Annotated in this window: 89 protein-coding genes, 2 tRNA genes and 1 pseudogene (2 of these 92 running past the window's edge); 46 read left to right on the top strand and 46 right to left on the bottom strand. The window is 54.3% G+C overall.

Going from position 1 to position 115,343, the window contains the following annotated elements:
- Positions 1 to 2,033: the 3' portion of a phosphoribosylformylglycinamidine synthase subunit PurL gene (purL, locus tag L1047_RS01005; RefSeq protein ID WP_235276756.1), read on the top strand. 337 nt of this gene lie to the left of the window's left edge; 2,033 of the gene's 2,370 nt are visible here — the last part of the coding sequence; its start codon lies off the left edge, out of view; it ends in the stop codon at positions 2,031 to 2,033.
- Positions 2,034 to 2,105: 72 nt separating this feature from the next.
- On the opposite strand, the gene L1047_RS01000 is transcribed toward purL, so the two are convergent.
- From L1047_RS01000 to L1047_RS00990, 3 genes are all read right to left on the bottom strand, one after another.
- A tRNA-Gly gene (locus tag L1047_RS01000) sits at positions 2,106 to 2,177 on the bottom strand.
- A 141-nt stretch (positions 2,178 to 2,318) separates the two neighbouring features.
- Positions 2,319 to 3,308, bottom strand: coding sequence for a tRNA lysidine(34) synthetase TilS (gene tilS / locus L1047_RS00995; protein ID WP_235276754.1), 990 nt, complete (start codon positions 3,306 to 3,308; stop codon positions 2,319 to 2,321).
- Between the two features lie 37 nt (positions 3,309 to 3,345).
- Positions 3,346 to 4,683 (bottom strand): HrcA family transcriptional regulator, encoded by a 1,338-nt coding sequence (locus tag L1047_RS00990; RefSeq protein WP_235276753.1) that lies wholly within the window; start codon positions 4,681 to 4,683, stop codon positions 3,346 to 3,348.
- A gap of 317 nt (positions 4,684 to 5,000) precedes the next feature.
- Here L1047_RS00990 and L1047_RS00985 point away from each other — a divergent pair, with 317 nt between their 5' ends.
- The 3 genes from L1047_RS00985 (at position 5,001) to L1047_RS00975 (ending at position 6,218) form a co-directional block, all read left to right on the top strand.
- The gene (locus L1047_RS00985) at positions 5,001 to 5,303 is read left to right on the top strand and encodes an urease subunit gamma (protein WP_235276751.1); all 303 of its coding nucleotides are present in this window, start codon (positions 5,001 to 5,003) and stop codon (positions 5,301 to 5,303) included.
- A gap of 86 nt (positions 5,304 to 5,389) precedes the next feature.
- Positions 5,390 to 5,803: an urease subunit beta gene (locus tag L1047_RS00980; RefSeq protein ID WP_235276748.1), complete on the top strand. Its 414-nt coding sequence runs from the start codon at positions 5,390 to 5,392 to the stop codon at positions 5,801 to 5,803.
- Positions 5,804 to 5,942: 139 nt separating this feature from the next.
- Positions 5,943 to 6,218 carry a hypothetical protein gene (locus tag L1047_RS00975; protein WP_235276746.1) on the top strand — a complete coding sequence of 92 codons (276 nt, stop codon included), beginning with the start codon at positions 5,943 to 5,945 and terminating at the stop codon, positions 6,216 to 6,218.
- 764 nt (positions 6,219 to 6,982) lie between these two features.
- On the opposite strand, the gene L1047_RS00970 is transcribed toward L1047_RS00975, so the two are convergent.
- Positions 6,983 to 8,167: an NAD(P)/FAD-dependent oxidoreductase gene (locus tag L1047_RS00970; protein ID WP_235276744.1), complete on the bottom strand. Its 1,185-nt coding sequence runs from the start codon at positions 8,165 to 8,167 to the stop codon at positions 6,983 to 6,985.
- Positions 8,168 to 8,305: 138 nt separating this feature from the next.
- Here L1047_RS00970 and L1047_RS00965 point away from each other — a divergent pair, with 138 nt between their 5' ends.
- On the top strand, positions 8,306 to 9,178 hold the full coding sequence (locus tag L1047_RS00965; RefSeq protein WP_235276742.1) for a mechanosensitive ion channel family protein: 873 nt from the start codon (positions 8,306 to 8,308) through the stop codon (positions 9,176 to 9,178).
- Between the two features lie 27 nt (positions 9,179 to 9,205).
- On the opposite strand, the gene rodA is transcribed toward L1047_RS00965, so the two are convergent.
- The gene (rodA, locus tag L1047_RS00960; RefSeq protein ID WP_235276741.1) at positions 9,206 to 10,531 is read right to left on the bottom strand and encodes a rod shape-determining protein RodA; all 1,326 of its coding nucleotides are present in this window, start codon (positions 10,529 to 10,531) and stop codon (positions 9,206 to 9,208) included.
- 146 nt (positions 10,532 to 10,677) lie between these two features.
- Entirely contained in the window at positions 10,678 to 15,546 is a 4,869-nt protein-coding gene (locus L1047_RS00955; RefSeq protein ID WP_235276739.1) for a TM2 domain-containing protein, read from the bottom strand.
- Positions 15,547 to 15,952: 406 nt separating this feature from the next.
- Here L1047_RS00955 and L1047_RS00950 point away from each other — a divergent pair, with 406 nt between their 5' ends.
- Positions 15,953 to 16,408, top strand: a complete 456-nt coding sequence (locus L1047_RS00950; protein ID WP_235276738.1) for a hypothetical protein — start codon at positions 15,953 to 15,955, stop codon at positions 16,406 to 16,408.
- Between the two features lie 13 nt (positions 16,409 to 16,421).
- On the opposite strand, the gene treZ is transcribed toward L1047_RS00950, so the two are convergent.
- Entirely contained in the window at positions 16,422 to 18,311 is a 1,890-nt protein-coding gene (treZ, locus tag L1047_RS00945) for a malto-oligosyltrehalose trehalohydrolase (RefSeq protein WP_235276737.1), read from the bottom strand.
- Positions 18,312 to 18,458: 147 nt separating this feature from the next.
- Between treZ and L1047_RS00940 the strand changes: the two genes are divergently transcribed.
- Both L1047_RS00940 and L1047_RS00935 read left to right on the top strand, forming a co-directional pair.
- Positions 18,459 to 20,522 (top strand): prolyl oligopeptidase family serine peptidase, encoded by a 2,064-nt coding sequence (locus L1047_RS00940; RefSeq protein WP_235276736.1) that lies wholly within the window; start codon positions 18,459 to 18,461, stop codon positions 20,520 to 20,522.
- 56 nt (positions 20,523 to 20,578) lie between these two features.
- On the top strand, positions 20,579 to 22,576 hold the full coding sequence (locus tag L1047_RS00935) for a YegS/Rv2252/BmrU family lipid kinase (RefSeq protein WP_235276735.1): 1,998 nt from the start codon (positions 20,579 to 20,581) through the stop codon (positions 22,574 to 22,576).
- 14 nt (positions 22,577 to 22,590) lie between these two features.
- Here L1047_RS00935 and L1047_RS00930 read toward each other — a convergent pair whose 3' ends face one another.
- From L1047_RS00930 to L1047_RS00900, 7 genes are all read right to left on the bottom strand, one after another.
- Positions 22,591 to 24,213 (bottom strand): peptide chain release factor 3, encoded by a 1,623-nt coding sequence (locus L1047_RS00930; RefSeq protein ID WP_235276734.1) that lies wholly within the window; start codon positions 24,211 to 24,213, stop codon positions 22,591 to 22,593.
- Positions 24,214 to 24,412: 199 nt separating this feature from the next.
- Positions 24,413 to 25,273, bottom strand: coding sequence for a hypothetical protein (locus L1047_RS00925; protein WP_235276733.1), 861 nt, complete (start codon positions 25,271 to 25,273; stop codon positions 24,413 to 24,415).
- A gap of 1 nt (position 25,274) precedes the next feature.
- Positions 25,275 to 26,075 carry a ParA family protein gene (locus L1047_RS00920; RefSeq protein ID WP_235276732.1) on the bottom strand — a complete coding sequence of 267 codons (801 nt, stop codon included), beginning with the start codon at positions 26,073 to 26,075 and terminating at the stop codon, positions 25,275 to 25,277.
- Between the two features lie 326 nt (positions 26,076 to 26,401).
- Positions 26,402 to 27,586 (bottom strand): pyridoxal phosphate-dependent aminotransferase, encoded by a 1,185-nt coding sequence (locus L1047_RS00915; protein ID WP_235276730.1) that lies wholly within the window; start codon positions 27,584 to 27,586, stop codon positions 26,402 to 26,404.
- Positions 27,587 to 27,631: 45 nt separating this feature from the next.
- A complete protein-coding gene (locus tag L1047_RS00910) occupies positions 27,632 to 28,192 on the bottom strand; it encodes a hypothetical protein (protein ID WP_235276728.1) in 561 nt (186 codons plus the stop codon).
- 182 nt (positions 28,193 to 28,374) lie between these two features.
- Positions 28,375 to 29,058: a DUF2232 domain-containing protein gene (locus L1047_RS00905; RefSeq protein WP_235276726.1), complete on the bottom strand. Its 684-nt coding sequence runs from the start codon at positions 29,056 to 29,058 to the stop codon at positions 28,375 to 28,377.
- A 27-nt stretch (positions 29,059 to 29,085) separates the two neighbouring features.
- On the bottom strand, positions 29,086 to 30,135 hold the full coding sequence (locus L1047_RS00900; RefSeq protein WP_235276724.1) for an LLM class flavin-dependent oxidoreductase: 1,050 nt from the start codon (positions 30,133 to 30,135) through the stop codon (positions 29,086 to 29,088).
- A 232-nt stretch (positions 30,136 to 30,367) separates the two neighbouring features.
- Between L1047_RS00900 and L1047_RS00895 the strand changes: the two genes are divergently transcribed.
- From L1047_RS00895 to L1047_RS00880, 4 genes are all read left to right on the top strand, one after another.
- Positions 30,368 to 31,789: a carotenoid oxygenase family protein gene (locus L1047_RS00895; protein ID WP_235276722.1), complete on the top strand. Its 1,422-nt coding sequence runs from the start codon at positions 30,368 to 30,370 to the stop codon at positions 31,787 to 31,789.
- 124 nt (positions 31,790 to 31,913) lie between these two features.
- Positions 31,914 to 32,930: an ArsJ-associated glyceraldehyde-3-phosphate dehydrogenase gene (locus L1047_RS00890; RefSeq protein WP_235276720.1), complete on the top strand. Its 1,017-nt coding sequence runs from the start codon at positions 31,914 to 31,916 to the stop codon at positions 32,928 to 32,930.
- Positions 32,931 to 33,353: 423 nt separating this feature from the next.
- Positions 33,354 to 34,640 carry an organoarsenical effux MFS transporter ArsJ gene (gene arsJ, locus L1047_RS00885; RefSeq protein WP_235276718.1) on the top strand — a complete coding sequence of 429 codons (1,287 nt, stop codon included), beginning with the start codon at positions 33,354 to 33,356 and terminating at the stop codon, positions 34,638 to 34,640.
- Between the two features lie 76 nt (positions 34,641 to 34,716).
- A complete protein-coding gene (locus L1047_RS00880; RefSeq protein ID WP_235276716.1) occupies positions 34,717 to 36,348 on the top strand; it encodes an alpha-D-glucose phosphate-specific phosphoglucomutase in 1,632 nt (543 codons plus the stop codon).
- Positions 36,349 to 36,409: 61 nt separating this feature from the next.
- On the opposite strand, the gene L1047_RS00875 is transcribed toward L1047_RS00880, so the two are convergent.
- Positions 36,410 to 37,321: a hypothetical protein gene (locus L1047_RS00875; RefSeq protein ID WP_235276715.1), complete on the bottom strand. Its 912-nt coding sequence runs from the start codon at positions 37,319 to 37,321 to the stop codon at positions 36,410 to 36,412.
- 343 nt (positions 37,322 to 37,664) lie between these two features.
- Here L1047_RS00875 and L1047_RS00870 point away from each other — a divergent pair, with 343 nt between their 5' ends.
- On the top strand, positions 37,665 to 38,222 hold the full coding sequence (locus L1047_RS00870) for a hypothetical protein (RefSeq protein WP_235276714.1): 558 nt from the start codon (positions 37,665 to 37,667) through the stop codon (positions 38,220 to 38,222).
- A gap of 142 nt (positions 38,223 to 38,364) precedes the next feature.
- Here the strand turns inward: L1047_RS00870 and L1047_RS00865 are convergent, their stop codons facing one another.
- Positions 38,365 to 39,264, bottom strand: a complete 900-nt coding sequence (locus tag L1047_RS00865; protein ID WP_235276713.1) for a hypothetical protein — start codon at positions 39,262 to 39,264, stop codon at positions 38,365 to 38,367.
- Between the two features lie 223 nt (positions 39,265 to 39,487).
- Here L1047_RS00865 and L1047_RS00860 point away from each other — a divergent pair, with 223 nt between their 5' ends.
- The 3 genes from L1047_RS00860 to tpiA all read left to right on the top strand — a co-directional run bounded on the left by L1047_RS00860 (position 39,488) and on the right by tpiA (position 41,897).
- Complete coding sequence (locus L1047_RS00860) at positions 39,488 to 40,192, top strand: HEAT repeat domain-containing protein (protein WP_235276712.1); 705 nt, start codon at positions 39,488 to 39,490, stop codon at positions 40,190 to 40,192.
- Between the two features lie 84 nt (positions 40,193 to 40,276).
- Positions 40,277 to 40,972, top strand: a complete 696-nt coding sequence (locus L1047_RS00855; RefSeq protein ID WP_235276711.1) for a hypothetical protein — start codon at positions 40,277 to 40,279, stop codon at positions 40,970 to 40,972.
- Between the two features lie 160 nt (positions 40,973 to 41,132).
- Positions 41,133 to 41,897: a triose-phosphate isomerase gene (tpiA, locus tag L1047_RS00850; RefSeq protein ID WP_235276710.1), complete on the top strand. Its 765-nt coding sequence runs from the start codon at positions 41,133 to 41,135 to the stop codon at positions 41,895 to 41,897.
- An 80-nt stretch (positions 41,898 to 41,977) separates the two neighbouring features.
- Here the strand turns inward: tpiA and L1047_RS00845 are convergent.
- From L1047_RS00845 to L1047_RS00820, 6 genes and pseudogenes are all read right to left on the bottom strand, one after another.
- Positions 41,978 to 43,091, bottom strand: a pseudogene (locus L1047_RS00845) (S-(hydroxymethyl)glutathione dehydrogenase/class III alcohol dehydrogenase).
- Positions 43,092 to 43,146: 55 nt separating this feature from the next.
- A complete protein-coding gene (locus tag L1047_RS00840) occupies positions 43,147 to 44,331 on the bottom strand; it encodes a nucleotidyltransferase domain-containing protein (protein ID WP_235276709.1) in 1,185 nt (394 codons plus the stop codon).
- Positions 44,332 to 44,342: 11 nt separating this feature from the next.
- Positions 44,343 to 46,133 carry an ABC transporter ATP-binding protein gene (locus L1047_RS00835; protein ID WP_235276708.1) on the bottom strand — a complete coding sequence of 597 codons (1,791 nt, stop codon included), beginning with the start codon at positions 46,131 to 46,133 and terminating at the stop codon, positions 44,343 to 44,345.
- Positions 46,134 to 46,170: 37 nt separating this feature from the next.
- Positions 46,171 to 47,148, bottom strand: coding sequence for a hypothetical protein (locus L1047_RS00830; protein WP_235276707.1), 978 nt, complete (start codon positions 47,146 to 47,148; stop codon positions 46,171 to 46,173).
- 581 nt (positions 47,149 to 47,729) lie between these two features.
- Positions 47,730 to 49,748 (bottom strand): lasso peptide isopeptide bond-forming cyclase, encoded by a 2,019-nt coding sequence (locus L1047_RS00825; RefSeq protein WP_235276706.1) that lies wholly within the window; start codon positions 49,746 to 49,748, stop codon positions 47,730 to 47,732.
- A complete protein-coding gene (locus L1047_RS00820) occupies positions 49,745 to 50,239 on the bottom strand; it encodes a lasso peptide biosynthesis B2 protein (RefSeq protein WP_235276705.1) in 495 nt (164 codons plus the stop codon). The genes L1047_RS00825 and L1047_RS00820 overlap by 4 nt, the downstream gene beginning before the upstream one ends.
- Positions 50,240 to 50,856: 617 nt before the next feature.
- On the opposite strand from L1047_RS00820, the gene L1047_RS00815 reads away from it, so the two are divergent.
- Positions 50,857 to 52,878: an EAL domain-containing protein gene (locus L1047_RS00815; protein WP_328286017.1), complete on the top strand. Its 2,022-nt coding sequence runs from the start codon at positions 50,857 to 50,859 to the stop codon at positions 52,876 to 52,878.
- A 486-nt stretch (positions 52,879 to 53,364) separates the two neighbouring features.
- On the opposite strand, the gene L1047_RS00810 is transcribed toward L1047_RS00815, so the two are convergent.
- From L1047_RS00810 to L1047_RS00795, 4 genes are all read right to left on the bottom strand, one after another.
- The gene (locus L1047_RS00810; RefSeq protein ID WP_235276702.1) at positions 53,365 to 53,556 is read right to left on the bottom strand and encodes a hypothetical protein; all 192 of its coding nucleotides are present in this window, start codon (positions 53,554 to 53,556) and stop codon (positions 53,365 to 53,367) included.
- Between the two features lie 385 nt (positions 53,557 to 53,941).
- Positions 53,942 to 55,492 (bottom strand): cobyric acid synthase, encoded by a 1,551-nt coding sequence (locus L1047_RS00805; RefSeq protein ID WP_235276701.1) that lies wholly within the window; start codon positions 55,490 to 55,492, stop codon positions 53,942 to 53,944.
- Positions 55,493 to 56,722 carry an AI-2E family transporter gene (locus tag L1047_RS00800; protein WP_328286016.1) on the bottom strand — a complete coding sequence of 410 codons (1,230 nt, stop codon included), beginning with the start codon at positions 56,720 to 56,722 and terminating at the stop codon, positions 55,493 to 55,495.
- A gap of 231 nt (positions 56,723 to 56,953) precedes the next feature.
- Positions 56,954 to 58,084 (bottom strand): hypothetical protein, encoded by a 1,131-nt coding sequence (locus L1047_RS00795; protein ID WP_235276700.1) that lies wholly within the window; start codon positions 58,082 to 58,084, stop codon positions 56,954 to 56,956.
- A gap of 300 nt (positions 58,085 to 58,384) precedes the next feature.
- Between L1047_RS00795 and L1047_RS00790 the strand changes: the two genes are divergently transcribed.
- The 5 genes from L1047_RS00790 to L1047_RS00770 all read left to right on the top strand — a co-directional run bounded on the left by L1047_RS00790 (position 58,385) and on the right by L1047_RS00770 (position 65,579).
- On the top strand, positions 58,385 to 60,508 hold the full coding sequence (locus tag L1047_RS00790) for a lytic transglycosylase domain-containing protein (protein ID WP_235276699.1): 2,124 nt from the start codon (positions 58,385 to 58,387) through the stop codon (positions 60,506 to 60,508).
- A 169-nt stretch (positions 60,509 to 60,677) separates the two neighbouring features.
- Complete coding sequence (gene sixA / locus L1047_RS00785) at positions 60,678 to 61,247, top strand: phosphohistidine phosphatase SixA (RefSeq protein WP_235276698.1); 570 nt, start codon at positions 60,678 to 60,680, stop codon at positions 61,245 to 61,247.
- Between the two features lie 158 nt (positions 61,248 to 61,405).
- Entirely contained in the window at positions 61,406 to 61,615 is a 210-nt protein-coding gene (locus L1047_RS00780) for a hypothetical protein (RefSeq protein ID WP_235276697.1), read from the top strand.
- Positions 61,616 to 61,854: 239 nt separating this feature from the next.
- Complete coding sequence (locus tag L1047_RS00775; protein WP_235276696.1) at positions 61,855 to 64,380, top strand: U32 family peptidase; 2,526 nt, start codon at positions 61,855 to 61,857, stop codon at positions 64,378 to 64,380.
- A 296-nt stretch (positions 64,381 to 64,676) separates the two neighbouring features.
- Positions 64,677 to 65,579, top strand: a complete 903-nt coding sequence (locus tag L1047_RS00770) for an alpha/beta hydrolase (RefSeq protein ID WP_235276694.1) — start codon at positions 64,677 to 64,679, stop codon at positions 65,577 to 65,579.
- Positions 65,580 to 65,603: 24 nt separating this feature from the next.
- Here L1047_RS00770 and menB read toward each other — a convergent pair whose 3' ends face one another.
- Both menB and cobA read right to left on the bottom strand, forming a co-directional pair.
- Positions 65,604 to 66,428 (bottom strand): 1,4-dihydroxy-2-naphthoyl-CoA synthase, encoded by an 825-nt coding sequence (menB, locus tag L1047_RS00765; protein ID WP_235276692.1) that lies wholly within the window; start codon positions 66,426 to 66,428, stop codon positions 65,604 to 65,606.
- 27 nt (positions 66,429 to 66,455) lie between these two features.
- Entirely contained in the window at positions 66,456 to 67,991 is a 1,536-nt protein-coding gene (gene cobA, locus L1047_RS00760; protein ID WP_235276690.1) for a uroporphyrinogen-III C-methyltransferase, read from the bottom strand.
- A gap of 120 nt (positions 67,992 to 68,111) precedes the next feature.
- Here cobA and L1047_RS00755 point away from each other — a divergent pair, with 120 nt between their 5' ends.
- On the top strand, positions 68,112 to 69,131 hold the full coding sequence (locus L1047_RS00755) for an ABC transporter substrate-binding protein (protein WP_235276688.1): 1,020 nt from the start codon (positions 68,112 to 68,114) through the stop codon (positions 69,129 to 69,131).
- Between the two features lie 181 nt (positions 69,132 to 69,312).
- Here L1047_RS00755 and L1047_RS00750 read toward each other — a convergent pair.
- Positions 69,313 to 69,385 (bottom strand) — tRNA-Ile (locus tag L1047_RS00750).
- 135 nt (positions 69,386 to 69,520) lie between these two features.
- On the opposite strand from L1047_RS00750, the gene L1047_RS16620 reads away from it, so the two are divergent.
- The 6 genes from L1047_RS16620 (at position 69,521) to L1047_RS00720 (ending at position 73,284) form a co-directional block, all read left to right on the top strand.
- Positions 69,521 to 70,024 carry a TMEM165/GDT1 family protein gene (locus tag L1047_RS16620; RefSeq protein ID WP_328286015.1) on the top strand — a complete coding sequence of 168 codons (504 nt, stop codon included), beginning with the start codon at positions 69,521 to 69,523 and terminating at the stop codon, positions 70,022 to 70,024.
- 56 nt (positions 70,025 to 70,080) lie between these two features.
- Entirely contained in the window at positions 70,081 to 70,413 is a 333-nt protein-coding gene (locus L1047_RS00740) for a TMEM165/GDT1 family protein (protein WP_235276686.1), read from the top strand.
- A gap of 116 nt (positions 70,414 to 70,529) precedes the next feature.
- Positions 70,530 to 70,676 (top strand): hypothetical protein, encoded by a 147-nt coding sequence (locus L1047_RS00735; RefSeq protein ID WP_235276684.1) that lies wholly within the window; start codon positions 70,530 to 70,532, stop codon positions 70,674 to 70,676.
- Positions 70,677 to 70,762: 86 nt separating this feature from the next.
- Positions 70,763 to 71,521 carry a UMP kinase gene (pyrH, locus tag L1047_RS00730; protein ID WP_235276683.1) on the top strand — a complete coding sequence of 253 codons (759 nt, stop codon included), beginning with the start codon at positions 70,763 to 70,765 and terminating at the stop codon, positions 71,519 to 71,521.
- A 114-nt stretch (positions 71,522 to 71,635) separates the two neighbouring features.
- Positions 71,636 to 72,784, top strand: a complete 1,149-nt coding sequence (gene mltG, locus L1047_RS00725; protein ID WP_235276682.1) for an endolytic transglycosylase MltG — start codon at positions 71,636 to 71,638, stop codon at positions 72,782 to 72,784.
- Positions 72,785 to 72,795: 11 nt separating this feature from the next.
- Positions 72,796 to 73,284 (top strand): YqeG family HAD IIIA-type phosphatase, encoded by a 489-nt coding sequence (locus tag L1047_RS00720; protein WP_235276681.1) that lies wholly within the window; start codon positions 72,796 to 72,798, stop codon positions 73,282 to 73,284.
- A 177-nt stretch (positions 73,285 to 73,461) separates the two neighbouring features.
- Here L1047_RS00720 and glgB read toward each other — a convergent pair whose 3' ends face one another.
- Positions 73,462 to 75,753 carry a 1,4-alpha-glucan branching protein GlgB gene (glgB, locus tag L1047_RS00715; RefSeq protein WP_235276680.1) on the bottom strand — a complete coding sequence of 764 codons (2,292 nt, stop codon included), beginning with the start codon at positions 75,751 to 75,753 and terminating at the stop codon, positions 73,462 to 73,464.
- A gap of 61 nt (positions 75,754 to 75,814) precedes the next feature.
- Complete coding sequence (locus L1047_RS00710) at positions 75,815 to 77,275, bottom strand: dihydrolipoyl dehydrogenase family protein (RefSeq protein WP_235276679.1); 1,461 nt, start codon at positions 77,273 to 77,275, stop codon at positions 75,815 to 75,817.
- A gap of 222 nt (positions 77,276 to 77,497) precedes the next feature.
- Between L1047_RS00710 and tatA the strand changes: the two genes are divergently transcribed.
- Positions 77,498 to 77,743 (top strand): twin-arginine translocase TatA/TatE family subunit, encoded by a 246-nt coding sequence (tatA, locus tag L1047_RS00705; protein ID WP_328286014.1) that lies wholly within the window; start codon positions 77,498 to 77,500, stop codon positions 77,741 to 77,743.
- Positions 77,744 to 77,887: 144 nt separating this feature from the next.
- Complete coding sequence (locus tag L1047_RS00700; protein ID WP_235276677.1) at positions 77,888 to 78,739, top strand: anti-sigma factor domain-containing protein; 852 nt, start codon at positions 77,888 to 77,890, stop codon at positions 78,737 to 78,739.
- Between the two features lie 34 nt (positions 78,740 to 78,773).
- On the opposite strand, the gene L1047_RS00695 is transcribed toward L1047_RS00700, so the two are convergent.
- Positions 78,774 to 79,244, bottom strand: a complete 471-nt coding sequence (locus tag L1047_RS00695) for a helix-turn-helix domain-containing protein (RefSeq protein ID WP_235276675.1) — start codon at positions 79,242 to 79,244, stop codon at positions 78,774 to 78,776.
- Positions 79,245 to 79,703: 459 nt separating this feature from the next.
- On the opposite strand from L1047_RS00695, the gene L1047_RS00690 reads away from it, so the two are divergent.
- The 7 genes from L1047_RS00690 to L1047_RS00660 all read left to right on the top strand — a co-directional run bounded on the left by L1047_RS00690 (position 79,704) and on the right by L1047_RS00660 (position 89,759).
- Positions 79,704 to 80,603 (top strand): bestrophin family protein, encoded by a 900-nt coding sequence (locus L1047_RS00690; RefSeq protein ID WP_235276674.1) that lies wholly within the window; start codon positions 79,704 to 79,706, stop codon positions 80,601 to 80,603.
- Positions 80,604 to 80,771: 168 nt separating this feature from the next.
- Positions 80,772 to 82,046 (top strand): metallophosphoesterase family protein, encoded by a 1,275-nt coding sequence (locus L1047_RS00685; RefSeq protein ID WP_235276673.1) that lies wholly within the window; start codon positions 80,772 to 80,774, stop codon positions 82,044 to 82,046.
- A 1-nt stretch (position 82,047) separates the two neighbouring features.
- A complete protein-coding gene (locus L1047_RS00680) occupies positions 82,048 to 85,644 on the top strand; it encodes an AAA family ATPase (protein WP_235276672.1) in 3,597 nt (1,198 codons plus the stop codon).
- The gene (locus L1047_RS00675; RefSeq protein ID WP_235276671.1) at positions 85,634 to 86,827 is read left to right on the top strand and encodes a DNA double-strand break repair nuclease NurA; all 1,194 of its coding nucleotides are present in this window, start codon (positions 85,634 to 85,636) and stop codon (positions 86,825 to 86,827) included. Before L1047_RS00680 ends, L1047_RS00675 begins: the two co-directional genes overlap by 11 nt.
- Positions 86,824 to 87,417, top strand: a complete 594-nt coding sequence (locus L1047_RS00670; protein WP_235276669.1) for a hypothetical protein — start codon at positions 86,824 to 86,826, stop codon at positions 87,415 to 87,417. The genes L1047_RS00675 and L1047_RS00670 overlap by 4 nt, the downstream gene beginning before the upstream one ends.
- Entirely contained in the window at positions 87,417 to 89,141 is a 1,725-nt protein-coding gene (locus tag L1047_RS00665; RefSeq protein WP_235276667.1) for an ATP-binding protein, read from the top strand. The genes L1047_RS00670 and L1047_RS00665 overlap by 1 nt, the downstream gene beginning before the upstream one ends.
- 33 nt (positions 89,142 to 89,174) lie before the next feature.
- The gene (locus tag L1047_RS00660; RefSeq protein ID WP_235276665.1) at positions 89,175 to 89,759 is read left to right on the top strand and encodes a hypothetical protein; all 585 of its coding nucleotides are present in this window, start codon (positions 89,175 to 89,177) and stop codon (positions 89,757 to 89,759) included.
- Positions 89,760 to 89,808: 49 nt separating this feature from the next.
- On the opposite strand, the gene L1047_RS00655 is transcribed toward L1047_RS00660, so the two are convergent.
- On the bottom strand, positions 89,809 to 90,771 hold the full coding sequence (locus L1047_RS00655; RefSeq protein WP_235276663.1) for a hypothetical protein: 963 nt from the start codon (positions 90,769 to 90,771) through the stop codon (positions 89,809 to 89,811).
- Between the two features lie 290 nt (positions 90,772 to 91,061).
- Entirely contained in the window at positions 91,062 to 92,180 is a 1,119-nt protein-coding gene (locus tag L1047_RS00650) for a radical SAM/SPASM domain-containing protein (RefSeq protein ID WP_235276661.1), read from the bottom strand.
- A gap of 133 nt (positions 92,181 to 92,313) precedes the next feature.
- Between L1047_RS00650 and L1047_RS00645 the strand changes: the two genes are divergently transcribed.
- Positions 92,314 to 94,146 carry a glycoside hydrolase family 15 protein gene (locus L1047_RS00645; RefSeq protein WP_235276659.1) on the top strand — a complete coding sequence of 611 codons (1,833 nt, stop codon included), beginning with the start codon at positions 92,314 to 92,316 and terminating at the stop codon, positions 94,144 to 94,146.
- 55 nt (positions 94,147 to 94,201) lie between these two features.
- Positions 94,202 to 95,125, top strand: a complete 924-nt coding sequence (locus L1047_RS00640; RefSeq protein WP_235276658.1) for a tetratricopeptide repeat protein — start codon at positions 94,202 to 94,204, stop codon at positions 95,123 to 95,125.
- Between the two features lie 29 nt (positions 95,126 to 95,154).
- Here the strand turns inward: L1047_RS00640 and dxs are convergent, their stop codons facing one another.
- The gene (gene dxs, locus L1047_RS00635) at positions 95,155 to 97,098 is read right to left on the bottom strand and encodes a 1-deoxy-D-xylulose-5-phosphate synthase (protein WP_235276657.1); all 1,944 of its coding nucleotides are present in this window, start codon (positions 97,096 to 97,098) and stop codon (positions 95,155 to 95,157) included.
- Between the two features lie 258 nt (positions 97,099 to 97,356).
- Here dxs and cysK point away from each other — a divergent pair, with 258 nt between their 5' ends.
- Positions 97,357 to 98,331 (top strand): cysteine synthase A, encoded by a 975-nt coding sequence (gene cysK / locus L1047_RS00630; protein WP_235276656.1) that lies wholly within the window; start codon positions 97,357 to 97,359, stop codon positions 98,329 to 98,331.
- A 4-nt stretch (positions 98,332 to 98,335) separates the two neighbouring features.
- On the opposite strand, the gene ileS is transcribed toward cysK, so the two are convergent.
- The 7 genes from ileS to L1047_RS00600 form a co-directional block, all read right to left on the bottom strand.
- Positions 98,336 to 101,092, bottom strand: a complete 2,757-nt coding sequence (ileS, locus tag L1047_RS00625) for an isoleucine--tRNA ligase (protein WP_235278820.1) — start codon at positions 101,090 to 101,092, stop codon at positions 98,336 to 98,338.
- A 500-nt stretch (positions 101,093 to 101,592) separates the two neighbouring features.
- Positions 101,593 to 102,804 carry an MFS transporter gene (locus tag L1047_RS00620; protein WP_235276655.1) on the bottom strand — a complete coding sequence of 404 codons (1,212 nt, stop codon included), beginning with the start codon at positions 102,802 to 102,804 and terminating at the stop codon, positions 101,593 to 101,595.
- A gap of 52 nt (positions 102,805 to 102,856) precedes the next feature.
- A complete protein-coding gene (locus tag L1047_RS16475) occupies positions 102,857 to 103,237 on the bottom strand; it encodes a dienelactone hydrolase family protein (protein ID WP_328286013.1) in 381 nt (126 codons plus the stop codon).
- Positions 103,158 to 103,535, bottom strand: coding sequence for a dienelactone hydrolase family protein (locus L1047_RS16470; protein ID WP_268836065.1), 378 nt, complete (start codon positions 103,533 to 103,535; stop codon positions 103,158 to 103,160). The genes L1047_RS16475 and L1047_RS16470 overlap by 80 nt, the downstream gene beginning before the upstream one ends.
- Before the next feature lie 124 nt (positions 103,536 to 103,659).
- Complete coding sequence (locus L1047_RS00610; RefSeq protein ID WP_235276654.1) at positions 103,660 to 104,235, bottom strand: ureidoglycolate lyase; 576 nt, start codon at positions 104,233 to 104,235, stop codon at positions 103,660 to 103,662.
- A gap of 103 nt (positions 104,236 to 104,338) precedes the next feature.
- Complete coding sequence (gene wecB / locus L1047_RS00605) at positions 104,339 to 105,451, bottom strand: non-hydrolyzing UDP-N-acetylglucosamine 2-epimerase (protein ID WP_235276652.1); 1,113 nt, start codon at positions 105,449 to 105,451, stop codon at positions 104,339 to 104,341.
- 179 nt (positions 105,452 to 105,630) lie between these two features.
- Positions 105,631 to 107,364 (bottom strand): GAF domain-containing sensor histidine kinase, encoded by a 1,734-nt coding sequence (locus L1047_RS00600; protein ID WP_235276651.1) that lies wholly within the window; start codon positions 107,362 to 107,364, stop codon positions 105,631 to 105,633.
- A 442-nt stretch (positions 107,365 to 107,806) separates the two neighbouring features.
- On the opposite strand from L1047_RS00600, the gene L1047_RS00595 reads away from it, so the two are divergent.
- On the top strand, positions 107,807 to 108,601 hold the full coding sequence (locus L1047_RS00595) for a DUF4344 domain-containing metallopeptidase (protein ID WP_235276650.1): 795 nt from the start codon (positions 107,807 to 107,809) through the stop codon (positions 108,599 to 108,601).
- A gap of 106 nt (positions 108,602 to 108,707) precedes the next feature.
- Here the strand turns inward: L1047_RS00595 and L1047_RS00590 are convergent, their stop codons facing one another.
- Both L1047_RS00590 and L1047_RS00585 read right to left on the bottom strand, forming a co-directional pair.
- Entirely contained in the window at positions 108,708 to 108,902 is a 195-nt protein-coding gene (locus L1047_RS00590; RefSeq protein WP_235276649.1) for a hypothetical protein, read from the bottom strand.
- A 105-nt stretch (positions 108,903 to 109,007) separates the two neighbouring features.
- Entirely contained in the window at positions 109,008 to 109,637 is a 630-nt protein-coding gene (locus L1047_RS00585) for a hypothetical protein (RefSeq protein WP_235276648.1), read from the bottom strand.
- Between the two features lie 336 nt (positions 109,638 to 109,973).
- Between L1047_RS00585 and L1047_RS00580 the strand changes: the two genes are divergently transcribed.
- Complete coding sequence (locus tag L1047_RS00580) at positions 109,974 to 110,153, top strand: hypothetical protein (RefSeq protein ID WP_235276647.1); 180 nt, start codon at positions 109,974 to 109,976, stop codon at positions 110,151 to 110,153.
- A gap of 160 nt (positions 110,154 to 110,313) precedes the next feature.
- Here L1047_RS00580 and L1047_RS00575 read toward each other — a convergent pair whose 3' ends face one another.
- A complete protein-coding gene (locus tag L1047_RS00575) occupies positions 110,314 to 111,900 on the bottom strand; it encodes an NAD(P)H-quinone oxidoreductase subunit 4 (protein ID WP_235276646.1) in 1,587 nt (528 codons plus the stop codon).
- Positions 111,901 to 112,201: 301 nt separating this feature from the next.
- Here L1047_RS00575 and L1047_RS00570 point away from each other — a divergent pair, with 301 nt between their 5' ends.
- Positions 112,202 to 112,657 (top strand): hypothetical protein, encoded by a 456-nt coding sequence (locus tag L1047_RS00570; protein ID WP_235276644.1) that lies wholly within the window; start codon positions 112,202 to 112,204, stop codon positions 112,655 to 112,657.
- Here L1047_RS00570 and L1047_RS00565 read toward each other — a convergent pair.
- Positions 112,654 to 113,838, bottom strand: a complete 1,185-nt coding sequence (locus L1047_RS00565) for an aspartate aminotransferase family protein (protein WP_328286052.1) — start codon at positions 113,836 to 113,838, stop codon at positions 112,654 to 112,656. The genes L1047_RS00570 and L1047_RS00565 overlap by 4 nt on opposite strands.
- Before the next feature lie 184 nt (positions 113,839 to 114,022).
- On the opposite strand from L1047_RS00565, the gene cysC reads away from it, so the two are divergent.
- Positions 114,023 to 114,550, top strand: coding sequence for an adenylyl-sulfate kinase (gene cysC / locus L1047_RS00560; RefSeq protein ID WP_235276640.1), 528 nt, complete (start codon positions 114,023 to 114,025; stop codon positions 114,548 to 114,550).
- A gap of 270 nt (positions 114,551 to 114,820) precedes the next feature.
- Positions 114,821 to 115,343, top strand: partial view of an anion transporter gene (locus L1047_RS00555; RefSeq protein WP_235276638.1) — the 5' portion only. Its footprint extends 689 nt past the window's final position; the window shows 523 of its 1,212 coding nt (coding positions 1-523); it begins with the start codon at positions 114,821 to 114,823; its stop codon lies beyond the right edge, outside the window.

Here is a 115,343-nt window from a genome sequence, read left to right as displayed (position 1 = left end):
TTTTCACGATGGGGGCTAGACCCATTGCCCTGCTCAATTCGCTGCGCTTTGGGCCCCTTTTTGAAGCGAGCAACCGGCGGCTGTTGGCGGGGGTGGTGGAGGGCATCGCCCATTATGGCAATTGCTCCGGGGTACCGACGGTGGGGGGGGAGCTGGCGGTGGATCCCTGCTATTCTGGCAATCCCCTGGTGAATGTGATGGCCTTGGGGCTACTGGAAACTGCCGAGGTGGTGAAGTCTGGGGCCAAAGGGATCGGCAATCCGGTTTTGTACGTGGGATCCACCACCGGGCGGGATGGGATCCGTGGGGCCAGCTTTGCCAGTGCCGAGCTGAGCGAACAATCGCAACAGGATCGGCCTGCAGTGCAGGTGGGGGATCCCTTTCTAGGTAAATGCCTGATCGAGGCCTGTTTGGAAGCCTTTCAAACCGGGGCGGTGGTGGCGGCCCAGGATATGGGGGCGGCGGGCATCACTTGTTCTACTTCCGAAATGGCGGCCAAAGGAGGGGTTGGCATCCGCTTCAATTTAGATCGCGTGCCGGTACGAGAAAGCGGTATGCAGGCCTGGGAGTACTTGCTCTCGGAGTCCCAGGAGCGCATGTTGTTGGTGGCCCAGAAAGGTCGGGAACAGGAGCTGATCGAGATCTTTCATCGCTGGGGCCTGCAAGCCACCGTAGCCGGAGAAGTGGTGGCGGAGCCGGTCGTTGAGATTTGGCATCAGGGATCCCGGGTGGTGAACCTGCCAGCCCGCTCTTTGGCAGAGGATACCCCCCTTTACCCGCGCCCGATTCTGTCTGAACCCCCAGACTACGTGCAAGCGGCTTGGCAATGGGATCCCCACACTCTTCCAAAATGTGATCATCGAGGGATCCTTCTAGGTGCCGAACGGCTGAGCTGGGAGCAGGTGCTCCTCAACCTCTTGGCCAGCCCCAACATCGCCAGCAAAGCCTGGGTGTACCACCAATACGATCACCAGGTGCAGAACAACACCCGCCTCTGGCCGGGGCAGGGGGATGCCGCCGTGATTCGCATTCGCCCGCAAGGATTTGGCCCAGGAGAGGTGCCCCCGCTCAAACCGTCCCCCAAAGGAGTGGCCGCTACTGTCGATGGCAACGGTCGCTGGGTGTACCTGGATCCCTACGAAGGGGCCAAAGCCGCCGTGGCTGAAGCCGCCCGCAACCTCTCCTGTGTAGGGGCGGAGCCTTTGGCCATTACCGATAACCTCAACTTTGGCAACCCAGAAAACCCGACCGTGTATTGGCAACTGGCGCTGGCCTGTCGGGGCATTGGCGCAGCGTGTCGAGCCTTGGGTACGCCGGTGACGGGGGGGAATGTATCGCTGTACAACGAGACTCTGACTAGCAAAAGATCCCAGGCCATTTACCCTACACCGGTCATTGGCATGGTTGGCTTGGTTATGGATCTCAAGCGCACCTGTGGGCAAGGCTGGCAGCACACAGGGGATCCAATTTATCTGCTGGGATCCACCGCCCAAACCACCTTAGGAGGGAGCGAATACCTAGCAACCCTCCATGAAAAAGTAACGGGCCGCCCTGCCCCGGTCGATCTGGAGCTGGAAAAGCAAGTGCAAGCGGCCTGTCGATTCGGTATTCGGCAAGGCTGGGTTCGGTCGGCTCACGATTGCAGCGATGGCGGACTGGGGGTGGCCCTGGCAGAGGCTTGTCTGAGCGGCGGGCAGGGAGCAACGATCCGGATCCCCAGTACCCAATCCCACCGCTGGGATCAAGTGCTGTTTGGGGAGGGATCCAGCCGCATTCTGGTCTCGGTGGATCCCGCCCATCAGCCAGCCTGGGAGGACTATCTGGGATCCCAGCTACCCGGCAATTGGCAGCACTTGGGGCAGGTAGGTACCGCAGCGGATCCCTTGTCTCTGAGCACGGATGAGGGGGATCCCGTGTTGATCTTGTCTTTGCGGGAGATGGAATCGGTGTTCCAAGAACCATTTCCCACTCCCGTGGGCACTCACCTCGGAATGATGCCCAGAATAAAAGGGCCGGGACAAACAGACCCCTAGACCCGTCACAGAGAGGATTTGAGAGAGAGAGGATCTCAGCTTGAAAATCTGAGGAAAGGGAGGGAGCCAGGAAGCGGATGACGCGATTCGAACGCGCGACCGTCTCGTTGGCAACGAGAAGCTCTACCACTGAGCTACATCCGCACTAGGTAGTTAAAGCTAGCAGTTCCTCAAGAGGCTTGTCAAGAGCGGGTCAAAGGGGAACAGAACACCAGAACCCATGTATGTACGCGGATATATACGCGAACCACTCCCAGATTGGGAGTGGTGAACCTTGGCCTAACCTTAGCTGGGATCCCTCCAAATCAAATGTTCTCCTTGTACCTCCATCCAACCGCCACCAGGGTAATCGGGAGTCCGGCTGCCACGGCCTGTGTGCAACAAGCGGATCCCGGCTTCCACCTGTGCAAAGCTTGGGTGATGAGGCAGTACCCTCTCTAGAAACTGGAATAGCATTTGCCGCTGAATGGCTAAAGGAGCTTTTCGCAAGGGATCCCGCAACAGCCTTGGCGGATCCGGCCGGTATACCACGAGCCAAAGTTGGGCGGTTTGGGCCAACACCAGCTCATGTTCAGCCTCCAGCAAAGAGGCCACACGGTTCAAAGCCGATTCCAATTGAGGGTTGAGATGCTCCCGCAAATAGGGGATCACTTCCAGGCGCAACCGATTCCGGGCATGGGCTAAGTCCAGATTGCTGCGATCTGGCCAGACGGGTAAGGAATAGACTTGGCAAAATTGCTCTGTTTCGTGACGGGAAACATCCAATAAAGGCCGTACCAAAAGCGGAGAATCGAGATCCCTACCCTCCAAAGAACGTTGCCAATCCAGGCTGGTTAACCCAGATACTCCTGTGCCCCGCAGTAAATTAAACAAAAAGGTTTCCGCTCGGTCGCTGGCGGTGTGCCCAGTCACCACAGCAGAACAATCCCAAGCCTTGGCCCATTTGGACAGTTGTTGGTAGCGCCAAGCCCTAGCCCCAGCCTCATCCCAGCGGATGGGATCAGCGGTTTCCACAGCGTGGGGTAGGCCCTGCTGCTGCAGCCATTTCTGCAAAAATTGAGCACAATCGGTTTCATCTTCTGACCAGCGGTGATCACAGTGGAGGACAAACAGTTTCCAGTCCCAGCGAGGTTGCAAATCCTGGAGAATCTTGAGCAGACAAAAGGAATCTTGGCCACCAGAAAGCCCCACCAGCAGCCGCTGACCAGGGTGGAAAAGTTGTTTCTGTCGGATGGTGTGCTGTACTCGCAGGTGCAGAGGAGAGAGCCTGGCCACAGTTACACCGGATCCCCTTCAAGCGCGACGAGGTTCCTCAGGCAAGGGCGCGAGTGAGATGAGAGGCTACCGTCTGCACTGCCGCAATACTGCGTTCGTAGGCCATCCGGGTTGGCCCCAACAGGGTGACAGTACCAAGGGGAGAAGATCGACGGTGATAGGTAGAGGCGATGACTGTGCAGTGGTGCAGGGATTCCAGAGGATTTTCACTGCCAATATAAATGATCACAGGGATCCTGGGGTGGTGGGGATCCTGTTCCCCATTTCCCTCCTCCTCATCGGTGGAACCGGCCTTTGCTTTGGGGGATGAGGACTGTCTTGTCTTAGAGGATTGGAGGCCTGTCATGTCCATGGGCCGGAGGCCTGTCATGTCCATGGGCCGGAGGCCTGTCATGTCCATGGGCCGGAGGCCTGTCATGTCCATGGGCCGGAGGCCTGTCATGTCCATGGGCCGGAGGCCTGTCATGTCCATGGGCCGGAGGCCTGTCATGTCCATGGGCCGGAGGCCTATCATGCCTTGCAGCTGCTGGGATCCCTCCTCGATCAACTGCACCACCGCCTGCACTTGCTGGGCCTGGGAAAACTCCGGTTGCCGCATCAGCTCCGTCATCCCGGCACTAAACACCTGCCCAAGGGGGGGCTGTAGATAGCGTTGCACCACAGAGCGCAGCAGTTGTTGTAGCCAATGGCCATAGGTACGGAATTCTTCGTCTAGCTTCAGCCAGCTCAAGTCCTGCAATTCTGCAAAGGTTTTGCCCCGCAGCTTTAGGGTGAGAAAGTTGCTGAGCAACTGGAGTTCGTCTTCTAGACGGTCACTGGGCCATTCCGGAGGACTGACCATGGCCGAGTAGGTTTGGTAAGAGTCAGTCACCACCAGTACCATCACCCGCCCCGGTGAGACCGCCACCAACTGCACATGATGAATGGCAACCACTGGCCCCTGTGGAGGAGTAATCAGAGCAATGCAGCCACTCAAGTGGGCCAAGAGCTGAGCCACCCGCTGCAGCAGGCTATCCAGGTCATCTCCCAATTGCCGATTCAGATGATCCATCAACAGTTGCAGGGCTGGATGGGGTGCGGGCTGGGGTGCATCGTGAGGGATCCCAGTGCTCTGGGAGGGAAGCGTGGCTAGCAGATCGTTAACATAAACCCGATAGCCAAAGTCAGAGGGGATCCGCCCTGCGGAAGTATGGGGCTGAAACAGTAACCCCACCTGTTCGAGGGTGGCCAGGTCGTTGCGAATGGTGGCTGTGCTCACCCCCAGATCATAAGATTGGGCCAAGGTTTTGGATCCTACAGGCTCAGCCGTGGCAACGTAACTGCGCACCGTTGCCCACAAGATCTTTCGCTGTCGGGGAGTCAGTTTCAGTCTCATGGCTGCTCAAAAAGCAAAGTCAACACATCACCAAGGGGAACCGCCGAATCGCTCTACGATAAATCAACTTGGGGCTTGATTACGAATCCATATCAACCTTTACGTCTATTTTTACTCTTTCACGATGAGTTGCGCCTGAGAAGGACAGAAGGAAGGGTCGGTCATTCATTGAACTCTGCTGTTAAGTCTTATGTAGCCTACCTGAGCTTGAGAGTTCCCTGAGCAGTAGGGCTTGGCACACCTTTTGGGCCGGGAGGTGGTAAAAGTAAGTCAGCTCTCACGTCCGCTGTGTTGTTGGATCCCATTAGGTAGGCCCTATGCACTTATCGCCCCAGGAGAAAGACAAGCTGCTGGTTTACTTGGCTGCTCAATTGGCTCAGGATCGCCGGCAGCGGGGCCTCAAGCTCAATTACCCGGAGGCAGTGGCTTTTTTGAGTGCGGCGGTGCTGGAGGGAGCCCGAGAGGGCAAGACAGTGGCACAACTGATGAGTGAAGGTCTGACCTGGTTGAGCCGGGAGGATGTGATGGCCGGGATCCCAGAGATGATCCCTGAGATCCAGGTGGAGGCAACCTTCCCCGATGGCACCAAGTTGGTAACCCTGCACCACCCGATTCGCTAAGTCGGTTGGGATCCCTGAGTTCGGACCTTGACAACTAAGACTTGACGACCAAGACTGGATTCCTAAAACTATGGGAGACTGCCCTCATGGCCGCTGCTCGCAAATCGAAAATTAAGCCTAGCGCCGAGGCTGAAGCCAGGTTGATCCCGGGGGAGCTTTTGTTAGCGGAAGAACCTATCCAAGCCAATGTTGGGCGGGCTATCATCACTCTGCAGGTGACCAACCAAGGGGATCGCCCCATCCAAGTGGGATCCCATTTTCATTTTTTCGAGGTGAACCGGGCTTTGGTGTTTGATCGGGCTGCCAGTTTTGGTATGCGTTTGAATATCCCTTCAGGTAATGCGGTGCGCTTCGAGCCGGGCCAAACCCATCAGGTGAGCTTGGTGGCGCTGGGGGGCAAGGGATTGGTGCACGGATTCAACAATCTGACAGAGGGCAGCGTGCGCTCAGGCACCCAAAAACGGCTTGCATTGGCGCGCTTGCAGGAGTGGATGGGCTAAAGGGTCAAGCGATGGAGGGGTAACGCCCCCTCAACTATGCAGGTTTGAGCATCTGAACCGAGGCTCAGTCACATCCTATTCACAGTCCGAATCCGTAACAGTAGTGCTATCCCTTCTTCTTCCTCTAGGAGTCAGCACAATGTCGGAGCGCGAAACGGTCTTGTGGATGTGGGTGCAAGGCTTAGGGTTAAACTTATCCGGGCTGGCCCTGTTGGCGGCAGTAGGTACCATTTTGGGGCCAGTGGGCTGGACGGGAACGGGGGTAGCTGTCATGTTGAAGCTGATCGGGGATGGACAACTGGTACGAGGGTACTGGCTCTGGCAAAGTCAACAGCGACAACTGGGATCCCAATCAGAGCAGGCGCCGAGCAATGTAATGTCTCAAGAAGGCTCGCGCTATACCGTTTGCGGTTAGCCCTGAACACTACTCATCAGGTTTCGGGTGAGCTTGGTTTCTGATGTACTCCTTAAGTCATTTTCACCCGACAGCTCACACTGAGTAGCCAAACAAAGACGCAAGAACACCTCTCAAGGTATCCATAAGCTATCCATAAGCACTGAGTTGATGACTTTCCTGCGATATTTGGTTGCAAAAACGTAATGCAACCGAATAGAGAAAACACTGTGAGAGCCTTTTCTAGGCCGCACTTCACCTACCCCCACCTGATATGCTGGTTGCATAGTCACACAACGCACTACGTTCTGTTCATACCCAACTGTTGAGCAAGAGAACATCTTGCATCAATGGCGGTGGCTGCACTGCATGTTGTACAACTCAGCCGTTGCAGATCAGAAGTCTAGTTATCAAAAGCTGGTTAGGTCTGTCGGTTACTTTGACCAGCAAAACCGATTACCAGAGTTTAAGGTGTTGGGTTCTTACGCTTTACAAGCAACGTTAAAGCGAGTTGATTTTTTGTTTCAGCGCTTCTTAAAGGGGTTAGGTGGCTATCCCAAGTTCAAAGCATCCCGTCGTTATTCGGGGTGGACATATTCCTATCGTTCAGGCTGGAAAGCCCACACAACTGGCAGGCATGGTGCGTGGGCTCTCACCAACTTAGGGAATATCACTACACGAGGGGAAGCGCGGAAGAACGCACCATTACCCTGCGGATCCCTCAAGCAACTTGGCTCGTTGAAGCGTCAGAAACTGTCTGCTCTAAAGCAGACAGTAGTTCATTATCAGTTCAAAATGTCGGCAAACCGGCCCGGAGACAACCCAGGAATCCATTCATCCTCTTGTCCGTAGGCCTGCTGGGCGAAACGGCGGGCCAAAACGGGCACCACAGCCAGGGGGTTACTGAAACCGGAGAACAGTTGCAACCCTTCTAACCCCGGCAGGGATCCCACCAAAGGCTGTTGATCGCCACTGAAGGCCACCAAGCAGTGGTACCACTGGCCGGGGAGGTGGGCCAATTTGGGCAGGTAGCGACCGGCTTGTTCGCGGATTTGCGCTTCGCTGGCTGCACTATCTACTACCGCATTGGGATCCGTCAAAACACGGCTGATCTGGCCCATGCGAAGGCTGCCATCGACAAATTGCAGTACCCCCGCATCCAAAATGGGTGGGCAGGGTTCCTGTCCCGGCTCATCCCAGAGAGGATCCTGCTCGGGTCGGGTGGAGGCCTGCTCCAGTTCAAAGCGCTGCACAGGTGTGCTCATGACCAGGGCATTTAACTTCAAATGGGAGGGTTCCAACTCCACCGACTCAGCATGGGTGAAATAAATGGGCACGCGGATCCCAGCTTGGCGCAACAAAGCCCTTGTCCAGCCCCCAGCACACACCACCACCTGAGCCGCCCCGTGCCAGACCTCTCCGATCTCGACCCCGACAATGCAATCCCCCTGCCTGCGCAAGCCTGTCACTGTTCCCGTTAAAAGGGATCCCCCCAAGCGTTGAAAAGCCTTTTGAAAAGCCAGTGCTGTCAGGAAGGGGTTGATATGGCCGTGGCTCACCCAGAGGACTCGCTCCAGAGCTGCCGGATCCAGCAGCGGTTCCAGCTCACAGGCGGCCTCTACGGAAATGGGGCGGGGCGGGATCCGGCACTGAGCCATATCTGCTTCCACCGCATCAGCATCGTAGCCGGGGGCAATCGGCATGAGCAGATCCAGCTCCCGAAATTGGATATCGGCCTGTAATTCTCCAGATAAAGTGCGGTAGCGTTGGATCCCTTCTTCCCCGAGAGCTTTGAGCAGCGGCGTTTTGCCCGCCCAATGGGCCAAGCCCCCGTAGCTGTAGCGGGTCGCCCCGTTCAATACCCCCTCTTTTTCCACCAGCAGCACGGATCCCCCTTGGTGAGCTAGTTCATAGCTCAGGGCTGCCCCTGTGATCCCACCCCCGATGACAATCCAGTCGTAGTTCGCCATAGCCTTACTTTTTGCTTGAGCGCCACTTATTGTTGCCTTAAAAAGGGTGAGTTTGGGGTATCGGGCATGGCGAAAACGGATCCGGAGTAAGCCTCCTGATCGATACTAGTCGAGGGAGCCGATTGAGAGGGCTGAATTATGAGTGAATTGCTGCAAACCATCAACCGTAGCCTACTGGAGCTGGTGGGCCGAGGCATTGAGCTATTGCCGGGCTTTTTGATCGCTGCTGCCATTCTCTGGGCTACCCGCTACGGCATTCAAGGGATCCGCCGCCTGGTCAGTTCTGCTGCTGCTCGATGGATCCCCAGTCGTTCTCTGCAGTCGCTCCTGGTACAAACCAGCCAGGTGGGGGCTTGGGCGGTGGGGATCCTGGCCGCCAGCGTCATCGCTTTCCCGGATCTGCGCCTAGGAGATTTGATCGGGCTGCTGGGTTTGGGGTCGGTGGCAATCGGTTTTGCCTTTCAAGATATTTTCAAGAACTTCTTGGCAGGCGTATTGCTATTGCTGAACGAGCCTTTTCAGTTGAACGATCAAGTCATCGTCGGCGACTTTGAAGGCACTGTGGAAGAGATCAACATTCGCTCCACCCAGATTCGTACCTACCAAGGGGAGCGGGTGGTGATCCCCAATGCCATGGTGTTCACCAGCCCGATTACGGTTCTGACGGATCGCCCCTACCGCCGCACCGACTTGGAAATTGGCCTTGACTACAACACGCCCCTTCCCCATGGACTACAGGTGTTGAAGGAAGCCATGCAGGGGGTAGAGGGGGTGCTGTCGGAGCCGTCTTTTGAAATCGACATTGTCGGCTTTGGGGATAGTTCCATCGATTTTATCGTGCGCTACTGGACTCGGCCCCGCAAACCGGAAGTGCGCCTTGCTCGCACCCAGGTGATGATGGCTCTCAAACAGGCCTGCGACGAGGCCGGATTGGTGATCCCTTACCCAATTCGCACCGTCTATATGTTCGACCAAGAGGCGTTTCAGGAGCACACGCCCAAAGTCGCCTAGGGATCCCTGTTGTTGAGGTGACTGGGTTTAGCTGAAGAACGTGGTGCGTTGCCGGTGCATCACCACCGATTCCACTAATCCAATCGCCAGAAAATTGGTCAGCAGAGCAGAGCGGCCATAGCTGAGAAAGGGCAGGGGTAAACCGGTAATCGGGGCCAAGCCAATCGTCATGCCGATATTCACCACCGACTGAAACAGGATCATCGCCAGTACCCCGATCGCAATCAGGGATCCGAAATTGTCTTTGGCCCCTTGAGCGATGAAGATCAAGCGCACACACAAGATCCAAAGCAGCATCAACACCGTCAGAGTGCCGAAAAAGCCCATCTCTTCTCCAATGGCCGAGAAGATGAAATCGGTATGTTGCTCGGGGATAAAGTCCAGTTGGGTTTGGGTGCCCTGTTGGAGCCCTTGCCCCCAAAAGCCACCTGCCCCGATGGCGATGCGTGATTGAATCAAGTGATAGCCGGATCCCCAGGGTTCTTGGGCCGGATCGATGAAGATCTCCAATCGCCGACGTTGGTAGGGCTTAAGGAAGTGCCAAGCCACTTGTCCCAGATGTCCAGAGAGCAGGTTGATCACCCCAAATGTGGTTGCCCCTGTCCAACGCCAGGGGAGCCGCCAAGCTGCCAGCCCCGCCATGCCCAAGCACCAAATCAACCACACCCATAGCATCCAGCTCAGCTCAGAGCGAGTGTGCAAGCCATAGAGAATTGCCCCCACTCCAGGTGACATGAGCAAGATGATCCAACTGCCCTTTGCTCCAGCCCAGTAGAGCATCGCCAGCAAGATCACCACAAACACCAGTGCTGTTCCTAGGTTGGGTTGGAGGAAGATCAGCACCCAGGGAGGGGTAATCACGGCGACGGCCACCCAAATTTGGCTGAAATATTTGATCGGCCAGTGGTGCAGGATGGCGGCTAGGGTGAGGATGACCCCTAATTTGGCGAACTCGGAAGGTTGGATCTGGAGCCCGGCAATGGAGATCCACCGCTCTGCCCCTCCCCCTGCTGTGCCGAAGAACAAGACGGCGGTCAACCCCCCTAGCGTCAGAAAGTAGGTGACCCAATGCCAGCGCAACAACCGCTCGTAAGGGATCCGCGCCAACACCCCCAGCGGGATTAAACTAATCCCAGCCATAATCAACTGCTGTAGCCAGTAATTGCTGATGGGGCGTTCCCGGACGGTGCTGTGGATGGCCAAGATGCCGATGCCGGTTAAGACCAACACTGTTGCCAACAAAATACCATCGAACTCGCGCCAGGCAGCAAAGACTTGCCAGAACTTTTTCCACGCAGATTGTGGGGTTCGTGTTAGCGGGACGGAGTCCAATCGCGGCTGCAGCAAGGCCATAGAAGTCTACATCCAGTCACACCGACACCAGTGTAGACCTAGATGGGAGAACAACCCTGCTAACGAGGTTAATCGCGTTGTTGCTATGCAACTCTTATGGGACTTATGCGGCAGTGGGACAGAGTTCATACAGTTCAAGTTCATACTTATTCCCAGCTCTGCAACTGCCCTAACCAGGAGTCTAGCCAGGCTCTGAGTTGTTCCCGTCGCTGTTCAAAGTTGGCTGCTACCCAAATCAAGAGCAGCCCCAAGAGAATGCCGATTCCCCACAACAACAGTGAGTAGGCCGTCACCAGCAACCACCCCTGCCGCAGGACTCCCAACCCAAAGCTGAGGGTGCCCATAAACAGATAGGCCCGCACCCGCAGAGCCAACCCCAGTAGCCCCAGGGCCAATCCCAATCCCACTGGCCAGAACCCCGCCCAAAGTTGCCCGTGGGTTTCGATCAACGTCACCAGAACCAAAAGGCCCGAGGAAAAAGAGCGTAGCCCATGCCGACTCTGACGAGCGCTAGCCTGTTGCAGTCCGGGATCCACCTGGGCCACGTAGAGCAGGGATCCCACCAGCGGTAGGGCATAGAGGGTGAGCGAAGACCACTCCTGCTGCCAGCCGTAATCCAGGAGGATCCAGTTGCTCAAAAACAAGCTGACATAGCCCAGACGCACCTGGGAGCGCTGCTCGCGCCAGTGCCCCCTTGGCGCAATGGATAGGAAGGCGTAGTACACCGCCCCAAGTAGAAGGTTGCTGCTGTTGGTTTCGCTGGCCGTTAGGAGCATGACCGTAATCGGTAAGACCAGGGCCGTATTTTGCCAGGGATCCGGCCACCAGCCCCACCGTTGCCAGGGAAGAAAATAGTACACCAGCCCCAACCCACAGGCTAGGGATCCCCCCCAAATCCCCAGATCCACCGGTAGCCATAGGTACACGGCCACAGCCAGGATCCCTGCCCATTGAAGAGCACTCAGGTAACTCCAGAAGCATTGTACCCAAGCAGCTTCTGAAAGCGTCTTTGGAGAATTGACCTCGTTTTCTGGGGTCGCGGGGTGTGAGGAGGGTTCTGGGGTTGCGTCAGCGGGACGGAGTCCTAGCGTGTCGGAATTGAATACGAGTAGCGCACCCAATTTTCTCCCTTGCCACGCGGCATAAGCCGCCAATCCGGATCCCGTCAGCAGCCAGAGGATCTCTCCCAACGCGCTGAGATCCAAAAGGGCGGGCAACAGACCAAGGCTGGCCAAACCCCAATTGAGGTAACCAATCCTGCCTAGCCAACTCCGCCAGGGTGCTGCAGAGGTGGGTAAGTATAAGTAGTCGGCGATCCAACGGGGGCAAAGTCGGTAAGCCAGCGCCAGCACCAACCCCAGCAAGCTGATGAGCACCAACCCATCCCCCAAGGAGCCGCCGGATTGCTGGCTGAGGAAGTATATCCAGCTTTCGTAGGCGGCCAGCGATACCCCTAGCGCCCCCAGAACCCCGAGGTGAAACCGTCTCTGGGGCCACTGTTGTCGGCGGCCCAACCCCAACAGGATGATGGAAAAGCCTAAGCTGCCCAGCCCCGTCAGCTCATCCCACTCCAGATGGGATCCCAGCCAGCCCAAAAAGCCATAAATCAGTGGCCCCGCCCAGAAACTAGTCAGTCGCCGCCAAGGTTGTCCCCATGCCTTGAGGAATACCGTCCTTTCCGGCCCAATCCAAAACAGGATCCCTAAACCCAGGTTAATCGTCGCCACTAGGGAGAGAATCTCCGGCACAATCGGTGGGGATCCCGGCCACCGCCACAGCACAGCGCTGATTACCAGCAGTTCCAAAGCCCAACCCAGCCCGTAAAGCAGCCCATCTAGGCTTATAGGTTCTACATCTAGAACTTCTCTGGGTGGGATCGCATCCCCTCTTTCACCTTCTTCTGTGTCCCTGTCCTGAGAAGTGGGCAAGGACTCCGTCCTGGGGATCCCTAGCGCTGGAGTAACCTCCACCCAAAGTCGGAGCCCAATCGCCAAGAGGATCCCTCCAGTTGCTAAAGGGAGGGCCCCTGTGACGGTCTGATATGGGGGGGTGAAGAGGGTTGTTGTTATCGCCAGCAGAAGCACCAACCCCAGCAGAGTACCCAACCCATCGAGGGCCGACCGATAAGATTCTTGTAGCCGTTCGCAACAGCGGGAAGGAGTCCTTGTGGAGAGGTGCTTAACGCCATAGCGACAGCCACTCAAAAGCAACAGCAGTGCCGACAAAGCAGCCAGCCACTCCTGCTCCGTCAGCGCCGGAAAAGCCTGGTTAATGGCCTCAATGCCAAACCCTAGCCCAAAAGTCACCGTCAGCAGCGCAATGGGCAGGCGAGCAAATAGCCACACCTGAGTTGCTATCAAAAAGGCCCCTAGCCCCAGCCCCCACAGACTGCTCCCCGGTACGCCGAGGGTGAGAAGCTGCGACATCAGGATGGAGGCAAGAGTCAGAGAGCCAAAGGATTCTCGAGCGGGGATCCCCTGTCGCCAAGAAAGACCTCCGGCCCGCTGACGCGATTGCAGCCACAGTGGCATAAACTCCAGCGACGGCCAAGCCAGCACCTGAGCCACCGTCAAAGTGAGAGGCACCCCCAACCACAGCCAACCGTGAAAATCCAATTCAATGGACTCCGTCCCGCTAACGCGATCAGGGAGCCAATACCCCAGGAAACTGCCCAAAAAGTGAAAGCGTTGGATGAAAAAGTTTCCGTAGCTGGCCAGAGCCAACACTAGGCCCAGCCAACCAGCACTCTGCTGCCACACCTGCAACCATGGGCCTCCCGCCCGCGTGCGCGACGAACCCTGTCCCACTGGCCACCGGTAAAGAGCCACTCCCCCTGCCCATTCCAGCAGAGCCAGCACCAGCAAAATCACCCCCCAACTTGACCCCTCCAACTCCGGCAGCAGCCAGTGGATCCCGGCCAGAAGGGCTGCCACCCCATAGGCATGGGTCAGGAATACCCAAAAAGGGCGTTGGGCAAGCGAGGGCTCTGAATCTTCGACTCCTTCCTCTTCGGCAGCCGTCCTAAACTTGGACTGATACCACAGCCACCCGGCCAGGATCCCAGTACCCAAAAGGAGATGCCAAAAACGAATCGCCAGATTGGGCAAGCTCAGCAACAACAGGGATCCCCCTAACCCCAGCACCAACCCTTCCGTCGGCCTCACCAAAACAGAAAAGCCCGGTTCACCATCCTGCGTCCTTTGCTGCCAGCGAGCCGCCAAACCCAACCACAGCCCCTCGTAGGGCAACAGGGCCAAGCCCAGCACTCCCCAAGGGAAAAAGATGGGGCCAAACCAGCCTGCCAGCCGATCCAAGACCCCCAACTGCCAGCTCCCCGGCAACACCTGCCAAAATACCCAGATGGTCTCCAAACCCAGCAAAAACAGCAGTGCCAAATCCACAACCTGCTTGCGATGGCTCAAACGCCTAACCAAGAAATGGATTCCCAACAGGCTGATGCCCAACAACTGCCAGTCGTTGGCGACAGCAGAACGTATGGAAGGACTCTCTGCCGCGGGTATAGCCCCCGGATCCGACAAGCCACTCCAGGCCAACAGCCCGCCCAGCACCAGCAGCACCAATCCAGCCCGGCCCCAATCTTGAGAGACCCAGCTTGGTAGGGCGGGCCCGGTACTGGCCCATGGAGTTCCCGTTTCTACCGATGCTGAGGAAGGTATTCTGGATAAGGCCTCCGGCCCGCTAACGGGAACAGAAGACTCGATAGATTCAACCTCCTCTGCGGGTAGGGATCCCGGCTCTTGCCACTCGCCCATCAACCAACCCAATAGAGCCACCGCCAACCCCAACTGCGATACCTGCATCTGCCCTGAGAGCAGCCCCCGCAGAACCAACAGGGATCCGGCAGCCCCCAACAGCCACAGCTTGGATCCCCGTAGGGCCAGAGACCGGCGACTCCAGGTGTAGACCACCGTGCTGACAATGCCCAGGTAGGTGATCCCCAGTGGCCCCAACCCCCACAGCACGTGCAAACCAGAGAGCGCCAAGAAATTCATCAAAGTGCTGTAAAAGGCATAGCCCGCCCCTGATCCAGAAGCCCGCACCCGCCCCCAAGCCGCCAATGGGATCCCCACCAGCAGCCCCAGCGCAACCCCGCGGATCCCCCAGGCGATGTTGAGGCCATCCAACGCCCACACGTTCACCGGTAACAACAGCAGAGCGATCGCTTCCAGGGTTTGGCCGGTTAGGCGCAATCCTTCTTGCTGATGTGCCCACCAAGCCCCGGCCCCAAAAGCAGCGGTATAGGCTAAAAGCACCGCATATTGTCCGGTTGGGGAAAATTGCTCCCACTGGCTACCCGCCAATACCCCCGACGACACCACCACCAAAAACAGCCCCAAGACCAATAGCCAGCGCACGCTCAGCTCTGCCAGCAGGTTTTGCAGCATCCGACCTGCCCAAGAAGGTGGTAAGGATGCTACGGGAACAGGTGGACTGGCCCCGGAAGTCCGGGTTTCGGGTTCACCCCCTGCTTGCGGGGTAGCTTCTTCCTGGGAGGGTTGTGCGGCTGTTCGCGACAGCAGGACATAGTCCTTAGAGGGCGGAGTGGAGTGAGTGCCCTGCCGGGCCGCATTTTTTTTCTGCACCATGCGCGGGATCAACACCAAGTCGATCACCTGGCCAATGCCCAGCAGCCCAAAGGTACACAGCCAAAGTAGCCCCGTTCGCCAGCGCCCCAGGTAAAAACGGTGTATGCCACAAATGCCAAACAAAGCTAGACCCCACAGCACATAGGCAGGGCCGATTCCCGCGAGTACCAATGCCCCAGAAGGGATCCCACGAGTTGAAAGGGCGGCTGGCGTAGAAGACTGCTCCCCTGCCGCCAGTTCCCCCGGCTGATCCAGTTGATAGGCTTCCGCGATAGAACGCACCTGTTCTGGTGTTAGTAAGCCCAGCTCCGCCCAAGCCCACAACCCCCGCAACACCGTTTGTCGGGATCCAGAAATGGTGAAGTTAAATGGATAAGACCGTGAGTCCTCTGCAGGTGGGGATCCCATGGCTAAACTCCTCAGGTGAGAAGGATTTGGGCCACCGTTACTCTAGGCCAGATCGTTCCTGCAAGCTGAGTTTCTCCCAAATTGAAAAATATTGCCGTTGAATGGTTCAGTACAGCCTTTTCCGACTTCACACAAGCCCTTGAGCTAGGTAAAAAACCTGATGGAGCAAGGGATTGACCTGAATCTGCTGTATCAGGTAACGCTGGAAAAGGCTGTATTATGAGGGCGCGCCGTTCACCTCCTCTTGACCCCCAATCTGGATACCGCTATCTGAGGGTCAGAACTGGTGGTCGGCGAAGATCACAGCAGAGTCTACATCCTCAATCGCACGGTTGTTTTGCCTTGCATCTGATATAAAAGCTTGTAAGGGTGGGAAATCTTAAACCATCCAGTGGGGTGCAATCACATGGTCATTCTGGATTACAGCGAAGCAGATAGCGGCTTTTGGGCCTCTACCCCCCAGGGCTTAGTAGAGGCGATCAAGTTCCAGAACCATTTTTACGCCATTCGGCGACTGTACAAGCGCACCCAAGATGCAGTGTCTGCCTGCCGGGCTGATGTAGAGAGCGGGTTTCGTAGCATTGTGGTGGAATTTAACGATCATGCCGAGGTGTGGGCGCAGCTTTTAACGACCGTTCCGGTACAGCCCAAGGGACAAACCCAGGTCGCCATCCCTGCAACTGACCCTGCCAAACCTGTGCTGACCTATCGCGGCCAACCCTTGAGCAGGCCCTCTGGCAATGCCGCCCCTGTACAAAAGCCCCTCACCTACCGGGGTCAAAAGATAGCCGAGCCAAGCGCCGACCCAGCCCCGCTTGTTCTCCCCGATTCCCTCTATTTTCGGGGCGTCAAGATGGGTTGAGCATCGCCCCCTCTTAAACGCTCAGACCGCTCAGACCATAGACCACCACCCCGTAGGCCGGCACCTCGACGGGATCCCCTTGACTTTGGTAGGGGAGCTGAGAACCAGCCCCCAGCCAATCCGGATCGTTGCTGTCCAGGACTTTTTGCCAGGTGCCAGCCGACCACCCAGAGTAGGTTGCCGAGTGGTCTGGGCTGAAGTTGAAAAGGGCAAGGAGGGCATGGGATCCCTGGCACCGTTGCAGGGCGAGGCCGCAGTCTGCAAACAGGTGGGCCTGTACCGACTCTCGCTGAAAGGTCTGTAGGGCGGGTAAAGTTTTGCGCAGCCGAATCAGGGTTTGATACCACCGCCAAAGGGCCTGGTGTTGACCTGCTGATTTGAGATCCCAATTCAGCTTAGAGCGGTAAAAGGTCTCTTCCGACTGCGGATCCGGCACCTCTCCCTTCCAGGTAAAGGCGCTAAACTCCTTTCTCCGCCCCTGTCGCACGGCTTCTACCAAGTCGGGATCCCCGTGGCTGACAAAATACTGAAAGGGTGCGGTTTCGCCATACTCTTCACCCATATAGAGCATCGGCAGCATCGGGGCCAAGAGCAGGGTGGCAGCTGCCAATTTTAACCCCTCAAAAGAGGTGAGCTGGCTGAGGCGCTCCCCCAACATACGATTGCCGATCTGGTCATGATTTTGGATGCAGATCACAAATTGGGATCCCGGGTGCTGGGCGGCGGAGTTGCCATAGCGTCTGGCCCGATGAGGCGAGTATTGGCCGGAAAAAACGTAGCTTTCTCGGTAGGATTTTGCCAATTGCTCCAACTGGCCGAAGTCTTCGTAGTAGCCCTCTTTCTCGCCGGTGAGCAGGGTGTGAACACAGTGATGAAAGTCATCGCACCACTGGGCGTCGATGCCGTACCCCCCCTGCTCCCGCGGAGAGATGATCTTGACATCGTTTAGGTCGGTTTCGGCAATCAACTGTCGTTTCCAGCCGGTGCGTTGACCTAGCGCCTCCACCCGTTCCGACAGTTCCCGCAAAAAAGGGCGGGCGCTAAAGTCATAAATGGCGTGAATGGCGTCCAACCGCAGCCCGTCTAGGTGGAATTCCTCCAGCCAAAACTCAGCATTCTGCAGAAAAAACTCCCGTACCCCATCACAATAGCGATCGTCGAAATTGAGGGCGGCGCCCCAGGGAGTATGGTATTTGTCGGTGAAGTAGGGGCCAAACTCGCGCAGGTAATTGCCTTCGGGCCCCATGTGGTTGTAAACAACATCCAGGATCACCGCCATTCCCGCCTGATGGCAGGCATCCACCAACTGTTTCAGGCCCTGCGCCCCCCCATAGGCCGTCTGCACAGCGTAGGGATACACGCCGTCATAGCCCCAGTTGCGTCCTCCCGGACATTGGGCCACTGGCATCAGCTCCAGCACATTTACCCCCAAATCCAGCAGCTCCGGCAGGCGGGGGATGATCGCGGCAAAGGTGCCTTCTGGAGTAAAGGTGCCCACATGCAGCTCGTAGAGGATCCACTGCGGCAACGGGATCCCTTGCCAAGCCCCATCCTGCCAGTCAAAGCTGGGATCCAGAATGCGGGAGGGGCCATGAACGCCGTGGGGTTGCCAGCGGGAAGCCGGATCCGGTCGTTCTACTTGGCCTTGCTCATGATGGAGCACAAACAGATACTCCACCGGCCCCGCCGGGATCCCTTCTAGCTCAACCTGCCAGTAGCCCTCCTCATCTTGCTGTAGGGGTATTTTTCGTTCAATGGGGCAGAGCATTTTCAGCTCTATCTGCTGCAGTAAAGGCCCCCACACCGAGAAGCGATAACAGCCAGAATCCAGAGGATAGGCCCCCATGCGGCGTGTGGGATCCAAGGCGGAGGAAGAAGAAGTATTCAACACAGATCTAGGCAAGGAAACACGGTTCCCACTATAGCGGGATGCTTCCCCTACTCAGGGATCCACGCATACTTCACACGTGACGCTGCGGCCCCCCTCTACAGCCAGACCTTTGCCCCAAACCTTTGTCATAGTGGAATAGCTCTTTCCTGTCATGTCCCTATGCTCAGCTACCCTCCCAGCCGCCCAGATCCGCAAGTTGTCGATGATTACCATGGCCAGAGGGTGGCGGATCCCTACCGTTGGTTGGAGGATCTTGACTCCGATGAAACGCGGGCTTGGGTAGAGGCCCAGAACCAGGTCACCTTTGACTACCTAAAAGGAATCCCAGCCCGGCAACGGCTGCAAGAGCGCTTGACCCAGTTGTGGGATTACGAAAAATACAGCCAACCTTTCAAAGAAGGCCAGCGCTACTTTTATTTCAAAAATGACGGCCTGCAAAATCAGAGCGTTTTGTATACCCAAAAGAGCCTCGAAGGCGAGGCGCGGGTGCTGTTGGATCCCAACACCCTTTCGGAAGATGGCACAGTGGCCCTTTCGGGAATTGCCATTAGCGAAGATGCAAGGTACTTGGCCTATGGTCTCTCCAGATCTGGCTCCGATTGGCAGGAATGGAAGGTACGTGATATTGAAACCGGCCAAGATTTAGCTGACCACATCCGTTGGGTAAAATTCTCAGGGGCAAGCTGGACAAAGGATGGCCAAGGCTTTTACTACAGCCGCTACGATGAGCCCGCGGAAGGCACCGAATACGAAGGAACCAACTATTTCCAAAAGCTCTACTACCATCGTCTTGGTACACCCCAAACCGAAGATATTTTGGTGTATCACCGGCCCGATCAGAAAGAGTGGGGATTTGGTGCAGGGGTCACCGAAGATGGAACCTATTTGATCATCTCCGTGTGGCGGGGCACCGATCCCAAAAATCTGATCTTTTACAAAGATCTCAGGAATCCGCAATCGCCGGTGGTGGAATTGATCCGGGATTTCGAGGCAGAATACAATTTTATCGGCAACGAGGGATCCCTCTTTTGGCTCAGCACCGATCTCAACGCACCCCGCAGCCGTTTGGTGGCCATTGATGTCACGCAGCCGCAGCAGATGCAGGAGATCATCCCCCAAGCAGAGGAAACCCTACAGGGAATCAGCCTAATCAACAATCAATTTGTTGCTTTTTACCTCAAAGATGCCCATACCCAGATCAAAAGCTTTGCTTTGGATGGCAGCTTTTTGGGGGAAATCCCCTTACCTGGATTGGGATCTGCCGGTGGATTTGGCGGCAAGCGCTACGATATCGAAACTTTCTATACTTTCACCAGCTTTACCACTCCCCCCACCATCTATCGGTATGATTTTGCCACCGGTACAAGCACCCTATTCCGTCAGCCCCAGGTGAACTTCGACCCGGATGCCTATGAAGTGAAGCAAGTGTTTTACACCAGCCCAGATGGCACACAAGTGCCTATGTTCATTACCCACAAAAAGGGCCTGAAACTGACTGGAGATCATCCCACGCTGCTATACGGCTATGGCGGATTTGGGGTATCGTTAACCCCCAATTTTTCTATTAGCCTGGTGGTTTGGCTGGAGATGGGCGGTGTCTATGCCCAACCCAACCTGCGCGGGGGTGGCGAATATGGGGAAGATTGGCACCAAGCGGGCACCAAGCTGAATAAGCAAAAGGTATTCGACGATTTTATTGCTGCTGCTGAGTGGTTGATTGCCAATGGCTATACCAACTCCTCTAAGCTGGCCATTTCCGGGGGCAGCAATGGGGGCCTGTTGGTGGGAGCCTGCATGACCCAACGACCGGATCTGTTCGCAGCGGCACTGCCGGCGGTGGGGGTAATGGATATGCTGCGGTTCCACAAATTCACCATCGGCTGGGCCTGGATTTCCGAATATGGATCCCCGGAAAACCCGGAGGAATTTCAGATGCTTTATGCCTATTCGCCGTTGCATAACCTCAAACCAGGCACTGCTTACCCCGCTACGATGATCACCACGGGTGACCACGACGACCGTGTTGTGCCCGCCCACAGTTTTAAGTTCGCAGCAGCCCTACAGGCGGCCCACCAGGGATCCCAGCCGGTGTTGATTCGCATCGAGACCAAAGCGGGGCATGGGGCCGGTAAACCCACCGCCAAGATCATCGAAGAAGCCGCCGATCGTTGGGCCTTTTTGGTACAGGTGCTGGGGATCCCGGCAGAACATTGGGGTGAATGATTGGGTGAGTGACTCCGAATCTCCTCTAGATCTGGAGGATGGCCATGGGCTCTAGTATGAAACCTGAACTTTTGCTGTGGGCAGCAGAAACCCAACAGACGGCCTTGGTGGATTGGCTACAGCAGCAGCGGGGGATTTTGGCTCGCTTTCGGTTGGTGGCAGCAGGATCCCTAGCCATCCAATTAAGTCAGCATCACCAGCTAACGACAAAACCAGTTGCATCTTGTGCGGAATGGCGTTCTCACCTGTTCGAGGAAAGGATCCAGGCGGTCATCGCCCTTTGGGATCCCGAGGTGGATCCCGTGGGGTTGGCAGAGCTAGTCCAAGATTGCGCACAGGCGAATCTTCCTTTGGCACTGAATGTGGCCACGGCCCGGGCACTGATGCTTTCTTTGGCAGGGCAGCGCCTGGGGTACTTGATCTTCAACCCCATTGCTGGGCAGGGGGATGAAACCCAACAGTTGGCCTTGATCCGGCAGCGGTTAGGGGTAGGGATGCGCCTGCATGTGCTGCTCACCCAGCCGGATCGTGATGCAAAAAGCTTGGCAGAAGAAGCCCTAGCAGCCCAACCGGATCTGATCATCGCCTCTGGAGGGGATGGCACTGTTTCGGCTGTTGCGGGCGTGTTGTTTGGTTCCGGCATTCCGTTGGGGGTGATCCCACGGGGAACAGCCAATGCCTTTGCCGCAGCACTAGGGATCCCGAGTGAGTTGGAAAAGGCGTGCGATCTGATCTTGGCAGGTTCTACCCGGGTGGTAGATGCCGCTCGCTGCGATGGGCAGCCGATGATCCTCCTGGCCGGGATCGGGTTTGAGGCAGACACTGTCGAACGGGCTAGCCGCGAGCTGAAAACACGCTTGGGGCCCCTAGCCTATCTGGTAGCGGGATTACAACAACTGGGGGATCAACAGCCCTTTCAGGTGACGATGCAGGTGGATGGTTCTGAGCCGGAACATGTGCAGGCAACCGCCCTCACTATTGCCAACGCTGCCCCGGCCACTTCCGTTTTGGCGCAAGGACGTGGGCGCGTTAATCCGGGGGATGGGCGACTGGATGTGACGTTGGTGCGTAGTCAAGATAACCCCGATTCAAATGGGCTTTCCCAGGCTTTGGCACGACGGGTGCAACCTCTTGGAGATATGGTGCATCTGTTGGGGGCTTCTTTGGCTAAGCAGGTGCCGCAGATGGAAGGGATCCTCACCCTCAAAGCTTCCCGCATCCAGGTGGAGACGACCCCACCCCAAAAAGTAGTCATCGATGGAGAGGTAGTGGGCACAACCCCTGTGCAGATCGAGGTCATTCCAGGCGGCCTGACGGTGATCGCACCACCTGTACAGCGGCCCAACTCCGCCGAAAAAATTGCTCTCTTCTGGGTCAAGCGCATCTCCCCTAGCTTAACGATGTTGACTGCAACCGTTGGCCTAGGCGGGATCCTCGGATCTGCCTTGGCCCTATGGGGATTGGGTAAAGCCCTAGAAGAATTGAAGTCCCCCAGCCAAGCCTTGGAAGAATGGATTTTGCAAGGGTTGCATCGGGCTAGCCCCTGGCTGGATCCTCTGGCTTGGGTGGGGTGGGGATTGGGCCATCCGATTGGCTTAGTTGCTCTGTTGCTTGTAGGAACAGGTTGGCTTTGGCAGCAGCGACATATGCGTCAGGCCGGGGGACTGATTCTGGCTGGGTTAGGGGCCGGGATCCTGGCTGGGGTTCTTAAGCCCACTTTTTCGCGGGAGCGCCCCAATTTGTGGGATCCCATCCTACCGGAGATGGGCTACAGCTTTCCCAGTGGGCAGGTGATCGGGGCGACGGTGATCTACGGTCTGCTGGGCTACTTGCTGGCAAGACATTTCCCTGAGCAACGGCGGCGGATCCGCTGGGGCGTGCTGGGGATCCTGCTTCTGATCAGCTTGAGCCGGGCTTACCTGGGCTTGAACTGGCCCAGCGATCTGTTGGCAGGGTATAGCCTGGGAGCCTTGTGGTTGATTACCTGCATCACCATGTGGCGAATCCAGGACTTAAGACAGTCTGAGAAGGTGGGTGAAGAGCGCCCAAATTAACTTTGGTTCATCTACTAGACATTGCCGGATTCTGGGCCAAGTTCCAAAACAGGGGCAATCTTGCTGAGCTTAATTTTTGGGTTACTGCCAACAAACTGTTGTAAAGTCCATTCATTCTTAAACAAGAGAACGGGCCGCTCCTGAACATCCTTGACAAGGATCGTGTTAAACAAACTGGGGATGTTTTCTAGCACCGCCCAGCCATTCTCCACCCAACGTGCCAGCGTGTAGGGCAGCATCTCCAGACGAGTCTCGACGTTGTATTCATGTTCAAGGCGATATTGCACCACTTCAAACTGCAACTGGCCCACCGCCGCCACGATCGGATCCCGCCTGGACTCGTCCATAGAATACATGATTTGTACGGCCCCTTCTTCCCGCAGCTCGCTCACCCCTTTTTGGAACTGCTTAAATTTGGAGGGATTAGGGTTTTTCAAGTAAGCAAATAGCTCAGGAGAAAAGCTGGGGATCCCTGCATAGCGAAGTTTAGAGCCGGTGTAGATGGTATCGCCAATGGTGAAAATCCCAGGATTATTCAGGCCGATCACATCGCCGGGATAGGCTTCATCAATAGAGATCCGATCCTGAGCAAACAGCTTTTGTGGATAGGAAAGGCGAACGCTGCGGTTGAGGCGGGCATGATTGACCACCATATCTTTCTCGAATTTTCCAGAACAGATACGCACAAAAGCAATGCGATCCCGATGTCGGGGATCCATATTGGCTTGCAACTTAAAGACAAAACCGGTGAATTCAGGATGTTCGGGCGGGATCAACCCCAAGGTACTCTCGTGGGGGGCTGGCGGTAGAGCATACTCTAAAAACGAATTAAGGAAAAGCTCCACCCCAAAGTTGGTCATGGCGCTGCCGAAAAAGACCGGGGTTTGCTGGCCAGAATGCACCTGTTTCAGATCCAAACTGGGCATTAAGCCATCCAACAGTTCCAGTTCTTCCTTGAATTGGTAGTACAGATCTTTGTCAATGACCTCTTCAATATCCGGATCCCCAAGTTTAATGACAGTATCTTTCACTCGCACCCGGCCCTTAGAGACCCGCTCAAAAAGGTGAAACTCCTGGGTACGGCGATCAAATACACCCGTAAAGCGATCGCCTGAGCCAATCGGCCAGTTGACCGGATAAGGTTTGAGGCCCAGTTCCGTCTCGATTTCATCCATCAGATCCAAAGGATCCCGGGTTGGGCGATCCATCTTGTTGATGAAGGTGAAAATGGGCAACGACCGCATCTGACACACTTCAAACAGCTTGCGGGTCTGGGTTTCCAATCCTTTACTGGCATCCTCCAACATCACCGCATTATCAGCCGCCGCCAGCGTGCGGTAGGTATCTTCGCTAAAGTCTTGGTGACCGGGGGTATCCAGCAGATTGAGGCGAATATTTTGATAATCAAATTGCAACACGGTTGAGGTAATCGAGATACCCCGCTGCTTTTCCAGCTCCATCCAGTCAGAGGTGACCCGCTTTTGGGCTCGATGGGCTTTGACTGCCCCAGCCTCTTGAATGGCACCCCCATAGAGCAAGAGTTTTTCGGTGAGGGTGGTCTTCCCGGCATCGGGGTGGGAAATGATGGCGAAGGTGCGTCGCTGTTCTGCTGCCTTGGCCAAATCGAGTTCTTGCATAGGGATCGTCGCTCCAAATCGCAACCTGATTCACATCAAAAAAAGGTTTGGCAAGTATCAGCCAAGTATCCATAGAATCAGGGAGGAGAGAGCACAGGCAAAAGGGCAATAAGGGTGAGCAAAGCCACTCTGACCCTAGCATAAGAACCGCAGCCTTTGTTTTCCTGCATACACGCAGGTGGGCCAGCACAGACGTGAATCAGAGCAAGTTCTGCTCGTTCAAAAGCTGCTCGATGGTGGCGATGGTGTGGTTTTGGCTGATCACCAGCCGTTCCACCCGTATGCGGTGGGCTTGCATGAGACAGTCCTGTTGCACAGGCTTGGGCAGGTGCTCCCAGTGATCCAGCAGCACCTCCAGCAAAATCTCGCCGGGTAGTCCGGTAGTGGTTTGCAGGGATCCCAGTTTGTCCAGCATCTCGGCAGAACACTTGAGGGTGAGCTTTTGGAGGCCCAGTTGCGCATCTAGAGCATCGCGGGGATCCGGCAGGGCAGGAGCAGGCTCGCGAGCTTGGGTCGCAGGCAAGTGTGATGAGGCTGCGGGAGTCTTTGCGGGTGGGGCCACCTGTCCGTTGCTTGAGCCATTCCCAACAGAGCCATGGGTATGGGAACCGTTGCCATTACCATTACGGGCCGTAGCCGGAGCTAGGAATTCAGCCTGCAAGATAGCCAACTCAGGCAGCTTGACTTCGAGTTCAATGGGTTTTGGTTTGGTAGACTCGACAGGTGCAGCGGCGGGTGGGAGCGCAACAGAGGCAGCAACCTCTATGGGTTTGGGAGGATCCGGGGCAGAGGGCTGTGGCAGGGGATCCAGCTCCGGCAGTGGATCCTCAGGCTCGGGCGAAGGGATAGCTGTTGGGGAGATAGGCGACTGCTCGGAAACTCTAGGCTCTGATGGTGATAGCGGGGAAGTAGCTACTGGGGTTGCTTCAGAGGGTGCAGGAACCTCCTCCAAAGGGAGTGCTTCACCCGTTTGCTGACTGACCCCCATGCGCAAGAGCAAATCCGCCTTGGTAGGGCCGGTGGGCAGCTTTTTCTTGGGGGGCTTTTTGGGAGTGGCCATGTCAGCGAGCCTCCAACACAGCCTCGATGACCTCGCGATAGGGTTGAGCCAAAACTTCTTCCCCAGATTCCGCCAGCGACCAGCCCATGCTGTTGGTTTGCTGTACCACTGTACTTTGCCGCACCGGGGTAAAAATTGGGATCCCTTGCATCATTTCTGTTAGAGCTTCCACTGCCGCCCGTGACATTTTGGTGCGATTGTTGCCCGCCCATTGCTCTCGTGTTGGCAGCACCCCCAAAAACTTGGGCACATGAAAGTCCAGCTCCTCCAATTCTTTGAGCAAAACTAGGGTGCTCAAGGCCCCCATCACCCCCTTTTGGGTACATTCGGTGGGCACCACCAGGAGATCGGCACTGAGAATGCTGTTGTAGGTGAGCAAGCCCTTCGAGGGAGGGCTATCGATGACCAAAAAGTCATAATCGGACAAGATGGGCCGTAGGGCGCGCTTCAAAAAGAGTTCCCGCCCCGGTTCCATGACAATCGCATCCATGGCCCGCGACAGACTGTAATCGCTGGGGGCCAGCCAAAGCCGCTCCTGGCGATCCTCATTCAGGGGAGCGCGAATGATTTCAGTGATGTGAACCCGATCCGCCCCTGGCAAAATGGTCTCAGCAATCGTGGCCGACTCCGATAGATTCGTCCAGCCCATCCACTGGCTTAAATTACCCTGAGGGTCGAAATCGATGGCCAAGGTTTTGCCATGATCCGCCAGCATGGTGGCCAAGTTGAGGGCGGCTGTGGTTTTGCCGGATCCCCCACTCAAACAGGCAACGGTGACGACAAGCGCCGTTCTGCTAGACATGAGTTGATCCCCTCCTAGTCCGTTCCATAACACTATAGCTAGCGTTAAGCAATAGTGTTCGCACTTTATATAGGGATTAAGTTGAACCTACAGCCCTTCAACCATCCTAGTTGTCTAGGATAGAGGGTGAACCTGGCTCTAGATACCCTGATAAGCTAATACTCCCCTGATTTCCACTTGAAGATTGTCACAGCCTACCTGACAAAAGCTAATAGAGACCGGACTATCTCTAATTGAGCAGTCTGCATTTGTCAATTGGATAACCCAGTGCTGTTACTGTGCTAGCGAAAGGGCTGTCAGTGGAGTTGCCAAGTCAAGACCGGCCTCTAGAGGGAGCGGACAAACTGGTGTAGCCGTTGCAGGCCTTTTTCGATGGTGGCGCGGTCGGTGGCATAGGAAAGGCGAATGCAGTGATCGGCTCCGAAGGCAACCCCAGGCACAGCAGCCACATGCTGTTCTTTGAGGAGGCGCTGACAAAATTCTACAGAACTTAACCCCGTCTGACGGATATTGGGGAATACATAAAACGCTCCATCCGGTTGTGGGCAGGTTACCCCCGGCAAAGTCTGGATCCCTTGCACCATCAGATCCCGCCGCTGCGAGAATTCTTGGCGCATTTTTTCAATGGAAGCCGCAGACAGAGGGTTGGTCAGGGCCTCTAAAGCTCCGTATTGGGCGAAGGTGCAAACATTGGAGGTGCTGTGGCTTTGCAGGTTGATGGCCGCATCGATGACCGGTTTTGGCCCTGCTAAGTAGCCCATTCGCCAGCCGGTCATAGCATAGGCCTTGGCAAAGCCGCTACTGAGAATCGTGCGCTGGAACAGATCTGGAGACAGGGATCCCAAACTGACATGGCAGGCTCCTCCATAAACCAATTTTTCGTAGATCTCATCGCACACCACGTAGAGATCGGGCACAGAGAGGATCACTTCCGCCAGGGCTTCTAGCTCATGACGACGGTAAACCGCCCCGGTGGGGTTGGCCGGCGAGTTGAGGATGAGCAGTTTACTTCGGGGAGTGAGGGCTTGGCGGAGTTGCTCGGCGGTGAGTTTGAAGCCTTGGGCCTCTTCAGTCTGCACCCGCACGACTTTTGCTCCCGCCAAGGTGACAATCTCGGGATAGCTAACCCAATAGGGAACGGGCAGGATCACCTCGTCGCCGGGATCCAACAGGACTATCGCCAGATTGAACAGAGTTTGTTTGCCCCCATTGCTGATCATGACCTGTTCACGGCTGAAAGGGAGGCCATTGTCCTGCTGCAATTTGTCGGCAACCGCCTGTCGCAGGGCCGGGATCCCAGCAGCAGGGCCATAGCGGGTTTTGCCCTCTTCTAAAGCGCGGATGGCGGCAGCCCGAATGTGGTTGGGGGTTTCAAAGTCTGGCTCACCAGCGCTAAAACTGCAAACATCCATCCCCTCTGCCTGCATGGCTTTGGCGGTGGCGGAGATTGACAAAGTCGCGGAAGGGGATAGATGGGCAACCCGTTGGGACAATCCGGCAGCAGACACCATCAGTCGGGGATCTCTCTTGGTTAAGGTTGGGTTAGTTTTAGGCAGTTAGGCCACAGCTGTCAATAGGCGGCTGCCATCCACCAGCAGCAGTTCGTTGCCATCCCGCTCCGCCAACAGATCCCAAAACTCTCCTACCGAGGCTCCAGGCAAGAACCCCTCCAGACGCAACTGCAACGGTGGGAATTGTTTCTTTCCTTGTGGTTTACGCCGCACCGTTACGGAAATGAAGCCATCGTGGGGTTCGACAATGCCCCGAATGTTAAAACCCTCCTCCACATCCTCAGGAGCGGGCAAAAACGGTTCTTCCTCGAGTTCGGGATCTTGCTCTTCTTCCGGCAGGGCAAGGATACGGATGACGCTCAAACCCAAAGCTCCCCCTGGCCGTGGCTGCGGCTGCACAAAAAACCAGTAGGTATGCCCACTTTCGATGCAGTGGGTGAAGCGGCGGAGGAGATTGGCTCGGCCAGGTGTGGCTGGGTATTCTTCTCCCTCTGGGGTAACCAACATCGCCTGAGCATAGGTATCGGGAATTGGCTGCAGGGATCCCTTAACCAGGCCAAGGGCACGAAACTGGTATGCGTGGGCAGGGGCAGGCAGTGGGGTCATGGGCTAAAAATCGAAAAATACTGTGCGGACAAGGAAGTCTCCAGCAACACCACTACAACAGCAGGCTGCAAATCGAGACTTGCTCTAGGCTACACCCTAGACAGCGGATTTGAAATTGACCCGCAGGCTAGATACAAAACCTGGATACCCCATCCTGAGCCAGATCAACCCAGCTAATCCAACTAATCCAGCAAAAACTGCACCCACTTGGGGGGAGGGGGCAGTGGGCAACGAAAATGCTCCATGACCAAGGCTGCCACCAAATGCACCGTAAACACATAAATCAACGAGTTAAAGGCGATAAACCCCACCACCACCACCTGGATCATCCAGGGCTCCGCCACCCAGTACACCCCCAGCCAGCTCAGAGAGACATCCAGCAACCAGTTGGTCAGGCTGGTCAGTTGAATGGTCACGTAAGTCCAGAGGTTTTCCCCCACCAGCAGCGAGGAGAACAACAGTTGAAAGATCAAGCCAAAAGCGCTGATCAAGGCCCCGCTCAACACCGAGACATACCAGGAAAGGCGACGCTGCCACAGGCGGGCACACCAGTACCCAAGGATGCCATAGGGGATGACATAGAGAACGCTGCGGGTCGGCCCCATCAGCACCGTCAGCAACAGGCTGGAGACCACCAGAGCCATTGCCCCGGTGCGGGGATCCCAGCGCATCACTGCTAGCGCCACAGGAATCGGGAAAAACAAGCGCATAAAAGGGGCCAGCGGCGTGTAGCTCAAGATCCAGATCAAGGCGGAGGTACTGGCCAAAAAGGCCGTTTCCACCAGCTTCAGGGCCTCAGATCGAGGCGGGGGTGGGGGCAGGGGCGGAAAATCATCCTGCAAAGAAGGCTGAGGGGGCAGGGTCACGATACGGGGAAAAACACCTTCCCCAGCTTAGGCCACCGGTTGCAGAGTTGGTCGCAATTGCGGAGCCACCTCTTGAATCACCAACTGCATGGAACGCCGCACATCTTCTTCTGCCAAACCAGGGATATGCACCATCACATTGAGAAAATCCAAGCCGACGGTATCGCAGTAGCTTTGCAGCTTTTGGGCCACCGTCTGCGGGGATCCCACCAAATAATCCAGGCGATCCAACATTTCCGTCAGGTACTCGGGAGGGGTGGCCGGGATCCGCCCTTCGGCGATGGCCTCTTGGTAATAGACCCCTTTGGAGTAGAGGTTGAAATAGAGGGTAGCCCCCGCTTCCACCTGGCGGAGGGCTTCGGCATCGGTTTCCGCCACATGCACCAGTCGGCAGCCACAGACTTTGCCGCCCTGGCTGCTGGATCCTATCGTGCCAGCGTTCCGTAGGAATAGCGGCCCCTGTTGGCGATAGTGCTGCACGTATTCGGCTTGTTTCACAGGAGCTTCCGCCTGACCCACCAGCAGATTCAGCCCTTGCTGAGCGATGAGGCTAACGGTTTCGGCATCGCGGGAGGCAACCCAAAGTTTATCCACCAATCCAGGGCTAGGAGGAGGGGTCAGACAAGGTTTGTCGGCCTCAGGGCCGGTATTCAAATACTCGATCACCTGCATCAGGTTGGCGCGGAACTGTGCCCGTTTGTCAATGCCCGCAAAGCCCGCCTGTTGAATATCGCCACCGCTGCCTTGCCCCACCCCGAACACCACCCGACCTTGGGTGAGGAGATTGAGAGTGGTGATCGATTCGGCAAAACGCATCGGATGGGCCACCGTCAGGATTTTCACCCCAGTGCCCAACTTGATCTGGCTTGTTTCTCCCGCTAGGCGGGCCACCATCAATTCTGGAATCGGTACCCGACCGTAGAAAGGGGTGTTGCGCACCAAATGGTGCTCCCCCATCCAGAAGGAATCGAACCCCAATTCATCCGCCCAACGCACATCGGTAATGGCTTGCGCGAAGAACTCCGCATCGGAAAGGGCCGCATGGGCCCACATCTGGTGAAAGAGTCCGATCTTCATGAAATTCCCAGGCCTTTGGCAAGTTTACCGATATCCAATCAGAGATTCAGGCCGCCAGCGGTAGTGTCTGCTACGGGATCCTGTGCAGCAAAAGGTGAATGGGGGAGTCTCTTGTGTCTTGTGTAAATGGGCTAATTCCTGTGCTCATAGCTGTACCTGACAAAGAGTCTTCTGCACGGGCTGATGCTCCAGCACTTAGGGCTAGCCTAGAACAGCCCCCCATGCTGGTTTTATGTCTGCTGTTGCTCAACAGGTTCCCCTCTGGTCTTTAGCCCTGGCTAAACCCGGTCGAGAATTTGGCCCAACCGAACTGATCCTCCTGTCTGGGTCAATCCCACCCGGATTACAAGGATCCCTGTATCGCAATGGGCCGGGTCGCTTACAGCGAGGAGACCAGCGGGTGGGCCACTGGTTTGATGGGGATGGTGCCATTTTGGCGGTTCATTTCCGATCCGGTCAGGCGACGGGGCTATACCGCTATGTGCAAACCGCTGGCTACCAGGCGGAAGAACAGGCGGGGCGTTATCTATTCGGGGGATATGGAATGCGGGCCAAACGGCTGGGACAAGCCCCCAAAAATGCTGCCAATACCTCAGTACTGGCTTTGCCGGATCGGTTGCTAGCCCTGTGGGAAGCTGGAGCCCCCCACCAACTGGATCCGACCACCTTAACCACCCGAGGTTTGGATAGTCTGGGGCAAACGAGAGCCCTACCCTCCTACTCCGCCCATCCCAAACGGGATCCCCTAACAGGAGACATTTACAACTTTGGGGTGGAATTGGGCCAAAAAGGGATCCTGCACCTTTATCGCAGCAATGCCCAGGGTCAGTTGCAAGCCCATACTCGTCATCCCTTGCCAGGGCTGCCTTTTATTCACGATTTTGTTTTGGCGGGGCGCTATCTTGTCTTTCTGGTGCCGCCTGTACGCCTCAACCCCTGGCCTGTGCTCGCTACCCTGAAGAGCTACAGCGATAGCCTGCGTTGGGATCCCAACCAACCCAGCCAAGTGTGGATCTTCGACCGCGAAACATTGCAATTTGTGAGCCGCAACGAGACGGATCCCGCCTTTCAGTGGCATTTCGGCAATGGTTACGAAGATCAGGATGGGTCAGTGATATTCACCCAAGTTCGCTACCCAGACTTTGCCACCAACCGCTATTTGGCAGAAGTGGTGAGCGGGCAAACCCAAACAGCCGCAATAGCCTTCCTCTGGCAAATGCGTGTGGATCCGCTAACAGGCCAAGTGTTGCAGTCAGAACCTCTGCTAGAGCGGGGCTGTGAGTTCCCTATCGTGGATCCAGCAGTAGTGGGTCAGCCTCATCGCCATCTCTATCTGCTCCTTCACCGGCATGGCGTGGATCCCGCCCGTGAACTGTTCAGCGGTGTTGGCCGTGTGGATGTGCAAACGGGATCCCTGCTTGAGGCAGATCTGGGAGCAGGACGTTACCCTAGCGAACCTCTCTATGCCCCTGATGCTGAGGATCCCGGTCGCGGTTGGCTGTTGAGCTTAGTCTTCGATGGCCATCAGAACCGCTCGCAGGTGTGGATTTGGGATGCTGCCGAACTGGATGGGGATCCCTGCTGTCGATTGGAACTGCCCGAGCCGATCCCGTTGGGGTTCCATGGTACCTGGCGGGCTTACCCCCCTGGTTAGGCGGCCGACCCATCCTTTACCCATCAAATTATCTTGAAATGAATTGGCCATTCTGGTAAGCTCGGGGCGAGGTTCTGTGCTGAGAACAGGCTCCCTTGTGGGCGCGTGTGCAGGGGGAAAACCGATGACGATACGGGTTGGGATCAACGGTTTTGGTCGGATTGGGCGACTGGTTCTGCGAGCCGCTTGGGGCTGGGAAGAACTGGAGTTCATCCACATCAACGAAATTAAGGGAGGGGCGGCGACGGCTGCCCATCTGCTCAAATTCGACTCCGTGCAGGGCCGCTGGGATATTGATGTAGCAGGATCCGGCGATCGCCTGCGCATTCAAGACAAATTCCTCACCTTCAGCGAGTACAAGTCCCCTGGTGAGGTGCCCTGGGCGGAGTTGGGCGTGGATCTGGTGGTGGAAAGCTCTGGCAAATTTGTGAAAGCGGCGGAGTTGGATCTCTATTTCAAAGCGGGGGTTCGCAAGGTGATCGTGGCCGCGCCGGTCAAGGATGGCAACGCCCTGAATCTCGTCATGGGGGTCAACGATCATCTTTATGATCCGGCCCAACATCATCTGCTCACGGCTGCTTCTTGTACCACCAACTGTCTGGCCCCTTTGGTGAAAGTAATCCACGAAGGCATCGGCATCAGCCACGGGGTGATCACCACCGTCCACGATGTCACCAATACCCAAACCATGGTGGATGCCCCTCACAAAGATCTACGGCGGGCTCGGTCGGCTCTGTTGTCTTTGGTGCCCACCACCACTGGATCTGCTACAGCGATTGGTCTGATTTACCCCGAATTAAACGGCAAATTGAATGGCTTAGCCGTGCGAGTTCCCCTCTTGAATGCCTCTTTAACAGATGCTGTGTTTGAGGTCAAGCGGCCCACCACCGTTGAAGAAGTGAATCAACTGCTGAAAACTTCGGCGGAAGGAGAACTCCAAGGGATCCTCGGCTACGAAGAACTGCCCCTCGTCTCGGTGGATTTCAAAGGGGATCCCCGCTCAAGCATTGTGGATGGCCCCTCAACCCTGGTGGTAGATGGCACGCAGGTGAAAATCCTGGCTTGGTACGACAACGAATGGGGCTATGCCAACCGTATGGCGGAGCTGGCCCGCAAAGTGGCCCTGAGTTTGGAGACCTAGGCTATGCTCTGAGAGTATGCTCTGACTGCCTCCCTATTCCTAGGGTATCGCTCTCAACCTTGATCGAGCTTTTGTCCATACACTCTCTATTACGTCCTCTATTATACTCTCTGTGCATATCTATGCAGAATCTAGACGGAGGATGTTGCTTAATACCCAGTTTTGGTTCGACAAGCGTTCAGAGCGGATTCCATACCTGAAGTCACTTGATGTTGAGATATTTGTTGAGATATTTGATGTTGAGATATTGAGGAGTCTTTCTCGGGAAGTCGGCATCAGTTTACAAAAAAAGTAAGATGATACTCAGCTAACCCTGTCTAATCTAACTCCCATAGAAGTTGCATTAGTTGAGACCTGAGATCTGATTGAGATCTGATTGGGAAGAACTTTGCAATCCCTTTTGAAATCTCTGGAGAACGCACCATGACCACAGCTCCCGCGGCCCAGCAAGCTCCGCTCCGCAACTACGCGCTGATCACCGCCGCCTACTGGGGATTCACCATCACCGATGGGGCGATCCGCATGTTAGTGCTTTTGCACTTCCACAAGTTGGGGTTTACCCCGATTCAAATTGCTACCTTGTTTCTTTTCTACGAAATCTTTGGGGTCGTAACCAACTTTCTGGGCGGTTGGATTGGATCCCTGTTTGGCCTGCGGCTCACTCTTTATGGTGGTATTGCCCTGCAAATTTTTGGCTTGGTCATGCTGGGTGTATTGAATATGCAATGGCCGATTTGGGGTCAGGTTACCTATGTAATGGTGGCCCAGGCTTTTGCCGGGATCGCCAAAGATCTCACCAAGATGAGTTCTAAAAGTGCCATCCGGTTGGTGGTGCCCAAAGAAGCCGAATCACGGCTATTTCGTTGGGTAGCGATGTTGACGGGATCCAAAAATGCCCTCAAGGGGGTAGGGTTCTTCGTGGGGGCAGCGCTATTGCAGGTATTTGGGGAACTGTATGGCGAAATCATGGGGTTTCGCATCGCTAACTTTGTGCAGGCAGGCGCTCTGGCTTTAATCTTTTGTTCCGGGATTTTACTGCCTGCTGATATGGGCAAAGTTAAGGCCAAGATCCCCTTTAAACAACTGTTTTCCAAAAGCAAAGAGATCAACATCCTCTCGGCGGCCCGCTTTTTCCTGTTTGGATCGCGGGATGTGTGGTTTGTGGTGGCCTTGCCCGTATTTCTCTACGACAGCCTCGGCTGGACATTTATGCAGGTAGGCACCTACATGGCCACCTGGGTGATCGGCTATGGCATCGTGCAATTTCTCGCCCCGCAACTGTTGGGGAGCAATCGCCCCGGACGGGCTCCCAAAGCCCGTACCATTCAGATTTGGACTTTTGTGCTGACGGTGGTGCCAGCGATCATCGCCACGGCCTTTATGGCGGGTCTGGCTCCTGAACTGGTGATCACCGGCGGCTTGATCCTGTTCGGGATCGTCTTTGCCTTCAATTCGGCGGTGCATTCCTACCTGGTGCTGGCCTATACAGAAGATGACGATGTGGCCTTGAATGTGGGCTTTTACTACATGGCCAACTCCGGTGGGCGGCTCCTGGGCACGGTGACCTCCGGCTTGATCTTCCAGTTCTATGGCTTGCAGGGCTGCCTTTGGTTTTCCACAATTTTGATCTTGGCAGCAGGGATCTTCTCCCTGAAATTGCCGGATCCGACCAAAGGGCCGGTGAAGTGGGTGGTCAAGCCAGGGGATTGAGAAGAGAACTGCTCAGACAACTCAGACGAGAACTCAGATGAGATAGTGGAGGGGCGAGCAGAATTCCCCGCAACCTATGAGCTTCCGCACCGTTTCCACCACCCCTTTTTCCGGCCAAAAACCAGGCACCTCTGGCCTGCGCAAGCAGGTGAAGGTGTTTCAGCAGCCCCACTACCTGGAAAACTTTGTTCAATCCATTTTTGATGTCTTAGAGGGATCCGCTGGACAAACCTTAGTCGTGGGCGGGGATGGGCGCTACTACAACCGCGAAGCGATTCAGATCCTGCTCAAGATGGCGGCAGCCAATGGCATTGGACGTGTGCTAGTGGGCCAGGGTGGGATCCTCTCCACCCCGGCGGTTTCCTGCATCATTCGCAAATATGGGGCTTACGGGGGGATCATCCTCTCCGCCAGCCACAACCCCGGCGGCCCCGAGGGCGACTTCGGCATTAAGTACAACATCGGCAACGGTGGCCCTGCTCCCGAGAAAGTTACCGAAGCCATCTACGCCCGTACCCAGCAGATCGAGCAGTACCGCATTCTGGAAGCACCAGATGTGGATCTAGATCGCCTAGGGGAGCAAAGCCTGGGATCCCTAAAAGTCAGGGTGATCGACTCGGTCACCGACTACCGCGAGCTGATGGAGCACCTGTTTGATTTCGACCTAATCCACGATTATTTGGCCTCCGGGCTCCGAATTGCCTTCGATGCCATGCACGCCGTGACCGGCCCCTATGCCCGCGCCATTTTACAGGGATCCCTGGGGGCACCGGCGGGGAGCGTCATCCATGGCCAGCCCCTGCCCGACTTTGGCGGTGGCCACCCGGATCCGAACCTAGTTTATGCCCATGAGCTGGTGGAGCTGCTGTTTGGGGAGAATGGCCCCGATTTTGGCGCCGCCTCCGACGGGGATGGGGATCGCAACATGATCTTGGGGCGCAAGTTCTACGTGACCCCCAGCGACAGTTTGGCGGTACTGGCGGCCAATGCCCACTGGGTGCCGGGGTATCGGGAGGGATTGGCCGGGATTGCCCGCTCTATGCCCACCAGTCAGGCAGCAGATCGGGTGGCGGCTAAGCTGGGGATCCCTTGTTATGAAACCCCTACCGGCTGGAAATTCTTCGGCAACCTGCTGGATGCGGGCAAAGCCACCCTCTGTGGCGAAGAAAGTTTTGGCACCGGCTCGAACCATGTGCGGGAAAAAGATGGCCTCTGGGCGGTGCTGTTTTGGCTGAATATCCTGGCGGCGCGGCGACAAACGGTGCAACAGATCGTCCAAGAACACTGGCATACCTACGGGCGCAATGTCTACTCCCGCCACGATTACGAGGGCATTGATGTGGTGGCCGCCCAAGACCTAGTGGAAAACCTGCGTCTCACCTTGCCGGGCTTGGTTGGGAAGCCCTTGGGATCCCAAACCGTTGCCTATGCCGACGATTTCAGCTATACCGACCCTATCGATGGCAGCACCAGCAGCAAACAGGGGATCCGCATTGGCTTTGAAAATGGCTCGCGCATTGTCTATCGTCTTTCGGGAACGGGCACCCAAGGAGCAACGCTACGGGTTTATCTGGAGCAATTTGAGCCGGATCCCGCCAACCATGGGTTGGATCCGCAAACAGCCTTGGCCGAACACATTCAACTGGCGGATCATCTGGCCCAGATCCGGGCCCGCACAGGCCGTCAGCAACCGGATGTTATAACCTGACCCTAACCAACACCCATGACTGGATCCAGCCCAACGATTCCCCCACAAAGCTGAGCAAACTTCACCGTTTGCCATCTGGATAAAGCCGGTTCAATCCTTTGCGGGCGGCAGCATGGGCATCAAGAGGGGCATCCATTTTCAGGATCTTGCGGTAAACCTGCTCAGCGCGGGCCACTTCCCCATCTTGTTCCAACTTCGCTCCCAACTTGAGCAAATTTTGTACCGAGAGATCTGCCGTCGGATCCTGAATTTGCCGCAGCTCCTCCAGACGCTCCTGCACCATCGGTCGCAGCAGCAGCGATTGATCCCGATCCAACACCTCGCGGTAATAGCGTTGTGCCTCTTTGAGGTTGTTCTGCTCGTCGTAGGCTTCCGCCAGCTGCAGGGCCAGCTCAGCCGTGGGTTCATCCTTGAATTGCCGATGCAGTTGGTTCAGTCGCCGCGCAAAAGGGGATCCCTGCTGCGGGTTGTTTAGATCCGGAGCATGTTGAACCGGTAAATAGGTTGATCCCTCGCCGGATTTCTCAGGGGAAACAGCAGACTCTGTTTTTTGAGGGCGCAGCGGGGTCTGTCGGCTGATGCTTTTGGGGTCGATAGGGGTGGGTTTATACACCCAGATCGGCTGGTCCGAGGGGGTAGGTGGGGGAGTAGGGCGAGGGATCGGCTGCGGCAGGGGAATAGTTTTGCGATCCGGCGGCTCGGCGGGCAGTTGCTTGAGCTGCTCAAGAGTGCTAGGGGGCTTAGGTGCTTGAAACTGAATCTCTTTGCGCTCCTGGGATAACTCCCGGTACAGAGAAGCCAATTGGGTGTACCCAGCCTCCTCATAGGCGGTGGCTAGCCAACGGGCATTTTCTGCGCTGGGATCCCCGCGGTAGGCACGTCGGAGCAGCTGTAAGGCGGTGCCATAATTGCGTTCTCGGATAGCCGCCTGCCCCAAACTAGCCGAGCTGGCTCCGGTGGTATCGCTAGCCATATTTCCCCGTAATGCCTTCTGTGCGCTGATGATAGATCAGTTCTTCCAAGCCAGCTACTTGGAGCATCATTTGTAACTGGATCCCTAGCAGTAGCATAACCTTGCTACCCTGGGCATTGCGAATTGGATAAATTGGATAAACAGAACATATACCTTCTGTCCTCCTTGAGACTCTCTAATTGAAACTCTCTAGAGGATGCCCAGAGAAGTCCTGTTCAACTTCTCTTCTCAAGCGGTTATTCTTCGGGTTAGGTTGTAGCCAATGCAGTTGCCGATTTGCAGACTTTGACACGGTTCCTCTACTGGCACAGACATGATTCAACACTTTCGAGATCGATACCCCATGGGCAGTTTGCTCACGGATCTGTTGCGTGTGGAAGAGGGGATTTACATCGTCAAGGCGCAGGTGATGGTGAACAACACAGTGTTGGGCAGTGGTATCGCTGGATCCAATACGGTTGAAGAAGCTGAAGATGCCGCGATCAAACGTGCTTTGAACCACGCGGGTTTGGGTCGCCCCTCAACGCCCCTGGGTTTGGGAATAGAGCCATCTGGAAGAGCTGCTTATCTGCCAAATCCCGATTTAGCCAACGGACACACAAGCTCCCTGCCGATTCCCCCTGAGCCCATTCCAGCCCCTATTCAAACAACCCCTACTCCCTCCTCAAGACTGCCGGGGTTGATGGAATCTGGAACAGATATGGATGATCTTTCCGATATCATTGCCCAAACAGATGTGGAACTGCAGCGCATCGGCTGGAGTGCCAAAGAAGGGCGAGAATTCTTGGAAAAGCGCTTTCACAAAAAATCCCGCCACCAATTAACCGATGCGGAGCTTAGGGAGTTTCTCCGCCACCTGAAGCAGCAACCGCCTCGCCTGAACAGTGAATCTAACTTTTAGTCCGGGATCCCGCTCAATCACAATAAATTCACAATAAATTCGTAATAAAAAACTCGCAATAAAAAAGGCCAAACCCCAGAGAAGGAATCCGACCTTCTAACGGCACTTCCAATGGTACAAAGTTATGACAAACAAGTTCGGCTTAGGGGGCACCGACAATCACCGTCGTATCTTCCATCGTCTTCACCACGTTTTCTCCCCCCTCTGAGAGTACCACCCGGCGCTCCCGGGCCGAGACACCTGCCACATTGGCCGTTTGATAATCCTGTCCAGCCTGTACCACGGAAGGCACAGTACCCGGGCCGGAGATGAGGGCAAACGATTCTCCCCCGATTTGCAGAATGCCAGAAACCTGCACACTGCGAGCAAATGCAGCCGGATCCGGAGTAGGGGTGGGAACCGGAGTGGCCACAGCGACTGGTGCGCCATTGCCATTGCCATCTCCAAGGGGAGGCAAAACCGGGGGTGGCGGCAAAGGCGGCAGGGCAATTTCCGGTTCAGGGGTGCGAATATTTTGGGGCACAAAGGGATCCACACGACCCGCTCCACTCAAGGCCCGCTGGGTTTCTTGCTCTCGATCCACAGGTGGAATCAAGCTAGAAGCAGCTTGGGTGGTTTGCAACAGAGAGGGCACCGGGGGAGGAGCAGGCTGATCCGGCGCGGTCTGGCCAAAACCAGCAGGCAAATTCATCGTTTGTTGCTGAGCCAGAGTTTGCATTTGGCTGGCTCCACGGGCCAAGGTGGCGCTCATATCCTGTTCCCAAGTGCCTGAGGCATTCAGCCGCATGATCACGGGGCTGGCTCCACCGCGAGATTCCACCCAAATCTCGGCTTCTCTTTCCCTCAATCGGCGGGAGCTTATTAGACGGGATCCCTGGGGCAAAAGGGGCTGAATCGCCAGTTCGGCTTCGGGAACCGCCCGTTCGTTGGCCAAAGCCAGGGGCAAACGAGGAACCAAAAACAACATCCCTCCTGCCGACAGTAGGCCGATAGCAAGACAGGACAGTTGGCGAGTCGGTAAAGATTTCAGCATAAAGACCATCGGGAAAGAGCCTCGTGCCTTGTGCCCTTGAGCTTAGGGCACCTTCTCTACCTAAAATACCCAAAATCCCTCTGACGGGGCTAAGGTGTGGCCCTTTTTCCACAACTGGAATAAGCCCTAGATTGGTCTCAAGAATAAGGGATAGGAATCCCTCTGTCCCCATACCCAGCCAAGCCAAACGGAAATCTGTCATACTGAGAGGGTGTAAACAATTATTAAGATTATGCCTGCATCTGCCTTGGATCCCGTCAACCCGGCGCGCTTGCAACAGATTGCCCAGCAACTGCGCAGCCAACGGCCTGCTGACCGCATGGTGGCACTGGCCCATTTGCGAGAGGTTCCCGATGAAGATGCGGTGCCTCTGATTTTGCAGGTGGTGGATGATGAAAATCTCCAGGTACGCTCTTTTGCGGTTTTTGCCCTAGGGGTGAAGCAGACAGAAGCCTCGCTGCCTAAGCTACTGGAAATTTTGACTCAGGATCCGGACTACGGGATCCGCGCCGATGCTGCGGGTGCCCTTGGATATTTGGAGGATCCGCGGGCTTTTGAGGCTTTGGTGCGGGCTTTTTATGAAGATGTGGAATGGCTGGTACGCTTTAGTGCAGCAGTGGCCTTGGGCAACCTGAAGGATCCCCGCGCTTATGAAGTGTTGGTGCGAGCTTTGGATGCCCCAGAGGTGTTGCTGCAGCAGGCGGCTATCGCTGCGTTAGGGGAGGTGGGGGATTTGCGGGCATTGGATCGGATTCTAGAATTTGCCCAATCCGAAGATTGGCTGGTACGGCAACGGCTGGCACAAGCTTTAGGGAATTTACCCTCTGCCAAGAGCCTCTCTGCCCTCAACTACCTCTCCAAAGATCCGCATGATAGTGTGGCAGCCGCAGCTCTAGACTCTTTACGCCGCTTGCAAAATAAAGGCTCACTGGACTGAAGACCAATTGGCTTTCACAGTTCTGCATCGGGAAAGGGATCCCTGGCTCTGGCTAGGCTGGGAAAAAGTTGGAGTGAGGCTGGAATGTCGGAGGCGGGTGTGACTCGTGCCGCTTTGATGGTGGCGGCTTTGGTAGTTTCCACGGTACTAGGGCCACGGGTAGCATTGCCTTGGGTGGCTGGGGTGGCGCTGCTGATCCTGGAGCAGGTGGCTTTGGGTGGGCGGCTGTCTGGTCTATTGGGAGCTTGGCTGGATTGGGCTTCGCCGCAATATCGGCAACGGGTCATTCGTCACGAGGCGGGGCATATGGTGGTGGCTTATCTGCTTGGGATCCCGTTGGTGGGGTATGTGCTCAACCCGTGGCAAGCCTTTCGTCGGGGGATCCCTGGCTATGGCGGGGTGGAGTTGGATCAGGCTCCTATCCGATGCTGGCAGGCTCAAGGGGGGATCCCTTGGGGAGATGTGGATCGCTACGGCACCTTCTGGATGGCGGGGGCAGCCGCAGAAACGTTGCATTATGGCCATGCCGATGGGGATGCTCAGGATCGGCAGCAGGTGATTCGGCTGTTGTCAGGGATCCCCTCCGCTCACCCTTGGGTCACCTCCGCAAAATTGAAAGCCCAACTGAATCGATTTCTGCGCCAGAGCCAAGCGCTGTTACAAGCCCATCCTGAAACCTATGCAATTGTGGTTCAACACCTAGAGCAGGGATCCCCTTGGCAAGACTGCATGGCTGCTCTGGCCGCGAGCCTGGAACAGGAAGCTAACCAAGAGGTCTAACGCTTACTCAGATAGGCTTAGCAGGATCCCGTTACCGCTTGCTGATACACTGTGACATACGAAAAAACAGAAGCTTGGGATCCGCGTCATTCCACTGCCACTGCTTTTTGTTTGTTGGTGGGATCCCTTTTCTTCACTGTCCCCTACGGAGGATCCCCTCTTGCGCCCCATCCTCATCGCTGGCAACTGGAAAATGCACAAGACTCAGGCTCAGGCCCGTGAGTTTCTCCGAGAGTTTGGAGTAGCCCTACAGTCGTCGCCCTCCGTCCCGCCGACGCGAACAGTATCAGAGCGACAGGTGATTCTGTGTGTGCCATTTACAGACCTAGCTTTGGTGGTGGAGCAAACCCAGAGATCCGGCATAGCGGTGGGTGCGCAAAACCTCCATTGGGAAGATCAGGGGGCCTTCACGGGGGAAATTTCTGGCCCAATGCTAGTGGAATTAGGGGTGAAGTATGTGATCGTCGGCCACAGTGAACGGCGGCAGTATTTTGGTGAGAGCGATGCAACCGTGAACCAACGTCTAATGGCAGCGCAACGGCACGGCCTCATTCCCATCTTGTGTGTAGGGGAAAGCAAGCAACAACGGGATCAAGGGCTAACGGAATCCTGGATTTTTGGGCAATTGGATCGCGGCTTAGTCGGTATTGATCTAGAGCGTTTGGTCATCGCTTACGAGCCGATTTGGGCGATTGGCACCGGAGAGACCTGTGCAGCTCAGGAGGCTAACCGTGTGATTGGGTTGATTCGGCAACACGTGGGCCAAGCGCAACTACCCATTCAGTATGGGGGCTCTGTAAAAGCCAGCAACATCGACGAGATCATGGCTCAACCGCAGATTGACGGGGTTTTGGTGGGGGGAGCCAGCCTGGAGCCGAAAGAGTTTGCCCGGATTGCCAACTACCAAGCCTTAGCCACAGCTTAGAGCAATTCAATTGCGATGTCAGGAGCAGGATCCCCAGATCCTCAAGTTTTTTGAACAGCAGGATGCCAGCTTTCTAGCCCTCAAAACGTGACCACGGTACGAATGGATTCGCCTTTGTGCATGTAGTCGAAGGCATCGTTGATGTGCTCTAGAGGCACCACATGGGTGATCATCTCGTCGATGGCAATTTTGCCGTTCATGTACCAATCCACAATTTTGGGCACATCGCGGCGTCCTTTGGCCCCACCAAAGGCTGTTCCTTTCCAAACTCGCCCAGTCACCAACTGAAACGGTCGGGTACTGATTTCTTGCCCAGCCCCAGCCACACCGATGATTACACTCACCCCCCAACCCTTGTGGCAACATTCCAGCGCCTGGCGCATTACCTGCACATTGCCAATACACTCAAAACTGTAGTAGTCAGCACCGCCATCGGTTAGTTCCACCAAATGGGCCACTAAATCCCCTTCCACCGCTTTCGGGTTGACGAAGTGGGTCATGCCGAATTTCTCCGCCAGAGGCTTTTTGCTGGGGTTGAGATCCACACCGATGATCTGGTTGGCACCGACCATACGGGCAGCCTGGATGACATTCAGTCCGATCCCCCCCAAACCGAATACCACGACATTGGATCCCGGCTCCACTTTGGCCTTATTGATCACCGCTCCGATGCCGGTTGTGACCCCACAGCCGATCAAACATACCTTTTCAAAAGGGGCATCCTCTCGAATTTTGGCGACCGCGATCTCCGGCAAAACAGTAAAGTTGGCGAAGGTGGAGGTGCCCATATAGTGGTGTAGTATTTTGCCCTGATGAGAAAAGCGGCTACTTCCATCTGGCATCAGCCCCTTACCTTGGGTGATGCGAATCGCTTGACAAAGGTTGGTCTTACCACTCAAGCAAAACTTGCACTGGCGGCATTCCGGTGTATACAGCGGGATTACATGGTCACCGGGCTGCAGGCTCTGCACCTCTGGCCCTACCTCAACCACTACACCTGCTCCTTCATGGCCCAAAATGGCCGGAAACAGCCCCTCGGGATCCGCCCCAGATAAGGTTATACGCATCGGTGTGACATACACCTGTGGCTTTGATCTCAACCAAAACTTCGCCCGCCTTTGGGCCTTCTAGGTGCACGATCTCAAGGCTAAGAGGATCCCCGGCTTTCCAAGCCACTGCCGCCCGTACCTCCATTGAATGGGATCCCCCTTGAGTACTGATGCTGGATAATCTTACGGGGTTCTATGGGCTAAATTAAAAGTTTGCGGGATGTTTTAATAATTAGTCGTATTGGCCTTATCAGAAGTGATAGTGTTCCCGATATCCAAAAGATAGATTTTTGATTTAAAAATTTTATTTCCCTAAACCAAGACTTATCAAGTTCGTTAGGTAGTATTCTCTTCTCTAGCCAGCGCCGAAACGGGTATACATGTCCACGTATACAGCAAAATAACAGATTCTCTAAAAGGCCAGGTGGCTGACTTGAGTCAGAAAAGAAACGACTTATGATACAGCAAGTCAGATGCTTCTGTAAAAGGCTGAAAAGATTGGATCTAGACCCAAGCATCTTTGGAATCAAGTCAGATGATCCAAAAACTTCCTCGCAAAGGTTTAAACCTAAATCTAGAGCCCGAGAAGTCCGAAAGTCATTGGTTAGTTCATGGATATAGCTCCAGTTTAGCTCCGGGAAACTTGTCAGCAGTTGGGAGATGTCACAAATCCACTTTAATTGCTGCCAATTATCCTTGGTGCCATGAATACAAAGTAAAATAAGAAGTGTCTCTGGTGTTAAGGCTAATACAGAGTTACCCTGAAGATCAATCCAAATTAATTCTTTCCATAGCTTTGTATAATCAATTGGAATCGGGTAGTAACTTGGAGTCAGGGCTGAATGTAGATCGATAGAATATCTCCTGGTTGGATCTACGAAATAGCGGTCTCCATTTTCGATAAATTCTGTAATCTGTCGTGCCTGATATCCCCAGGTTTGTAGTAATTCAGTCAATCGATTCAGGTTTTTTTCTTCTACTAAGATGTCAAGATCACAATAGCTACGTTTCGCAACATCCCCAAAAAGTTGATGTGCCAAGATGGGGCCTTTGAAGCCAAGGATCGGGATCCCTTCCTTTTGGCATCGATATTGCAGTTGGAGGAATTCCCCAAGCAAGCTAAGATTCTGAAGCCTTTTCCGGTTTAGAAATGCTCTCAGATTTATCCGCCATTCGGGCAGATCGTCAGTTTGCCACCCAACCTCAAGGAGCGCTTCTACTCCGTTTCTGATTGCCAGATTGAGCAGGTGTTCGGAATTATAATTACCCACCTGGTCAAGTTGATGCTCTACCTGCTGTTGATGTGGCCAATTTAATGTCTTACGTAATGCTGAAAGCAATAGCCTTGCTTCTGGGCTCAATTGGTAATTGCCAGAGATTAACATTTATTGGATCCCTAAATGGCAATAGGTTGATGTTGCAATTGTGCTTTCCAGGAGTGCGCATAGGATCCTGAGCTAGCTAATAGTTCGTTGTGGGATCCTGACTCTAAAATTTTCCCCTTACGCATCACATAGATTAAATCTGCATGACGAGCCAGATTTAGCCTGTGTGTAATCAGTAGCGATGTCTTTCCCTCACTAACTTTGCGGAAACGACTTACCCACTCCAATTCAGCCCAGGGATCCAATGCACTAGTCGGCTCATCTAAAAGTATGATTGGGGCCTGTCGGTAAAACGCTCTTGCTAGGGCAATCCGTTGCCACTCACCGCCGCTGAGATCTGTTCCTTTAACAAAAGCAGTTCCTAAAAGAGTATCGTATCCCTGATGCAACCGATGAATGATTTCCTCTGCTCCTGCCATGACAGCAGCCCCACGAACTCTTTCTTCCTCAACAGGACTATTGAGATCTCCCATGACAATGTTTTCTGTAGCTGTGGCCTGATAGTTAACTGGCCATTGGAATAAAACAGTAATCATTCTTCGAATCTCTTCAATAGAAAATTCTTCCAATTCAAATTTGTCTAGCAGAATGTGACCTTTCTCAGGTTGATAGAATCGACAAAGCAATTTAATAAGTGTAGTTTTGCCTGCGCCATTATCTCCAACTATTGCTGTAAATCTTCCCGCTGGCAGAAATAAGTCAAGATTTTCTAGTGCCCAAATTTCAGTTCCAGGATAACGGAAGTAAACTCCTTTAAGCTCAATGCCCACTTCTAATTTTGGCGGTATTGATTTCGGCTTTTCAGGATCTTGTAATTGAGGTTTCAATTGTAGAAAAGCAAAGAGATTCTCTAAAAATAGTCCACTCTGATGTATTTCGCTGAGGCTGCCGAGTAAAGACCGCATCAACGTCTGTCCGCGATTAAATGCCTGGTAAAACAGGGCTAAATCCCCAAGACTAGCCAAGCCTTGTAAGCTGCGCCAAAACATCCATGTCATCGCAGTTCCAGAAACACCTAACCCTAAAGCAGAAGCCCCCAGACGACCCAAACTTTGATTGCGTAGTAAGCGCAGCCTTTGTTGCCTAAGTGTTTTGCGAATGGACTGGTAAATATTGGTGAAATGCTCCCCGAGATTAAAAATTCGAATTTCAGCAGCCACAACCTTCTGAGTGAGCATCAGATCATAGTATTCAGTCCATCGCCGCGCAGGTGTCGTCTCTTTCCACCAACGATAGTGCTGACGATTAAACACCAGTAGAACGTAGAAGGCCGGGAGTGTTCCAATCAGTAGCAACATCGGCAACCAAAGCGCGTAGGTGCTGAGCACAACAAACATGCTTAAGAAACTCATCCCATTCTGTAACAGTTGTCCCCAGCTTTCTAAAAGAGCCAATGACCTCTGGCTAGCCTCACCTCGAGCTTGATGCAGTTGATCGTGATAGTCGGGGGTCTCGTAGAAGCCAAGATCCAGGTGGGTCGATTGGCGATGAATGAGTAGGTTGATATAGTCCTTGACCCGTTCCGCTTGATAAGCCCTCACCCAACCTAATGCTGATTGCCCTAATTCCCCAAGTAGCAACAGGCTCGCCATTCCTGCTACTGGCTCTATCAGTAAAGGGATCCCTTGAGTTCCCAAAGGCAATGCAACTACCAAGCCATCCACTAGTGCCTTCGTTAAATAAACAGTACCAACCGGGAGAAGCCCTTGCCAGAGCAATAACCCCAGCCAAACCCAAGTCCACTTGCCTGCTGCTGCGGTTAAGATTTGGAATGCCTGGAGGAGCCTTTTTAGTCGGGCCATGAATTCACTCACTCTTTCACCAACAATAATTTTGCGCTCAAACTGACATTATAGAAAGATTTGTCTGGAACTCTGTCAAATTGGATGTCGCAGCTTTCTGGGTTGTAGAAAGTCCTGCCTCCACTTCCAAATCAGAGATTAAGTTAGGTAAATACTCCAACGAACGATGACGATGTAGACGAGCGATCCTAACCTGCTTTGCTAAACGGGTACATTGTTCAAGATGAGTTCGTAAGTTCTCCGGATCCCGAAGTAAGTGGCTAGCCCTTGTGTACTGAATTAGATCTATAACTGCTGCCTGATGACTGAGAGGTTCAATCCACGTTTTCGAGACAAAGTCGTGATCAAAACTATAGATTTTACCCACGGGAACACAACGCTGAGCAAAACCCTCCTGCAAGGCTTTATTGCGTTTCAATGCAAAGGAGTGAATCCGTGGTAGATCTTCAAAACTATAACCCAAATGCTTCGCTGAATCTGGCAACAGGCGAACATATGGATAACCTGCCGTTACTTGCCAGTTTGCTTTAACAGGATCCCAGTGTATCGCCGTTACATCATCTGTAATTAGAGGGTATCCTTGCTGATTCAAAGCTGTTACTAAAGTAGATTTGCCTGCTCCTGAGTGGCCCATGAATACAAAGGCCGATTCTCCCAAGAGAACACTACTAGCATGAAGTACCAAAAAACCTCGCTGACGTAGCAAGGCTGAAATCAATGGCCCCATAATAATTGGGCGAATGAACTCTAACTCAATTCCGGGCAGAGGCTGAACTCGAATCAACTTCCCTCCACTTACCCAAAAGTCACCCAGAGGGATCCCATCCTTAAGTATTCCACAGATAGACTGAGAGCAATTTTCCTGATCTTTTTTCACTTTCTCCCAGTCTATTTCTCCAAATTCAATGCAAACATCAGGAGCCAGAGCATCAATGTCATTCAGCTCGCCATTAGCCAGTTCAGGAAAAGGAATATCGGACTTGATTCGCAGTCCGTAAGCAACATAGATAGCCATTCACATCACCACTAATAAATACACTTAAATACACTCTTTAACGGGAATTAACCTATTCCCAACAAGACATGCATCATTGGACAAGTTACCTACAGCGATAAGGATGGAGTCTGGGCCAAGCAATAAATCACTTGTACCTCTCGGATTTAAGGCCTGAGTTAAGTTAGACAAGGATCCAAATTTTCCAAGAACAGGGGTTTTCCACATTTTTCTCATTAGGCATAACTTACTTTCTTTTGGATGGTTATTCAGAGAAAGGGGCAAGATTTCTTGCCCCTGATCCAGGACCCTCCAGAGATCTCTAAGGCTAACCCAACTACCTAGATACAAACTCCCTTGATCTGGGCACAGGCACTAATAGAATTATCACCATTAGCTACTACAACGCCCCCAGGACCAGTCAAGACATCAGAGCCTGCATTGCCAAAAAGCTGGGTTAGCTCAGAGAAGGAACCATGCTTCAAAAAAGAAGGGGAAACCCATTCTTGCTTCATAAATGACCTCCAAAAAGGCGAAACTTACGGTTCTAATTTAACATTAATAAGATATAAATTCAACAGTATTTATCATATTTCAATGTCTCAAATATATCTTTTCCTGCTTATTCTATGCCAAGCTAGAAGATTGCTGATCTTCCATGTTACCAATGTCTCGGATGGATTAAGGGATCCATCCTTTCTTCTTAGAATGTCAAGCAAAGTTGGAATGAAAGATGAGCTGAGTTGCTCAGGTTGATCAGTGGCTTTGCTGGTGAGAATCTCAACTAGCTCCTTGCGGTTGACCTGGCATAACCCATAGGTAAAGGATGGCTCCATATTTGACTTGCTGCGCCTTAGCCTCACCTTTTCCGGCAATATGCCATGCATTGATCGTCTAAGAATACGGCGCGTCCAACCCTGATTAAGTTTCTGTTGGGGTGGAAGTGCCAAGCAAAACTCGACTAAGCGACGATCAAAAAATGGATGCCGAGCTTCCAAGGAGCAAGCAGCAGCTGATAGATCGATGATCTCCAACATAGAAGGAACTAAACCTGTAGTAAGCATATGAGCATGTTGTTGGCGCTCGCTTACGGCTGGGAGAGCTTCTTTCTGCCTAAGTTTTTCGAGTTGTCGACCTAGGTATTTGTTATTGATACGCACTGAGTTAAAAAGTTGATGATCCCACCAGCGGTCTGAATGCTCGCCTGTCCGCCAGTAAAGCCATTGCTCTTTTGCAAAATCGGGTAATAAAGGCTTTAAGCCACAACGCAGCCACAATCCGACTAGCGAAACCGATAGGAGCTTGGAGATATATTGTGCATGACTTGAAAAACTACGCCAATGATTGTTTCGTGCCAATTCTTGCAAGTGTGGAGCACCAAAGGTTTGAAAAAGCTGGCACTGACCTTTGGATCCACTCGCTAGAGCCGAGACTTCTTTTGCAAAAGGTTCCCATTCCCCCTGATGAGCCAATTCGTGCAACCACCCTGTGCCATGGGAAAGGACTGTATCTCCATCAAAGCCATCCAAAATAACGCGGATCCCTGTTTGCTGAACAGCTCGGTTCAAACCCCACACCAAAAAATGAGTTGGCCCATAGTAAGCTTCGTCATGAAAAGAGTAGATGGACTCTGAGTCGGAAAGTGGCCCCAGTTGATCGGCAACTACAAAGTGAGGTGTGTAATCGCTTGCCTCCAAAACCGCCTGAATGTACGTCCTTTCATCACACACATGTACGGATTCAAACACGTTGGAGAAGGTATGTAGTTCGAACTTTGGCTGTATCTTCTTGGCCATGCATGTCACGGACGACGAATCTAAACCTCCGCTCAGATGGGATCCAACGGGGCCCGTGCTGCGTAAGCGACAAGCGACTGCCTCCTGGAAAAGGTTGCGAAAAGCATCCACATAGTCACTGTCGCTGGGCAGGTGCAATTCTCGACTAGGATCAAGGCTCCAATAAGTGACTTGTCGGAGGCCAACCTGGACATTCACTAACATCGATGTTGCCGGAGGCAATCGGTACACGTCCTGGTAAAAGGTGTGCTCCTTATCCTCGAATTCTGCCAGTAGGTAATCGGTGATACGCTCCTCGTTAAGATGCGTTGTAACCCAAGGTAAAATCAGCAGCGATTTGATTTCAGACGCAATGGCAAAGCCACAGCCAGGCTTGTAACTGTAGTAGAAAGGCTTAACCCCCATAGGGTCGCGGGCGCAGAAGAGCCGTCGTTGCGGTTCATCCCAAATGGCAAAGGCAAAATCTCCCAGCAGGTATTCTGGACAACGGGATCCCCACTTGAGGTAAGACTGCAGAATGAGGTAACCATCTCCTTCTTCGCGTTCAGAACCCGTTAACCCCAACAGTGAATAGAGTTCCTCTCGGTTGTCGATCCGAGCATCCGCCGTAATTGCAAACTGACCCATGGGATCCTGAAGGGGCATCACCTCATGTAATGACTCCGGCGTTGTCCAAAGCGCACAGTGGCCAAAGCCGATCCCATCCTTCCACCAAATATCGAAGCCATCTGGCCCTCGATGGGCAAGCCGATCCAGCATGGCCCACAGTTGTCGCGGTTCAATTTGTCCGCGTTCAAAATCCCAAAGACCCACCATGCCGCTCATAGAAAGATCCCCTCCTGTAAGGGCAGAAGGTTGTACCGCTCTAGATCGACCAACTTCCCGATCACCACGTTTCCGCTACAGACCACCCAGGCATGGGCAACAAATCCACGTGCAGGTTCAAACTTCACCCCCAATTGCAGTGCCGGAGCAAATCCATAGCGCTGCAGAAGGATTCCTGTGGTCAACGCCCTAGCCAGACACTTCACCCCCAGCATGAACCGGCTTGATTGCTCGACAGCCCGGATAACCTGAGAAACTTCCACTTGCTTACATCTTTCCTTCGTTTTGTTTGGATTGACTGGGGGATTGACCGGAGTTGTAGTCAGTTTCAGTAGCAAGGAGCGCCAGATTCGGAAAGGGAGTAGCTTGAGCAAACAACGAACCCCTACCAAAAGAAATAACGCCTGCAAGAAGAGTCCTTGCTCGGTTGCAGAGAGAGATTGCCACTTGGCAACCTTAGAAATGAAGTGTTGAGGAAGCCCACGAACCATCTCTACCCCACAGCACAGACATAACAGATGCGAAAGAAGCCATCACAAGCTCGACCCTGAATTCGCCAAAGTCAAAGCAACCCGTCTAATCCTCTGAACCCGCCATAGCCCTGTCGGACTTTACCAAATTGGAGAAGGGCAACTAAGCCAGTTGCGCTTAACCGCAGACACCAGTGACCTAGCCCGTAATCCTACGCAAGCTGACGAGCCTTTTATAACTCAATCAGAATTATGTCCCATCTTTCTTAATTATTTCTTTAGAATTGTCTAAATTTATTGTTAAGATACTAGCTGTACCGTCAGATTACGTGGCAATACAGATGTTTAATGAATGGGCTGTTGCTGTTCCCACTAAACTTGAATACAGATGCAAAAAGTAGCAAGCCTTACACATTTAACTTGTCCGTATTTTTACTGAGCTAGCTTGAACTGGGATATTGCTCTTCTCGGACTGTTGTTGAGGGATGAATTGTGGCCTACTGATTTACTGACGAGGCTTACCTCTGTTAGGTTCTGAGTCGCCTTCGCACACAGTTGAGGTTTTAAGTTCATGTCTAGGCTGGAGCCACCTGTTTTTCTGTTCTCTCTTCTCTAAGTATTCATGCTCTTGAGAATTTATGCGCTCTCCTAAGCAAACCAAAGCCCCTCTCAAGCTTCTAGCAACAGTAGAGGTACTCCCTGGCCTTTCTACTTCCTCACAAGAAGTTGCCCAAGAGGTGTCCTCTAGCCTATACGAGCTAGACCAGCTTTCTGCCATGGTCGCGCTAGGGATCCCTTTGCTGGAGTTCAGCAACAGCCTGCTCCAAGTCCTCCAAACCCGGATCCCTTCTGTCTTGGGAGCGTTGATCCTGGAAGATGAGAATGGAAGCGAGGGGGGAACGCTAAATCCTATTCCCTCGCCACATCTGCCCCCTAGTTACCAGCGTGCACTTCGCCAATCTCTTCAGGTGTCCTGTAACAACATTTTCTGGACTGTCTACAGGAACGGTGAACCGATCATCCAAATGGACATCCCACAGGGAGAACAGACCTGGAGCCATTGGGACTGGGCCATCTCCTCAGGATTATCTACTTGCTGGGTTTTTCCAATCTTTGCTTTGGATGAGGATGGGGCTGTCGTTGGGCTTTTGGCTTTGTTCAGCAGTTCCAAGGAGGCTCCCGACTCAGAAAATTGGCAACTGATCGAAGAGATCATTCAATTGGCTAGCGTCGGTATCCAGCGACATCGCTGTGAGACTCAGCTGCAAAGGCTACAAGAGAGCTACGGCCAGCTGCTCAATAGCTTGCCAGGGATCCTATGGGAAGCAGATGGGCGAACTCTGATGCTGAACAGTATCAGTGAATCCATAGAGTCTCTGCTGGGGTACCCTATGCAGCACTACTTGACCAGTCATCTTTTTTGGAATGAAGCTGTTCATCCCGAAGATCGGCAAAGGGTGCATCAAGCCAGGCTGGGTGTTCTGAAAGGCCAGAGAAATCTAGAAGCGACTGATTACCGAAGTGAGTCTTTGCGATATCGACTGGTCAGCTCGACCGGGCAAGCCATTTTGGTGCAAGAATACTTGACCGCCTATCGAGATTCTTCGGAAAAATCAGTTCTCAGAGGGCACGTTACGGTACTTGAAGTTGCCGTTCCCTTGAATGAAATGCCGATAGTGAGTTCCGAGGAAGAGCTATTTTCTAATTCATCTTCTCCGTCGCCTAATGGTGTGCGCCACAGCTCCCCAGGTTCTGATAATAATCTCTCGCTAGTAGAACAAATGCCCCTAAAGCAGAAGCAGAATTCTACAAAAATTGAATTCATCAATCCTCCTGAATTAGAGGATGACGAAGTTCTGGAGCTTAGAGAGGCAATCCATCGACAAGAATTAAAGGTGTATTACCACGGCATTCTCTCACTAGATTCAGAGAAGCTGATTGGCTTTGAAGCCCTGCTGAGATGGGAACATCCACGACTGGGTCTTCTTTCTCCCCGTCAGTTCTGGCGAATTGCCGAACATTCTGGCTTGGCTTTAGAGATTGGCTGGTGGGTTCTGGAAACAGCTTGTCAAAAGGTGTTGCAGTGGCAGGATGTTTTCATGCCCTCCTCTCCCTTGTCGCTGTGCGTGAATTTGTCTCCTCTACAACTGGAACAGGAGGATTTCGTCCAACGACTAACCTCAATTTTAGACATGATGCATTTCCCCGCTAACCAACTGATGTTGGAGATCACCGAAGATACGATGATGATGTTTAGCAAAATGACACAACTTAGACTGGCGAAGCTTAAATCCAAGCAAATAACCTTTAATGTTGATAACTTTGGCTCTGGCTTTTGCTCCTTACATCAGCTCAACCAACTCCCCATTTCTGCTCTTAAGATAGATCCTTTCTTCATTCAGGAGCTGAACGGTGACCAACAAAGTCAGGAGCTGATTCAAGCCATTATTAACCTTGCTCACGATTTAAATCTACAGGTGATTGCAGAAGGGGTGGAAACCTCGGAGCAATATGCTTGCCTTAAGGAATTAGGCTGCAAATTTGCCCAAGGTTACCTTTTTCATCAGCCCCTACCCAGTGATCTGGTGCGGCACCTTTTTGTTCAGCCCTCTCCCCCTCCTCCTCGGAAGCAGAAGCGACGCTCCCGTAAAACTGCTTGAGAGGGATGGTGCAAGGCTAGGCGGATTCTCCGTCAGCTCCAGCTGCATGGACTGTAGATATCTCTTGAGGCAAGAAACGCAGGCAGGGCTTTTTGCTAAGACGGCGACGGCGGTTGAGTTCTAACCCAAATGCCTCATAGGACTCGGAAGACTGCCACAGGCGAAAGGTGTTGAACCTAACTGACCGAGTGCCATCCAGGCTGGAAATGGTCGAGTTGGGGTCTTCAGGATCCCCTCCCAGCGCCCGAAAAGCATCGGCTGTACTCAGCCACTTTTCAGACAGATCAGAAAGAACTGCCTCTGTACCCTCAGAACCCGAGTTGCGAGGGGAACTTTGCTTGCAAGGGAACTTTTCTCTCGGGGGGGAAATGAGAGCAGATGAGGTAGCTGGTTGGGACGAACACAAGGCTGCCTCTTCAAGTTGAGCTACACGCTGATTGAGTGCTTCGACGGTCTGCCTGAGAATGGCGAGCTCATGAACCAAACTCAGGCTGGCGCTTTTCCCAAGCCATCACCCCGATGATAGGGATCCTCAGCCAAAACCTGTTGGATCAGATGACTGACAACAGTAGCAAGAGCCTCCTGCGCAATTGGCTCTTCAGAAGAAAGAACAAGCCCCTGCTCTTTGGCCCACTGACTGAGTTGGCTACAGACACTTTCTTTCAGGGTGATAGCCAAAGATATTACTTTCTCCATAAACAAATGCAATTTTTACCGTTCAGTTTTATTCTAAGCATTATTCATGACGTTGGCTCTGAAAACCTCTGGGATGGAGACAAACCAGTAATAATGACTACTGCCAATTCCAGTCAGAAGTATCAACAAGGTCTGTGCCACTCCGCGAAAAACAGTAGTAATGCCAATTTTCTCGCCGCAAACTTCACAGTATTAGCTGCTCTTTATGGAAACATAGTAATCCTTTAGACTCTTATTTAAGTTTTGTTAAGATTATTAAATCATGTTTTCCGGGTTGATGCATTGCAGTCTTCGATGAACAAGGTTTTCTGCTCCCGTAAGTTTTTTCAGATCGCGAAAGCTAGGGTCAACCCTCTGTTTGCGGCATTCACCCCGAAAACAGGCTCAACTCCAGATGGGGTTGCCACAGATCCGCCAAGTGTTCTAGCAGTTGCTCCCGTTGCTGAGAGTAATGGCCTTCCAGTTCTGGCAAGGGATCCCAATTTTTTTGTCGTCTGAGTTGGTTGAGCCATTGCCGTCGCCAAAGGTGGTTGTCGAAGAGGCCGTGTAGGTAGCTGCCCCAAACCCGACCGGACGGATCCCGCCAACCTAAGTTCTCTCGCTCGAACAGAGATAGACAGCCAGCAGGATGTGCCTGAGTGGATCCCTGGTGAATTTCGTAACCCAGGATGGGAGCCTGGGTAGGCCATTGAATATGGGTCTGGATCTGCTGTGTAACTTTGATGGGTTCGAGGATCGTTGTCAGGGGGAGAAACCCCAGCCCAGGATAGGTACCCGCAACTCCTTCTATTCCCTCGGGATCCGTGATCTTTTCCCCCAACATCTGTAGACCGCCGCAAATGCCGACAATCTGCCCGGAGTACTGACGCAGTTGGTCGGCCAAGCCTGTCTTTGCGAGGGTGAATAGATCTGCAAGGGTGGTTTTGCTGCCGGGTAGAATGACGACATCCGGGGATCCCAATGCCTCACCGGGGTGCACCCAACGCAGACGAACACTTGGCTCCGCCACTAGAGGGTCAAAATCCGAGAAATTGGCGATCTTGGGCAAACGAATCACGGCGATCTCCAACTGGGATCCGCTCAAAGCCCTCTGACTGACACTTTCTCGCCGATCTTCTAAGAGTTGTGGCTGGGCCCGACTCATGGCTTCGATCCCCAGGGAATCTTCCTGGGGCAGAGCCAAATCTAGCCAAGGTAAGACCCCAACCACAGGGATCCCTGTGTAGTTTTCTAGCCAATCCAGCCCCGGCTGCAAGAGTTCTCGGGAACCCCGAAATTTGTTGATCACAATGCCCCGGATCAAAGCGCGTTCTTTTGGCTCCAGCAGTTGGAGTGTACCCACCACATGGGCTAAGGCCCCGCCGCGGTCGATATCTGCTACCAACCAAGTGGGGGATCCCAGATGCAAGGCGACTCGCATGTTCACCAGATCCCGATGTTTGAGGTTGACTTCTGCCGGACTACCTGCTCCCTCACAGATAATCCAGTCGTAATAGTGTTGTAGGTGGGCCAGGGCTGCGGTCACAGCTTGCCAGCCGGGTTCAAACCAGCGTTCGTAATATTCTCCGGCTCGGTAGGTGCCTGTTGCTACCCCATTCAAGATCACTTGGGAAGTGAGGTTCCCCTGTGGTTTGAGGAGGATCGGGTTCATTTCCACCGCAGGCGGGATCCCAGATGCCCAGGCTTGCAGGGCCTGCGCGTAGGCGATCTCTTTGCCCTCGGCAGTCACGTAGGCATTGAGAGACATATTTTGAGCCTTGAAGGGGGCAACCCTTTTCCCCGCTCTTTTGAGAATGCGGCACAGAGCCGTCACCAGCAGTGTCTTGCCCACATGGGAGGAAGTTCCTACCACCATTAAGGACTGGCCTAGGGCCTGCTGATGTGGATGGGCCACCAAGGATCCCTCACACACATTCATTCAGCCTTTGCGCCCCGAAAGGGGTAGATCAGCTTCCTCAGACTCCTGAGAACCAGGACTGACTGCAGGGATCTCTTCAAATCCAGCTCCTTGGACATCCTGTTCCGAGACCAGATGACCATTACCGGCTGAGGCTGGCGGGGCAGAGGCATACGGATGGGAGGGATCCGGATGCAATTTCGCTTGGGTTTCTGCCTCCTGCTTAGGCTTCAGGTAGAGATTTTCTAGCAGCACTGCCGCACCCGCCACCCAAGGAGGAACAATCACCGCCCCGATGATACCCAATAACTGCGTACCCCCTAACACCGCCAACAACTGGTACAGGGGTTTCACCCGCACAGAGGATCCCACCAACAGGGGATCCAATACGTAGGTTTCCAGGTTTTGGATGGCTACATAGAGGATCAGCACCCACAAGAAGGTCCAGCCTCCTTGCACAATCGCCACCACCAGAGCAGGCAGGGATCCCAGCACTGGCCCAATGAAGGGGATGAGGTTGGTAAATCCGGCAATTACCCCCAAGGCGATAGCAAACTCCGACAGGCCCAAAAAGCGCAACGAGACGGTGATCATCACCCCCAAAATGGCGGAAACCAGCACGCGACCCTGGATATAGCCCCCCATCCGCTGGGCCATCGGGTGCACCTGTTGGGCCAACCGCTCATTCCAAGGGTACGGAAACAGCTCCACCAAACCCTGAATCAGGCCAGAACCGCTCACCAACATGTAGCCAGAGATAAAAATCGTCAGCAAGGTGGTCAGCAACGCCCCCAGTAAGCCCCGCGTGAAGTCATAGGATTGCACCAACAACTGTTGCCCAGAGCGAATCGCCCACGCTGTGATGGATTGTGGGTTGAGTACCTGATTCAAATAGTCGATCACCGCCGGATCCACCCCTGCCAGATCCGTAATCCAGGTATCCACCAGCAACTGCAACCGCTCTAGATAAGAGGGCAATTTCACCAGCAACCGTTCGGTCTGGGTCACTACCGTCGGGCCGATCAACAGAGCCAACCCTGTGATCCCGGCAATCAGGCTCAGATACACTACCACCACCGCTAGCCAGCGAGGGATCCGCATCCGCTCCGCCATATCCACCAGGGGAGCCAGCGCCGCGGCCACCACCACTGCGATCATCACTGTCAGCACCAGGCTTCGCAGTTGCCACAACAACAGAAGCAGCATCCCCGTCGCCACCACTAGGGCCACTGAAGACACAGAGATCGTCAATTGTCGTCGGCTCATCATTCCGCTTGGCTCTGAAGAATCCTGCTGCAGTAGTAGGCACTCATAACATCCTGGCTTTGTACGGGTCGACTTGCCAATTGCCCCCAGCAAGTCAAGATCCCCCATTCGGAGTAGAGACCCCTCAGAGGACCGCTCAGTCTTCCATCCCTCTTCTATACCTGTTTCTGTACCTGCCGAATGTTCTCGAAACCAGACCCCAAAACACTGGGCAAGTTATTGACGCAGCTGCTGCAAAAGTTCCATCCTGACCGCTTCTGCGTGTTCCAGCCGCGCTGGGGATCCCGTGCCCGAAGCCCGCCACAACATCAAAGCACTGCCCAGATCCGCCGCCGCGCACCGAGGCTCAGAGCCCAAATAGGCCCCCGCAATCCCGCGATAGTAATAGGGATCCCCGCGATGGGGCAGCAGATCGATGGCTCGGCTAAAGTCCTGCATGGCTAAGCTCAAATCACAAACGCTACCCCACATCAAGCCCCGATGGACGTAGGCCTCAAACAGATCCGCTTTGTTCTGGCTTTGTTGTGCCAGCTCAATGGCCAGGTGAGAGACATCAAAGGCGGATTCCAAATGCCCTTGTTCAGCCCAAATGCGGGAGCGCATCAGGTGCAGTTGCGGGTTGCGATAGGCGAAGCGATCCAGAGGGGACAGTGTCACCAGGGCTTGCTCGGGTTCCCGCAAGCGCTCGTATTGAATTTTGGCCTTGAGCAGATAGGCTTCACTGAGATAAGGATCCAAGGCAATCGCAATGTTTAGATCCCGTAGAGCAGAGCGCATCAAATGGGCGATGGCAGAAGCCTGCTCCGGTTGAGGCACAGCAAAGGGATCCTCCTGGGATTGATGCCAGAAGTGTTGCGCTCGTTGCAGATAAAGCCGGGCATTTCCCGGTTCCTGCTCAATCTGGCGGGTTAGCCGCGCCAGGTAATTGGGGGCAGCCGGTTGAGAAGCGGCTTGAGAAAGGGTGGGATCCTGACGGCGAGGCCGTGCCGATGAGGTAAGGGTTGGGTTGGAGCGGGCGGCAATGGGCGTTTGGTGAGGGATCCCGCGGCGTGGATGAGAAAGTAATTGATGGGCTTGCTGTTGGTGCGATTGGGAGCGTTGTTCCAGCTCTTGCACCCGTTCCTGTAGTTGGGCTTGGTGAGTCAACAGTGGTGTGGGATCCGGCTCATCTTCAAAGAGCCAAAAGGCCCCATCGGACGGGCCAGCCGATTCTGCTAAAGCTTGTAAAGGAACCTGCGTCAGCGAGCGTTGCCGCCATGCCACCCAGCTACACTCACCACCCATCAGCAACAGCGACAACATCCCCAACAGGGCCGATCCGGAGAACAGAAAACTGGGTCTGAGCATGGATCCCACCACATGAAACAGCTTGGGACGAGAAGAATTGCCTCTAGGCTAGTTCGCTACAGCGGTACTGTCCAGATTTTCTGGCCATACCGCCACAGATCGGTTGCCGCAGAGTGTTATCGAAAAACCCGTTTTCCGGTAGCTCAATTGAAGTCAGGTTCAGTACAGCCTTTTCCGACTTCACGCAGGCCCTTGAGCTAGGCAAAAAACCTTATAGAGCAAGGGATTGACCTGAATCTGCCATATCAGATAACGCTGGAAAAGGCTGTATCGTAGTCGAAGGTTGTGGGGAGAGAAAGCATGGAGATCCTGACAAACAACAAACGGCTCTGGGCAGGATTGGCTACCGGTGTATTGATGACGGGATCCGCCCTGGGTGGGGCCATCTGGGGATCCTGGCAAGCGGATGGAGATTACCGCTCTCAAGCAGGGCCTCTGGAAGTGGCTTCCAGTCCTCTAGATGCCAGCCAACTCCCCGTATCTTCCACCACTGCCTTTTTGCAAGCCTATGCTGCTCTGCAAGCCGGCCAAGCCGAATCTGCTCTACGACACTTAGAGGGGTTAGAAGACAGCCTGCCGGTTCTCACTGATGAAATTTGGAAACTGCGGGCTCAAGCCTACGAAACATTACGAGATAAAGAAACAGCCCAAGGGGTTTGGTGGCCCAAGGTTCTAGAGGAATACCCCAATAGCCCTGTCGCTGCCTATGCCCTCTGGGGCATGGGACGTGCGGATGAACTACGGCAGCAATTTCCCACCCACCCGGTCACTGGACGTGCCCTCAAGTATTTGCTGGGTCTCAGCCCAGAACGCTATGACCTGCTGCGGGATTTGGCCCAACATCATCCGCAAACCTCTGGGTTAACGCCCCTGTTGGATCGCTGGCGGCAAGCTCAGGAGGGATCCCTTTCATCTGCGGATTGGCAGATCATTGCCGATGCCTATTGGGAACAGCGGGAATACGGCAAAGCGGCCCGTGCCTACGGTCGTGCCCCGGCTACTTCTCAAAATCTCTACCGCTGGGGCCGTAGCCACCAGATCTCGCGGGAATTCCCTCAGGCGATAGCCGCCTACCAAGCCCTGCTGGCGCAGTTTCCCGATGGGCCAGATGCCTCTCTCACCCGTCGCCGCCTAGCGGATCTGAGCGACCTGCCCACAGCCATTGAGTTGCTCAAACAGGTGGGATCTGGTTCTGATAAAGAAGCCCCGGAAGCCCTGCTCAGCCTCAGCCAACTGTACGATCGCAACGCCAGCCCCCAATCGGCCCAAGCCACTCGCCAAGCCCTCTGGGATCGTTTTCCCCACAGCGAAGCCGCCGCCAACGCCGCCTGGACAATAGCTTGGAACCAAGCCCAAGCGGGCAACCTCAACTCAGCCATTGCCATCGCCCAACAGGTGGGATCCGGCCAACGGGATACGGAAATGGGGGCTCAACTGCTCTACTGGGCGGGCAAATGGCGAGAACAACAGGGGGATGCAGAAGCGGCCCGACAAACCTATCAGTTGGTGTTGAACCAGTTTCCCCATACCTACTACGGCTGGCGGTCGGCGGTACAACTGGGCTGGCCTGTGGGGGATTTTGGTAGTGGTCGCAAGGCGGTAGAGGTGGATTTTGAGCCGGTGCGTCTACCGCTGCCGGACGTTTCCGATGCCACTCAAACCCTACATCTGATTGGGGCGAGGCAACTGGCCTGGGAACGCTGGCAGGGAGAAACCCCCGTCCAACGAGATCCCCGACAAATGAGCATTACAGAACGCTTTGTCACGGGTATTTTGCGCAACAGTGCCGGGGAGCATCTGCGGGGCATTAACCAAGTGACAGCTCTGCGCTTCAGCGAGGATCCGGATCCTATGTTGGATACGTTGAAGCAACGGCAGGATTTCTGGCAAGCCATTTATCCACTGCACTACTACGCCAACCCAGACAATTCTTGGGGCGGGGATCCCTACACCCAATCCGGCATGGCCCGCTGGTCCCGGCAATTTAACCTCAACCCGTTGATGGTGGCTTCTCTGATCCGGCAGGAATCACGGTTTGAACCAGAGATCGTCTCAGTATCTGGGGCTTTGGGCTTAATGCAGGTGATGCCCGCCACGGGGCAATGGATTGCTCAGCAGATTGGCCTAGCCCAATATAGCCTCACCAACCCCGCCGATAACCTCTACTTGGGATCCTGGTATTTGGACTACACCCATCGCACCTACCAAGACAACACCATGCTGGCTTTGGCCAGTTATAATGGCGGCCCCGGCAATGTCGGCAGATGGTTGAATCAGTACGGCCTCACGGATCCCGACCTGTTTGTGGAGCAGATCCCGTTTGCTGAGACCCGGGGTTACGTCAAGTCGGTGTTTGGCAACTACTGGAACTATTGGCAACTCTACACCCAGGAGGGGCGTACTCTGGTAAGCCAACGCCTCTAGCAGGGGTAGCTCTAGAAAGGGTAGCGGCAAGCCCGGCAGCGTGCATTGCTGTTGGGAATAGATTATGGCAGCAAGGGAGTTACTTTGCAGGGTTCCTTGGTTCCCTAGCTGCCGCAGCAACCTCACCTCAAGGGCAGTATTCTGAGAGAGCTGAGCTTTGAGTGGGTCAATGGTTTCTGAGGTCGAGCACAGCGATGAGCACCACAATGCAGCGGAGATAAAAAATTCGCTAGAGGCTCTTTCTGTAGATTTCATTCGCCACGGCATTGCCGAAGAACCTCAGGCGGAGATGGAAGATGCTTTTCGGGCACTGACAGACGAGGGCCGCAAACGCTGTCGCAAGATTGCCCGCCAACTCAAGGAGATGGGCTGGAAGTGGAACCTGATTCTGACTAGCCCCCTGGTGCGAGCCCGACAAACGGCTGAGATCTTCTCAGATGAAGGACTTACCAAAAGCGTAGAAGTGTTTGAACCCCTGGCTCCAGGAGGAAGTTTCGCCGATCTGGTGCGCTGGCAAACCCAGCAGGATCCCCTCACCTCCTTGGCCTCGGTCGGTCACCAGCCGGATTTGAGCCTGTGGGTGCAGGCGGCCATCGGGCTATGCCCCACCAACAGCCACACTCAAGCCATCACCCTCAAAAAAGCCGGTCTGGCCCAGGTACGGTTTTTAGAAGGCCGGATTGACTACCGACAGGGATCCCTGACGTTGTTGTTATCCCCGAAAGTGTTGCTGCGTTGAGTGGCTACAGGCAAGCCCATTTCATCACCCTTCGGAAGGATTGGTCTTCTCACCCACAATTCGCCATCGAAGGGGATCCCCTGTGGACTCAGGTATTGTTGCAAACATGGCAGCTTTAGTTAACTTTTGTTAAGGTTGCTTTAGAAAGGCGCAACATTATGGAGCATCCAACCATGGCCAAGATCTTCACCCCTGAATTCAACCAGTTTGAGACCATCAACGCGACTCAAGCTTGGTCTTTGTTCTTTACCATCAGCGCTTCTGATCAGCTCTTGGGTCAAAAGCCTGCTGTCGGTCGTTACATTACTCTGGCCTTGTTCAGCGGCATTCTGACCGGGATCTTGAATGTGCTGGTGGCTTCTGTGTAGTTTGCTGGTACGGATCCATTAGGCCTTTTTGGGGATCCGCCGTTCGACCTGGAGGAGAGGGTGTCCTTTCTTTCAGGTTCTTTGTTTTTGCATGACGAAGGGATCCCTGCCGCCGAGCAAGTGCTCTAGAAACCTGGGGGGTCAAAACAGAAACGGCTGCCCAACAGACAAGTTAGGATCTCAGCGGCACATGTCCTGCACACTGCCGTGGTCATCCCAGCACCAACCTTCACCCTTTCATGAGTGCTTCTGTAGAAACTGCCTCTTCTTTAAGGGCCTCTGCCCAGCTTGGTGGGCTTCCTCTTCTTTTGGCTCCAGCTGGAGATTGGGACTGTGCCAAGGCGGCTGTGGAGAATGGAGCCGATGCCATTTACTTTGGGCTGGAACGGTTCAACGCGCGTATGCGGGCCCGCAACTTTACGGAGGCTGACCTACCGGAGTTGATGGCCTGGCTGCACCAACGAGGGGTACGGGGCTATGTAACCTTCAATACTTTGGTCTTTCCTTCTGAACTGACTGAGGCGGAGGGCTATATTCGCTCGATTGTGGCAGCGGGGGTGGATGCGGCGATTGTGCAGGATATCGGCATGGTGCGTCTGATTCGTCATCTCTCGCCGGATTTTCCCGTTCATGCCTCTACGCAAATGACCATTACAAGCGGGGTGGGAGCGGAGTTCGCTGAGCAACTGGGCTGTGAGCTAGTGGTATTGGCCCGCGAATGTTCCCTGAAGGAGATCGATAAAATTCGCACTCACCTAGCTCAGAAGGGATCCGCCCTCCCTCTGGAGGTGTTCGTGCATGGGGCTTTGTGTGTGGCTTATTCTGGGCAATGTTTGACCAGCGAATCGTTGGGGGGCCGCTCCGCCAATCGGGGGGAATGTGCCCAGGCTTGTCGCATGCCCTATGACTTGGTGGTAGATGGGATCCGCCGTGACTTGGGGGAAAAACGCTACCTGCTCAGCCCACAGGATTTGGCGGGGCTTGAGGTGTTGCCAGAGTTGGTTAAAGCTGGGATCCACTGTTTGAAGATCGAGGGGCGGCTCAAATCGCCAGAGTATGTAGCCAATGTAACGCGGGTGTATCGGCAAGCTTTGGATGCCCTGGGGGCGGAGCAACCGTGGCGGCTTTCTCGTCAGGATCGTTATGAGCTGGAGATGAGCTTTTCACGGGGGCTGTATACGGGCTGGTTTCGGGGCATCAACAACCAGGAGCTAGTGCACGCCCGCTTCGGGAAAAAACGAGGTGTTTATTTGGGGCAGGTGCTCGGGATCCTCCCTAACCAAGTGGAGATTCGCCTGGAAGCGCCTCTCAAGGCTGGGGATGGGGTGGTGTTCGACCAAGGGCAGCCGGATTGGCCGGAACAGGGGGGGCGGGTTTACCGCATCGAACAGAGGCAGGGACGGGCCTTCCTCAGTTTTGGACAGGGGGATATCGATCTCAAACGCATCCAAGTTGGGGATCACCTCTGGAAAACCAGTGATCCGGAATTGGAGAAACGCCTTCGCCAAAGTTATGCCGGGGAGCACCCCCACTTTCAGCGGCCTATCCATATCGAAGTTCACGGCCAAGCCGGATCCCTCCTCACCCTGATCCTGCGGGATGAGCAGGGCCATACTGTGCAAGTGGATTCGCCGATGCCGCTGGTGCCCGCCCATCGCCAACCTCTCTCCACTGAAAAACTACGAGAGCAACTAGGCCGCCTTGGAGCCACCCCCTTCCAGTTGGGATCCCTGCACAATTGCCTGGAGGGAGCGGTGATGTTGCCCGTGAGTGCCCTCAACCAAATGCGCCGCGAAGCCGTAGAACAATTGCAAGTCTTGCGGGCTCAACCCCAGCGCTGGCAACTGAAACCTGAGGCCCATTGGCAAGATCTCCTGCCGACTCTGGCCAGCAGGACGGACGCCCTGGAAGGTTCAGAAATGGGATCCCCAGAATTGTCGGTTTTGGTGCGGGATCCGGCTCAACTGCAAGCGGTGCTCGAAAGCGGCATCCAACAGATCTACCTCGAATTTGAGGATCCACGCCGGTATCGAGAGGTGATCTCCGCAAGCAAAACTTTGCATCCTGAGCTGCACCTTTGGGTGGCTCCACCCCGTATCACCAAACCAGGAGAAACCTGGATTTTGAAACAGGTGCTGGCTGCAGGGGCAGATGGCTATTTGGTAAGAAATTATGATCACCTGGAGTTTTTTAAGGATAAACAGTGTATTGGGGATTTTTCTTTGAATGTGGCCAATCCCATCACCGCCAATTATCTAAAAGCCCGGTATAATCTTGAGCGCTTAACCGCTTCTTATGATCTTAACCATGAGCAACTGGGATCCCTATTGAAAGCTGGCCCTGCCCACTGGTATGAGGTAACCATCCATCAGCATGTGCCCATGTTCCATATGGAACATTGTGTCTTTTGTGCTTTTTTGTCAGAGGGAACCGACTATACCAATTGTGGTCGCCCTTGTGAAAAGCATGAAGTGAAGCTACGAGATCGCGCCAACGTTGAACATATTTTGAAAGCGGATGCGGGCTGCCGCAATACCCTCTACAATGGTAAAGCCCAAACAGGGGCAGATCATGTGCATAAATTGCTCGATCTGGGCCTGCGCTATGTGCGGGTGGAGTTTTTGAATGAAGCACCGGCACAAGTGAAACAAACTCTGCGCAGTTATCAACAGCTCTTACAAGGGAAATTAAGCGGATCCCAGCTCTGGCGAGTGCTGAAGCTACAGAGTCAACTGGGGGTCACTCGCGGATCTTTGGAGGATTGAATAAAACTCTGAATATGCCTCTTCTGTCATGGGAGAAAGACTTGATTTCTCGTCGGCTGAAATGATGTATAGTAGTTTCATTTAAGAATGATTTAAGAATGAGACATTTATGCTCCCTCTCCCGTTCCAGGAGAGAAGTTTGGAGTGAGGGGGAATGTTGCAAATTGTAATTGCAATGACGTAAACCTATCAAAATTTTTGAAAGTGACGAAAGAGGCGTATATACAATTCAAATCTCAAAAGCCATACGAAAAAAGTCATACTAAATGGGTAGGGCTGAGTAGGAATCTCTTACCATGGCTACCTCGAAGCGGGTGCAGTTCAAAAGTGGCCCTTGGCTGTTGGTGGGGGATTTGTACCTGCCGGAAGAGGATCTGTCTTCTCCCAAAGCAGGGCTGGTGTTCAGCGGCCCTTTTACCGGAGTGAAGGAACAAGTGACGGGGCTATATGCTCGTCGGTTGGCAGAACAGGGATGGGTTTGTTTGGCTTTTGACCATCGCCACTTTGGAGAAAGTGAAGGGGAGCCACGCCAACACGAAGATTCTGCTGGAAAGCTCACTGACTTGGCTGCTGCCGTCAGTTTTTTGCGTCAGCAAGCGGAAGTGGATCCCGAACGGATTGGGGCTTGTGGAATTTGCCTGGGCACCAGTTATGTCCTTAAGTTTGCCGCTTTTGATCCACGGGTCAAGGCGATTGCCCTGATAGCGGGTGCCTACAATTCCCCACACACCATGCGCCGCCTCATGGGATCCGAGCGCTACCGGGAGCGCCTGGCGCACTTTGCCCACACGCGCGAACAGTATTGGCAGACGGGTGAGTTGCCCTATATTCCTGCGGTTGCCGAAACCGGAGCTGCAGCCATGCCTGGGGCAGAACCCTACGAATACTACGGTACGGCTCGCTCTGCCAGTCCCCACTGGGTGAACCAGGTTACGACCCTTTCCACCTATGAGTTGATCACCCTTGAGGCAGCAGCAGCGGCAGATTTCATCGCCCCAACTCCGATGTTGATGGTGCACGGACAGGTGGATGCCTACTGTTCCCCTGAAAGTGCCCAAGCTACCTATGAACGAGCCGGGGAGCCGAAGAAACTGGTTTGGCTGCCCACCCACAACCACATCGATCTGTACGATGTCGAGGATTACGTTGGCCCTGCGGTTGCCGAAACCGCCCATTGGTTTCAGACCTACTTGGGCTGAAATCTGAGCATTTATTTCATTTATTTAAGGCAACCAAGGAAACCGGCGAAAATCGGGAGGGCGCTTTTCCAAAAAGGCTCGTTTGCCCTCGGCGGCTTCTTCGGTCATGTAAAACAGCAGCGTCGCATCTCCTGCCAGCTCCTGTAGCCCCGCCTGCCCATCACAATCGGCGTTAAAGGCAGCCTTGAGGCAGCGAATCGCCAGCGGACTTTTTTGCAGAATTTCCTGTGCCCAGCGGATCCCTTCTGCCTCCAGTTCTTCCACCGGCACCACCGCATTCACCAGGCCCATCTCTAAGGCTTGTGCCGCTGTATATTGACGACAGAGAAACCAAATTTCTCGCGCTTTTTTTTGACCCACCACCCGTGCCAAGTAGCTGGCCCCGAAGCCCCCATCAAAGCTGCCCACCTTGGGGCCGGTCTGGCCAAAAATGGCGTTGTCTGCGGCAAGAGTGAGATCGCAAATTAGATGCAACACATGACCGCCCCCAATGGCATAGCCCGCCACCAACGCGATCACCACCTTGGGCAAGGAGCGGATCAGCCGCTGCAAATCCAACACATTCAAGCGAGGGATCCCCGCCTCATCCAAATAGCCTGCCTCGCTGCGCACGCTCTGATCCCCGCCGGCACAAAAGGCATATTGGCCATCGCTATGGGGCCCCGCTCCGGTAAATAGCACCACCCCAATGCGGGGATCCTCCCGCACATTGGAAAAGGCATCGATTAATTCCTGAATGGTTTTGGGGCGAAAGGCATTGCGCTTATGGGGGCGGTTGATGGTGATTTTGGCGATGCCATCGCTTTTTTCATAGCGGATATCTTCGTAGGTTTTGGCACTGTGCCACATGGCCGGGGATCCTCTGACGGATCCGTATTATCCAACGGTTCCGGTAGTCTGGAGCGGTTGCGCCTGCTGGATCATGGCTTCCACCAGCCCCTCTAGAGTGTATTCTGCTGCCTCAATATCCACTCGGCCCAACTCTGCGCGGCAGGTTTCTGCAGTTTTGGGGCCAATGGCGGCAATCTGCACCGGTGGATCCCAAACCTCGGGATCCAACCCTGCCTGCCGGATCAACTGGGCGAAATGCTGCACCGTCTTGGAGCTGGCAAAGCTGAGAAGATCCACCTGATGAGCCTTTAGGGCGGCGATCACCTGGGGATCCGGCTGTTTCGGACAGGCGGATTGATAGGCGGCTACCTCCAGCACCTGCGCCCCTCGCTGCCGCAACCCCTGCACCAACACATCTCGCCCGCCCGACTCGACCCGTGGGAACAGCACCCGTTGCCCCATCACGGGCTCGGGCCAAACCTCCAGCAACGCATCGGCAACAAACTCCGGCGGCACCAAATTGGGATGAATACCATAGTGAGCCAATATCGCCGCTGTTTTGGATCCCACCACCGCCACCCTGAGGGCATGCAGGGCACGGCTGTCTTGCTTGTGATGGTGCAACCGCGCAAAGAAATGGGTGACGGCATTGGCAGAGGTGAGTAGTAGCCAGTCGAATTGCTCAAGCTGTTGAATAGCCTGATCCAAGCGATCCCAGCTTGCGGGGGGTTGAATCACCAGGGTGGGCATCTCCAGCACCCGTGCCCCTTGGGCCTGGAGCAGCTCCCGAAAGGTTTCCGCTTGCCCTTCCGAACGGGTCACCAACACGGTTTTACCCGCCAAGGGGGCTTGTTCTGGTAGCCTGGGGATCCCGGACAAGAAGTCCTGTCGCAATTTCACCACCTCCCCGATCACCAACACTCCCGGCCCAGACTGGGTCTGTTCACAGGATCGGTTTTCTGCTGCGGCCCACTCTGCCAGACAGCCCACCCACACCGTTTGTTCCGCTTGGCCCGCTGACCGAATGAGGGCCACAGGTCGCTCCGCAGGGCAACCCGCCTCCATGAGCTTGGCGGCAATCTGGTCTCGTTGCCGGGAGCCCATCAAGATCACCAGCGTATCCAATTGGGCCAGCCCTGGCCAGGGCAAGGTTTCCAGCTGGTGTGCTGTCAGAACCGCAAAAGCGCGGCTGAGATATTTATCCGTCAAAGGGATCCCTGCCCACAGGGGGCCAGCCAAGGCAGAAGACAACCCCGGCAGGATCTCAAAGGGGCAGCCCGCCTTAACCAGTGCTTCCACCTCTTCACGGGTACGGCCAAAAATCAGCGGATCCCCAGATTTGAGGTGAACCACCTGTTGGCCCTCACGGCAGCGTTGGATCAGCCAAAGGACTCCCTCCTGCACAGAAGACTCCCCAGACCGTCGCCATAGCTGCGCCTGACCCGGCAATTCTGCCAGCAATCGGTCATCCACCAATTCATCGATCCAAACTGCCTCTGCCTGCCGCAATACCTGAAGCGCCCGCACCGTCAGGCCCTCCCGTCCCCCCAACCCCGCCCCCACCAAATACACCTTGCCCATGCCGGATCCCCTGCACTATGTTTCGATCCTGCCGCAAATGGGGGATCCTCAACAGTCACCGGCAACGGCATTCCAGACTAGGCTAAAGAAAAACCCTTTTGCACTCAGGATCCCGTGTGTATGACTGGGGAGCGTTGGTTCCGACGAGATTTTGTGGTGAATGGGGCCGCCCTATTGGCTGTGGGATGGGGATCCAAACCCAAGAAAAAGGAACAGGGAGAACCCCTTCGCTTAGCCACCAACTGGTATGCGCAAGCAGAGCACGGTGGATTTTACCAAGCCGTCGCCACTGGCATTTACGCCCGCTATGGTCTGGAGGTGCAAATCCACATGGGGGGAACAGGGGTGAATGTGTTGCAACTGTTGGCGGGAGGGGCGGCAGATTTTGTGCTCGGCTCCAGCCCGGATGCACTTTCTGCTCTGCAAGCCGGGATCCCGTTGGTGACGGTGGCAGCCTTTTTCCAGAAGGATCCCCAATGTTTGCTGGCTCATCCCGGGGTGGGCCATGACCATCTAGAAAACCTGCGGGGCAAGCCGATTTGGGTCTCTCCGGGAGCGAATCTCACCTATTGGCCTTTTTTGCGCGCCAAATTTGGCTTCAGCGACGAACAAAAGCGCCCCTACAATTTCAGCCTTGGGCCCTTTTTGCTGGACAAACAGTCGGCACAGCAAGGGTATGTTACCGCCGAGCCTTTTCGGGTGCGTCAAGAGGGGGGCTTCGATCCGGTGGTGTTTCCCCTAGCAGACTATGGATACTCTCCCTATGCCACAACCCTGGAAACCACACGTCACTTCGCGGAACGGCAGCCGGAACTGGTTCAAAAATTTGTCGCTGCTTCCAGTGAAGGTTGGCAGAGCTACCTAGAGGATCCCCGCCCCGGCAACCGCCTGATCCAACAGGATAACCCCAACATGAGCGAGGCCCTTTTGGCCTATAGCCACCAAGCCCTGAAAGACTATGGCCTGCTGACCTCTGGAGATGCCGCCACCTTAGGGATCGGGGCGATGACCGATGAACGTTGGCACCGCTACTTTGAGGACATGGTGGCTCTCCAGATCATAGAGTCGAAGCTAGATGTTAGACAGGCTTACTTGCTCAATTTTTTGCCCAATCGGAGCACTGGAGTCAGACCCACTTGAGCGGGACTTGACTGGGCTAGAGGGTATACAGGAGGAGAGTCACACCTGATTCCATCAGATATCCTCACAGCCTTTTCCGACTTCATGGACGACACAAGGTCAAGAAGAAATTCTTGTCAGACAAAAGGTTGGCCTGCATCGGCTGTAGGATGTAGCGCTGGAAAAAGCTGTACCGGCCGAATGGGGCGTACAGGGATCGAACCTGTGTAAGGCAAATTATGAGTTTGCTGCCTAAACCGCTCGGCCAACGCCCCTCAGTCTCTCTACTTTAACGCCCTCATCAGGGCTTGGATGGCATGAAGTGGAGTCAACAGACAGGATAAGCTGCATGTCAGTGGTTACCCAAAACGGCAAACAACATGGCGTCGCCGCGTTCTTGGAAAGGTCAGATGGTTCTGGGACTGGGACTGGCCTTGGTCTCTTTGTCCATTTGCCTAGGTTTTTTGGCCTTTGGGCATCAGTATCTGGAATGGCATCCGGGATCCACCTCTCCACTGGCGGAGGTGGCTTTGGATACATCGTCTTCCCCTGAGATAGCTTTTGAGAGTGCATCCACGCCGACTGAGGTTGCTGCTGCCAATAGCCCTGTAGAGGGATCCAGGCCACAACTTTGGTTCATGACCTTTATGACGGTGTTCGTGGCAGAAATGGGGGATAAGACCCAACTGGCAACATTGTTGATGAGTGCCCAATCAAGATCCCCTTGGGCAATCTTTTTCGGTTCTGCTAGTGCGTTGGTGACGGCCAGTTTGCTCAGTGTTGTGTTGGGGGGCGGTCTGGGTCAGGTCATTCCGTCAGACTGGCTACAATGGTTAGCCGGCGCAGGCTTCCTAGTGATTGGGGGCTATGTGCTTTGGCAAGAGTGGCGGGGAGATGTCCTTCGGGAGGGCTAGTGGTTTTGGGAAACCCATGCGAGCAAACAAGACAAAGCGGGGAGCAGCAGAGGAACGTGTTGATCGACAAGGACGATAGCCCAAATTCATCTTCCTTAGGCCAAACAGCCTGGCGGGTTATCCTAGTCAGTTTTGGCTCGATTCTGCTGGCAGAAATGGGAGATAAAACCCAACTTGCAACATTGCTCCTGAGTGCACGCGCTCAAAACCCTGTGGTGATCTTTTTCGGAGCCGCCGCCGCCTTGATCAGCACCAGCTTAATCGGGGTGTGGGCCGGGGCCTGGGTGGCACGATGGTTCCCGCCTCGCTGGATTAAAACTGCGGCCGGTTTAGGTTTTGTGTTGATCGGGCTAACGCTGCTGTGGGGATCCCTGCCAATAGCCAGTTGAGTGCAGGGATTCAGAATGGGTCAGCCGAAGCGTGCTAGGATTGGAAACGCTTGATTTTCGCACCTGAATCGGGTGCTACATAACTTTATACCGGATCGCCGGTCAGGAAAACCAGCATGGCCAAAAAACGCAACTTGAAGCGAGAAAAAGCCGAGCGGAACCGCGAATATGCCAGACAGTTTCAGAAAAGCCGCGCTCGCAATGGCCGCCGCTTCCGTTCTGCTCCTCGAGACAATGATGCCAGCGCCACCGAAGAACCCTAGCCTGCTGGGATCCTTTGGCCAGATCTGAACGGGGCTAGCTCAACAAACCTGCTATTGTATGCAGGGGTGGGCTGGATCGGGTGAGCATGAAATATCGACGGATTTTACTGAAACTGAGCGGTGAAGCCCTGATGGGGGAACGTTCCTATGGAATTGACCCCGAGATTTTGCAATCGATTGCCAGTGAAGTCGGCTCCGTGGTGCGGGCCGATGTGCAAGTAGCGATTGTGGTGGGGGGCGGGAATATCTGGCGGGGCCGTAAAGAGGCGGCGGCCCAAGGCATGGATCGGGCTTCTGCCGACTATGTGGGCATGTTGGCCACGGTTATCAACGCCCTCACCTTACAGGATGCTATCGAGCGCGCCGGGATCCCCACCCGCGTCCAGACCGCCATTGCCATGCAGGAAGTGGCAGAACCCTACATTCGTCGTCGCGCCATCCGTCATTTAGAAAAGGGGCGGGTGGTGATCTTTGGAGCCGGTTCAGGAAATCCGTTTTTCACCACCGACACCACTGCAGCTTTGCGGGCAGCTGAGATCGATGCAGAGGTGATCTTCAAGGCTACGAAGGTAGATGGGGTTTACGATGCCGATCCCAAGACCCACCCCCAAGCCCGCCGTTATGATGTCCTTAGCTACCAGGATGTGCTCACCCACGATTTGCGGGTGATGGACAGTACTGCCATTGCCCTGTGTAAAGAGAATCAACTGCCTATTGTCGTCTTTGACCTGACAACCCCCGGCAATATCTATCGAGTGGTGACGGGAGAACCGATCGGGACGGTGATCAGGCAGCATCCCGGGGAGAACAAGGGGATCCCAGTCACTGTGGCTCAGGAGAGCTGATCCCAAATAGGACTGAAGCTAAAATTGGGCCGGGATCACCCTAGCAAGCCTTCCGCTGGATTGCAGAGTAGCCTGACAGAAGGATGTGCTCAGATGATTGTGGAGGGGTAACTGATGGCAGAAGATCTGCAGCTTCCGGCTCAACAGGATACTCGTTTGCCCAAACGCTCAGCTGTGCCTCCCCACTCCAGCACTCGTCGCTGGGCTAGGCGTTGTCTTCAGGGTATTGTGCTTCTGCTGGCGGTGGCTGTCGGTTTGGCCTACTGGCAGTGGCAACGTTGGCTACAACCCGTGGGCGGTTCAGAACCCATCCAGGTGGTGATCGAGCAGGGGAGCAGTAGCCGTTCAATCGGGCAAAAGCTTTACCAGGCGGGTGTGATTCGCTCCGATGTAGCCTGGAGGCTATGGAGTCGTACCCTAGCACGGGATTGGGTATTTCAGGCAGGTACTTACTTGCTGGATCCCAGTCAAGACATGTTGGCGGTGGCCCAGCAACTGCGCCAGGGTAACGTCCTACAAACGCGGCTGACAATCCCGGAAGGTTGGCGGATCGACCAGATGGCGGCTGCGTTGGCCCAACGAAATTGGCTTGGGGCCGATACGTTCATCGCCATGGCTCAGGTGATTCCACCCCTAGATTGGCTGCCCCAGGATCTCAAGTCTCTGGAAGGGTATCTGTTCCCGGATACCTACCTGTTTCCGGTGGAACAAGTAGAGGGATCCCTACCGGATCACGAGAAGGCCCAAACGGTGGTCAATGCCATGTTGCAGCGGTTTGTCTCAGTGGCTTTGCCTCTGTTTCAACAACATTCCACCCCCTTATCCCTCCACGAGTGGGTCACCTTGGCCAGCATTGTGGAGCGGGAGGCAGTGGTGCCGGAGGAGCGAGCCTTAATTGCGGGTGTCTTTTTGAACCGGCTCAGGCAAGGGATCCCGTTGGGGGCGGATCCGACGGTGGAATATGCTCTCAATATCCGTCAAACACCGGATCGCCGCCTCACCCTGGCAGAAGTGCGTACCCCCTCCCCCTACAACACTTACCTCAATCCAGGCTTACCTCCTGGCCCGATTGCCAGTCCTGGATTGGCTAGCTTAGCAGCCGTTTTAGAACCGGAGGAGACGGATTTCCTCTATTTTGTCGCCCGCTACGACGGCACCCATGTTTTCAGCAAAACACTAGCAGAGCATGAGGCGGCTCAACTCCAAATTATCCGGGAGCGGCAAGCAGGGCAGACCTCACCGGGAGCGGCAACAAGTCCTTAACCGAGCATAGGATGGTACACAAACCTTGGTTCAAACTCCTTCAGCCGGATTTGGTGGTGGCAGGCACCGTCTTGCGGCTACAGCCGGAAGCGCTGTTGGAATGGAGGGTACGAGGCATTATCTTCGATGTGGACGGTACGCTGTTGCCGATTCAACAGGCTGAGGTGGATCCCGCCGTGGTGGCTTGGCTGGAGCAGTTGCGCCCCCAATTCCAAATTTGGCTGGTGAGCAACAACATCAACCGCAACCGGATTCGGCAAATCGGAGAAAGCCTGGATCTGCCCCACATTCACCGCGCTGGGAAACCTTCACGGCGGGCTTTGCGGCGGGCAGTAACCCAGATGGGCTTGCCAGTGGAGGCGGTAGCCATGGTGGGGGATCGGCTGTTAACGGATATTTTGGCAGGTAACCGACTGGGTTTGGTGACGGTGCTGGTCAACTCCCTCTTGGCGGGAGTGGTGGAAGAGAAACCTGCTGCGATTTTGGATCCCCGCTCGTAGGGCAATCCAAATTGCCGGATCCGGTGCGGCATCTGCCCTCGGATCAACTTTGTAATTTTGGTCAATGCCTGAAGATGAAGGAAAAACAGAGAACACAAACCGCTCACACAACAGGAGCAGAGTCGGGATCCGGGGCAATGAAGATAGAAGATAAGTGAACCTAGTGTAGCTAGTAAACTATCCTTGAGACTCAACCGGATCCGGCGGTTGCCATTTCAGCACCAGGGTGGAGAGTTGCGGCAGGCAAAGATCTAGGGAATAGGGCAGACTGTGGCAGGCCCAGTCATCCGTCCATTTGCCCCCCAAATTGCCCACCCCGCTGCCCCAAAACTCGACAGCATCACTATTGAACAGCTCTCGATAGAAACCTCGTGCCGGCACGCCAATGCGGTAGTTGGGCCAAACTACCGGCGTGAAATTACACACCACCACCACCCACTCGTTGGGATCCTCCCCGTAGCGAATGAAGGAGACAACGCCACGATGATCGCTACAGTCAATCCAGCGGAACCCCTCCGGTTTGATGTCTTGGGTGTAGAGAGCGGGTTCCAAGCGCAACAATCGATTCAAACTGGCCACGTAATCGTGCAACTTGGCATGGGGTTCAAACTGCAATAGATCCCAATCCAAGTCAGCCCAAACATTCCATTCGTTCCACTGGCCAAACTCCATGCTCATGAACAGGGTTTTCTTGCCGGGGTGGGTGAACATATAGCCGTACAAAGCCCGCAGACTGGCAAATTTGTGCCAATGATCCCCAGGCATTTTGCCCAGCATGTGGCTCTTGCCATGTACCACCTCATCGTGAGAGAAGGCCAGCATATAGTTTTCACTAAAGGCGTACATGAGGCTAAAGGTGACCAAATTGGGATGGAACTGGCGGAACCAGGGATCCATGTGGAAATAATCCAGCATGTCGTGCATCCAGCCCATATTCCACTTCAGGTTGAAGCCCAACCCGCCCACATGCGTTGGCCAGGTCACCATCGGCCAAGCGGTGGATTCTTCCGCAATGGAAAGAGCACCGGGGTTGTATTTGAAAATCAGGGTATTGAGTTGGCGGAAAAAGTCAATGGCTTCGATATGTTCCCTTCCGCCGTAGGGATTGGGCAGCCATTCTTTGCGGTCGTAATCCAGATACAGCATGGAAGCTACCGCATCCACCCGGATCCCGTCGATGTGGTATTTCTCGAACCAAAAGAGGGCGTTGGCCACCAGATAATTGCGCACTTCGTTGCGGCCATAGTTAAAGACCAACGTGCCCCAACCCTTGTGTTCCCCTTTGCGAGAATCGCCATACTCGTACAAATGAGTGCCGTCGAAAAAGGCCAACCCATGCCCATCTTTAGGAAAATGTCCCGGCACCCAATCGACAATCACCCCGATCCCGGCTTGGTGGGCTTGGTCAACAAAATACATGAAGTCTTGCGGGGATCCATGGCGGGATGTGGCGGCATAGTGACCGATCACCTGATAGCCCCAAGAGCCATCGAAGGGGTGCTCTGCTATCGGCAAAAGCTCAATGTGGGTAAAGCCTAGCTCCTTCACATAGGGGATCAATTTGTCCGCTAGCTCCCGATAGGTGAAGAAGCGAGTATTGGGCTTTTGATCCACCAACACACTTTGCCCTGTGGCCGGGGGATCCTCAGCCGAGCCGTGCATCCAGGATCCCAGATGTACTTCATAGACGGAGACAGGAGAGCGTAAGGGTTCGGTAGCGGCTCGCTGTTCCAGCCAGGCTTGATCCTCCCAGGTATAGCTGCTCAAATCCGTGACAACGGAGCCGGTCTTGGGTCGTACCTCCTGCTGGAAGCCATAGGGATCCGATTTTTCGTAAATATCGCCCCAGGGGGTTTTCACCTCATATTTGTAGATCGCCCCCACAGGCACACCGGGAATGAACACAGCCCAAATGCCGCTTTCTCCCAGCATCTTCATCTGGTGTTGGCGGCCATCCCAGTGGTTAAAATCGCCGATAACGCTGACATTACGAGCATTAGGGGCCCAAACGGCAAAGTGAACTCCGGCTACCCCCTCGACAGTGATGGCATGAGCGCCCAGCTTGTCGTAGATGCGGTGGTGGTTGCCTTCGCCAAACAAGTAGCGATCCACTTCCCCCACATGATTCACCTGCTCTAGGGGAAACCGATAGGGATCCTCCCACTCTTCCAACTGTCGCCCTTCGGGATCCCAGGTGCGCTGTGATCTTAAAAAATAGTCCGGCAAGGGATCCCCAGAGGGCCAGCGCAGTTCAAACAGGGTCTCTGGGTGTAGCGGCTGCATCAGATGAGCTTGCCCGGTGGCCCGTTCCACCAGCCAAACCTGCTTGGCATTGGGGATAAGGGCACGCACCAGCCAAAAGGACTCACCGGCCTCTTCTATCTGCTGTGGCCCCAAAACGGCAAAGGGATCCCGCCATTGGTTAGAGACAAACTGACCCACTTGTTCGGCAGACAGAAGAAATGCCATCGGGAACCCTCAACAGACAACTGATCTCAGTGTAACGGTGGCTGACTTCCCGTTTGGCGGTTTAACTCCAGGCCCGCCTCCAAGCGAAGAACCTCTGCAGAAGGTTTTGCAGGCGGGTGTTGGCGGCAAATTTTTGTTTCTTGTGCTGTAGGGCGGCTTTGGCGTTCACTTCTGAGAGGGTGGGGTAAACGTGGATCCCCGTCAGGGCCGAGACGGGCAATTGGTGGCTCATGGCCAAGACCACCTCATGAATTAGCTCTCCCGCATGGGATCCGACAAGGTGGGCTCCCAAAATCTGGCCGTTGCGCCGACAGATCAATTTGGCAAAGCCCAGCGTAGCCGCTTCCGCTTGGGCGCGATCCACTTCGGCAAACTCGTGCTTGAGCACCATCACATCTTGGCCGTATCTCTGTTGGGCTTCGCTTTCGGTAAGACCAACCCGGGCCAGTTCCGGCTCGGTGAAGGTAGCCCAGGGAATAACCCGGTAACTGGCCTTACTGATGGGTAAAAACAGGGCATTGACCAGAGCCACTGCCGCTTCGTACCCGGCCACATGGGTGAATTGGTGCCCCCCAATCACATCGCCGCAGCCATAGATCCGGGGGTTGCTGGTTTGCAGTTTGGCGTTCACCTGGATCCCTTGAGCGCTGTACTGTACACCGGCAGCCTCCAAGCCTAGCCCTTCCAGGTTCGGGATCCGACCTGCGGCTACCAAAATCTCTTCTACGCGGATCACCTTGCCGCCATTGCCGTTTTTCGCCCCGACGTAGAGGAGCTTTTCGCCGTTCTCTAGGCTGACTTTTTGGGCACGGGTTTGGGTCAAAATGTGGATCCCGTCTTGAGCCAACTGATGCTGCACCGCCTGGGCAGCTTCGGGATCCTCCTTGGGCAGGATCCGATCCCGGCTGGCAATCAAGCTCACTTCGGAGCCGAGGCGGGCTAGCGCTTGTCCCAATTCACAACCAATTGGCCCCGCCCCGATAACCGCCACCGATTTGGGCAATCGCGTCAGATCAAACACCGATTCATTGGTCAGGCAGCCCACCTCCGCCAAACCCGGCAGGGGAGGGATCAACGGGCGGGATCCGGTGGCCACCACGAAAGCCCGCGCCTGTACCCGCCGCCCCCCCACCTCGAAGGTGCGTTCATCCACAAAGCGGCCCTTTTCAAAAACGATCTCCACCCCCAGGTTGCGAAAGCGATCCGGCGAGTCGGCATGGTTGGCAATGAACTCCTGAGCAGAGCGGATATGTTGGTACACCTTGAGGTAATCCACCTGGATCCCTGTCCCGTTTAGCGAAGAAACCAAACCAGAAGCAGCCGCCTGGTGAATTTGGTGAACCGTATGGGCAACGTGGATTAAGGATTTGCTCGGTACACAGCCGTACCAAAGGCAATCTCCGCCGATGCGATCGCTGCCTTCCACCAGCAGGACTTTCGCCTTCAGTTGAGAGGCTGCACTGGCCACCACAAGACCTGCTGAACCAGCACCAATGACGACAACATCATAGGGAACAGTCATGGCTCTTTTCTGGGTAAGGTGAAGGGGGAAACCGCAAAAATCCCCAATTGGCAGGGACACGACAATCCTACCTGCCCGATCCTGAATAGGCTGTGGGTGGGGTATGAGAAAATCCTGAGAAGGGTTGAACCCTGGGATCCCTTTCTGAACAAGAGAAGATCTTGCTAGAGTGAGACGGACTGGCAACTGCTAACTTTTTTGTTTTTCGGGTCTTGGGGATTTATGACTATTCTGCTACCGAGTGAACCTGTTCTGGCCGTGGGGATTTTCGGCATGGGTCTGCCGGAACTGGCGGTGATTGGGGTGATTGCGGTGGTCGTGTTTGGCCCCAAGAAGTTACCGGAGTTGGGCAGTGCTGTGGGCAAAGCTCTGCGCGGCTTCAAACAGGAGATGAACAATCCCAGCAGCGATGAAGAGTCTGCCAGCACCGAAAGCTCTGAGAAGGTGGCAGAGAAGGATGCTGCCTGAGGAAAGGTTTCTTCGGGGATAGACATTCGATAGTCGATAGACATGCAATGTATGGGGTTAGCCCACAGCAGAATAAGTAGAGGTAGTGTATAGTCTGGGGAAACCCCTGCATCTAACGCTACTAGCTAGGCTTCATCGGCCTGGATGAAACGGAGTCTTATGGCGGAGCTGACCGATTCCGAGCTGATGCGCCAGATCCAATCGCGGGATCGGCGCAGCCACTTTCTCCTGAAGGATCGCTATCAAAAGCGGCTACTCGATATTGCCTTGGCCACCCTCAAGCAACCCCACCAAGCAGAAGAAGTGGTGCGCCAGGTATTCGAGTTTTGCTGGAAGCGGGCGGATGTATTCGATATAGAACGGGATCGCTCGGTAGCCTTGTGGCTGTACGAACTGACGGCCTTTCAAGCAAGAGAACGGTTGCGGCGCTGGGCCTGGTTGCCGGCTCCCACCGCGATTCAAACGACAGCTTCTGTTTGGCCTCGACGCATTCTGTTGGTCGGTCTGGGGGTTTTGGGACTCTATGCGACAGGAATGACGGTAGAATACTGGCGCTTGCGCTGGCAGTGGGGATCCCTCTTGCCTGAGGATCAGATGGCAATCCAGCGGCTTTACCAAGAGTGGCAACAGCAGCCGGATATTCAACGGATAACCCTACGGGATCCCAGCCTGGGGAACCCGCTGCTGGTACAGGCCTTGTGGTCACCCCGTGCCAAGCAGGTGTTGCTGTTGGCTTCAGAAATGGCTCCTGCCCCCCAGGGAAGCACCTATCAGTTGTGGTTGCAGTCGGATTTGGAGGGAGGCGCGCAAATGCTAGAAAGTGCCGGCACCTTTACCGTCAATGGAGAGGGATCCCTGCAATGGCTGAGTCGGCCTACGCTTTCTGCGCAACCCACTCGCCTATTGATCACCCTCGAACCGATAGGAGGGAGCGAGTCTCCTACAGGAGCGCCGTTGTTGCAAAGTCATGTTTTGACTCCGGCTGCCCAGCTGTGATGGGTCACCGACAACAGAACCCCAGGAAAGAACGCTAAGAAGCTCGTACAGCTCCAGAACGCCGCTTCCCACGGGATCCCCGCAAACGCACCTTGAGGCGGTAGCGCACCGTTTCGTGCACCACCTTATAGGAGGCATCCACCCCGTGGTTTTCCCGCAGCCAGTCGCGAATGTCGCTGTAGGTGCGGAACCGACCGGGTTGATGCAGCTCTTGTTTGAGACTTTCCAAAATTGGAGTGGGGATGAGGGGTTTGCGCCCTTGATTGCGGGGCACCGTCAACAGGCCTTCTAGGCCTGCGGTTTTGTAGCGTTGAAACCACCGGAAAATGGTTGAGATATCCCGGCCCAAAATTTCAGCCAAACCCGTAATCGTCTTGACTTTTCCAATCTTGAGAAGATAAAGAGCTTGAACCCGCTCTTTGCCCATCGGGGTAGCCTGCTTGCCGAGTAGCAATTTTAACTCTTCGACCGATTCTTGAATGTCTAACTTAAGAACTCCAGCCATGGTGAGATGCCGTGGGATCAATTCGTGAATTCGTGAATAGGTAGAGGAGACAAAAGCTCCGCGGAGGGAACAAGTTCAAGCCCAGAGGCCGACTACCGACTTATTAGCAAGCAGAAGAGACCCTCCTTCAAATCAGCAGGAACCCCTGCCCTAGCGAGCCAATCGAGCAGGAAAGACCCTAAACTCGCGCAGAATGGAGTTGAAACTAATGCTTGAAGGAGAGTGTAACATGGACGCTTTAGTTTCTGGAAGTTGCTTCTGAAGTTTTTATGGGGATCCCTTGACGTTTGCCGAATGGCAATCTGAAAAATCTCTAACAGAAGCTGTTTTTGTTTCAGCCCCTAATCTTTCAGGAGTTTATAATCTCTGAGACGTACTGCTCAAAGGAGCCGACTGGGTACTCCAGAGAGAGAGGATTAGGGCTGTAGGATTGAGAGGCAAACTTGCGGATCCCGCGCTATGGTCAGTCAGCCTAGGTCTTGGGAGGCGTTGCGTTGGTTCCGGCTGGCCCTACAGCTACAAGGATCGGTGGTGCCAGCGGTGCTTCCCCGCACCCTCATTTGTGGGTTGTTCGGGGTGTTGATCTCGATCCTTTACGAGTTGGGGTTGCCGCTGGATCTGCCGGCGTTGGTGGTGTTTGTGCCGAATATCGTATTGGGGTTGATGCTGGTGTTTCGCACCAACACAGCCTACGAACGGTTTTGGGAGGGTCGCAAAGCCTGGGGCGCTTTGGTGAATGATGTGCGAAATTTAGCACGACTGATTTGGGTGGTGATTGAAGAACAGCAGCTGGGCGACCGGGAAGAAAAAATCGAAACCCTATATCTACTGCCCGCTTTCGCGGTGGCCATGAAGCAGCACCTGCGCCAAGAATTCCTGCCGGAAGAGATTCAACCGTTGGTTAGCCCGGAAAAACTACAGCGTCTCAAAAGCCTGAATCATCCCCCTTTGCAGATTGCCTTTTGGATCGGGGATTACTTGCAGCAGCAGTATGAAACCCAGCGGGTCGAGGTGTATCAGCTAACGATTATGGTGGAACGGCTCAACAGCATGGTAGATGCATTGGGAGCTTGCGAGCGAATTTTGATGACGCCGATGCCTTTGGCCTACGCCCTACATTTAAAGCAGTTGTTGTTGCTCTATTGCTTGTCTTTGCCATTTCAGATGGTGCAGGGATTGGGCTGGATGACCGGGGCAATCACAGGGTTGGTGAGCTTTATGTTGTTTGGTATCGAAGAGATTGGCATTGAAATTGAGAACCCCTTTGGCCGGGATCCCAATGATTTGCCGTTGGATGCGATTTGCGGAAAAATGTGGCACAACATCACAGATTTAATTCATTCGAACCGATTAACTTAGCCAGAAGAACCTCACCTTGGGGCTCATTCAACAGCGTCTACCGGTAGGGGGCAAGAAGGGAGCAAAGTCCTAAATTTGGGGGACGGGATCCCTATATCTGGGCAGGCAGCAGAATCCAGTCTGCTAAACTGTGGGCAATTTGCTCAGGATCAGATGGGATTTGCTGTCATGGCCCGATCAACCTGCACCTTTCTGCATCTGGCTGATGTTCACCTGGGTTATGACCGTTATGACAGCCCGGAACGGAGTAAGGATTTCTTTTTGGCTTTTCGGGATGTGGTGCAGCGTTATGCTATTCAGAATCGGGTCGATTTTGTGGTTATTGCCGGAGACCTGTTTGAGCATCGGCAAATTCAGCCGGGGGTACTCAATCAGGCCCAGATCGTTTTACGGGCACTGAAACAGGCGGAAATTCCCGTGCTGGCCATCGAAGGCAATCATGACAATCGACCTTTTGGGGTAAAAACCAGTTGGCTGCGCTACCTAGCGGATCATGGGGAGCTGATTTTGCTAGAGCCCAGCGAAGGGGAGCAGGGGATTCATCTGCAGCCTTGGTCAGAGCAAACTCGCAGAGGAGCCTATTGGGATTTGCCCTGCGGGGTTAGGGTGATCGGATCCCAGTGGTACGGGTCAGCAGCCCCCAAATCGATCGAGCAGTTGTCGGCGGCGATTCGTCAGTTGCCTCCTGGCCCAGAACGAGTGGTGCTGATGTTTCATCACGGCTTGGAAGGGCAAATCGCGCGGTATCAGGGGGCTTTGCGCTACAGCGAATTGTTGCCCCTCAAGGAAGCGGGGGTGGGCTACTTGGCTTTGGGACACATTCACAAGAGCTACTCTGAGGGGGGCTGGGTGTTTAATCCGGGATCCCTGGAGGCCAACAGCACCGCCGAATGGGACTTTGAGCGCGGCGCCTACCGGGTGCAATGGGGAGATGGCGGGCCCCAAGCTGAATTGGTGCGGGACTACTATCAGCGGCCCTGTCAACGGTTACGTCTGGAGATCAAGGGGAAAGAAACCCCAGAGCAAGTCGCTGCTGCCCTGCTGACCTTGGCAGAGGGCTCCCGTCCCCAGGAGGAGAGTCCTGAGCCGATTGTGGAAGTTCGTCTGGTGGGGCAGGTGGGCTTTGCCAAACACGACCTGGATAGCCGCGCCCTCCAGAGACAACTGCAACAAGTGACCGGAGCCTTAATCTTGTTGTTTCGCTTCGAGGCGACCCCTTTAGAACTGGGATCCGCCGCAATCACCTTAGAAGAAGAAGGTCAACGGCTACAAATTGAGGAGAAAATCTACACCGATCTGTTGAGTGGTCATGCTCATTATCGTAAGCGCAGCATTGAACTGGCTCATCTATTGCTAGATCTCAAAGAAAAAGTGTTGGATGGTCAAGAAGAATCGGAAGTGTACTCCCATTTGAGCAGCACTTTTCTGGAGGAGGAAGACTAACATGCGCATCCTCTCTTTAGCACTGCAAAACTTTAAGTCTCATGTGGATACAGTCTTTGAGTTTGAGCCAGGCACCAATGCCATTTGTGGGGAAAATGGAGCTGGAAAAACCAGTATCCTGGAGGCAATTGCTTGGGCTTTATTTGATCACTCGCCATACAGTCAAGAAGAAATGATTCGGGTAGGAGCCAGCGATGCGGTTGTAACTGTGCAATTTGTCTCCCAGGCGGATCAGCGTACCTACACAGTTCGTCGCAGCGTCACTCAGGGGTATCGGCTTTTTGACCCGCAACTGAATCAACGATTGGATTATGAGCGCAAGGTGGATGTGTTGCCTTGGCTGCGACAACACTTGGGAGTGCCCACAGGAACTGATCTGGCTCGTTTATTTGCAACTACGATTGGTGTACCACAAGGAACATTTACAGCCGATTTTCTGAAAACAGGTCGAGATCGAAAAGAGATATTCGACCGAATCTTGAAAGTTGAAGAGTACCAGGCGGTAGCGAAAGACTTGCTTGCGGTGGAAAAACACAGCGAAGCAAAGATTCAAGAAATCAAGCACCAAATAGAGTTATTTAACCAACAACTTCAGGATTGGAATTCCCTTCAATTAGAACAGAAAAAATTGATGCAGGATTTATCCTATTGGCAAGAACAGCTTCAGCAGCAAAACCAGGTCATTCAACAAACTCAGGTGCAACTCGAAAGGCTAGAGAGCCTACTCAGACAAATTCAAATCATAGATCAACAACTACGGGAACGAGAACAGCAGGAAGCTTTACTCAAAGTTAGTCAGGAACAAGCCGAAGCACTTCTCCAACAGGCCCGGCAAGCCCAAGCCCAACGGGATCAATGCCTTCAGGGATCCCAACTGTTTCTGGCAGCAGAAACCCAATTGCGGGATTTAGAAAAGCAACAACAACAGCGGTTTAGTTGGCTCAAGCAGCGGGATCATTTGCTCTCCCAGCAACAGGCCATAGATACAGAACTAACCAGATTACAAGAGAAACTCAGGCAATTAGAGCAATGGAAACAAGAACTCGAGGATCTGAACCCCAAGCTACAAGCTCAACAGGATTTAGAGGCTGAGCAAGTTAGTTTAACTCAACACTTGAATAGACTGTTGGAATGGCAAATGGAATTGGAGCGATTGCGAGGGGAATGGGCAACTCAATCGGAGCGGTGCCAACTTCTCCAGAGCCGGGTGCAGGAGGCTGAAGAGGCGTCAGCCATTTGTCGCCAGCATCAACCTGCCTATACTCGGTACCAGGATCTAGAAACCCAGATTGCCCAGCGAGAAGTTGATCAGCAAACCCGGAATCGCTTGGGCAGCCAGCGAGAGAAAAGATTACAGGAACTCCATCACTTGCAAATTCAGGAGGCTGAATACAAGCAACAGTTGCTTGCCTTTGAACAAATCGAACAAGAAATTCACAGTCTAAATCCTCTTATAAAACAACAGGGATCCCTGGAAAAGCAATTGTTGGAAATAGAGAAGAGACTAACACCATTTCAATCAATTCGTTTAGAACTCAAACAAAAAGAAACAGAGCAAATCCATCTTCAGCAGCAGCTACAACAGTTAGAGGATACACTTCGGCAGAGGAGGGGTTATTTGGAGCAGGTTGCCAGGATACCTGAATTGGAAGCCCAGCAAGAACGCATTCAAATTCAACTGAGTCGTATAGCGGCTGCCCAACAATTTCATCAGGAAATGCAGACCTTATTGGAGCAGGGAACAAATCGTCTCCAACAGCAGCAGCAAAGCATCCAATCCCTGCTTCAAGATCTAGAATTGCAACAGCAACAGTACCCGGAATGGAAAGGAATTTGGGAACGGATCCACGATATGTTCAGCCAGTCTTCGACTCTCAGCCAAGACCTACTTCAATCTATCCATAATATTTTGCGAGATCTAACTTCTCAAACAGACAAAGCCCAACTGAATCAGCAATTTTTAAGCTTACAGGAGGAGCTTAAGACGTTACAACCTCTGCTGGGTCTGACGAGGCAACTCCCTGAGTTGGAATCACACAGGCAAGAGCTTCTGCAAGCACAGATAGAACTGCAAAACAAGATAGATGATATCCATTGGAGTCTTGAAGCAGAACCTACCTTTATTCGTCAACAACAGGAATTGAACGAACAGCTACAAAAACTAGGGGATCCTCGGGCACAGCTCAAACGACTAGAAAAGGAACTCCAAAAAAAAGCTCCTATTCAGCGGCGCTGGCAACAATTAGTTGGAAAAATAGATCCTATTCGTGCAGATATTCAACTTCTGGATCAGCAGCTCCAGCCCTTAGAAGACATAGAAGAAAGAATCTTGTCTCTAAAAGAAGAGCAGAGAACCTGTCGTAATGGCTATGAAAAAGTCATTACCTCGATGGAGACAGCCAAAAGTCTGGCTCAGCGCCAGCGGGAGTTGCAGATGGCCCAAGCAGAGCTAAATCAAATTCAAAACCAAGGACAACAAAAGCAAGCTCAGATACATCAATGGGAACAGGAGCGGGGAACGGCGGAGAAAATCCGAACTCAACTAGAGCAGCTCAGGGATTCCCTAATGGCTCTAGGGGATCCCCGTGGTCAGGCAGAACGTTTACGGCTAGAACTTAAGGCCGAGACTGAATGTTTACGCAGTCAAGCGGATTATCTACAGCAGCGGCAACAGATTCAAGCAGAACTAGAAAAGCTGCAAAAATCTTTACTAGCCAGTGAGCATCTAGAGCAAGAAATGGGATCCCTGCAACAACAACGGGATCAGTATCGCTCCACCCACGAGAACTATCTTCAGGCTGAGCCAGTTGCCCAACTCCTACCTGAGCGAGAAAAAGCTCTTGAGAATCTGAAAACGCAATGGCACATGCTCCAAACCCAGATGGCCCAGCTCCGAGCACAAAGGGATCCACTGATCTGCCAATTTCAACTAGAAGACTACGAAAGTCACAAAGCTCTACTACAAACAGTGAAAATAAAAGAAGCTGAAGCCAAAGCTCACCTAGAAAGTATTGCTCCTCAACTCATGAAGATACAGGAAAGGGTACAACAGCTAGAACAAGTAAAAGATAGCCTTAAAAAAGTGGAAACAGAACGATCTGAAAAGGAGCGATTGCATCGGTTTATCAAGTTTAGTCGAGAGGTTTACAAAAAAGCTGGCCCGCAAATTACCCAACATTATCTACAACAAATCAATCACACCGCCGATCAACTGTTTCGAGAAATACTTAACCGTCCAAATGTCAGCTTAACTTGGGAACCAGACTATGAGATTCGAGTGCAAGAAGGCAGCAGCACCAAACGACGCTTTGCCAGCCTTTCAGGAGGAGAGCAAATGTGTGCAGCTTTGGCTGTACGACTGGCTTTGTTAAAGGTTTTGGGACAATTGGATATTGCCTTCTTTGACGAACCCACCACTAATATGGATATGCAGCGACGGCGACGACTAGCAGAAGCAATTACCAACCTGCGCTCCTTCCAACAACTGTTTGTCATTAGCCACGACGATACTTTTGAGCAAGTGACGGAGAATATTATCCGGGTAGAAAGGAGCTTTGGCCTAACTACAGAAAGGAGGGATCCCTTTTATGGTGCTTAGAACGGATCGGATCCTAGCTGTTCTGGATCAGAAACGCGAAGCTTTTACCACGTTTGATAGAGGTCTGTCGGAACGACGAGAATTGTACAAGCAGGCGATGGAGCAATTGTGTAAATGGTCAGGGTTAGAGATCGCAGAAAAAACGGCCCTATTGATGTTTCCAGGGGCTTTACCTACCGCTGAGTGGGATATACATCAAAGTTGGAAGGTGCCTTTTGCACATGAGTGGGCAAACTATGAAGAAAGCTGCGAATGGGTTAAGTCAGTCATTCAAGATATTCCTACCTTTGCCGTGGATGGATCCCAGATTTATCCAAGCAAGGAACTTTCTATCCCAATCGCTTTAGTCCAGATCGGCTGGTATGAAAATCATCACTGTGCTGAAGGCAGTTACGAAAAAGATATTCAAGTAGATGTGCTGACTCCAACTGATTTGGGAGCTAATAGCAGTGGGGAGCCGAAAGAACGAGTTGTCAATCAACGTCGTTTTCAAATGGAGACTGAAAGGCTGCACGAGTATATTCAACGGTCGGAGCAGGGATCCCGGAAGTTAGCCTTTTTGGATGGGGCTTTGGTGGCTACGTTTGCTGAAGCCTTCGAGCCAGAGACCCAAGATTTTTATGTGCAGTGCCTATTGCCGCTACTGCGAGCTAGTCAACAGAACCGGATCCCGTTGGTAGCTTACATTGACACAACTTATACCTCTGATCTAGTTAAGTTGCTTAAATACTGCTTTGATTTACCTGATGCCCCACAACTTCACGATGCTCAATTGCTCAGCTCCTGGCTGGACTGGGGAGATCGCACACCCTTCTTTATCTGTGCCCGTGGAGGTAGTCTCAGTCCACAAGAGGGGATCCTCAATCGCTACCAAGAAATGCGCGAGCGAGTTGGGTTTGTTTATCTGCGCACCAGTGATAATTTTCCGGCGAGGCTAGAGATTCCAGTTTGGGTTTATGAAGCTGGCTTGCTGGATTGGCTGGTGGATATTGTCCGCAGTGAGGTGGTGATTGGTCGAGGTTATCCCTATGTCATCGAAACAGCCGATCAAACAGCCGTGATTAGCAGTGAAGATCGCAACTTGTTTTTGCGTCTGATGCAAGATTGGGCAGCCCGTGAGAAACTCAACCTAAGATTATCTCGTAAAACTGTGAGTAAACTTCAGCGGAGGCGGATCCGATGAGATTGGGAAAAGTGGTTCGCTCCAACAATCACTGTGACTATGTGGTGCAGGTGGATGATGTTTTGGAGGTGAAAAATCCTCCCACTCATGATGACTACGGCTTTGGGAGCTTTGTCAAGTTAGAAAGCGATCGACGGCACTGGGCCGTCGGCTTAGTCTACAATACGCAGCTTTTGAACCCGATGTTTCTCAACTCTGGGCCGCGTCTGTCCAGTGAACCGGATCCCTATTTCTCGCCCGATTTGCAAAATGAGGTGCGCACGCTATTGTCCGTGGTTTTAATCGGAGCATTAGATGAACAACATGGCTATGGTAACCAAGGGATCCCGCGGGTGGTCGTGCCTGTGAATACGCCCGTTTTTCGCATGAGCCAAGAGGAAGTTTTACGCTTTCATCAGGATCCCAGAGGGCAAACCCAATTTTCCTACTACGGTTTGCTGCTGAATAGTGGCGGTAACTTTGCCGATCATCTGATCTATCAAGTTTTAAATGATATTACCCCGATGTTTGCAGATCCAGCTCAACAACGAGCTTTACAGATCCTCAGCAAAGAATTGTCCTGGAAAATGACTATGGGAGCGATGCGCTAATGTCAAAAAAATCCACAGGGATCCCTCAACAATCCAGCAATGGCCATCACCAGGAGACCTCCCTTTCTTTGGCCAACAACGCTCCAGAAGTGATAGGCACCGTCAAAGGTCCCGGAGAAAGTTCCAATCAATATGTGTTTATTACCTCCAATACTCAGGCAGTAAAAGTTGGAGAGTTTGTTTACTACGAAGTTCGGGATCCGCAATCACGGTTACTACAAATCCTGGGGAAAATTGGCCAAGTGCAACTGTTGGATCACATCCCCGATCGTATTTTTGCCGACACCGAAATTGACCCAAGTGCGATTGTAGCTTTGGTGGGTTTTACCCATCCCAATCCAGAAATCTATGCCGTCACTGTGGAAGTAATCGGCTATTTCCATCGGGCCATGGGCTTTATCAACCCCCGTCGCGCTCCGGATCCCGGTGCCAAGGTGTTTCTGGCTTCCGATCAGCTGTTGAAATCTGTCTTGAACAAGCGGGATGAATTGGCGATTGGGGGTGCTCATTTAGGTAGTTTACTGTTGCGCGACGAGGGATCCGTGCCGGTGGTACTGGATGTCAAGGAGATGGTCAGCACCCACCTGGCGATTCTTGCAGGGACGGGATCCGGCAAATCCTACACAGCAGGAGTGTTGATCGAAGAGTTGTTGTTGCCCAAGAATCGGGCGGCTGTCCTCATTTTTGATCCTCATGGGGAGTACAATACCCTGGCAGAAATGCAATCTCATCATCAGTTTTTGGGTGAAGATGGCTATCGTCCCAAGGTTAAAGTTTTGTCTCCGCAAGAGATTAAAATCCGAATTTCCTCACTCAATTTCTTCGATATTCTCACGCTGCTGCCGGAAATGACAGATCGACAGAAATCATTTCTGGAAAAAGCCTTCCGTAATACAACTCATTTCAACCCGGTGCGTTGGACAATCCAGGATCTGATCGATGCTGTGAATGAAGTGGATTCTTCAGAAGATGGATCCCAGGGATCCTCAGCAGCAGCCCTAGAGTGGAAACTGGAGCAAATTGATCGCTCTCCCTATTTCAGCAATCTGGAACATCTGGCCCCCAAAGATTTGTTTGAGCCAGGCCAAGTAACCATCCTACAGATGAACGAGATCAGCCAAGAAGAGCAACAGGTAATCGCCGCCGCGATTTTGCGTCAAGCCAACCATGCCCGCATGAATACCCACAAGGGAAAGATCGATCCAGGGGATGAAAATTACTTACCCTATCCGGTATTTATCTTGTTAGAAGAAGCGCATCGCTTTGCCCCTGCTCATGATCCTTCCCGATGCAAACAAGTATTGCGGACGATCCTTAGCGAAGGGCGTAAATTTGGTTTGGGAGTAGGGCTGATTACGCAGCGCCCTGGCAAATTAGATTCCGATATTCTTTCCCAATGCATGAGCCAGTTTTTGATGCGGATCGTCAATCCTTCTGATCAAGAGAATCTGCGCCACAGCGTCGAGGCCGCCGGACGGGATTTGATGCAGGAATTACCCGCTTTGAGTAAAGGACAGGTGATCATTTCTGGGGTATGTGTCAATACACCTGTATTGTGTAAAGTACGGCAACGCTACACCCGGCATGGGGGGGAAACCTTGGATATTCTTGGCCTTTGGCAAAACCACTTTCAAGCCCACCGCGAACGGGAGCGGCTGGCTCAATCGGCCCCTTTGAAACCGCGTGCTCAAGCTCAGAGGGTGGAAGGCTTGAGTATCGATTAGAGGGTTAAGTTAGGATCCTGAAGAGGATTTGGGGTGAAACGGGTGAAACAGCGGCAACTTCCCTTTGCGAGCATCACCTTGGGGATCCTCCTCAGCTTGGCTTGGGGGGCCTGGCCTGTACAGGCTCAGTTGCGCTTGATCCCGGATGCGGCTCGGCAGGTATACAGCCTTTTGCCGGATTTTCCCCTCGAGAATACCTATACCCCCGCATCTCCAGATGGCACCGGCCCTACTCCTGAAGAAGACACCTTGGTGCGGCGGATGATGGTGTATCACCTGCAGGTGGCGGGCCGTTCCCCCACGGATCGGTTGGATTGGCAGCTAACGATAGCGGATTATTTCGATGCTAACGAGCCGATCATTGCCCAGCGCTATCCCGGTGCCGATCGCCTCACGGTCAACCCTTACGCTCAAGACAAAGCTGTAGTGCAATCCCTGAACCGGCAACAGCGACAAGCTCTCCTCGAGGCTATTTTGTTGGCTTTTGGCGGGGATCCCAACCCAACAGCATTGTATATTCCCAGCGATATCGATGCTGCCCCGACTCGCCCCACGCCCGAGCCGGTGGAGCGCTTGCTGATTCCTGGCCAGGGAGCCGCCGATTTGCTGAGCCCCTGACAGGGATGGCGGGCAAATCACTTCACTAATTTTTACTAATTGATAATTGCTAATTTAATTTATTTATAAGTGCAGCGCTATGAGTGGCCCGATTGTAACGGGCAAGCGTCACTGCAATGCCCAAAGCGATGATGCCAGCCATTAACAAAGTTGTGGGAGATGCTCCTAAGTTTTCAAAATACTGAGTATAAAAATGGATCGCCCCAAAGACAGACAAAGCATTGACCGCCCAGCGTCGGTTTTGCCGTGCTGCCCAAATCATCGTTCCAATCAGGGCAATGGCCCAGGCCCAGGCAAAAAACCAAGCGGGGATAATACTGCGGCTATCGAGGCTCCAGCTATCGTTTCCAAGCCAGAGGGAGTCGCCCCAAAGTGACCCGACCCAAAAGCCAAAGTTGACCAAAAATAAGGAAGTACGGGAAACGGCGATCGCCAGGTGGGAGTAATCTACGGACAGTCTGAGGGAGAAAAAATAAGCACCCCAACCCAAGGCACTAAACAGGATCACCGTAATCAGGGGTTGGCGAATCACAAGAAAATAGCTGGCATAGCCATACATTGCCATGGCCCCTACCGTCGCCGAGAGTGCCAAGGTCGCAAGGATAATGAGTAGGGTTCGTTTCGTCAAAATCCCCCCGACTGCGCAAAACACCATCACCAGCAAAAAGCCGACAACACCACCCTGGGTAATGGCTAAGATGCCGCCACTCACCATTAATGTGCCCACAAGCAATAAAATTGTGCCCAACACACCCCAATTTTTGGCATATTTAGTTTGAAAGTAAACACCAACGCCTGATAATATCAAGCCCAAAGTGAGCGCTGTCTCGGCAGATGGCAGCAAAGCCATGGCTCCTAACGTTGCCGCAATCACACCAAAGCTAATCAAAATATTAAATGCCAGAGAGCCGGTATCCTCAGCTGCAAATGCCAAAGATTTGAGACGAGTGTATTCGTCCTGGTCAATGCGACCTTCTGCCAACAACTTATCGATATCAATCGTAATCTTCATAACATATTTTATCCAAATTGATTACCCTTAGATACCTAGAGGTTCACAACTTAATGCCTGCTCAATGCTCACTTAATGTCCGCGATCACGAGGGAAACAATCGGCTAACTCTGCAAAAAACTATTCCAAAAATAATATATCCGAAACCCTGAAAAAGATCACCAACAACAAACACCTGTAACTTAGAGCAAAGCAATTTGTGACAAGAAGAAAATCTAAGGGTCTCAATCGCCAGCCCCACGGGGCTCCCTTACGGTTGCTGGGGGAGGTGACAAATACAGTGGCCCTAACTAGACCTCTCCCCAGCCAGGATCTAGATTTTGCTTTAGGGGGCGATACAGCTTGAAATAGGCGATGGATCCCGCCTGACGCAGGAGCGCTTTGCCAGATGTGTCTGCACCCATACAGCGTTGACAAACGGCGTTGTTCACCTGAAACCGATTAAACCCTTGTCGCAAGGCACAGGCTGGCTGGCCCGCCAAAATGTCCAGCAGGGATCCCCCTAACTTCACCTGTCCCAACGGGATCCGACCTTCATAATCTTTGCAGCAGGGCACCACGGTGCCATCGTAGAGAACCCCTGCCTGCCCAGAGGCCCCATTACAGTACCCCCAACGGGCCGGGATCACCCGCTCTGTCTCGACATTGCCCCAGCTATCTAGGGGGAAAGTTTCCAAAACCAAGCGGGGGTGAAGGCGAATCTGTTGCCAACGTCCGGGCCGATAGGTCGCGATTTGGGATCCCACCCAATCGGGATCCGGGGCATCAGGGATCCCTTGTAAAATCCGCGTGGCCCAGGCGGAGAGTTCTGAGCGCATCTGTTGTGCGGAGTTGATCACCGAGAGAGCTTTGTGGGGCACCAAAAAGGGGTGGGGGCTGGTATCAAGAAATTTCAGGTGTACCTGGGTGGGGCTAGAGGCCTCCGGCCCGCTGGCGCGATCGGAGCGCAAATGAGCCTGTAAAAATTGGGTAATGCCCGCAAAGTAGCGCTCCGGAGTCAGACGAGGAGGTGCTCCGCGAATGATGAACGTAACCGGATCCGGCGTTTGCAGCGAGATTGTCAGTTTGGGCAAACGGCTGTAGATAAGCCTGTCAATGTGCTCCGGCCAGAGGGCGAAGGTACTGCCATTACTGGTCAGGTGCAGATCCAGACCTCGTGCTACCGCCATGTGAATACCCTGGAAGATGTGCGGGTAGATCAGCGGCTCCCCCATTAGGTGAAAGGCGACCACTCGGGCCAATTGCGTTGTGGCCACTTCATCCAAAATCTGCTCCAACAGGGCGGGATCCATATGCCCCCGTCGCCGGGCCATAATCGCATCTGGACAAAACTCACACTTAAAGTTGCAAACGTTGGTCACCTCGATGTGGAGGCGCTCCAGTTGCGGCATGGATAGTGGTTTGGGCATGGGGAATCCAACTCCCTAACAAGAGGGCCGATCCTGCTCATACTAGATCTTCACTCTTAATTTCATGGGAATCTCATCTTTGCCGGGGGATCCCTCGGTTAGGCTAGCCATAGACCCTAACCCCTGCACAAACATGGCCTACCAACCGATTGAGAACTACGGCATCATCGGCAATATGCAAAGTGTGGCGCTGGTGGGCATGAATGGCTCAATTGATTGGCTATGCTTGCCCCGCTTCGATTCCCCCAGTATTTTCGGCGCGATTTTAGACGATAAAAAAGGGGGAAGATTTCAAATTACGGCCGTGGGAGAAAATGTTAAAAGTCAGCAATTCTATTGGCCGGATACGAATGTTTTGGTGACGCGCTTTGTCTCCGAATCTGGCATTGGCGATGTGGTGGATTATATGACCGTTGGTCTGCGACCGGATGAACCAGGCTATCACTGGCTGATCCGGCGGGTACGGGCGGTGCGGGGCAGCATGACCTTTAAGCTGATCTGTCAGCCTGCGTTTAACTACGGACGGGATCCCCACGATACCAAGTTGATCGGCTGTGGGGCCAATTTCATCAGCAAAGATCTGGCTCTGGAAATGACCGCCCGCCTACCCCTAGAAATTGATGGGGATGGGGTGGTTTCGGAATTTACCCTGCAAGAAGAACAAACCACCTTCGTAGTACTGCAACAGGATCGGGATCTGAGCAACTGTGACATTGTGGAGCAACAGCGGGCGGATGAGCTGTTTTTGCATACCGTTCAATTTTGGCGGCACTGGGTTTCGCAGTGTACCTACACGGGGCGCTGGCGGGAAATGGTGCACCGGTCAGCCCTCGCCCTCAAGTTGCTCACCTACGAGCCTACTGGGGGGATCATCGCCGCTGCCACCACCAGTTTGCCGGAAGGGATCGGCGGCCAACGCAACTGGGACTACCGTTACACCTGGATTCGGGATGCGGCCTTCACCATCTACGCCCTAATGCGCATTGGCTTCACAGAAGAGGCCGCCCGATTTATGCACTGGATCGAGGAACGCACTCATGATGCCAACCCGGATGGATCTCTGCAGCTAATGTACGGCATTGATGGTCGCAAAGAATTGACGGAACTCACCTTGGATCATCTGGAGGGTTACAAGGGATCCCGTCCAGTACGCATCGGTAATGGGGCTTACAACCAACTGCAACTGGATATCTACGGCGAGTTGATGGACTCGGTCTACTTGTTCAACAAATACGGGATCCCGATCTCCTACGACTTTTGGATCCAACTGCGCCGCTTGGTGGATTGGGTTTGCGACAACTGGAACCAGCCGGATGAAGGGGTATGGGAGGTGCGGGGTGGCCCCCAACACTTTGTCTACTCGCGCCTGATGTGCTGGGTGGCGTTGGATCGGGCCTTGCGGCTGGCCAACAAACGTTCTTTCCCTGCCGATCGCCTGCGCTGGGAACGGATCCGCGACCAAATCTACGAAGAAATCATGGACAAAGGCTGGAACGAGCAGCTGCAAACCTTTGTGCAAGCTTACGGCAGCGAAGCCCTGGATGCTTCCACCCTGATCATGCCTTTGGTGTTGTTTTTGGCTCCCACGGATCCGCGCATGCTCAAAACCCTGGAGGCGATTGGTCGTCCGCTACGACAAGGGGGCCTAATGATGGGGGGCTTGGTTTACCGCTACGATGTGCACAAAACCGACGATGCCCTGACCGGGGAAGAGGGCACCTTCAACATCTGTTCGTTTTGGATGGTAGAAGCCATGACCCGGGCCGGGGCCGCCGATCCAATCTGGCTGGAGCGGGCCCGGCTGATGTTTGAAGAGATGCTGGGGTACTCCAACCACCTCGGCCTCTATGCAGAACAAATTGGCTCTAGTGGCGAGGCGCTGGGCAATTTTCCCCAAGCCTTTACCCATCTGGCCCTGATCAGTGCCGCCTTCAACCTGGATCGGGCCTTAGGCCAACGGGATTAACCGGGATCCCCTCTAGCTGCGGCTAACATAGGCATGACCTCTTTTGTTGAGCAATATGTCGCACCCCTTGTTCCTGAACTGTATTCAGCCCATCCGTGGTCTGCGAGCCTTGCCCGTAAGCCTTGCGGTCGTGTTGGGGATGGGGGGATGGGGATCCCTGGCTTCTGCCCAAGTGTTGATGCATGTGCCCATCCCCAATGGGGGCTTGATGCAGGCGCAAGGGTTACAACTGGCCACCGACTCCTTGCGTTTGGCGCAGTTTGGCCAAGCAGAAGAAGCGCTCCGCCGCCTACAACTGGCGGTTGAGATGGTGCCCAATTCCTCGGAGCTGCACTACGTTCTGGGGAATGTACATCTGGAGCTAGGGGATTATGCTCAGGCCAACCAAGCTCTGCAAAAAGCTCGTGCTCTGGCCCCAGAGGATGCCGCTGTTCTCTACTCGCTGGGGTCTTCCTATCTGCGGCAGGGCAGCTACTTTGCCGCTGTTGAAGCCCTAGAACGGGCTGTCGCCCTGCAGCCGGATAACCCCAACGCCCGCTTCCAATTGGGCAATGCCTATTTGCTGTTGGACAACGGTGACCGTGCCCGCCAGGAATACGAAGAAACCCTGCAACTGGATCCCGCCTACTGGCCGGCCATGAACAACATTGGCTTGGTGGACTACGAGCAGGGAGATCTGGATGCCGCCATCGACCGCTGGGAACGCACCCTGGAGATGATCGACTCTATGGCCGAGCCCTACCTCGCCCTAGCCACCGCCCTCTACATCCAGGGAGAAACCGAACGGGCGGAAGAGCTGGGCGCAAAAGCGATGCGTTTGGATCCCGAGTATGCCCGCCTGCAGGTGCTGCGGGAAAACCTCTGGGGGGAAAACCTCCTGCGCGACGTGCAGATCCTCCTGCGTACCCGCCCTGTAGCAGAAGCCTTGCAACAGGCTGCTGTCGATCAGTTCAACCAGCAAATGGGCCTTTCAGAGTAGATTTCAGAGTAGATTCATCAACCCACATATCAACCCCCAACAGGAACTTCACCCACGGATCCGGTTAGGATACGCGCCTGAAACTTCGCCCGGATCCGTTCGGCAATGCCGACACTGTTCAGACCCAACTCAGCCAAGGCTTCCTCGGGGGTGGCGTGCTCTACCCACTGATCCGGCACCCCCAAGCGCAGCAGAGGCACCGTTAGGTCAGCATCCATCAGGGTTTCTGCCACTGCCGATCCAAACCCACCCATGAGGCAGCCTTCTTCAACCGTGACCACCAAACGGCTCTGTTCCGCCAAGGGCAAGATCAATTCTGTATCCAAGGGCTTGGCAAAGCGGGCATTGACGACAGTGGCTGAAATGCCGTGTTCCTTCAAAATCTCGGCAGCCTGCAAGCTAGGATGCACCATCGACCCATAGGCCAGGATCAATACCTCCCCACCACTGCGCAGCACCTCTGCTTTACCAATCGGCAGAGGTTCCCACCCTTCTTCCGCTAGGGGCACCCCCACCCCGGATCCGCGCGGGTAGCGCATGGCAATCGGCCCAGCGGTGTAGTTCACCCCTGTTACCAACATCCGTTGCAACTCGGCCTCATCTTTGGGAGCCATTACCACCATGCTGGGAATGCAACGCAGGTAAGCGATATCGTACATCCCCTGGTGGGTCGGCCCATCCGCCCCAACAATGCCGGCCCGATCCAAACAGAAAAAGACCGGTAGCTTTTGGATGCAGACATCGTGGATGATCTGGTCGTAGGCCCGTTGCAGGAAGGTTGAGTAGATGGCCACCACCGGGCGCAACCCCTCACAGGCCATCCCTGCGGCCAAAGTCACCGCATGTTGCTCGGCAATCCCCACATCCACAAACTGATCGGGCAATTTTTCCTTCAGCTTGGTCAGGCCAGTACCCGTATCCATGGCTGCCGTGATGCCGATAATGCGCGGATCCTGCTCGGCCAATTTACAAAGGGCATGGCCAAATACTTTGCTGTAGCCAGGGGGCTTGGGTTTGGTGGAAGGATAGGGCTTGCCGGTGGCCAGATCAAAGCGGGATTGGGCGTGATACCCCACCTGCTCCGCTTCGGCAGGGGCGTAACCTTTGCCCTTCACAGTTGCCACATGCACCAGCACTGGGCCAGGGATCCCGTGAGCCAACTCGAAAGCATCCAACAATTCTGTCAAGTTATGACCATCCACCGGCCCCACATAGGTAAAGCCCAGTTCCTCGAAGATAATGCCGGTTTTGTTGTTTTGCACCGCCGTGACCAATTTCATGGTTTCTTTCATGCGGTCAATTTCCGGGCTGAGGCTGGATCCCAGCAGGGGCAAATTCTTCAATTGTTCTTCTAGGCTATCGGCCAAAAACTGCACCGGCGGGCTGAGGCGCAGCCGGTTCAAATAGCGAGGGATCGCCCCCACATTGGGGGAGATGGACATGCCATTGTCATTGAGAATGACCATCAGGTTGGTCTTGGGCAAATGGCCGGCGTGGTTAATCGCCTCGTAAGCCATGCCCCCAGTCAAAGCTCCATCACCAATGATGGCCACGACTTTGAAGTTGTCCCCCCGCCGATCCCGGGCGATCGCCATACCCAAAGCTGCCGAAATACTGGTGGAAGCATGCCCCGCCCCGAAGTGGTCAAAGCGACTCTCACTCCGCTTCAGGTATCCAGCAATACCCCCTTTCTGTCGCAGGGTCTCAAAGTTGGCATACCTGCCGGTGAGCATTTTGTGGGCATAGGCTTGGTGCCCCACATCCCAGATCACCTTGTCTCGATCCAAGTCCAGAGTTTTGTAAAGGGCCAAAGTGAGCTCCACCACCCCCAGCCCTGGCCCCAGGTGGCACCCAACGGCAGAATTGGCGGCAGTTTGTAGATGTTTGTCTCGAATCTGGCGGGCTAGACTGCGCAACTGGCTCAGGTTGAGAGTTTGAAGCTGGTTGGGATGAGTGAGATCACTCAGTTGCATAATGGGCTCATCTATTCCGGTGTGATCTCAATCTAAATCATTTTTCGGAACGCTTTTGTTGCCGACACGGCGAAAACTTCACCGAACGTAGGGATCTGCTTAACCTGAATCCACTTGAACCAAAATGAACCCAAGGACTGCGGAACCCTCTGCAAGGGAGATCTTGAGAGAATCGCATCAGGGATCCCTTGGGGAGGGTTAGCATCGGACAAGGTCCTGAATGGCTCCTGAGTTCCGGTTTTCTCCTTTTCTCCACCCATGAAAATCGCCGCCAACATTACCCAGCTCATCGGTCGCACCCCGCTTGTGCAGTTGAACCGGATCCCGCAGGCGGAAGGATGTCGGGCGCGGATCCTGGTGAAACTGGAAAGTTTTAACCCTGCTGCTTCGGTAAAAGATCGCATCGCCGTCAGCATGATCGAGGCAGCCGAACAGGCGGGCTTGATTACCCCGGGCAAAACCATCCTGGTGGAGCCCACCTCCGGCAATACCGGCATTGGCCTAGCCATGGCCGCAGCGGCCAAAGGCTATCGGCTGATCATCACCATGCCCGAGAGCATGAGCCTGGAGCGGCGCTTGCTGTTGAAGGCCTACGGAGCGGAGGTGCACCTGGCTAGCGGCACAGGCGGCATGGGAGAAGCCATCTGGAAAGCAGAAGAGATCGTGCGGCGTACCCCCAACGCTTTTATGCTGGGCCAATTTACCAACCCGGCTAACCCCCAAATTCATGCCAAAACCACCGGTCCGGAAATTTGGGAGGATACAGAGGGCCATATCGACATCCTGGTGGCCGGGGTGGGCACGGGTGGCACCATTACCGGGGCAGGGGAGTTCCTGAAGGGGCAAAATCCAGCAATTCAACTGGTGGCCATTGAACCCCAAGCCAGCGCTGTGCTAAGTGGGAAAAGACCGGGCTTCCACCGCATTGAAGGGATCGGGGCCGGGTTTGTGCCGGATGTGTTGCGGCGGGATCTGCTGGATGAGGTGATCCCTGTAGAAGACGAAGAGAGCATGGCCTATAGCCGTCGTCTGGCCAAAGAAGAAGGGATCCTCTCTGGCATTTCTACGGGAGCGGCTTTGGCCGGGGCAATTCGGGTGGGGCGACGACCAGAAAATGCTGACAAGATGATCGTGATGATCCAGCCGAGCTTTGGAGAACGGTATCTAAGCACTCCTCTATTTCGAGATTTGGAGCGGGAGTCGGAGAACGGGATCCCGGAATTGATGAGCTAAAAACTCAAAAGGTTCCTGCTAAAGCCGCCACACAGCGCTCACACAATTCTGGATGCTCGGCAGCTTCTCCCACACGAATGGAATGGTTCCAGCAGCGCACACATTTTCTGCCCTCGGCAGGCTGAACGGAAATCTCCAATCCCTCAGTCGATTTGGCCAATTCTACCTGTGAGGCAATCAAAAGGTAACGCAACTCCGAAGCATGGTCGTCCAGGATCGGATAAAGAGCGGGATCCCCTACCCTTAGGGTCACTTTGGCTTCGGTGGAAGCCCCGATCACCTTCTCGGTGCGGGCTTGCTCGAGGGCTTTGTTGACCTCCTGTCGCACAGAGCGCAACTGCTCCCAAGTGGCAGACAACTGCGGATCCGACCAAGTCTCGGGCAAGCTCATCCAGCCTGCTTCAAACACCGATGGGGTGGTTTTGGTATAAGGAAGGTGCATCCAAATTTCCTCCGCCATATGGGAGAGCACCGGGGCAATCGCTTTGGCAATGTTTTCTAGCAACAGGGCCAACACCGTTTGACATTGCCGTCGCCGCCGACTGTGGGCGTGGCTAATGTAGAGGCGATCTTTGCTGATATCCAGATAAAAGTTGGAGAGATCCACCACACAAAAGTTCTGAATGGCCTGGAAAAAGTGATAGAATTGGTAGCTTTCGAAAGACTCAGTCATTTCGGATCCCACCTCTTTCATGCGATGGAGAATGTAGCGATCCAAGTCCGATAGATCAGCAAATGGAACGGCATCTTGGGCAGGATCAAAGTCGTAGAGGTTACTCAGCAAAAAGCGGGCTGTATTGCGGATCTTGCGATACACATCCGCCATCTGGCCAAGGATGGTTTTACCCAGCGGCACATCGCCAGAATAGTCTACACTAGAAACCCAAAGTCGCAGTACGTCAGCTCCATAGGCGGGATCCGTTTGCAAATTTTTTCCGCCGTTAATCAGCAGCATCGGGTCGATAACATTGCCTAAGGATTTGCTCATTTTCTGGCCTTTTTCATCCAGCACAAACCCGTGGGTTAACACCGACTTATAAGGGGCGTGGCCATTCACCGCCACGGACGTAAGCAAGCTGGATTGAAACCAACCCCGGTGTTGATCGGATCCTTCCAAGTACATATCCACGGGATAACCCAGTCCCTGCGCTTTGGCTACCGCCGCCCAAGAAGAACCGGAGTCAAACCAGACATCCATGGTGTCCATACCTTTGCGGTAGATACGGCCATTGTGGCGGTACTTTTCCGGCAGCAATGCTTCTACCGAGTAAGTCCACCAGGCATCGGATCCCTCTTGGGCAAAGATGGTTTTGATGTGGTCAAGCGTTTCGGCTGTGAGTAAGGGATCCCCGGTTTCTTCGTCGTAAAACACCGGGATTGGTACCCCCCAAGCCCGTTGCCGGGAAATACACCAATCGGAACGCTCTGCAACCATCGGGGTAATGCGATTTTCGCCGATGGCCGGGATCCATTTCACTTCTTTGATCGCCTTCAGGGCTAGATCCCGGAATCCAGCAACGGAGGCAAACCACTGCTCGGTGGCCCGGAAAATCGTCGGCTCTTTGGTGCGCCAATCGTAGGGATATTTGTGGTTGTAGGGTTCTTCTTTGAGGAGGGCGCCAGCTGCCTGTAAAGCCTTAATCACTGCCGCGTTGCCACTGGTTTCGGGCTTTTTGGAGAGTACATCCAGCCCAACAAAATCGGCTCCGGCCTCAGCCGTAAATTTCCCCTGATCATCCACAGGACTAAGGATGGGCAGGCTATATTTCTGCCCGGTTTTGAAGTCATCTTCTCCGTGGCCTGGGGCGGTATGGACAATGCCGGTTCCTGATTCGGTGGTGACGTATTCTCCCAAAACACAAAGACTGCTGCGGTCGTAGAGGGGGTGCTGCCCTTGCGAGTGTTCTAGGGCGGATCCCGGGAGAGTCGCTTTTACCTCTAGTGAGGTTTCTAAGACTTTTTCCAGTCGTTCCCGCAAATCGGCAGCAATCAGTAGATCTCCAAATTTTGCGGATCCCACCACGGCATAGGTGAGTTTGGGGTTGAAGCAGAGGGCCAAATTGGCTGGGATCGTCCAGGGGGTAGTGGTCCAAATGGCCACCCGCAAACCCGGCAAATAGGGATCCAATACCCCTTGGGCGGCTGGGCTGAGGCTTGTGAGGGGAAAGGCCACATAGATGCTGGGGGAACTGTGGTTGTCGGGATATTCCAGCTCTGCTTCGGCCAAGGCCGTCTGGGAACTGGGGCTCCAATGGACGGGCTTGAGGCCGCGGTAGATATATCCCTTCAGAGCCATTTGCCCAAATACCTCGATCTGGGCGGCTTCATATTCCGGCTTCAAGGTCATGTAGGGATGATCCCAGTCTCCCCACACCCCCAGGCGTTTGAAGCTGGCGCGCTGGGTATCAATGTAGCCTAGGGCATAGGCTTTGGCCTTTTGCCGCAGTTGCAAAGGGGTGAGGCTTTCCCGTTCTTGGGCGGGCAGGCTTTGCAGCACCTTCAGTTCAATCGGCAGGCCATGGCAATCCCAGCCGGGCACGTAACGTACCTTGCGCCCTCTCAGGATCTGGTACTTGTTGACAATATCCTTGAGAATCTTGTTCAGGGTGGTGCCCATATGAATGTCGCCATTGGCGTAGGGCGGCCCATCGTGCAGCACAAAGGGATCCCCGCCGTTGTTCTCGGATAAGCGCTGGTAAATTTGCTGCTCCTGCCAAAACGCTTGGATGGCGGGTTCTTTCTTGGCGGCCTCTGCCCGCATGGAAAACTGAGTTTGGGGCAGGTTGAGGGTGCTTTTGTAATCCACGGCGATTTAAGCAAGTTAAGTAAAGGTTCTTTCCCTAAGAAGCGACTATGCTCGGCAAGCCACATCAGGGACATCACTCTATCCTACGCTGTCTCAGCAAAATGCCCTCTCCGTAGGGATTTATGCTAGCCTCAGTGTGTCGTCTAGTAAGGGAGGTTCCTGCCCATGCCAGATAGTAGTAGTTGTAAGGGTCATCAAGTTGGAGTCAGCCGGCTGTGCGCCGGGGCTGTTCTCTGACGATCTGAACTCAGATCCTTCAGCCTGCTGAAGAGTCTTCACGTTCTCGCTCGCTTGGGGTTCCTCCCGGCAGTCAGGTTCCAGTTGAAGGCCCGCTAGACCGCTCTTCTCTACTGCCAGTGATTCCGTTTGGCGTGGGGGAGAGCGGATAGTTTTAATGCTTGCATAGCCAGGCTCACAGACCTCAGGTAAGCTTTTTGCGGAAGGAAGACCTCTCCCTACAGGCTTTTCGCCCACGCATTCCGTCCCCGTTGTTTCTGGAGCCAGAGAGCCGCCGCAAACGCCGACACCACCATGGGTAGGCCAGCCCAATTCACCGCCTGCCACCCCCAACGGTTCAACAAGTCACCCGACAATATCGTTGAGGCCGCTACAGCGCCAAACATGAAAAAGTCATGGGCTGCCTGGGTTTTGGCCCGTTCTGCCGGCGTATAGGCTTCCGTGAGCAGCGTTGTGGAGCCCACAAACAAAAAGTTCCAGCCAATACCCAACAGCAATAGGGCGCTCCAATAGTGCATTAGACTGATGCCCAAGAGATTGATCGTGATGCAGATCAGGTTCAGGATCCCACCCGTGAGAATGATATTCAGCAGGCCAAACCGAGCGATCAGTGCCCCCGTAATGAAAGAGGGGGCAAACATGCCCAACACATGCCACTGGATGACAAAGGCGGCCTGCTGAAACGGAAAAGCATGCTCCACCATGGCCAAGGGGGTTGAGGTCATGATCAACACCATTACCCCATAGCCGAGCATACTGCCCAACACCGCCACAATGAACACCGGCTGCCTCATGATGGTCAATAACGGACGGCCCTGCTCCACCTGTTCGGTTTTTTGCCAAGGGGGTAAGGGCACACTGGCCAGCAACGGCAGGGAAATGGCCTGCAGTAGGATGATCGTCACCAGGCAACCGGCGAAGGTAGCTTCCACAAACCAATCCTTCGTCCAAGTGGCCAGTTGAGGTCCCAATATCGCCGCCACTACGCCTCCCGCCACCACCAGTGAGATGGCCATACTGCGAAAGGACTCGCTAGCCAGCTCCGCAGCCGCAAAGCGGTAGTAGCCGACAAAGCCATTGAAACAGCCCAGCAGCATCATGGCCAGACAAAACCCGACAAAGCTGCCTGCGAAAATGGCATAGGCTCCCAATCCAGCCCCGAGCATGCCAATCCCAATGCCAGTGGCAAAGCCCACCTTACGCCCCATACGAGCCATCCACAGTGAAGCTGGGATCGTGGTGAACAGGGTGGCCAAGTGCAGCAGCGCCAGAGGGAGGGTGGCCCAGCTTTTGTCGGTTAACAGGTCAGCCCCGATCAAAGCTGCTACTGTAAACAGGACGGAATTGCCCGTCATCGCCAAAGCCTGACAGCCGGCAAGTTTGAGCACCGATGTTTTGCAGTTCTGCAAAGGCAGATTCGTTTCGGTCAAGGATCCGCTCTCGGAAGGGGACATGGATATCGTTTGAGGGGGTGAAGGTTGGCTAAACAGGCTGTGGGCTGGAGAGTTGGGCATTCAAGAAGGTGAGCAGGCGATCCCAGGCTAGGGTTGCGGCTGCTGCATCGTACACTTCTGGGCGAGTGGCATTCATAAAGGCGTGCTGGGCCTCATACCGATAGAGGGTGAAGGGAACCTGCCCCTGCCGTAGCCGTTCTTCCAACTGCCCGACGAGAGTGGGATTACACCAGTCGTCTTGAGTGGCGAAGTGAGCTTGCAATGAGATGGAAATCTGGCTGGGCTCCACCTGATCTAGGGGCGGAATGCCATAGAAACACACGGCTGCCTCAAACCCCGTCAAGGTACTGGCCGCAGCTAAGGTCAGAGCACCCCCCAGGCAAAACCCGATCACGGCCACCTTCGGCACAGAAGTCTTTAGGTACTGGATGGCCCCAGCAATATCCTGGCACCACATCTTCACGGTTGAGGGATCCCATCAATTGCTGAGCCAATTTGCCCCGGTACAGATCCGGTACCAACGCCCGGTAGCCTGCTTCCGCCAGCCGATCCGCCACCGTCCGAATTTGTGGATTGAGGCCCCACCATTCCTGCAACACCACCACACCACCCAAAGGGGATTCGCTGGGTAAGGACTCCGTCTCACTGTCGTGATCAGCTAGGTAGGCAGGTACAGCAGCCCCATCAGGACGGGAGAAGGAGATCATGCCAGTTATAAGCATCTAAAGTGTGCAAGAAAAAAGTCAGTCTCAGTTCAGTATCGCTCCTTGCGTGGGCCGGACGAATTCCATTTTTGACAAAGCCCGTTTGGACAAGACCCAAGGCTGGGGCTCAAACCAGCTCCAGATGGATCTCCGCTTTCAGCCGCTGCGGCAAGGAAATTTTGAACACATCCCCTTGATTCATTTCGTGGGCCCCTTTCATGCTGGCCAAGGCTTCCACCACTTCGTCGGAGTTGGCCGTTAGCACTACCACCGGGCGCTCACAGGCGATGGGGAAATCGTGCCAGGTGCCCAGGTGCAGGAGCAGCCCATGGCCGGCCGGAAAGCGCAAGGCTTGTACTTTGTCCAGATCGGGAGCTTCGCTGGGGTGGTTGGGGGGAGCCATCACCATGATGAACGGCTCCTGGCCCAGCGCGATGAACAATTGTGTCATGCGCATGTGGCGCTCCAACCAGAGCACGGGTGGGTAACCGGGCAGGATCTTGGCGGTGCGGATGACAGCTTTGCCGGTGTACTCAAAGTCGATGTTCTGCCCTTCCAGAACACGCCCCTGATAAAACGGGATCCCCAAGCCGGGCTTGGCCACATCATCCCCTAACAGTTGGCCGAAGGGTTGCACATTGTCCGGGGTGGCATCCACAATCGGTACCCGGACAACGGCGGGGGCAGTTTGGGTCGTGCTCATGATTGGATCTCTATGGGTCTTTGAGACTAACTTTTCACTGTAAGGGAGCAATGCAGAAGAAACCGTTTTCCTCGTAACGTTTTGTGACCCAGTTTTGAGGGCCTCAAGGGGCAACCCACTGCTCGATGATGGAGCAAATCTGTTGAGCTGCAGTACCATCCCCAAAGGGGTTTTGGGCTTGGGCCATGCGGGCATAGGCTTGGGGATCCGAGAGCAATTCCCGGGCGGCACTGAGGATCCCAGCGGTACCCGTACCGACAAGGCGGGCGGTGCCAGCGGCGATTGCTTCTGGGCGTTCGGTGGTTTGCCGCAATACCAGCACCGGCTTACCCAGGGCTGGGGCTTCTTCTTGAATGCCACCGGAATCGCTCAGGATAAGGGTACAGCGCTGCATGGCCGCCACCCAAAGGTGATACTCCAACGGCTCAGTTAGGAAAACTCGCCCATGGGATCCCAGCAAAGCCTGTAAGGGATCCCGAACCACCGGGTTGCGGTGCAAAGGCAGTAGCAGAGCAGTATCGGGAAATTCCTCCAAAAGTTGCAGCAGCGCTTTGCCAATCGCGACTAAGGGATCCCCCCAATTTTCCCGCCGATGCAACGTGACCAACAGGACACGGTATTGCTGCCAATCCAGGCCAGGGATCGGGCAAGGGATCCCTTGGGCAGCCACCTGCAGTAGGGCATCGATGACGGTGTTGCCGGTGCAATAGAGGGATCCCACCACATCACTTCGCTTTAAGTTTTCTAGAGCCTGGGGGGTAGGGGCAAAATGCAGGCTGGCCAACTGGGAGATCAGGCGGCGATTGGCTTCTTCTGGGAAGGGATTGTAGAGATCGTCGGTGCGCAGGCCCGCTTCCACATGCCCTACCGGGATCCGTTGGTAAAAAGCGGCCAGGGTGGCGGCAAAGGCGGTGGTAGTGTCCCCCTGTACCAGGATCAGATCCGGCTGACTGGCCTTGAAATAGGGTTCCAAACCGCGTAGGGTGGCTTCGGTAATATCCGTCAGGCTTTGGCGCGGGCGCATAATCGCCAGATCCCGATCCGGCTGTAGGCCGAACAGCTGCATCACTTGATCCACCATTTCCCGGTGTTGCCCAGTCAAGATCACTTCAGTGCGCAGGTGGGGACTGGCTTGCAGAGCACGGATTACCGGGGCCAGCTTAATCGCTTCCGGGCGAGTGCCCAGGATCACCGAAACGAGGGGAAGAGCGGTCATGGATTCCATCAGCCTGCAAGAGGCTGAGCGAACAGAGAGTCGGGGAGTAGGGCAGTGGGAAAACTCTCCTTAACTTGGGTCATACACGAACTTGGGTCATACACGCAGAAGCAATGATTGCAGAGTTGGGCTGGGAATCCTGCCTGAGCCAGACCATATGCAAGACCCTATGAGCAAGGTCAAGGTTGGGGTAGAGCAGCAGATACGGGCAACGATCCAGGATGAGAGGGCGGTCGGTTTTGGGGCAGAACAAACCAGAAGGTGGTCAGGCCCGCCTGGCTGGTTACGTCGATCTTACCCCCCAGTTGTTCCACCAATTTTTTTACCAAGGCTAACCCCAGCCCGGTTCCCCCCCGTTTCCAGGGATCCCCGCCCGGTACCCGGTAAAACTTGTCAAACAGATGTGGCAGTTGGTTGACAGGGATCTGAGTAGGATTAGAGATCTCAAAGCGAATGTACGTTTCCTCTGGACGACCCGTAGGCTCAACAAGCTGTGAAGTCATCGACAGGCGAATCTCTCCCCCTGGAGCGGTGTACTTGCAGGCGTTGTTGATCAGCTCCCCCAGAATGCGCGAGAGACGTTGGGTGTCCGTCCAAAGTTGGGGCTCAGCAGCCTCTAGAGCCGGATCCCATTCCACCTGTAGAGTTTGCCGATAATGGGCGATACGGGCCTCGAACGAGCGCAATTGAGCCGGCAGCCAACAAGCCAAATCCACCGGTTCTGAAAGGGGTAGATCCACCCCGGCTTCCAGCCGTTGCAGATCTAGCAAATCGTTAATCAGATCGATCTCGCGGCTACATTCGGTTTCTAAAATATCCAGATAGCGCTGTCGCCGCTCCTCATCCTGGGTTTTGCGGATCATGTAGAGGGACATCTTGATATTGGACATGGGGGTGCGCAACTCGTGGGAGATCGTATTCAGAAAGTCATCCTTGAGTTGATGCAACGACTGCAACTGCTCTACTTGGCTCTGCAAAGCTCTGTATAAGTGTGCTTGCCGCAGTCCGATCGCACATTGAGTGGCCACCTGCTGCACCAGCCGGATCTCGGGCTCGCTAAACTCTTTGTTGATGGGTTTGAACAGCCACAGATCCCCAAAAATCGCCAGCTCGGGGGAAGCGCCATCGGAAACCGTGAAGCGATTGGGCTGTGTTTGCTCACCGAGTTGCAGAGATTTCGGGCTACTTAAGCGGTCGAAGATAGGACAGGCCAGACACAAGAGCGGTTCTTTGAGATCCCGGACTTGGGTGGGGGGAAGTTGACACAGTAAAACCAGATCCCCAGCCAAGAGGCGCCTGTACAGGCCACTTTGGGCTTCGATCGGCACGGTAGGTTTCAAGTTGGGGGGCAAATCGGCTTCAGATTCACAGACGATCCGACTCACCCCCATCTTCAGGTCGTAGAGGCTGGCATCGCAGCCCAGCACCTCCAGCCGGGTGGCCAACTCCTGTACTACTGTCTGTAATATTTGGTCTTCTTCCAGGCTGTCGCGAACTTTGTCGGTGATATGTTTGAGAGTGGCTTCGTAGTTGAGGGCCTGGCGCAGCTGGGCCGTTTGCTGTTGCACCTGTTGTTCTAGGGCGGCGTTGAGGTGTTGCGGGCTCAGGGATCCTCTGGTTCGGCCCTGCTTATCCAATTCATTTGGAGAAGGCTGCCAGCGACTGAGCACCTGTTGATCGACCAAGATCAGCAGCCAAGTCGAAGATCCGAGGCTGATCCCCAATAGCACCAGATAGAACCAGACCCACTCTTCGTAGAGGTTTACACTGTAAGTTCTGACTTCTGGGGCCGTGATCCGCACCGATTCCGCCCGAAAAGGGGATCCCCAATGCAGCAACAATCCGGTCAGGCTTACAACTCCGCAAAAGAGGGAGGATCCCATGAGCCAGAGAATTTTTTGGCGGAGCTTCATGCAGAGCAATGGGCTTGGAATCGCGTGACAACGTGAAGAATAAGTGAAAACGCAATAGGTACAGAAGGCTCAAGCTGCCCCTAATATACCCGCATTAGGCCAGAAAACCCTCTACTCTACCCTACAAGTTCACCTCTACTCTACATACAAAGGAAGCATGAAGAGATCTGGAGTCTACAGGCTTACATCGCTCACAGATCCTTTTGCTTCAGCAGTCCCGTCAACTTATGTTGAAGATTATGTTGACGGCCATAGGTACTTTACACCTGAGCATGGCAGACTCGCCGAGTGGCCCTTTGGTTAAGCATCTAGCCCGGGTATAGGTCAGCTAGTCCACCGATTCATCCTAACTATAGGCCGGGGCTTTGTTGAGCTTAGATCTTGCTGGAACACTGGAGTTAAATGTTATACTTTACCCCCAGATCCGACTCAAGGAGGGGGTATGTCGAGCTGGCTCAGTCGAACGGTTGGCGGGATATTGGCGGGTATGCTGGCTTGGGTCGGGATCCCATCCATCAGTTTGGCGCAAGCGATCGAGGACGCAGGGGATTTGGTTCTCACCTACGAAGCAACCGAAGATGCGGAACTGGAGGCGGTGCGCCTGATCCTGGAAAGTAATGGCACCTTTGATGAGCTGATCGCCGGCTTGAATGAGGAGTTTGCCTTCCCTCAAGATATCCAGGTGGTTTTTACTGAGTGTGGCACGGTCAACGCTTTTTACGACCCAGAGGCCGTGCAGATCTCGATGTGCTACGAGCTAATCGCCTACTATGCAGCCCTTTTTGCGGATGAGAACACATCCCCGGAAGACCTGGAAGCCCATGTGATCAACTCCGGCCTGTTTACCTTTTTCCACGAGCTAGGCCATGCCTTGGTGGATCAGTACGAGCTGCCGATCACCGGGCGGGAAGAGGATGTGGTGGATGAGTTTGCCGTCTTGTCTTTGCTGGAATACGGCTTGGAAGGAGAATGGGCTGCTATTGTTGGTATGGCTCAATTTGCCTTTGATGCTGCTCAAGAGGCGGAAATGGAGAACCTAACCTACTGGGGAGAACACGCCCTCAGCGCCCAGCGGTTTTACAGCATGGCCTGTCTGATCTACGGCAGCAACCCAGACCAATTTGCCGATTTGGTCGGAGAGGACGGGTTGCCGGAAGAACGCGCCGACCAGTGCCCCTATGAATACGAGCAAAAGTACAACAGCTGGACGGTACTACTGGATCCTTATTTCAAGTGAAGGGTAAAGGGATCCCCTAGCCCAAGCCCTCAACCCAGCCAGATGGGGATCCCTTCCTTCAGACCCAGATTGGCTATCGGAGGTAAAACCAATGGAGCCTAATTCCCTAAATCCAGCCCATCTCATCTAGGACGAGGGCAAATACCGTCGCGCAACTGGCTACCAACAAAGACACGTGAGCCGGCTGACCATGGGCAATGCAGACAGCAGCTGCTACTGAAGCCCCTACAGCAGCAGAAAAGGTGCGGCCAGCCCAGTTGCCTTTAGAAGGTTTGTCGGAGGGGTTGAATTTGTTAAACATTTTTAAGCAAGAAATGACGTTACAAAAAGGGATGAATCCATTAGGAAACCGCCTCAGACTACCACCCTCCGCTAGGTGGCAAGGCCATTCTCAATATTTCTTCGCTTAGGCTTCAATCTTTCGTAAAATTGCGCTGAGATGCTCGTAATCATCCCGCAATAGCGAACTCAGGTGGCGCCCGGCTCGTAACAGCCAGTCCCGATCCCGGTTCAAGATCCGGTAGCTCTGGCGGATCACGGCCGCCACCAACTCATCGGCAGGGATCCCGTTCACCTGCAGCAGGGTGCGCAAAAACTCGAAAGAGCGGCAAAACTCCGCCACCTCTGCCTCAGAACAGCGGTAAACCGGCTGGTGAATTTGGGGAGGCCGCGGCGGTAGGTACTGATAGACGCGCCCTTCGCTAACAAACCCGACGATGGCCGAGCGGAAGTCGGTACGCAACATGGCAAAAATTTGCGGTTGTTGTTCCCGTAGCTCTTGGGCAGACAGCCCCAGGGCTCTGGCGCGGTGCACTGTATCAATGGGGGTAATGGCCGCATGACAAACTACCCCGTAGACAAGGTTGCCGGTCTCTTCATCTTGGGAGCGTGTCCAACTGCCAAGGGCCGGCATGGCAGGGAAGGTCAACCGTTCCGGCTCAAAGCATTGGGCCACAAAGGTTGTTGTACTCGCCTCCACCACTTCTCCAAGAGCAGAACGGGGCTGGAAAGAAAGAGGAGTGGAGGTGGCTCGCATGTTTTGAGTGGGTGCTCAGGTGGAAGAATGAAAAAGCAACCGCCCCGCAGGTCAGTGGATAGATATGACCATCGGCAGATGCTTAAGCTTAAGAATTATGAAGCAAGGGCCAATCGACTTGCCTGATATTTTGCCACTTTTACGAAGTTTTTCTTTCACTTTCTGAAAAAATCCAGTATTTCTGCAAAGCAATTCAGCGGTTTTTGGGGCCTGGAGCCTGCAATTGCTAAGAAAGTTAGCCGCCGTTGCGTGCTAGTGCGTAATATATTTTTTCACACGCTCTTGAAGACATTCGCCATCCTAAATATAGGTAGTCGGCGAGTGGAGGGAGCGCAAATGAACGCCCAGCAACGTGGTCAAATCATCGCTTCTGAGTGGATGATCGACAGTCAAAATCCAGTACACTCCATTTCTCGGCTCAAGCGGCGAGCTACCTATTCTGATGTGACCCTGTGGTGGTTGGTGGTGCAGTTGAATCTGATGGAACAAAGCTCCATGCGTTCAGAGCACCACTGAAGTCCCTGCCAAACTTGGGCTTGAAGGGATCCCTCTCACCCAAAATCTCGGTCTCTAAAGCAATCCTTAAAACGGGAGAAGAGCTGAAATCTGAGCCTGAAGGCGACTCAAACCACAGCTCTCCTGCTGAGAAAGTAAAGGATTGTACCTATCGAATCTCTTAATCTTCCAAGGGGAGAGCCGCCACCTGAGCCGGTTGAATCGGGAAGGGGAAAAACGGTTGCTGCACAATTTCGGTGGGCAATACGCTGCGCACCTGTGAAGCCACCGCCACTGCCGTCACATCGTAGGTTTGGGTAGCCAGCCGTGGGTAAAGGCCAATACCGATGATTGGCAAAAGCAAACAGAGGGCAACAGCCATTTCCCGTGGGCGCACATCGCCAAGGTAGCTTTCCACCACCAAGCCCGGATCTTGAGCCCCGTAGAACACCTGCCGCAGCATGGAGAGCAAATAAATCGGGGTAAGGATGATCCCGACCGCCGCTAGCAGGGCGATCCCAGCTTTGAAAGCGGGCGTGTAGGCATCGCTGGTGGTCAGGCCCAAGAACACCGTCAGCTCACCAACAAAGCCACTCATCCCGGGCAGGGCCAAAGAGGCCAGGGATCCCGCTGTAAACAGGGCGAAGGCTTTCGGCATCTGCTTGGCCAGGCCCCCCAATTTATCCAGGAAAAGGGTGTGGGTACGCTCGTAGGTAATCCCCGTCAGGAAAAATAGGGCCGCCGCAATCAAGCCATGGGAGATCATCTGCAACAGCGCCCCATTGATGCCCAGCTCCGTGAAAGCTGAGATGCCGATTAACACGAAGCCCATGTGCGCGATGGAAGAGTAGGCCAAGCGCCGCTTTAGGTGACTTTGCCCAAAGGCGGCCAGCGCCCCATAGATGATGTTCACCACCCCCAACACTGCCAGCACCGGGGCAAAATACACATGCGCTTCCGACAACATGCCCACATTCATACGAATCAGGCCATAGCCCCCCATCTTGAGTAGTACCCCAGCCAGGATCATGGAAATTGGAGCAGAAGCTTCACTGTGGGCATCCGGCAGCCAAGTATGCATTGGGAAGATCGGCAGCTTCACCCCGAAAGCGATGAGCAAACCGGCATACACGAACAATTCCAAGGCAATCGGATAAGACTTGGTGCTTAGCTCGGCCATATCCAAGCTGAAGCCCTCCCCGTAGAAGGCCATCGCCAGGGATCCCACCAAAATAAAGATAGAGGCAGCCGCCGTGTAGAGGATGAACTTAGTGGCCGCATATTGCCGTTTCGGCCCGCCCCAAATAGAGATGAGCAGATAAACTGGCACCAGCTCGATCTCCCACATCAAGAAGAAAAGGAGCATATCCTGCGCCAGAAACACCCCCACCTGGGCGCTATACATCAACAGCAGCAGAAAGAAAAACAGGCGTGGCTTATTGGTCACATTCCAAGCGGCCACAACCGAGAGGGTGGTGATCAACCCCGACAGCAGCACCAAAGGCAAAGAAAGCCCATCCACCGCCAGCGACCAGTCGAAGCCGATTTGAGGCACCCAGGCGTAGCGCTCCGCCAACTGCAAAGAGAAATTCTGGAGATCGTAGTGCCGCCCAAAGGCGTAGATCATCAGGCCCAAATCCAGAACCCCCACGGCGAGGGCATACCAACGAACCCAACGACTCTGGGGGATCAACGGGATCCCAAAGGCTGCTAGCAGCGGCAAGAGCACTAGCGTCGTTAGCCACGGAAACTCAAGGGGATTGCTCATGACCAGGAATAAATACTTATGCTCAGCATCCTGATTATATGAAGCTCTGTAAATAAATGGAAAGCAATATTTACGGAAAAAGCTGCGCAATAGCGCAGATCTCAAGAAGAATGTGCTTATGTTAAGCAGTGAGAGATCCCTATCGATCGTCGCCGCCAAACGGAGCCAGCTCCTGAATCGCGGGCCTGGACAGGCCGGATCCCACTGCAGGGGATCCCTGGTAACCCACCTGTGCAAGAAGACAGAAAATCTCTTCCGTTAGGATGAAAAACAGTCTGCGTAAACGTTGCCGAGCTTTTGCATGACCTTGTTGCCCTCTCTGCCTGCCAAATGTGGTTCCGGTGATGATGTTGATTCCGTTCTCCATTTGGAGGGTCGCCCTTTGCCTGTTCCAGTGGAAGTGAACCCCACGTCGCCGCCCCGCCCCATCCTCACCTTGCAGGGACGGCAAGCTACCCTATACGTGGAGCTAATTCAGGCTTCTCCCCACAATCTTGAGTCAAACTCCGGCACTCAATCGGGATCCCCAGTCATGCTCTGGGTACGGCCTCTCTCGCTCAAACAGGGATCCCAGGTGTGGAATCTACGCTCGACCTCCGATCTGCTCTGGCCCGCCGCCGGGTTTGTGCCAGCCTATGCAGAAGACATTTTGCCCCTGATGGAACAGGCCAGGGATCCGCAGGGCTCTGAACAGCCGGCCCGCCAGTTGTTGCAGGAGTTTTTGCAACAAGCCTGGGAACAACCCTCTCAAAGCTAGGTTCCTGCACCTGAATGGGAAGCAGCCAACCCTTCTAGGGCGGATCCCAGCAAAGCCAACGCCTGGTCGATCTCCGCCGGAGTGACAATCAGAGGCGGCACAAATCGCACCACCTGAGATCCTGCCGGCACCAACAACAGCCCCGAATCCATCGCTGCCTTCACCACGTCAGCTGCCGGGATCCGCACCATCAACCCCTGGATCAGGCCCCAACCCCGTACCTGCTGGATCAGCTCGGGGAATCGTTCCGCCAGTCGAGATAAGCCTTGGCGCAAATAGGCCCCTGTTTGCTGAGCATTCCAAACCAAACTTTCCAGCATCAAGGTGCGACAGACCGCCAAGCCCACCGCACAGGCCAAGGGGTTACCTCCAAAGGTACTGGCATGATCCCCCGGCTGAAATACGGCACAAAAGTCCTTCGCCAACAAAGCCCCAATTGGGATGCCGCCCGCCAAACCTTTCGCCAAGGTAAACACATCCGGCTCTACCCCCAAATGGCAGTGGCCCCAGAGCCTACCGGTACGGCCCATGCCCACCTGCACCTCATCCAAAATCAGCAAAATGCCCCGTTGGGTACACACCTGGCGCAACCATTGAAAATAGGCGGGATCCCCTGGTAAAACCCCCCCTTCTCCTTGCAACGGCTCCAGCAACACGGCGCAGACTCGCTCGCCAAATTGGTTCAAAACCGCTTCGGTACCCTCAATGTCGTTGTAGGGAATGTAGGCAAAGCCGGGGACAAGGGGAGCAAAGTCTTTTTGGTATTTGGGCTGGCCAGTGGCGGTGACGGTGGCTAGGGTGCGGCCATGAAAGCTGGCATGAGCGGTGAGAATCACCGGATCTGAGATCCCGCGCACCGTATGGGCATACTTGCGAGCCAGTTTGAGCGCCCCTTCATTGGCCTCCGCCCCAGAATTGCAAAAAAACACCTTGTCGGCACAAGAATGTTGGGTCAGCCACTGGGCCAGTTGCGCCTGCGGAGGGTTGTAGTAGAGGTTGGAAATGTGGTGCAGTCGTTGCGCTTGTTCTGTAAGGGCCTGAATCCAAACCGGGTGAGCATGGCCCAAGGTGCAGGTGGCGATGCCAGCCACAAAATCCAGATACTCACGCCCCTGTTCATCCCAAACGCGACATCCCTGCCCGCGCACCAACGTCAGGGGATAGCGCCCGTAGGTGGACATCACATGGTCGGCAAACAGAGCAGCGGTTGTCGGGGATCCCGTGGTGGCCTCAACAAGGGTAGAAGACAGGGGTGACATAGCTAAGGAGAGCTGAAAGGTGGGTAGGATGCACAATCCTTCGAGTGTATCACCGTGCTTTTCGGGATGATATCCTGACGAGACTCAAAGGTAAGGGAGCCAACGGATGTCGCGGCGGGGGGTAACGGTTTGGTTTACAGGGCTGAGCGGAGCGGGCAAAACCACCCTGAGCCAAGGCGTGGCCCAACAATTGCGCGCTTGGGGGCTGCCGGTGGAGGTATTAGACGGAGATGTAGTGCGGCAACACCTCACCAAGGGGTTGGGCTTTAGCAAAGCGGATCGGGATGAGAACATTCGCCGCATAGGCTTTGTGGCAGGGCTTTTGACCCGGCAGGGGGTGATTGTGCTGGTGTCGGCCATTTCCCCTTATCGAGTGGTACGGCAGGAAGTTCGTCAACACATCGGCAACTTTATTGAAGTGTTTGTAGATGCACCGCTGGCGGTATGCGAAAGCCGGGATGTGAAAGGACTTTACCAAAAAGCACGAGCCGGATTGATCCAGAACTTTACCGGCATTGATGATCCTTATGAGCCACCAGACTCCCCGGAAGTGATCTGCAAAACTGCCGAACACAGCATCTCCGAAGGTGTCCATCAGGTGATGCGATGCTTACAAGACAAAGAATACCTTTAGAGACTGTTTACCACGGGGGAAATCGGCATACAGCCTTTTTCCAACTTCATGCAGGCCCTTGAGCCAGGCAAAAAACTTATCGAGCGAGGGATTAACCTGAATCTGCTGCTGTAGCTCGCCATTGGATACCGTTGCCGGCACGGTAGAAAATCGCGTTGAGCACCGCACGTAAATCGACTTGAGGAGTCTGCCGACCCGTGGGTCTGTTAGTCAACGCTGGTTCTTTTTTGAGCTAAGTTTTGTGTTTTATCAGTGCATGAGAGGCTAGGGGTGGAAGAGTTGTCGTGGCTGGTGCTTGGCCTGAGCTATATCGGGCTGGGCCTAGGATCCCTGCCCAGATTGCGCATGAACCGGGCCACGATTGCTCTAGTGGGATCGGCTCTATTGATCGGCTTGGGGGCTTTGTCGTTGCCGCAGGCATGGGGGGCGATCGATCCGACCACGATCGTGTTTTTACTGAGCATGATGGTGGTGAATGCCAGCCTATCTTATGGGGGTGCGTTTCAGGTGGCTCTGGTGGGCCTGATTCGCGCCAGCCGTAGCCCCTTTGGCCTGCTGATCATGCTGGTGTTGGGCAGCGGGTTGCTCTCGGCTTTTCTGCTCAATGACACCCTGGCGCTGGTGTTCACTCCCCTAACCTTGCAGGTGACGACGGTGCTGGGGTTAAACCCGATCCCTTACTTGTTGGCGCTGGCGGCGGCTACAAACCTGGGCTCTGTCGCTACCCTGAGCGGTAACCCCCAGAATATTCTGATCGGTTCTTTTTCGGGCATTGGCTACCTGGAATTTGCCA

The organism is Synechococcus sp. Nb3U1 (genome assembly GCF_021533835.1).
Classification (GTDB): Bacteria; Cyanobacteriota; Cyanobacteriia; order Thermostichales; family Thermostichaceae; genus Thermostichus.
This window is presented reverse-complemented; position numbering and strand designations above follow the sequence as displayed.

Excerpts from the sequence above, each read along its gene's own strand:
- L1047_RS00770 (WP_235276694.1), top strand. The coding sequence starts at position 64,677 with ATGGCTACCTCGAAGCGGGTGCAGTTCAAAAGTGGCCCTTGGCTGTTG.
- L1047_RS00875 (WP_235276715.1), bottom strand. The coding sequence starts at position 37,321 with ATGGCTAGCGATACCACCGGAGCCAGCTCGGCTAGTTTGGGGCAGGCG.
- L1047_RS00665 (WP_235276667.1), top strand. The coding sequence starts at position 87,417 with ATGTCAAAAAAATCCACAGGGATCCCTCAACAATCCAGCAATGGCCAT.
- L1047_RS00880 (WP_235276716.1), top strand. The coding sequence starts at position 34,717 with ATGAGCTTCCGCACCGTTTCCACCACCCCTTTTTCCGGCCAAAAACCA.
- L1047_RS00950 (WP_235276738.1), top strand. The coding sequence starts at position 15,953 with ATGGTCATTCTGGATTACAGCGAAGCAGATAGCGGCTTTTGGGCCTCT.
- L1047_RS00640 (WP_235276658.1), top strand. The coding sequence starts at position 94,202 with ATGTCGCACCCCTTGTTCCTGAACTGTATTCAGCCCATCCGTGGTCTG.
- L1047_RS00595 (WP_235276650.1), top strand. The coding sequence starts at position 107,807 with ATGTCGAGCTGGCTCAGTCGAACGGTTGGCGGGATATTGGCGGGTATG.
- cysC (WP_235276640.1), top strand. The coding sequence starts at position 114,023 with ATGTCGCGGCGGGGGGTAACGGTTTGGTTTACAGGGCTGAGCGGAGCG.
- L1047_RS00790 (WP_235276699.1), top strand. The coding sequence starts at position 58,385 with ATGGAGATCCTGACAAACAACAAACGGCTCTGGGCAGGATTGGCTACC.
- L1047_RS00565 (WP_328286052.1), bottom strand. The coding sequence starts at position 113,838 with ATGTCCACCTACGGGCGCTATCCCCTGACGTTGGTGCGCGGGCAGGGA.
- L1047_RS00965 (WP_235276742.1), top strand. The coding sequence starts at position 8,306 with ATGAGTGAATTGCTGCAAACCATCAACCGTAGCCTACTGGAGCTGGTG.
- L1047_RS00990 (WP_235276753.1), bottom strand. The coding sequence starts at position 4,683 with ATGAGACTGAAACTGACTCCCCGACAGCGAAAGATCTTGTGGGCAACG.
- L1047_RS00820 (WP_235276705.1), bottom strand. The coding sequence starts at position 50,239 with ATGGTTCGTGGGCTTCCTCAACACTTCATTTCTAAGGTTGCCAAGTGG.
- L1047_RS00970 (WP_235276744.1), bottom strand. The coding sequence starts at position 8,167 with ATGGCGAACTACGACTGGATTGTCATCGGGGGTGGGATCACAGGGGCA.
- mltG (WP_235276682.1), top strand. The coding sequence starts at position 71,636 with ATGGCAGAAGATCTGCAGCTTCCGGCTCAACAGGATACTCGTTTGCCC.
- L1047_RS00655 (WP_235276663.1), bottom strand. The coding sequence starts at position 90,771 with ATGAAGATTACGATTGATATCGATAAGTTGTTGGCAGAAGGTCGCATT.
- L1047_RS00985 (WP_235276751.1), top strand. The coding sequence starts at position 5,001 with ATGCACTTATCGCCCCAGGAGAAAGACAAGCTGCTGGTTTACTTGGCT.
- L1047_RS00980 (WP_235276748.1), top strand. The coding sequence starts at position 5,390 with ATGGCCGCTGCTCGCAAATCGAAAATTAAGCCTAGCGCCGAGGCTGAA.
- tatA (WP_328286014.1), top strand. The coding sequence starts at position 77,498 with ATGACTATTCTGCTACCGAGTGAACCTGTTCTGGCCGTGGGGATTTTC.
- sixA (WP_235276698.1), top strand. The coding sequence starts at position 60,678 with ATGGTTTCTGAGGTCGAGCACAGCGATGAGCACCACAATGCAGCGGAG.
- L1047_RS00940 (WP_235276736.1), top strand. The coding sequence starts at position 18,459 with ATGCTCAGCTACCCTCCCAGCCGCCCAGATCCGCAAGTTGTCGATGAT.
- L1047_RS00915 (WP_235276730.1), bottom strand. The coding sequence starts at position 27,586 with ATGGTGTCTGCTGCCGGATTGTCCCAACGGGTTGCCCATCTATCCCCT.
- rodA (WP_235276741.1), bottom strand. The coding sequence starts at position 10,531 with ATGGCCTTGCTGCAGCCGCGATTGGACTCCGTCCCGCTAACACGAACC.
- L1047_RS00805 (WP_235276701.1), bottom strand. The coding sequence starts at position 55,492 with ATGAATGTGTGTGAGGGATCCTTGGTGGCCCATCCACATCAGCAGGCC.
- dxs (WP_235276657.1), bottom strand. The coding sequence starts at position 97,098 with ATGCAACTGAGTGATCTCACTCATCCCAACCAGCTTCAAACTCTCAAC.
- L1047_RS00570 (WP_235276644.1), top strand. The coding sequence starts at position 112,202 with ATGACCTTGTTGCCCTCTCTGCCTGCCAAATGTGGTTCCGGTGATGAT.
- L1047_RS00690 (WP_235276674.1), top strand. The coding sequence starts at position 79,704 with ATGGTCAGTCAGCCTAGGTCTTGGGAGGCGTTGCGTTGGTTCCGGCTG.
- L1047_RS00775 (WP_235276696.1), top strand. The coding sequence starts at position 61,855 with ATGAGTGCTTCTGTAGAAACTGCCTCTTCTTTAAGGGCCTCTGCCCAG.
- L1047_RS00840 (WP_235276709.1), bottom strand. The coding sequence starts at position 44,331 with ATGTTAATCTCTGGCAATTACCAATTGAGCCCAGAAGCAAGGCTATTG.
- L1047_RS00645 (WP_235276659.1), top strand. The coding sequence starts at position 92,314 with ATGGCCTACCAACCGATTGAGAACTACGGCATCATCGGCAATATGCAA.
- L1047_RS00700 (WP_235276677.1), top strand. The coding sequence starts at position 77,888 with ATGAAACGGAGTCTTATGGCGGAGCTGACCGATTCCGAGCTGATGCGC.
- L1047_RS00600 (WP_235276651.1), bottom strand. The coding sequence starts at position 107,364 with ATGAAGCTCCGCCAAAAAATTCTCTGGCTCATGGGATCCTCCCTCTTT.
- L1047_RS00680 (WP_235276672.1), top strand. The coding sequence starts at position 82,048 with ATGCGCATCCTCTCTTTAGCACTGCAAAACTTTAAGTCTCATGTGGAT.
- L1047_RS00890 (WP_235276720.1), top strand. The coding sequence starts at position 31,914 with ATGACGATACGGGTTGGGATCAACGGTTTTGGTCGGATTGGGCGACTG.
- L1047_RS00590 (WP_235276649.1), bottom strand. The coding sequence starts at position 108,902 with ATGTTTAACAAATTCAACCCCTCCGACAAACCTTCTAAAGGCAACTGG.
- glgB (WP_235276680.1), bottom strand. The coding sequence starts at position 75,753 with ATGGCATTTCTTCTGTCTGCCGAACAAGTGGGTCAGTTTGTCTCTAAC.
- L1047_RS00865 (WP_235276713.1), bottom strand. The coding sequence starts at position 39,264 with ATGGTCTTTATGCTGAAATCTTTACCGACTCGCCAACTGTCCTGTCTT.
- L1047_RS00575 (WP_235276646.1), bottom strand. The coding sequence starts at position 111,900 with ATGAGCAATCCCCTTGAGTTTCCGTGGCTAACGACGCTAGTGCTCTTG.
- L1047_RS00920 (WP_235276732.1), bottom strand. The coding sequence starts at position 26,075 with ATGTCTAGCAGAACGGCGCTTGTCGTCACCGTTGCCTGTTTGAGTGGG.
- L1047_RS16470 (WP_268836065.1), bottom strand. The coding sequence starts at position 103,535 with ATGATCTCCTTCTCCCGTCCTGATGGGGCTGCTGTACCTGCCTACCTA.
- L1047_RS00815 (WP_328286017.1), top strand. The coding sequence starts at position 50,857 with ATGCGCTCTCCTAAGCAAACCAAAGCCCCTCTCAAGCTTCTAGCAACA.
- L1047_RS00870 (WP_235276714.1), top strand. The coding sequence starts at position 37,665 with ATGGGCAGTTTGCTCACGGATCTGTTGCGTGTGGAAGAGGGGATTTAC.
- L1047_RS00720 (WP_235276681.1), top strand. The coding sequence starts at position 72,796 with ATGGTACACAAACCTTGGTTCAAACTCCTTCAGCCGGATTTGGTGGTG.
- L1047_RS00955 (WP_235276739.1), bottom strand. The coding sequence starts at position 15,546 with ATGGGATCCCCACCTGCAGAGGACTCACGGTCTTATCCATTTAACTTC.
- L1047_RS00830 (WP_235276707.1), bottom strand. The coding sequence starts at position 47,148 with ATGGCTATCTATGTTGCTTACGGACTGCGAATCAAGTCCGATATTCCT.
- L1047_RS16620 (WP_328286015.1), top strand. The coding sequence starts at position 69,521 with ATGGTTCTGGGACTGGGACTGGCCTTGGTCTCTTTGTCCATTTGCCTA.
- wecB (WP_235276652.1), bottom strand. The coding sequence starts at position 105,451 with ATGACCGCTCTTCCCCTCGTTTCGGTGATCCTGGGCACTCGCCCGGAA.
- L1047_RS00670 (WP_235276669.1), top strand. The coding sequence starts at position 86,824 with ATGAGATTGGGAAAAGTGGTTCGCTCCAACAATCACTGTGACTATGTG.
- L1047_RS00860 (WP_235276712.1), top strand. The coding sequence starts at position 39,488 with ATGCCTGCATCTGCCTTGGATCCCGTCAACCCGGCGCGCTTGCAACAG.
- L1047_RS00900 (WP_235276724.1), bottom strand. The coding sequence starts at position 30,135 with ATGAAGATCGGACTCTTTCACCAGATGTGGGCCCATGCGGCCCTTTCC.
- cobA (WP_235276690.1), bottom strand. The coding sequence starts at position 67,991 with ATGGGCAAGGTGTATTTGGTGGGGGCGGGGTTGGGGGGACGGGAGGGC.
- L1047_RS00585 (WP_235276648.1), bottom strand. The coding sequence starts at position 109,637 with ATGCGAGCCACCTCCACTCCTCTTTCTTTCCAGCCCCGTTCTGCTCTT.
- L1047_RS00580 (WP_235276647.1), top strand. The coding sequence starts at position 109,974 with ATGAACGCCCAGCAACGTGGTCAAATCATCGCTTCTGAGTGGATGATC.
- L1047_RS00610 (WP_235276654.1), bottom strand. The coding sequence starts at position 104,235 with ATGAGCACGACCCAAACTGCCCCCGCCGTTGTCCGGGTACCGATTGTG.
- menB (WP_235276692.1), bottom strand. The coding sequence starts at position 66,428 with ATGTGGCACAGTGCCAAAACCTACGAAGATATCCGCTATGAAAAAAGC.
- L1047_RS00735 (WP_235276684.1), top strand. The coding sequence starts at position 70,530 with ATGGCCAAAAAACGCAACTTGAAGCGAGAAAAAGCCGAGCGGAACCGC.
- L1047_RS00675 (WP_235276671.1), top strand. The coding sequence starts at position 85,634 with ATGGTGCTTAGAACGGATCGGATCCTAGCTGTTCTGGATCAGAAACGC.
- cysK (WP_235276656.1), top strand. The coding sequence starts at position 97,357 with ATGAAAATCGCCGCCAACATTACCCAGCTCATCGGTCGCACCCCGCTT.
- L1047_RS00795 (WP_235276700.1), bottom strand. The coding sequence starts at position 58,084 with ATGCTCAGACCCAGTTTTCTGTTCTCCGGATCGGCCCTGTTGGGGATG.
- L1047_RS00975 (WP_235276746.1), top strand. The coding sequence starts at position 5,943 with ATGTCGGAGCGCGAAACGGTCTTGTGGATGTGGGTGCAAGGCTTAGGG.
- arsJ (WP_235276718.1), top strand. The coding sequence starts at position 33,354 with ATGACCACAGCTCCCGCGGCCCAGCAAGCTCCGCTCCGCAACTACGCG.
- L1047_RS00930 (WP_235276734.1), bottom strand. The coding sequence starts at position 24,213 with ATGCAAGAACTCGATTTGGCCAAGGCAGCAGAACAGCGACGCACCTTC.
- L1047_RS00825 (WP_235276706.1), bottom strand. The coding sequence starts at position 49,748 with ATGAGCGGCATGGTGGGTCTTTGGGATTTTGAACGCGGACAAATTGAA.
- L1047_RS00685 (WP_235276673.1), top strand. The coding sequence starts at position 80,772 with ATGGCCCGATCAACCTGCACCTTTCTGCATCTGGCTGATGTTCACCTG.
- L1047_RS00895 (WP_235276722.1), top strand. The coding sequence starts at position 30,368 with ATGTCTGCTGTTGCTCAACAGGTTCCCCTCTGGTCTTTAGCCCTGGCT.
- L1047_RS00925 (WP_235276733.1), bottom strand. The coding sequence starts at position 25,273 with ATGGCCACTCCCAAAAAGCCCCCCAAGAAAAAGCTGCCCACCGGCCCT.
- ileS (WP_235278820.1), bottom strand. The coding sequence starts at position 101,092 with ATGCGGGCAGAGGCCGCCAAGAAAGAACCCGCCATCCAAGCGTTTTGG.
- L1047_RS00855 (WP_235276711.1), top strand. The coding sequence starts at position 40,277 with ATGTCGGAGGCGGGTGTGACTCGTGCCGCTTTGATGGTGGCGGCTTTG.
- L1047_RS00710 (WP_235276679.1), bottom strand. The coding sequence starts at position 77,275 with ATGACTGTTCCCTATGATGTTGTCGTCATTGGTGCTGGTTCAGCAGGT.
- pyrH (WP_235276683.1), top strand. The coding sequence starts at position 70,763 with ATGAAATATCGACGGATTTTACTGAAACTGAGCGGTGAAGCCCTGATG.
- L1047_RS00650 (WP_235276661.1), bottom strand. The coding sequence starts at position 92,180 with ATGCCCAAACCACTATCCATGCCGCAACTGGAGCGCCTCCACATCGAG.
- L1047_RS00695 (WP_235276675.1), bottom strand. The coding sequence starts at position 79,244 with ATGGCTGGAGTTCTTAAGTTAGACATTCAAGAATCGGTCGAAGAGTTA.
- L1047_RS00780 (WP_235276697.1), top strand. The coding sequence starts at position 61,406 with ATGGAGCATCCAACCATGGCCAAGATCTTCACCCCTGAATTCAACCAG.
- L1047_RS00910 (WP_235276728.1), bottom strand. The coding sequence starts at position 28,192 with ATGACCCCACTGCCTGCCCCTGCCCACGCATACCAGTTTCGTGCCCTT.
- L1047_RS00935 (WP_235276735.1), top strand. The coding sequence starts at position 20,579 with ATGAAACCTGAACTTTTGCTGTGGGCAGCAGAAACCCAACAGACGGCC.
- L1047_RS00755 (WP_235276688.1), top strand. The coding sequence starts at position 68,112 with ATGACTGGGGAGCGTTGGTTCCGACGAGATTTTGTGGTGAATGGGGCC.
- L1047_RS00835 (WP_235276708.1), bottom strand. The coding sequence starts at position 46,133 with ATGGCCCGACTAAAAAGGCTCCTCCAGGCATTCCAAATCTTAACCGCA.